Origin of the sequence: Bradyrhizobium sp. SYSU BS000235 (assembly GCF_049747295.1) — a bacterium.
GTDB lineage: Bacteria > Pseudomonadota > Alphaproteobacteria > Rhizobiales > Xanthobacteraceae > Afipia.
The window spans coordinates 572,369-683,562 of the sequence record NZ_JBMHJM010000001.1; the positions used below are offsets into that span (position 1 = coordinate 572,369).

General features: G+C 59.6%; 113 protein-coding genes, 2 pseudogenes and 1 riboswitch (2 of these 116 running past the window's edge). Of the genes and pseudogenes, 50 read left to right on the forward strand and 65 right to left on the reverse strand.

Annotated elements, in window-relative coordinates:
- A protein-coding gene (locus ACP0KA_RS02590) for an alpha/beta hydrolase domain-containing protein (RefSeq protein WP_424627278.1) crosses the window boundary here: on the reverse strand, positions 1-260 show its 5' end (the start). The gene continues 1,687 nt to the left of window position 1, outside the view; the window shows 260 of its 1,947 coding nt (coding positions 1-260); it begins with the start codon at positions 258-260; its stop codon lies off the left edge, out of view.
- 238 nt (positions 261-498) lie between these two features.
- Between ACP0KA_RS02590 and purB the strand changes: the two genes are divergently transcribed.
- The 5 genes from purB to rpsD all read left to right on the forward strand — a co-directional run bounded on the left by purB (position 499) and on the right by rpsD (position 4,667).
- The gene (purB, locus tag ACP0KA_RS02595) at positions 499-1,806 is read left to right on the forward strand and encodes an adenylosuccinate lyase (RefSeq protein WP_424627279.1); all 1,308 of its coding nucleotides are present in this window, start codon (positions 499-501) and stop codon (positions 1,804-1,806) included.
- Between the two features lie 4 nt (positions 1,807-1,810).
- Positions 1,811-2,350, forward strand: coding sequence for an MOSC domain-containing protein (locus tag ACP0KA_RS02600; RefSeq protein WP_424627280.1), 540 nt, complete (start codon positions 1,811-1,813; stop codon positions 2,348-2,350).
- Between the two features lie 226 nt (positions 2,351-2,576).
- Complete coding sequence (murI, locus tag ACP0KA_RS02605; RefSeq protein WP_424627281.1) at positions 2,577-3,368, forward strand: glutamate racemase; 792 nt, start codon at positions 2,577-2,579, stop codon at positions 3,366-3,368.
- Positions 3,369-3,451: 83 nt separating this feature from the next.
- Positions 3,452-3,859 (forward strand): cupin domain-containing protein, encoded by a 408-nt coding sequence (locus ACP0KA_RS02610; protein ID WP_424627282.1) that lies wholly within the window; start codon positions 3,452-3,454, stop codon positions 3,857-3,859.
- 190 nt (positions 3,860-4,049) lie between these two features.
- The gene (gene rpsD / locus ACP0KA_RS02615; protein WP_424627283.1) at positions 4,050-4,667 is read left to right on the forward strand and encodes a 30S ribosomal protein S4; all 618 of its coding nucleotides are present in this window, start codon (positions 4,050-4,052) and stop codon (positions 4,665-4,667) included.
- 78 nt (positions 4,668-4,745) lie between these two features.
- On the opposite strand, the gene ACP0KA_RS02620 is transcribed toward rpsD, so the two are convergent.
- A complete protein-coding gene (locus ACP0KA_RS02620; protein ID WP_424631471.1) occupies positions 4,746-5,984 on the reverse strand; it encodes a serine hydrolase domain-containing protein in 1,239 nt (412 codons plus the stop codon).
- Between the two features lie 367 nt (positions 5,985-6,351).
- Between ACP0KA_RS02620 and ACP0KA_RS02625 the strand changes: the two are divergent.
- A pseudogene (locus ACP0KA_RS02625) lies at positions 6,352-7,421 on the forward strand (threonine aldolase family protein).
- A gap of 65 nt (positions 7,422-7,486) precedes the next feature.
- Here ACP0KA_RS02625 and grxD read toward each other — a convergent pair.
- On the reverse strand, positions 7,487-7,822 hold the full coding sequence (grxD, locus tag ACP0KA_RS02630; protein ID WP_424627284.1) for a Grx4 family monothiol glutaredoxin: 336 nt from the start codon (positions 7,820-7,822) through the stop codon (positions 7,487-7,489).
- A gap of 300 nt (positions 7,823-8,122) precedes the next feature.
- Between grxD and egtB the strand changes: the two genes are divergently transcribed.
- Both egtB and egtD read left to right on the forward strand, forming a co-directional pair.
- Positions 8,123-9,376, forward strand: coding sequence for an ergothioneine biosynthesis protein EgtB (gene egtB / locus ACP0KA_RS02635; protein ID WP_424627285.1), 1,254 nt, complete (start codon positions 8,123-8,125; stop codon positions 9,374-9,376).
- 38 nt (positions 9,377-9,414) lie between these two features.
- Positions 9,415-10,389 (forward strand): L-histidine N(alpha)-methyltransferase, encoded by a 975-nt coding sequence (gene egtD / locus ACP0KA_RS02640; RefSeq protein WP_424627286.1) that lies wholly within the window; start codon positions 9,415-9,417, stop codon positions 10,387-10,389.
- Positions 10,390-10,395: 6 nt separating this feature from the next.
- On the opposite strand, the gene ACP0KA_RS02645 is transcribed toward egtD, so the two are convergent.
- Positions 10,396-11,568 (reverse strand): low temperature requirement protein A, encoded by a 1,173-nt coding sequence (locus ACP0KA_RS02645; protein WP_424631472.1) that lies wholly within the window; start codon positions 11,566-11,568, stop codon positions 10,396-10,398.
- Positions 11,569-11,605: 37 nt separating this feature from the next.
- Positions 11,606-11,842: a BolA family protein gene (locus ACP0KA_RS02650; RefSeq protein WP_424627287.1), complete on the reverse strand. Its 237-nt coding sequence runs from the start codon at positions 11,840-11,842 to the stop codon at positions 11,606-11,608.
- A 296-nt stretch (positions 11,843-12,138) separates the two neighbouring features.
- Here ACP0KA_RS02650 and ACP0KA_RS02655 point away from each other — a divergent pair, with 296 nt between their 5' ends.
- Positions 12,139-12,507, forward strand: coding sequence for a DUF427 domain-containing protein (locus ACP0KA_RS02655; RefSeq protein ID WP_424627288.1), 369 nt, complete (start codon positions 12,139-12,141; stop codon positions 12,505-12,507).
- A 9-nt stretch (positions 12,508-12,516) separates the two neighbouring features.
- On the opposite strand, the gene purL is transcribed toward ACP0KA_RS02655, so the two are convergent.
- Both purL and purQ read right to left on the reverse strand, forming a co-directional pair.
- Positions 12,517-14,727: a phosphoribosylformylglycinamidine synthase subunit PurL gene (purL, locus tag ACP0KA_RS02660; protein WP_424627289.1), complete on the reverse strand. Its 2,211-nt coding sequence runs from the start codon at positions 14,725-14,727 to the stop codon at positions 12,517-12,519.
- Between the two features lie 301 nt (positions 14,728-15,028).
- Positions 15,029-15,730: a phosphoribosylformylglycinamidine synthase subunit PurQ gene (gene purQ / locus ACP0KA_RS02665; RefSeq protein WP_424627290.1), complete on the reverse strand. Its 702-nt coding sequence runs from the start codon at positions 15,728-15,730 to the stop codon at positions 15,029-15,031.
- A gap of 140 nt (positions 15,731-15,870) precedes the next feature.
- Between purQ and ACP0KA_RS02670 the strand changes: the two genes are divergently transcribed.
- Entirely contained in the window at positions 15,871-16,902 is a 1,032-nt protein-coding gene (locus ACP0KA_RS02670; RefSeq protein WP_424627291.1) for a fumarylacetoacetate hydrolase family protein, read from the forward strand.
- Between the two features lie 63 nt (positions 16,903-16,965).
- Here the strand turns inward: ACP0KA_RS02670 and purS are convergent, their stop codons facing one another.
- Together purS and purC are read right to left on the reverse strand one after the other, a co-directional pair.
- The gene (gene purS, locus ACP0KA_RS02675) at positions 16,966-17,205 is read right to left on the reverse strand and encodes a phosphoribosylformylglycinamidine synthase subunit PurS (RefSeq protein ID WP_424627292.1); all 240 of its coding nucleotides are present in this window, start codon (positions 17,203-17,205) and stop codon (positions 16,966-16,968) included.
- A gap of 5 nt (positions 17,206-17,210) precedes the next feature.
- Positions 17,211-17,978, reverse strand: coding sequence for a phosphoribosylaminoimidazolesuccinocarboxamide synthase (purC, locus tag ACP0KA_RS02680; RefSeq protein WP_424627293.1), 768 nt, complete (start codon positions 17,976-17,978; stop codon positions 17,211-17,213).
- A gap of 290 nt (positions 17,979-18,268) precedes the next feature.
- Between purC and ACP0KA_RS02685 the strand changes: the two genes are divergently transcribed.
- Positions 18,269-18,586: a DUF1476 domain-containing protein gene (locus ACP0KA_RS02685; RefSeq protein WP_424627294.1), complete on the forward strand. Its 318-nt coding sequence runs from the start codon at positions 18,269-18,271 to the stop codon at positions 18,584-18,586.
- Positions 18,587-18,669: 83 nt separating this feature from the next.
- Here ACP0KA_RS02685 and cynS read toward each other — a convergent pair whose 3' ends face one another.
- The 3 genes from cynS to ACP0KA_RS02700 form a co-directional block, all read right to left on the reverse strand.
- Positions 18,670-19,152: a cyanase gene (gene cynS / locus ACP0KA_RS02690; RefSeq protein WP_424627295.1), complete on the reverse strand. Its 483-nt coding sequence runs from the start codon at positions 19,150-19,152 to the stop codon at positions 18,670-18,672.
- A 219-nt stretch (positions 19,153-19,371) separates the two neighbouring features.
- On the reverse strand, positions 19,372-19,863 hold the full coding sequence (locus ACP0KA_RS02695) for a GlcG/HbpS family heme-binding protein (RefSeq protein ID WP_424627296.1): 492 nt from the start codon (positions 19,861-19,863) through the stop codon (positions 19,372-19,374).
- Between the two features lie 206 nt (positions 19,864-20,069).
- Positions 20,070-21,278, reverse strand: a complete 1,209-nt coding sequence (locus ACP0KA_RS02700; protein ID WP_424627297.1) for a TrmJ/YjtD family RNA methyltransferase — start codon at positions 21,276-21,278, stop codon at positions 20,070-20,072.
- A 483-nt stretch (positions 21,279-21,761) separates the two neighbouring features.
- Here ACP0KA_RS02700 and ACP0KA_RS02705 point away from each other — a divergent pair, with 483 nt between their 5' ends.
- Complete coding sequence (locus ACP0KA_RS02705; protein ID WP_424627298.1) at positions 21,762-22,976, forward strand: NADP-dependent isocitrate dehydrogenase; 1,215 nt, start codon at positions 21,762-21,764, stop codon at positions 22,974-22,976.
- Positions 22,977-23,031: 55 nt separating this feature from the next.
- Here ACP0KA_RS02705 and ybaL read toward each other — a convergent pair whose 3' ends face one another.
- The gene (ybaL, locus tag ACP0KA_RS02710) at positions 23,032-24,705 is read right to left on the reverse strand and encodes a YbaL family putative K(+) efflux transporter (protein WP_424627299.1); all 1,674 of its coding nucleotides are present in this window, start codon (positions 24,703-24,705) and stop codon (positions 23,032-23,034) included.
- 150 nt (positions 24,706-24,855) lie between these two features.
- Between ybaL and ACP0KA_RS02715 the strand changes: the two genes are divergently transcribed.
- Positions 24,856-25,830 carry a glycerophosphodiester phosphodiesterase family protein gene (locus ACP0KA_RS02715; protein ID WP_424627300.1) on the forward strand — a complete coding sequence of 325 codons (975 nt, stop codon included), beginning with the start codon at positions 24,856-24,858 and terminating at the stop codon, positions 25,828-25,830.
- Positions 25,831-25,853: 23 nt separating this feature from the next.
- Here the strand turns inward: ACP0KA_RS02715 and alaS are convergent, their stop codons facing one another.
- Positions 25,854-28,511, reverse strand: coding sequence for an alanine--tRNA ligase (alaS, locus tag ACP0KA_RS02720; RefSeq protein ID WP_424627301.1), 2,658 nt, complete (start codon positions 28,509-28,511; stop codon positions 25,854-25,856).
- A gap of 195 nt (positions 28,512-28,706) precedes the next feature.
- Positions 28,707-28,796, forward strand: a riboswitch (glycine riboswitch).
- 137 nt (positions 28,797-28,933) lie between these two features.
- On the opposite strand from alaS, the gene gcvT reads away from it, so the two are divergent.
- The 3 genes from gcvT to gcvP are packed head-to-tail and all read left to right on the forward strand — an operon-like array spanning position 28,934 to position 33,338.
- On the forward strand, positions 28,934-30,088 hold the full coding sequence (gcvT, locus tag ACP0KA_RS02725; protein ID WP_424627302.1) for a glycine cleavage system aminomethyltransferase GcvT: 1,155 nt from the start codon (positions 28,934-28,936) through the stop codon (positions 30,086-30,088).
- A 9-nt stretch (positions 30,089-30,097) separates the two neighbouring features.
- The gene (gcvH, locus tag ACP0KA_RS02730) at positions 30,098-30,463 is read left to right on the forward strand and encodes a glycine cleavage system protein GcvH (RefSeq protein WP_424627303.1); all 366 of its coding nucleotides are present in this window, start codon (positions 30,098-30,100) and stop codon (positions 30,461-30,463) included.
- Between the two features lie 10 nt (positions 30,464-30,473).
- The gene (gcvP, locus tag ACP0KA_RS02735) at positions 30,474-33,338 is read left to right on the forward strand and encodes an aminomethyl-transferring glycine dehydrogenase (RefSeq protein ID WP_424627304.1); all 2,865 of its coding nucleotides are present in this window, start codon (positions 30,474-30,476) and stop codon (positions 33,336-33,338) included.
- Positions 33,339-33,568: 230 nt separating this feature from the next.
- Here gcvP and recA read toward each other — a convergent pair whose 3' ends face one another.
- The 4 genes from recA to ACP0KA_RS02755 form a co-directional block, all read right to left on the reverse strand.
- Positions 33,569-34,657, reverse strand: a complete 1,089-nt coding sequence (gene recA / locus ACP0KA_RS02740) for a recombinase RecA (protein ID WP_424627305.1) — start codon at positions 34,655-34,657, stop codon at positions 33,569-33,571.
- 287 nt (positions 34,658-34,944) lie between these two features.
- Positions 34,945-35,304, reverse strand: coding sequence for a hypothetical protein (locus tag ACP0KA_RS02745; protein ID WP_424627306.1), 360 nt, complete (start codon positions 35,302-35,304; stop codon positions 34,945-34,947).
- A 181-nt stretch (positions 35,305-35,485) separates the two neighbouring features.
- A complete protein-coding gene (locus ACP0KA_RS02750) occupies positions 35,486-35,638 on the reverse strand; it encodes a hypothetical protein (RefSeq protein ID WP_424627307.1) in 153 nt (50 codons plus the stop codon).
- A gap of 261 nt (positions 35,639-35,899) precedes the next feature.
- Positions 35,900-36,628 carry an outer membrane protein gene (locus ACP0KA_RS02755; RefSeq protein ID WP_424627308.1) on the reverse strand — a complete coding sequence of 243 codons (729 nt, stop codon included), beginning with the start codon at positions 36,626-36,628 and terminating at the stop codon, positions 35,900-35,902.
- Positions 36,629-37,338: 710 nt separating this feature from the next.
- Here ACP0KA_RS02755 and ACP0KA_RS02760 point away from each other — a divergent pair.
- A complete protein-coding gene (locus ACP0KA_RS02760; RefSeq protein WP_424627309.1) occupies positions 37,339-37,533 on the forward strand; it encodes a hypothetical protein in 195 nt (64 codons plus the stop codon).
- An 82-nt stretch (positions 37,534-37,615) separates the two neighbouring features.
- Here ACP0KA_RS02760 and ACP0KA_RS02765 read toward each other — a convergent pair whose 3' ends face one another.
- Positions 37,616-38,023, reverse strand: coding sequence for a YkvA family protein (locus ACP0KA_RS02765; RefSeq protein ID WP_424627310.1), 408 nt, complete (start codon positions 38,021-38,023; stop codon positions 37,616-37,618).
- Positions 38,024-38,741: 718 nt separating this feature from the next.
- Here ACP0KA_RS02765 and oxlT point away from each other — a divergent pair.
- Positions 38,742-40,076 (forward strand): oxalate/formate MFS antiporter, encoded by a 1,335-nt coding sequence (gene oxlT, locus ACP0KA_RS02770; protein ID WP_424627311.1) that lies wholly within the window; start codon positions 38,742-38,744, stop codon positions 40,074-40,076.
- A gap of 539 nt (positions 40,077-40,615) precedes the next feature.
- Here the strand turns inward: oxlT and ACP0KA_RS02775 are convergent.
- Positions 40,616-40,864: a hypothetical protein gene (locus tag ACP0KA_RS02775; RefSeq protein WP_424627312.1), complete on the reverse strand. Its 249-nt coding sequence runs from the start codon at positions 40,862-40,864 to the stop codon at positions 40,616-40,618.
- Positions 40,865-41,137: 273 nt separating this feature from the next.
- Between ACP0KA_RS02775 and ACP0KA_RS02780 the strand changes: the two genes are divergently transcribed.
- From ACP0KA_RS02780 to ACP0KA_RS02790, 3 genes are all read left to right on the forward strand, one after another.
- Positions 41,138-41,377, forward strand: a complete 240-nt coding sequence (locus tag ACP0KA_RS02780; RefSeq protein ID WP_424627313.1) for a PilZ domain-containing protein — start codon at positions 41,138-41,140, stop codon at positions 41,375-41,377.
- A 292-nt stretch (positions 41,378-41,669) separates the two neighbouring features.
- The gene (locus ACP0KA_RS02785) at positions 41,670-42,893 is read left to right on the forward strand and encodes a GNAT family N-acetyltransferase (protein WP_424627314.1); all 1,224 of its coding nucleotides are present in this window, start codon (positions 41,670-41,672) and stop codon (positions 42,891-42,893) included.
- Complete coding sequence (locus tag ACP0KA_RS02790; protein ID WP_424627315.1) at positions 42,890-43,834, forward strand: JmjC domain-containing protein; 945 nt, start codon at positions 42,890-42,892, stop codon at positions 43,832-43,834. The genes ACP0KA_RS02785 and ACP0KA_RS02790 overlap by 4 nt, the downstream gene beginning before the upstream one ends.
- 22 nt (positions 43,835-43,856) lie before the next feature.
- On the opposite strand, the gene ACP0KA_RS02795 is transcribed toward ACP0KA_RS02790, so the two are convergent.
- The 3 genes from ACP0KA_RS02795 to ACP0KA_RS02805 form a co-directional block, all read right to left on the reverse strand.
- The gene (locus tag ACP0KA_RS02795) at positions 43,857-44,522 is read right to left on the reverse strand and encodes a DsbA family oxidoreductase (protein ID WP_424627316.1); all 666 of its coding nucleotides are present in this window, start codon (positions 44,520-44,522) and stop codon (positions 43,857-43,859) included.
- A 79-nt stretch (positions 44,523-44,601) separates the two neighbouring features.
- Positions 44,602-45,159, reverse strand: coding sequence for a hypothetical protein (locus ACP0KA_RS02800; RefSeq protein WP_424627317.1), 558 nt, complete (start codon positions 45,157-45,159; stop codon positions 44,602-44,604).
- Between the two features lie 77 nt (positions 45,160-45,236).
- Positions 45,237-46,055, reverse strand: a complete 819-nt coding sequence (locus ACP0KA_RS02805) for a helix-turn-helix domain-containing protein (RefSeq protein WP_424627318.1) — start codon at positions 46,053-46,055, stop codon at positions 45,237-45,239.
- A 112-nt stretch (positions 46,056-46,167) separates the two neighbouring features.
- Between ACP0KA_RS02805 and ACP0KA_RS02810 the strand changes: the two are divergent.
- Positions 46,168-46,568, forward strand: a pseudogene (locus tag ACP0KA_RS02810) (hypothetical protein).
- Between the two features lie 92 nt (positions 46,569-46,660).
- On the opposite strand, the gene ACP0KA_RS02815 reads toward ACP0KA_RS02810, so the two are convergent.
- Entirely contained in the window at positions 46,661-47,353 is a 693-nt protein-coding gene (locus ACP0KA_RS02815; RefSeq protein ID WP_424627319.1) for an SET domain-containing protein, read from the reverse strand.
- 159 nt (positions 47,354-47,512) lie between these two features.
- Here ACP0KA_RS02815 and ACP0KA_RS02820 point away from each other — a divergent pair, with 159 nt between their 5' ends.
- Positions 47,513-48,133 carry a hypothetical protein gene (locus ACP0KA_RS02820; protein ID WP_424627320.1) on the forward strand — a complete coding sequence of 207 codons (621 nt, stop codon included), beginning with the start codon at positions 47,513-47,515 and terminating at the stop codon, positions 48,131-48,133.
- A gap of 180 nt (positions 48,134-48,313) precedes the next feature.
- Positions 48,314-48,676 carry a hypothetical protein gene (locus ACP0KA_RS02825; RefSeq protein ID WP_424627321.1) on the forward strand — a complete coding sequence of 121 codons (363 nt, stop codon included), beginning with the start codon at positions 48,314-48,316 and terminating at the stop codon, positions 48,674-48,676.
- Between the two features lie 32 nt (positions 48,677-48,708).
- Here the strand turns inward: ACP0KA_RS02825 and ACP0KA_RS02830 are convergent, their stop codons facing one another.
- Positions 48,709-49,335 (reverse strand): DUF6321 domain-containing protein, encoded by a 627-nt coding sequence (locus ACP0KA_RS02830; protein WP_424627322.1) that lies wholly within the window; start codon positions 49,333-49,335, stop codon positions 48,709-48,711.
- 33 nt (positions 49,336-49,368) lie between these two features.
- Positions 49,369-50,127, reverse strand: coding sequence for a TetR/AcrR family transcriptional regulator (locus ACP0KA_RS02835; protein ID WP_424631473.1), 759 nt, complete (start codon positions 50,125-50,127; stop codon positions 49,369-49,371).
- 117 nt (positions 50,128-50,244) lie between these two features.
- On the opposite strand from ACP0KA_RS02835, the gene ACP0KA_RS02840 reads away from it, so the two are divergent.
- On the forward strand, positions 50,245-50,829 hold the full coding sequence (locus ACP0KA_RS02840; RefSeq protein WP_424627323.1) for a hypothetical protein: 585 nt from the start codon (positions 50,245-50,247) through the stop codon (positions 50,827-50,829).
- A gap of 32 nt (positions 50,830-50,861) precedes the next feature.
- Positions 50,862-51,173 (forward strand): septation protein IspZ, encoded by a 312-nt coding sequence (locus ACP0KA_RS02845; protein WP_424627324.1) that lies wholly within the window; start codon positions 50,862-50,864, stop codon positions 51,171-51,173.
- 84 nt (positions 51,174-51,257) lie between these two features.
- Here the strand turns inward: ACP0KA_RS02845 and ACP0KA_RS02850 are convergent, their stop codons facing one another.
- Together ACP0KA_RS02850 and ACP0KA_RS02855 are read right to left on the reverse strand one after the other, a co-directional pair.
- Complete coding sequence (locus ACP0KA_RS02850; protein WP_424627325.1) at positions 51,258-51,566, reverse strand: PilZ domain-containing protein; 309 nt, start codon at positions 51,564-51,566, stop codon at positions 51,258-51,260.
- Positions 51,567-51,719: 153 nt separating this feature from the next.
- Entirely contained in the window at positions 51,720-52,322 is a 603-nt protein-coding gene (locus ACP0KA_RS02855; RefSeq protein ID WP_424627326.1) for a cysteine hydrolase family protein, read from the reverse strand.
- Positions 52,323-52,494: 172 nt separating this feature from the next.
- On the opposite strand from ACP0KA_RS02855, the gene ACP0KA_RS02860 reads away from it, so the two are divergent.
- A complete protein-coding gene (locus tag ACP0KA_RS02860; RefSeq protein ID WP_424627327.1) occupies positions 52,495-52,791 on the forward strand; it encodes a hypothetical protein in 297 nt (98 codons plus the stop codon).
- 46 nt (positions 52,792-52,837) lie between these two features.
- Here the strand turns inward: ACP0KA_RS02860 and ACP0KA_RS02865 are convergent, their stop codons facing one another.
- Both ACP0KA_RS02865 and ACP0KA_RS02870 read right to left on the reverse strand, forming a co-directional pair.
- A complete protein-coding gene (locus tag ACP0KA_RS02865; protein ID WP_424627328.1) occupies positions 52,838-53,164 on the reverse strand; it encodes a hypothetical protein in 327 nt (108 codons plus the stop codon).
- Positions 53,165-53,279: 115 nt separating this feature from the next.
- The gene (locus ACP0KA_RS02870) at positions 53,280-54,932 is read right to left on the reverse strand and encodes a fumarate hydratase (RefSeq protein ID WP_424627329.1); all 1,653 of its coding nucleotides are present in this window, start codon (positions 54,930-54,932) and stop codon (positions 53,280-53,282) included.
- A 300-nt stretch (positions 54,933-55,232) separates the two neighbouring features.
- Between ACP0KA_RS02870 and ACP0KA_RS02875 the strand changes: the two genes are divergently transcribed.
- Positions 55,233-55,715, forward strand: a complete 483-nt coding sequence (locus tag ACP0KA_RS02875; RefSeq protein WP_424627330.1) for a hypothetical protein — start codon at positions 55,233-55,235, stop codon at positions 55,713-55,715.
- A 481-nt stretch (positions 55,716-56,196) separates the two neighbouring features.
- Here ACP0KA_RS02875 and ACP0KA_RS02880 read toward each other — a convergent pair whose 3' ends face one another.
- Both ACP0KA_RS02880 and ACP0KA_RS02885 read right to left on the reverse strand, forming a co-directional pair.
- Positions 56,197-56,580: a VOC family protein gene (locus tag ACP0KA_RS02880; protein WP_424627331.1), complete on the reverse strand. Its 384-nt coding sequence runs from the start codon at positions 56,578-56,580 to the stop codon at positions 56,197-56,199.
- Between the two features lie 118 nt (positions 56,581-56,698).
- Positions 56,699-57,043, reverse strand: a complete 345-nt coding sequence (locus ACP0KA_RS02885) for a hypothetical protein (protein ID WP_424627332.1) — start codon at positions 57,041-57,043, stop codon at positions 56,699-56,701.
- 125 nt (positions 57,044-57,168) lie between these two features.
- On the opposite strand from ACP0KA_RS02885, the gene ACP0KA_RS02890 reads away from it, so the two are divergent.
- Complete coding sequence (locus ACP0KA_RS02890) at positions 57,169-57,609, forward strand: PPC domain-containing DNA-binding protein (RefSeq protein ID WP_424627333.1); 441 nt, start codon at positions 57,169-57,171, stop codon at positions 57,607-57,609.
- Between the two features lie 3 nt (positions 57,610-57,612).
- On the opposite strand, the gene ACP0KA_RS02895 is transcribed toward ACP0KA_RS02890, so the two are convergent.
- The 10 genes from ACP0KA_RS02895 to flgB form a co-directional block, all read right to left on the reverse strand.
- Positions 57,613-58,020 carry a (R)-mandelonitrile lyase gene (locus ACP0KA_RS02895; protein WP_424627334.1) on the reverse strand — a complete coding sequence of 136 codons (408 nt, stop codon included), beginning with the start codon at positions 58,018-58,020 and terminating at the stop codon, positions 57,613-57,615.
- A 156-nt stretch (positions 58,021-58,176) separates the two neighbouring features.
- Entirely contained in the window at positions 58,177-58,881 is a 705-nt protein-coding gene (locus ACP0KA_RS02900; protein ID WP_424627335.1) for a glutathione S-transferase, read from the reverse strand.
- Positions 58,882-59,014: 133 nt separating this feature from the next.
- Positions 59,015-59,971 (reverse strand): Tim44 domain-containing protein, encoded by a 957-nt coding sequence (locus ACP0KA_RS02905; RefSeq protein WP_424627336.1) that lies wholly within the window; start codon positions 59,969-59,971, stop codon positions 59,015-59,017.
- 136 nt (positions 59,972-60,107) lie between these two features.
- Entirely contained in the window at positions 60,108-62,672 is a 2,565-nt protein-coding gene (cckA, locus tag ACP0KA_RS02910) for a cell cycle histidine kinase CckA (RefSeq protein ID WP_424627337.1), read from the reverse strand.
- Positions 62,673-62,882: 210 nt separating this feature from the next.
- Positions 62,883-63,959 carry a flagellar biosynthesis protein FlhB gene (gene flhB / locus ACP0KA_RS02915; RefSeq protein ID WP_424627338.1) on the reverse strand — a complete coding sequence of 359 codons (1,077 nt, stop codon included), beginning with the start codon at positions 63,957-63,959 and terminating at the stop codon, positions 62,883-62,885.
- Positions 63,960-63,968: 9 nt separating this feature from the next.
- Positions 63,969-64,739: a flagellar biosynthetic protein FliR gene (fliR, locus tag ACP0KA_RS02920; protein ID WP_424627339.1), complete on the reverse strand. Its 771-nt coding sequence runs from the start codon at positions 64,737-64,739 to the stop codon at positions 63,969-63,971.
- A gap of 44 nt (positions 64,740-64,783) precedes the next feature.
- Positions 64,784-65,047 (reverse strand): flagellar biosynthesis protein FliQ, encoded by a 264-nt coding sequence (gene fliQ / locus ACP0KA_RS02925; protein ID WP_424627340.1) that lies wholly within the window; start codon positions 65,045-65,047, stop codon positions 64,784-64,786.
- A 40-nt stretch (positions 65,048-65,087) separates the two neighbouring features.
- Complete coding sequence (locus ACP0KA_RS02930; protein ID WP_424627341.1) at positions 65,088-65,465, reverse strand: flagellar hook-basal body complex protein FliE; 378 nt, start codon at positions 65,463-65,465, stop codon at positions 65,088-65,090.
- Between the two features lie 17 nt (positions 65,466-65,482).
- Positions 65,483-65,905: a flagellar basal body rod protein FlgC gene (gene flgC, locus ACP0KA_RS02935; protein WP_424627342.1), complete on the reverse strand. Its 423-nt coding sequence runs from the start codon at positions 65,903-65,905 to the stop codon at positions 65,483-65,485.
- Between the two features lie 41 nt (positions 65,906-65,946).
- Positions 65,947-66,354, reverse strand: coding sequence for a flagellar basal body rod protein FlgB (gene flgB / locus ACP0KA_RS02940; RefSeq protein ID WP_424627343.1), 408 nt, complete (start codon positions 66,352-66,354; stop codon positions 65,947-65,949).
- Positions 66,355-66,652: 298 nt separating this feature from the next.
- Between flgB and ACP0KA_RS02945 the strand changes: the two genes are divergently transcribed.
- Positions 66,653-67,645, forward strand: coding sequence for a flagellar biosynthetic protein FliO (locus ACP0KA_RS02945; RefSeq protein ID WP_424627344.1), 993 nt, complete (start codon positions 66,653-66,655; stop codon positions 67,643-67,645).
- Complete coding sequence (fliP, locus tag ACP0KA_RS02950) at positions 67,642-68,403, forward strand: flagellar type III secretion system pore protein FliP (RefSeq protein ID WP_424627345.1); 762 nt, start codon at positions 67,642-67,644, stop codon at positions 68,401-68,403. Before ACP0KA_RS02945 ends, fliP begins: the two co-directional genes overlap by 4 nt.
- A gap of 6 nt (positions 68,404-68,409) precedes the next feature.
- Here fliP and ACP0KA_RS02955 read toward each other — a convergent pair whose 3' ends face one another.
- The 5 genes from ACP0KA_RS02955 to fliL form a co-directional block, all read right to left on the reverse strand.
- Positions 68,410-72,162 (reverse strand): tetratricopeptide repeat protein, encoded by a 3,753-nt coding sequence (locus tag ACP0KA_RS02955; RefSeq protein ID WP_424627346.1) that lies wholly within the window; start codon positions 72,160-72,162, stop codon positions 68,410-68,412.
- Positions 72,163-72,285: 123 nt separating this feature from the next.
- The gene (locus ACP0KA_RS02960; protein WP_424627347.1) at positions 72,286-73,074 is read right to left on the reverse strand and encodes a MotE family protein; all 789 of its coding nucleotides are present in this window, start codon (positions 73,072-73,074) and stop codon (positions 72,286-72,288) included.
- The gene (locus ACP0KA_RS02965; protein ID WP_424627348.1) at positions 73,071-73,547 is read right to left on the reverse strand and encodes a DUF6468 domain-containing protein; all 477 of its coding nucleotides are present in this window, start codon (positions 73,545-73,547) and stop codon (positions 73,071-73,073) included. The genes ACP0KA_RS02960 and ACP0KA_RS02965 overlap by 4 nt, the downstream gene beginning before the upstream one ends.
- Positions 73,544-74,746: a flagellar motor switch protein FliM gene (gene fliM, locus ACP0KA_RS02970; protein ID WP_424627349.1), complete on the reverse strand. Its 1,203-nt coding sequence runs from the start codon at positions 74,744-74,746 to the stop codon at positions 73,544-73,546. Before fliM ends, ACP0KA_RS02965 begins: the two co-directional genes overlap by 4 nt.
- A gap of 18 nt (positions 74,747-74,764) precedes the next feature.
- Positions 74,765-75,259, reverse strand: a complete 495-nt coding sequence (fliL, locus tag ACP0KA_RS02975) for a flagellar basal body-associated protein FliL (RefSeq protein WP_424627350.1) — start codon at positions 75,257-75,259, stop codon at positions 74,765-74,767.
- Positions 75,260-75,629: 370 nt separating this feature from the next.
- On the opposite strand from fliL, the gene flgF reads away from it, so the two are divergent.
- From flgF to flgH, 4 genes are read left to right on the forward strand one after another with little or no spacing between them, the layout of a single operon-like run.
- On the forward strand, positions 75,630-76,397 hold the full coding sequence (gene flgF / locus ACP0KA_RS02980) for a flagellar basal-body rod protein FlgF (RefSeq protein ID WP_424627351.1): 768 nt from the start codon (positions 75,630-75,632) through the stop codon (positions 76,395-76,397).
- 12 nt (positions 76,398-76,409) lie between these two features.
- Positions 76,410-77,198 carry a flagellar basal-body rod protein FlgG gene (flgG, locus tag ACP0KA_RS02985; protein WP_424627352.1) on the forward strand — a complete coding sequence of 263 codons (789 nt, stop codon included), beginning with the start codon at positions 76,410-76,412 and terminating at the stop codon, positions 77,196-77,198.
- Between the two features lie 11 nt (positions 77,199-77,209).
- Positions 77,210-78,250 (forward strand): flagellar basal body P-ring formation chaperone FlgA, encoded by a 1,041-nt coding sequence (gene flgA / locus ACP0KA_RS02990; RefSeq protein WP_424627353.1) that lies wholly within the window; start codon positions 77,210-77,212, stop codon positions 78,248-78,250.
- 5 nt (positions 78,251-78,255) lie between these two features.
- Positions 78,256-79,011: a flagellar basal body L-ring protein FlgH gene (flgH, locus tag ACP0KA_RS02995; RefSeq protein ID WP_424627354.1), complete on the forward strand. Its 756-nt coding sequence runs from the start codon at positions 78,256-78,258 to the stop codon at positions 79,009-79,011.
- Between the two features lie 339 nt (positions 79,012-79,350).
- Here the strand turns inward: flgH and dksA are convergent, their stop codons facing one another.
- Both dksA and ACP0KA_RS03005 read right to left on the reverse strand, forming a co-directional pair.
- A complete protein-coding gene (dksA, locus tag ACP0KA_RS03000) occupies positions 79,351-79,716 on the reverse strand; it encodes an RNA polymerase-binding protein DksA (RefSeq protein WP_002712631.1) in 366 nt (121 codons plus the stop codon).
- 220 nt (positions 79,717-79,936) lie between these two features.
- On the reverse strand, positions 79,937-80,368 hold the full coding sequence (locus ACP0KA_RS03005; RefSeq protein WP_424631474.1) for a flagellar assembly protein FliX: 432 nt from the start codon (positions 80,366-80,368) through the stop codon (positions 79,937-79,939).
- A gap of 311 nt (positions 80,369-80,679) precedes the next feature.
- On the opposite strand from ACP0KA_RS03005, the gene ACP0KA_RS03010 reads away from it, so the two are divergent.
- The 4 genes from ACP0KA_RS03010 (at position 80,680) to ACP0KA_RS03025 (ending at position 83,183) form a co-directional block, all read left to right on the forward strand.
- Entirely contained in the window at positions 80,680-81,789 is a 1,110-nt protein-coding gene (locus ACP0KA_RS03010) for a flagellar basal body P-ring protein FlgI (protein ID WP_424627355.1), read from the forward strand.
- Entirely contained in the window at positions 81,789-82,130 is a 342-nt protein-coding gene (flgJ, locus tag ACP0KA_RS03015; RefSeq protein WP_424627356.1) for a flagellar assembly peptidoglycan hydrolase FlgJ, read from the forward strand. Before ACP0KA_RS03010 ends, flgJ begins: the two co-directional genes overlap by 1 nt.
- 16 nt (positions 82,131-82,146) lie before the next feature.
- Entirely contained in the window at positions 82,147-82,629 is a 483-nt protein-coding gene (locus ACP0KA_RS03020; RefSeq protein ID WP_424627357.1) for a hypothetical protein, read from the forward strand.
- A gap of 185 nt (positions 82,630-82,814) precedes the next feature.
- Positions 82,815-83,183 carry a hypothetical protein gene (locus ACP0KA_RS03025; protein ID WP_424627358.1) on the forward strand — a complete coding sequence of 123 codons (369 nt, stop codon included), beginning with the start codon at positions 82,815-82,817 and terminating at the stop codon, positions 83,181-83,183.
- 35 nt (positions 83,184-83,218) lie between these two features.
- On the opposite strand, the gene ACP0KA_RS03030 is transcribed toward ACP0KA_RS03025, so the two are convergent.
- From ACP0KA_RS03030 to ACP0KA_RS03050, 5 genes are all read right to left on the reverse strand, one after another.
- A complete protein-coding gene (locus ACP0KA_RS03030) occupies positions 83,219-83,584 on the reverse strand; it encodes a hypothetical protein (protein ID WP_424627359.1) in 366 nt (121 codons plus the stop codon).
- Between the two features lie 16 nt (positions 83,585-83,600).
- Positions 83,601-83,966, reverse strand: a complete 366-nt coding sequence (gene flaF, locus ACP0KA_RS03035; protein WP_424627360.1) for a flagellar biosynthesis regulator FlaF — start codon at positions 83,964-83,966, stop codon at positions 83,601-83,603.
- Positions 83,967-83,969: 3 nt separating this feature from the next.
- The gene (gene flbT, locus ACP0KA_RS03040; RefSeq protein WP_424627361.1) at positions 83,970-84,350 is read right to left on the reverse strand and encodes a flagellar biosynthesis repressor FlbT; all 381 of its coding nucleotides are present in this window, start codon (positions 84,348-84,350) and stop codon (positions 83,970-83,972) included.
- Between the two features lie 332 nt (positions 84,351-84,682).
- Positions 84,683-86,830, reverse strand: coding sequence for a flagellin (locus tag ACP0KA_RS03045; RefSeq protein ID WP_424627362.1), 2,148 nt, complete (start codon positions 86,828-86,830; stop codon positions 84,683-84,685).
- A 267-nt stretch (positions 86,831-87,097) separates the two neighbouring features.
- Positions 87,098-89,233, reverse strand: coding sequence for a flagellin (locus tag ACP0KA_RS03050; RefSeq protein WP_424627363.1), 2,136 nt, complete (start codon positions 89,231-89,233; stop codon positions 87,098-87,100).
- Between the two features lie 287 nt (positions 89,234-89,520).
- Between ACP0KA_RS03050 and flbT (ACP0KA_RS03055) the strand changes: the two genes are divergently transcribed.
- A complete protein-coding gene (gene flbT, locus ACP0KA_RS03055) occupies positions 89,521-89,934 on the forward strand; it encodes a flagellar biosynthesis repressor FlbT (RefSeq protein ID WP_424627364.1) in 414 nt (137 codons plus the stop codon).
- A 96-nt stretch (positions 89,935-90,030) separates the two neighbouring features.
- On the opposite strand, the gene ACP0KA_RS03060 is transcribed toward flbT (ACP0KA_RS03055), so the two are convergent.
- The 3 genes from ACP0KA_RS03060 to ACP0KA_RS03070 all read right to left on the reverse strand — a co-directional run bounded on the left by ACP0KA_RS03060 (position 90,031) and on the right by ACP0KA_RS03070 (position 95,338).
- Complete coding sequence (locus ACP0KA_RS03060; RefSeq protein ID WP_424627365.1) at positions 90,031-91,551, reverse strand: flagellar biosynthesis protein FlgL; 1,521 nt, start codon at positions 91,549-91,551, stop codon at positions 90,031-90,033.
- Positions 91,552-91,558: 7 nt separating this feature from the next.
- Complete coding sequence (gene flgK, locus ACP0KA_RS03065; RefSeq protein ID WP_424627366.1) at positions 91,559-93,367, reverse strand: flagellar hook-associated protein FlgK; 1,809 nt, start codon at positions 93,365-93,367, stop codon at positions 91,559-91,561.
- Positions 93,368-93,523: 156 nt separating this feature from the next.
- The gene (locus ACP0KA_RS03070; protein ID WP_424627367.1) at positions 93,524-95,338 is read right to left on the reverse strand and encodes a flagellar hook-basal body complex protein; all 1,815 of its coding nucleotides are present in this window, start codon (positions 95,336-95,338) and stop codon (positions 93,524-93,526) included.
- Positions 95,339-95,642: 304 nt separating this feature from the next.
- Here ACP0KA_RS03070 and ACP0KA_RS03075 point away from each other — a divergent pair, with 304 nt between their 5' ends.
- A complete protein-coding gene (locus tag ACP0KA_RS03075) occupies positions 95,643-95,975 on the forward strand; it encodes an ArsR/SmtB family transcription factor (RefSeq protein ID WP_424627368.1) in 333 nt (110 codons plus the stop codon).
- Entirely contained in the window at positions 95,972-96,445 is a 474-nt protein-coding gene (locus tag ACP0KA_RS03080) for an SRPBCC family protein (RefSeq protein ID WP_424627369.1), read from the forward strand. The genes ACP0KA_RS03075 and ACP0KA_RS03080 overlap by 4 nt, the downstream gene beginning before the upstream one ends.
- Positions 96,446-96,492: 47 nt before the next feature.
- Here ACP0KA_RS03080 and msrB read toward each other — a convergent pair whose 3' ends face one another.
- Both msrB and ACP0KA_RS03090 read right to left on the reverse strand, forming a co-directional pair.
- Positions 96,493-97,011, reverse strand: a complete 519-nt coding sequence (msrB, locus tag ACP0KA_RS03085) for a peptide-methionine (R)-S-oxide reductase MsrB (protein WP_424631475.1) — start codon at positions 97,009-97,011, stop codon at positions 96,493-96,495.
- A 194-nt stretch (positions 97,012-97,205) separates the two neighbouring features.
- Entirely contained in the window at positions 97,206-98,648 is a 1,443-nt protein-coding gene (locus tag ACP0KA_RS03090) for an NAD(P)/FAD-dependent oxidoreductase (protein WP_424631476.1), read from the reverse strand.
- A 147-nt stretch (positions 98,649-98,795) separates the two neighbouring features.
- On the opposite strand from ACP0KA_RS03090, the gene ACP0KA_RS03095 reads away from it, so the two are divergent.
- The 3 genes from ACP0KA_RS03095 (at position 98,796) to ACP0KA_RS03105 (ending at position 100,329) form a co-directional block, all read left to right on the forward strand.
- Positions 98,796-99,329 (forward strand): SixA phosphatase family protein, encoded by a 534-nt coding sequence (locus ACP0KA_RS03095; RefSeq protein ID WP_424627370.1) that lies wholly within the window; start codon positions 98,796-98,798, stop codon positions 99,327-99,329.
- 78 nt (positions 99,330-99,407) lie between these two features.
- Complete coding sequence (locus ACP0KA_RS03100) at positions 99,408-99,833, forward strand: universal stress protein (RefSeq protein WP_424627371.1); 426 nt, start codon at positions 99,408-99,410, stop codon at positions 99,831-99,833.
- Between the two features lie 61 nt (positions 99,834-99,894).
- Positions 99,895-100,329 carry a hypothetical protein gene (locus tag ACP0KA_RS03105; protein WP_424627372.1) on the forward strand — a complete coding sequence of 145 codons (435 nt, stop codon included), beginning with the start codon at positions 99,895-99,897 and terminating at the stop codon, positions 100,327-100,329.
- Positions 100,330-100,397: 68 nt separating this feature from the next.
- Here ACP0KA_RS03105 and ACP0KA_RS03110 read toward each other — a convergent pair whose 3' ends face one another.
- On the reverse strand, positions 100,398-100,904 hold the full coding sequence (locus tag ACP0KA_RS03110) for a ferritin-like domain-containing protein (protein WP_424627373.1): 507 nt from the start codon (positions 100,902-100,904) through the stop codon (positions 100,398-100,400).
- Positions 100,905-101,295: 391 nt separating this feature from the next.
- On the opposite strand from ACP0KA_RS03110, the gene ACP0KA_RS03115 reads away from it, so the two are divergent.
- Positions 101,296-102,360: a lysylphosphatidylglycerol synthase transmembrane domain-containing protein gene (locus tag ACP0KA_RS03115; RefSeq protein ID WP_424627374.1), complete on the forward strand. Its 1,065-nt coding sequence runs from the start codon at positions 101,296-101,298 to the stop codon at positions 102,358-102,360.
- Positions 102,361-102,454: 94 nt separating this feature from the next.
- Positions 102,455-104,431 (forward strand): hypothetical protein, encoded by a 1,977-nt coding sequence (locus ACP0KA_RS03120; RefSeq protein ID WP_424627375.1) that lies wholly within the window; start codon positions 102,455-102,457, stop codon positions 104,429-104,431.
- 45 nt (positions 104,432-104,476) lie between these two features.
- On the opposite strand, the gene ACP0KA_RS03125 is transcribed toward ACP0KA_RS03120, so the two are convergent.
- From ACP0KA_RS03125 to ACP0KA_RS03135, 3 genes are all read right to left on the reverse strand, one after another.
- Positions 104,477-105,181 (reverse strand): glutathione S-transferase N-terminal domain-containing protein, encoded by a 705-nt coding sequence (locus ACP0KA_RS03125; protein WP_424627376.1) that lies wholly within the window; start codon positions 105,179-105,181, stop codon positions 104,477-104,479.
- Positions 105,182-105,380: 199 nt separating this feature from the next.
- Positions 105,381-106,004 carry a class I SAM-dependent methyltransferase gene (locus tag ACP0KA_RS03130; RefSeq protein ID WP_424627377.1) on the reverse strand — a complete coding sequence of 208 codons (624 nt, stop codon included), beginning with the start codon at positions 106,002-106,004 and terminating at the stop codon, positions 105,381-105,383.
- Positions 106,005-106,084: 80 nt separating this feature from the next.
- The gene (locus ACP0KA_RS03135; protein ID WP_424627378.1) at positions 106,085-107,113 is read right to left on the reverse strand and encodes an NAD(P)/FAD-dependent oxidoreductase; all 1,029 of its coding nucleotides are present in this window, start codon (positions 107,111-107,113) and stop codon (positions 106,085-106,087) included.
- Between the two features lie 184 nt (positions 107,114-107,297).
- On the opposite strand from ACP0KA_RS03135, the gene ACP0KA_RS03140 reads away from it, so the two are divergent.
- Together ACP0KA_RS03140 and ACP0KA_RS03145 are read left to right on the forward strand one after the other, a co-directional pair.
- Positions 107,298-107,744 (forward strand): acyl-CoA thioesterase, encoded by a 447-nt coding sequence (locus ACP0KA_RS03140; RefSeq protein WP_424627379.1) that lies wholly within the window; start codon positions 107,298-107,300, stop codon positions 107,742-107,744.
- A gap of 123 nt (positions 107,745-107,867) precedes the next feature.
- On the forward strand, positions 107,868-108,845 hold the full coding sequence (locus tag ACP0KA_RS03145) for an AraC family transcriptional regulator (protein WP_424627380.1): 978 nt from the start codon (positions 107,868-107,870) through the stop codon (positions 108,843-108,845).
- An 11-nt stretch (positions 108,846-108,856) separates the two neighbouring features.
- On the opposite strand, the gene ACP0KA_RS03150 is transcribed toward ACP0KA_RS03145, so the two are convergent.
- Complete coding sequence (locus tag ACP0KA_RS03150; protein WP_424627381.1) at positions 108,857-109,177, reverse strand: 2Fe-2S iron-sulfur cluster-binding protein; 321 nt, start codon at positions 109,175-109,177, stop codon at positions 108,857-108,859.
- A gap of 171 nt (positions 109,178-109,348) precedes the next feature.
- On the reverse strand, positions 109,349-109,726 hold the full coding sequence (locus tag ACP0KA_RS03155; RefSeq protein WP_424627382.1) for an Hpt domain-containing protein: 378 nt from the start codon (positions 109,724-109,726) through the stop codon (positions 109,349-109,351).
- A 403-nt stretch (positions 109,727-110,129) separates the two neighbouring features.
- Between ACP0KA_RS03155 and ACP0KA_RS03160 the strand changes: the two genes are divergently transcribed.
- Positions 110,130-111,194 carry the beginning of a methyl-accepting chemotaxis protein gene (locus ACP0KA_RS03160; RefSeq protein ID WP_424627383.1) on the forward strand. It continues 4,233 nt past the right edge of the window, so 1,065 of the gene's 5,298 nt are visible here — the first part of the coding sequence; the start codon lies at positions 110,130-110,132; its stop codon lies beyond the right edge, outside the window.

Sequence of the window (111,194 nt, forward strand, 5' to 3'; positions counted from 1 at the left end):
GTGGCTTCCACCTGCCCCTGCGCATTGCGCGGCGCCTTGTCGACATCGACGATAATGGAATTATGCAGATCGCCGGGCGCCACTGCGATGGTGGCGCGGGCGATAATCCTGTCGTAGGTGCCGACACTGCCGAACGTGCGCCCTTCAAAGGCAGGCGATTCCGTCCGGACAACTTCGAATTTAACGACCTTGGCGGATGCCACCCCAACAGGTGCAGCAAAGGCAGCGGCGGCCAGCGCCACCGCAACAGAGCGTTTCATGGTCTCTCCCGTTTTTGCCCGGACTTTGCGCCCGGTTGAAAGCGACGCTATCAGCCGACCCGCACGGCGGAAAGATACGGCCGGGAATACCCCTTCCCCAGTTCACGCCTCTCGCAAAGCGCGCGAATCCTCGGCCTCGCGAATTGGTCAAAAGCCACGGAAAAGACTGCAAAAAACGGCCCGTTTTGTTTGTCTCCGGCGGCGGCTTCTGGTACAGCCTCCGCGAAAGGACTCCGACATGATCCCACGCTATTCCCGCCCCGAAATGGTCTCCATCTGGGAGCCTCAGTCACGCTTCAAAATCTGGTTTGAGATCGAGGCCCATGCCGCTGATGCGCTGGCAGATCTCGGTGTGATCCCGAAGGAAGCCGCCAAGACCATCTGGGCCAAGGCGAAGGACGCCACCTTCAACGTCGAGCGGATCGACGAGATCGAGCGCGAGACCAAGCACGACGTCATTGCCTTCCTGACACACCTCGCCGAAATCGTCGGCCCGGAAGCGCGTTTCGTGCACCAGGGGATGACGTCCTCGGATGTGCTTGATACCTGCCTCAATGTGCAACTGGTACGCGCAGCGGATCTGCTGCTGGCCGACATCGACAAGGTGCTGGAGGCTTTGAAGCGCCGCGCCTTCGAACACAAGATGACGCCGACCATCGGCCGCTCGCACGGCATCCACGCCGAGCCGGTGACCTTCGGCCTGAAGCTTGCCTACGCCTATGCCGAGTTCAGCCGTGCCCGCGCCCGCCTTGTCGCGGCGCGCAAGGAAGTCGCGACCTGCGCCATCTCCGGCGCGGTCGGCACCTTCGCCCAGATCGATCCGCGCGTCGAAGAACACGTCGCCAAGGCGATGGGTCTCGAGGTCGAGCCGATCTCGACGCAGGTCATTCCGCGCGACCGCCATGCGATGTATTTTGCAACGCTCGGCGTGATTGCGTCATCGATGGAGCGGCTTGCGGTGGAAATTCGCCACATGCAGCGCACCGAAGTGCTCGAGGCCGAAGAGTTCTTCTCCGAAGGCCAGAAGGGCTCCTCGGCGATGCCGCACAAGCGCAACCCCGTGCTGACGGAGAACCTCACCGGCCTGTCGCGCATGGTGCGCGCCTATGTGACACCGGCACTGGAAAACGTCGTGCTCTGGCACGAGCGCGATATTTCGCACTCGTCCGCAGAGCGCATGATGGGTCCGGATGCGACCGTGACCCTCGACTTCGGGCTCAATCGTCTCGCAGGTGTGGTCGACAAGCTGCTGGTCTATCCGGCCAACATGCAGAAGAACCTGGATCGCCTCGGCGGGCTGGTTCACTCGCAGCGCGTGCTGATTGCGTTGACGCAAAAGGGTGCGTCACGCGAGGACGCCTACAAGCTCGTGCAGCGTAACGCCATGCCGGTCTGGCGCGGTGAAGGCGAATTCCTGCCGCTGCTGAAGAAGGATGCCGACGTGAAGAAATATCTTAACGATGCCGAACTCGAGGAGCAGTTCGATCTTGGCTATCACTTCAAGCACGTCGACACGATCTTCAAGCGCGTGTTTGGAGCGGCCTGAGCTGATGGGAGTTGTCACCACCGTCAGCTTGAGCAAGAGCCACACTTTCAGCAAGCCGAACTCTCTGAGCATCCGCTTGCTGAAAGGCCTGGGCGTCGTTGGCGACGCGCATATGGGCGAGACGGTCAAGCACCGCTCGCGCGTTGCGAAAGATCCGACCCAGCCGAATCTGCGGCAAGTGCATTTGATGCACGAGGAGCTGTTCGACGAACTTCAGGCCAAGAGCTTTATCGTTCGCCCCGGCGACATGGGTGAGAATGTCACCACGCGCGGCATCGACCTGCTTGGCCTGCCCACCGGCACGCGGCTTCACCTCGGTGAGAACGCGGTTGTCGAGATCACCGGGTTGCGAAATCCGTGCGTCCAGATCGACCAGTTCCAGAAAGGTCTGATGGCGGCGACGCTCGACAAGGACGCCGACGGCAACCTGATCCGCAAGGCAGGCGTGATGAGCGTTGTGCTCGCCGAGGGCGACGTCCGTCCCGGTGATGCAATTCGCATCGAGCTGCCTGAAGGGCTCCACCAGCCGCTAAAGCCGGTTTAAGGCATCGGCCAGTCCAGGATGCTCACAGGAATGCCGCCCCGCTCATCATTTTGCCATTGATGCGAACAACGATGTTCCGGAACCTGCGCTCCGGATACGTAGGATCAGACCAAAGTCTTGAAGCATTTCAACGCAATGGGAGCGTGGGGAGCCGGAGGCCCTTCAATTTTTGCTGCTCCCAGAATAACAACTGAATCGTAACCGCTGGTCCATTAGCCTGTTTCCTGTGTCACACACACCGACCATTCTTGTGTTCGATTCCGGCCTCGGGGGTCTCACCGTCTTCCGTGAGATCATTCGGGTGCGGCCGCTCGCGAACTACGTCTATGTCGCCGACGACGCCTATTTTCCGTACGGCCAGCACACCGAAGACGAAATTATTGCCCGCGTCGTGCCGTTGATCGGCGAATTGATCACCGCCCACCGGCCTGACCTCGTCGTGATCGCATGCAATACCGCCTCAACATTAGTGATGGCGCATCTGCGTGAGGCTTACACCGTTCCCTTTGTCGGCACGGTGCCTGCGATCAAACCTGCCTGCGCGTCATCGAAAACCAAGCGTGTCTCGGTGCTTGGCACCAAGGGCACGGTGAAGCGCGAATACACCAAGGCATTGATCCGCGATTTTGCACAAGGCTGTGACGTCACCCTCGTGGGTGCTGAAAACCTCGCCAGTCTCGCAGAGGCAGCGCTGAAGGGAGAAAACATCAGCGACGAGGCGATTGCCGCTGAGATTTCGCCCTGCTTTCTCAATGGCGACGCGCGAACCGACACTGTCGTGCTAGCCTGTACCCACTATCCGCTTCTCAATGATCGTCTGAGTGCGCTTGCTCCTTGGAGTGTCGACTGGATCGATCCTGCACCAGCGATCGCACGGCGTGTGAACGATCTGCTTGGCGCATCGAACAGCGGGACCCACTCATCCCCTGCCCAGTTCATCTTCACATCGGGGCAAGAGCCGTCGCCGATTCTTGCAAAGGCGCTGCAGCCGTTTTTCGGCGCTCGGCTGGTTGCTTGAGCAGCGCGCTTCTTTCTCTGCGACAACTTCACTGCTAGCCTCATCTCGTCCGTTTCACAAAGAAAACGACAAGGGAGGAATTGATGGTGAAGCTCAGAAAGTCATTGCTTTGTGCTGCTGTTGTTGCCCTCGCGGGCATCGGCGCTGCGATCGCTCAGCAGCCGCCGGCGGGTATCAAGCGCACGCCGCTGCAGAAGATCGATTTCCCTGACGGCTACACGACGGTTACCGGTATTGCCGAAATCGGCCCGGGCGGAGCCGCCGGACGGCATACCCATCCCGGCATCGAGACCGGATACGTATTGGAGGGAGAAGCCGACCTCGTCATCGACGGCCAGCCGGACAAGCACCTGAAAGCCGGCGATTCCTACGTGATCCCTGCCGGCGTGGTGCACGATGCCAAGGTTCATGGCGACAAGCCTTTGAAAGTGCTAGGAATTTACATTGTCGACAAGACGAAGCCGCTGGCTACACCGGCCCCGGCAAAGTAGTCGATCTGTTTGACATTGCGGGGGATTTTCCATAGAACCCCCTTGCTCGCGGGCCGTCTTCGGCCCGCGTTGTGTTTCGCGACCCGTGGTTTTCCTCATCAAGCTTATGAGGCGGACCTGTCGGCACTGGAATTCTCCGGTGCACAGGAGGGCGCGTTTCCTCAAAACCTTAAACTTGAAAGAGGACGCGATGACTAAGCGTAGTGAGGCGAAGTATAAAATCGATCGCCGTATGGGCCAGAACATCTGGGGCCGCCCGAAGAGCCCCGTCAACAAGCGTGAATACGGCCCCGGCCAGCACGGCCAGCGCCGCAAGGGCAAGCTCTCCGACTTCGGCACGCAGCTGCGCGCCAAGCAGAAGCTCAAGGGCTACTACGCCAACATTTCCGAACGTCAGTTCTACGCGGTGTACGTGGAAGCGACCCGCCTCAAGGGTGACTCGGGCGAAAACCTGATCGGCCTGCTCGAGCGCCGTCTGGACGCCGTTGTTTACCGCGCCAAGTTCGTCTCGACGATGTTCGCTGCCCGCCAGTTCATCAACCATGGCCACATCAAGGTGAACGGCAAGCGCGTCAACATCGCCAGCTACAAGGTGAAGGTTGGCGACGTGATCGAGGTGAAAGAATCTTCCAAGCAGCTCACCTTCGTGCTCGAAGCCAACCAGCTTGCCGAGCGTGACGTTCCTGACTACCTGGAAGTCGATCACGGCAAGCAGACCGCAAAGGTCTCGCGCATTCCGGGACTGTCGGAAGTGCCCTTCCCGGTCCAGATGGAGCCGCATCTGATCGTCGAATTCTATTCGCGCTAATTGATCCAGCGCGATTGCGAAAAACGAAAAGGCCGCCCGATGGGCGGCCTTTTTGTTTGGCGCGCAGTCAACCGTCGCTTACTTCTCGATCGCTCCGTAGATCATGCCTTTCAGCGCCGATTGGATGCGGCCGCGCTGGGAAGGCGACTGGATCATCAGGATGGCGAACATGTCTTCCTTCGGGTCGACGAGGAAGTACGTTCCACTGCCGCCGCTCCATTCGTATTCGCCGATCGATCCGGCCCAATGGGCAACGCCCGCATCGGTACGCACCGCGACACCAAGCCCGAAGCCATAGCCCGCGCCGGGGAAATAATAGGCCCAGGGTTTGACGCCGGCCGCTTCGCCGATGTGATTGGACGTCATGAACTCCACGGTCTTGGGACCAAGGATGCGTTTGCCATCGAGCGTTCCCTTGTTGAGCAGCATCTGCAGGAAACGCGCGTAATCGTTGATTGAAGCGACCATGCCGCCCCCGCCGGACTCCCATTTCGTAACAATCCGCGGATCACGCTCGAGCTTCTCTTTCGGGAATGGAAAGGCGAGCTTGTCCTGCTTGGCGGGATCGGTCACGAAGAAACTCGTGCTGGTCATGCCGAGCGGATCGAGCAGGTTCTCCTTCTCGAATTCGTAGAGCGACTTTCCTGATATGACCTCGATCACCCGTCCCAGTACATCGGTGGCGTGACCGTAGACCCAGACGTCTCCAGGCTGCGCGATCAGCGGCAACGCCGCGATCTTGTCGGCGACTTCCGCATTGGTGAATTTGCCGGAGACGAGATCGGCGGCGTCGTAGGGTTTCTTCACCACGCCATAGGCTAGCGAGGCATAGGGAATGCCCGCAGTCTGCCGCATCAAGTCATGGATCAGCATCGGGCGATGCGGCGCGACCAGATCGAGGGTCGGCTGACCGTCCGGCCCCATCTTCTCGGCCCCGACCTTCACGTTGTAGAAGCCGTGGATGTACTGGCCAACCTCGTGATCAAGCGCGAGCTTGCCCTGCTCCACCAGCATCAACGCGGCAACCGAGGTGATCGGCTTCGTCATCGAATACAGCGTGAAGATGGTGTCAGGCGTCATCGGCGCCTTGGTCGCCACGTTACGAACGCCGAAGGATCCGTAATAAGCCGTCTCGCCATGGCGCTTGATGAGAACGATCGCGCCGGGAATCTTTCCCGTCGTCACTTCGTTCTGGAAATAGTCAGTCACCAGCTGCAGCCGCTGCGGTGAAAAGCCGGCCTGCTCCGGCTTGGACTCGCCGATGATTCCGGCATTCGCAATCGAAATCACCGTCGTGGCGATGACGATTGCAGTAATCAGGGTAACGACGGCCTGACAACGACGAAAAAGGCGGCGGGACAAGTGGGACCTCAGGGTTAGTGGCTCGGCAGACTTTAGCCAGCGTTCACAGTCACGCAAGTCCGCGTGTTAAGCCAAGCCGAAAGTCGGATTTTTCCTATGCATGGTCATCTAGTGGTCCGATTCTAACATTCGCATTTAATCTCGGCAGGCACCTCCTGCGAATGTTAGAATCAAAGGACCACTAGCAAATATAAGTTTCTAGTGGAGTTTTGGATTTGACATTCGCTTGACGAACTCGCGGCTGGGTGTAGCGAATGTCAAATCCACTCCACTAGCTTCGCTAAATTGCCGTCCAATGTTCGATCGAGAGAAATGACGCGTCATGTTTACCCCCGCTCCACGCGATCCAACGCTTCCGCCCATTCGCATTAATCTGCTGTCGGATACGCAAACCCGCCCGACGCCAGCGATGCGCGAGGCCATGGCGCGGGCCGAAGTCGGCGACGAGCAGATCGGGGATGATCCCACCGTCAAATGCTTTGCGAACGCGTTGCGGAGCTACTTGGCAAGGAAGCGGCAGTGTTCATGCCGTCCGGCACGATGTGCAACGTCGCTGCGGTGCTCGCCACGTGCCGGCCCGGCGATGAAATCCTCGCGCACGAATCCGCGCATATCCTGACGCGCGAAGGCGGAGCCCACGCCGCGCTGGGTGGAATTCAGATCACACCGCTGCCGGGCGCCAACGGGCAATTCACAGCGGAAACATTGCAGGCCGCGATCCAAGCGCCATCACGTTATGCGGCCGCGCAGACACTCGTCAGCGTCGAACAGACGGCCAATATCGGCGGCGGGACCATCTGGCCTCAGGGCCTCCTCGGCGACATCGCCGCAATCGGGAAGGCCAACAAGCTCGCGACCCACATGGATGGCGCGCGGCTGCTCAATGCCTGTGTTGCCACAGGCATCTCGGCGCGTGAGATGTCCGTCGGCTGGGATTCGGTCTGGATCGACTTCACCAAGGGCCTCGGCGCTCCGCTTGGTGCGGTGATGGCCGGTTCACATGACTTTATCGACGATGTCTGGCGCTGGAAGCAACGGCTGGGCGGCGCCCTGCGCCAGGCGGGCAATTCCGCGGCGGCCTGCATCTATGCCCTTGATCACCACGTCGATCGTCTCGCTGATGATCACGCCAATGCGCGAACGCTCGCGCGAGGGCTTGCGCAAATCCAGGGCGTCGTGGTCCAGCAGCCCGAGACGAACCTGGTGTTCTTTGAAACCGACGGCGCGGGCATTCCACCGCAGCAACTGGTGAACAAGCTACGCGCGCACGGCGTGTTGATTTCGATGCTGGACAGCCGCAGGATCAGGGCCTGCACCCATCTCGATGTGAGCGCGGCGATGATCACGGAGACCATCGACCTCGTACGCGACATCCTGCGACGAGACGCCTGACAACGCAGGCAAACAAAGGCCCGGACGCAGGGCGCCCGGGCCTTTGAAATTCCTAATCGATCGAATCAGCCGGCTGGCTGCTGGACCGCAACGCCCTTGTCGGCGAGCAATTGCTGCAGCTCACCCGCCTGGAACATTTCGCGGATGATGTCGCAGCCGCCCACGAACTCACCCTTCACGTAGAGTTGGGGAATCGTCGGCCAGTTCGAATAGATCTTGATGCCGTCACGCAGTTCGCCCGATTCAAGAACGTTGAGGCCCTTGTAGGCGATCCCGACGTGATCGAGGATCTGGACCACCTGGCCCGAGAACCCGCACTGCGGAAACTGCGGCGTGCCCTTCATGAACAGCACGACGTCGTTGGACTTCACTTCGTTCTCAATGAATTGCTCAATGCTCATAGTCGCGTCCTCTAGGGGTCCATCCCTGCCTAGGGCCGGGATTCGCTCATCCACCTGTCACTTTGGTCATATATGTAGACCGAAATGGTTCCGCATCCCAATCAAATTGGTGAGGAGGAGCCATGCTTTCCCATGAATCGCCCGTCTCCGAGGGTCGAACACCCCAATTTCCTCCGGCCCAGCTTAGGGCATCGAATGGGTAACATTATCTTTAATTCTCTCGTATCTCCCCTATCTAGGACAAACTGTTCCTGGAACCGATCCGCGGGAGGATCGTTCTCCCCCGAACCGGAGATTTTCGTGACGAAACCAGCTTCTACCTCCGCCGCCGCGACATTCCTCTCCGTTTCCCAGGCCCCCCATAGTGATCTCGCGGCCAGTCTGCTTGCCGCCTATCAGGCTGTCCGGGACGAAACCGAGCGCCGGGCCGCCCCTCTCTCCCCAGAAGATCAGCTTGTGCAGTCCATGCCGGACGCCAGCCCCGCCAAATGGCATCGCGCCCATACCACGTGGTTCTTCGAACAGTTTCTGCTTGGCGAACACTGCCCGGGCTACGCGCCCTACCATCCGGACTACGCCTACCTGTTCAACTCTTACTACGTCACCGCAGGACCGCGGCACGCACGAGCCCAGCGCGGTCACCTGACCCGTCCCGGCGCGGAGGCTGTCACGGCCTATCGCAAGCATGTCGACGCAGCCGTTGCCAAGTTTTTCAGCGAAGCAAGCGAAGACCAACTCGCTTCTCTGGTGCCGCTGATCGAGGTCGGCCTCAATCACGAACAGCAGCATCAGGAATTGATGCTGACGGATATCCTGCACGCCTTCGCACAAAACCCGATCCCGCCAGCCTACAACGCGGCGTGGACGTTTCCCGCCGCATCCCGAGCGGGGGCAGAATGGGTGACGCTGACCGAGGGCATCCACACCATCGGACATCCGAACGATACCTTCCACTTCGACAATGAAAAGCCGGCGCACCGCGCACTCGTCGGCCCGGTCAAGCTCGCACGCAATCTTGTGACCAATGGCGAGTGGCTCGCCTTCATCAAGGACGGCGGCTACAGCACAGCCACACTCTGGTTGATGGACGGCTTCGCGACTGTCTCCAATGAAGAGTGGCAAGCTCCCGGTCACTGGCGCAACATCGACGGTGCCTGGCACATCATGACACTGGGTGGTCTTCAGCCGGTGGACCCCGCAGCCCCCGTCTCGCACGTGAGCTACTATGAGGCCGATGCATTTGCGCGTTGGAGCGGCAAACATCTCCCCACCGAGATGGAGTGGGAAGTCGCAGCCCGCGCAGGGCATCTCAACGATGCATTCGGCATCGTCTGGCAATGGACCCGCAGTTCATATTCGCCCTACCCCGGCTATCGGGCCATCGAAGGCGCGCTCGGCGAATATAACGGCAAGTTCATGGTCAATCAGCTCGTGCTGCGAGGCTCATCGCTCGCCACGCCGGAGGGCCACAGCCGCGTCACCTATCGAAACTTCTTCTATCCTCACCATCGCTGGCAATTTACGGGGCTCCGCCTCGCCGACTACGCCGTCTGACTTGATGAACGGGCGCAGTGCGCCTCGGGAGACCCCCAATGAATGTACACGCGACCGCTCTGGCCAGCACACCGCTTGTTGACCAAAAGAACACCACATTCGCGCAAGATGTGATCGCGGGGTTGACGCAGCAACCGAAGCGGCTCTCGCCGAAATATTTCTACGACGAGGCAGGCTCCAGATTGTTCGAACAGATCACGCTGCTGCCGGAGTATTATCCGACCCGTACCGAACTGCGCATCCTGCGCGATCGCGGCGCGGACATCGCCGCCGCCATTCCCCCCGGCGCAGCACTGGTGGAGTTCGGTGCCGGTGCGACCACCAAAGTCCGTTTGCTCCTCAACGAAAGCACCTTTGGTGCCTATGTGCCGGTGGACATTTCCGGCGACTTCCTCAACGGACAGGCCGCCGCCCTCCGCAGGGACTACCCCAACCTCGCCGTTTATCCGGTGACGGCTGATTTCACCAAACCGTTCGCGCTGCCCGACGCTGTCAAGGACATGCCGAAGGTCGGCTTCTTCCCCGGTTCGACCATCGGCAACTTCGATCCGCACGAAGCATGTGCGTTTCTGCGCAGCGCGCGCGAGATTCTCGGCGAAGGCGCAATCCTCATCGTTGGCGTCGATCTGGAGAAGGACGAGCGCGTCCTTCATGACGCCTACAATGACACTGCCGGCATTACGGGTAAATTCAATCTCAACGTGTTGGTGCGCATCAACCGCGAACTCGGCGGGAATTTTGATCTTTCGGCGTTCACGCACCGCGCGATCTACAATCGCGAGCGCCATCGCATCGAAATGCACCTCGTCAGCCTCAAGTCGCAGACGATACGCGTGCTGGGCCGCGCCGTCTCGTTCCGTGCCGGTGAAAGCATTCACACCGAAAGCAGCTATAAATACAGCATTGAGCGCTTCATCGCGCTTGCACGCGATTCCGGTTGGGGGTCTCGTGCCACCTGGACCGACCCGAGCGACATGTTTTCAGCTCATGCCTTGATCGCTGAACGCGCGTGACGGGCGTTACGCTCGTCTGGTTGCCCCGAGCGAGATTGCTTCCCACGCCGCCACCATCAGCATGATGACTGTTGTCGCCGTCGACAGAGCCAACGGCGACAATAGATGCGCGAATGGAATCAAGGCGACCAGCGCCACGATACCCACGAGGTGAGAAAGCTGCAGAAGGCCGCGAATGGTGTACTTGAAGGCGATGACGCCAACGAGAAACAGCAGTGGACCGCCGATCATGCCGATGATGGCCTTGATGCCCGAGTGACCGTCGGGATGTGCCAGCAACAATTCATCGCCGACCGCGGCCACCACGATTCCAGCAACGATCGGCAGATGCAGGTATGTATAAGCGAGCCGTGCCAAACGGCCGGTGTCCTGTGAACCTGAAATCTGGTCGGAGCCGGCCTCGGCGCCGAGGTGGAAGTAGACCCACCACATCGCAATGCTACCCAGCAGAGCAACGACGAACGCGATGATGGCGGTCACCGTCCAATCGATGCCGGCAAACGTTGAGCCCGTCACGACGATCGACTCGCCGAGTGCGATGATGATGAAGAGCGCGCAGCGCTCTGCCATGTGCCCGCCCTCAACCTCCCAGGCTTGAAGCGAAGATGGCCCGAGCCCCGGCAAGCGGAAGCGCATGGCCGGTCCCGCATATTCGATCGCGACGGCAATCATCCAGAAAATCAGGCGCTTTTCGCTGTCGACGAGACCACCGGCAATCCAGAACACACCGCTGATCGTCAGCCACAATGCGATACGCACCAGGTTCATCCGCATTGCCGGCTCCGAGGCCGGAATTGACAAGGCGGTAAACACCGAGCGGCCCACCTGCATGCCGACAAAGGCAAGCGCGAACACCAGGCCGCGCGTCTCGAACGCTTTTGGGATCGAGGTCGAAAGCAAAAGCCCGGCGATCATCATGCCGAAGAGCATGATGCGCACGGGAGTTTGCTCAGGATCGAGCCAATTCGTGATCCACGACGTAAATATCCAGACCCACCACACAGCCACGAACAAAATCGCGGTCTGAAGCACGCCAAGCGACGTGAAATGCTCAAGCATCGTGTGGGAAATCTGCGTGATCGCAAAAACGAACACGAGATCGAAGAACAGCTCGACGTAGGTGACGCGATGATGCCCGTGTGCGGATCGCTCCCGCAGCAACGTCTCACCTTGCTTCACCTGCGCCACCGTTTCGTCACACAGCGGGGAGTTTGAATTAGGATTCAGGTACGCCGGTTTGTAGCGCCAGGGCGTGGAGCACGCCACCCATCTGCCCCTTCAGCGACTGATAGACGATCTGGTGTTGCTGAACGCGAGATTTGCCACGGAATGACTCGGATATGACCGTCGCCGCGTAGTGGTCTCCGTCTCCGGCGAGGTCTCGGATGGTTACCTGGGCGTCGGGCAATGCGGCCTTGATCATCGTTTCGATGTCCCGCGCATCCATCGGCATTTCTCGGTCTCCTGATCATCTCGTGCTAGTGTGGTGGTTCAGAAGTTCGCTCGACTTGTTCTGCGAGTCCGTCCAGCGAACTTCTGAACCTAACCCACACTAGAATCATAAACTTCCTAGTGTCCTCTCGAATCCAAAGTCCGCTACGGTGCTCGCCGCACGATAAGGCGGACTTTGGATTCGGGACACTAGCAATGCACCAAATATGCCCGATTCTACCTCGTGCAACATGCGAGGTCACGCGAGCATTGCGGCTGATCGTCCCTATATCTCCGATACAGACAGGAGATACCGTCATGAACCCTCGAATGAAGATTCCTGGCCCGGACCATCCGATCACGGTTGTCCCCAACCCGAAGAGAGTTCGCATTAGCGTCAATGGCGAGGTGATAGCTGAAACGACCAAAGCCCTGACCCTCAAGGAAGGGAGCTATCCGGCCGTTCAATACATTCCGCGCGAGGATGCGGTTGCCGCCAAGCTGAAGCGCACCAGCCATGCCAGCTATTGCCCCTACAAGGGCGACGCCGGCTATTTCAGCATCGCGGCGAATGGAAAGACGCTGGAAAACGCCATCTGGACCTACGAAGCGCCTTACGATGCCGTGAAAGACATCGCCGGGCACCTCGCATTTTATCCTGACAAGGTCACGATTGAGGAACTGTAGCTCCGTTCCTCAGCCCTTCCCCGCCATATAACCCGGCAACCACCCCTCAAATCCGGCTTTGAGCGAAGCGATAGAGACAGGCGCCTCACCTTCAACGGCGATGTCGTGACCGCCTGTCTTTCCGATGACATGGCACGGCACGTCGACCGCTTTCAGCTTGCTCAGAACCGTCAGGAGATGGACTTCGGGCACGGTGACGACGTAGCGCGCCTGATCCTCCCCAAACCAATAGGCATGCGGGACAAGCTCCTCCGGCGGCGCATCGAGGATCGCACCGATGCCGCTTGCCATAGCCATTTCGGCCAGTGCCACCAGCAGGCCGCCGTCGGCGATGTCATGCACGGCGCTCGCGGTGCCGCCCTTGATCATTCCGCGAACCACATCGCCGTTGCGCTTCTCGGTTGCAAGATCGACCGGGGGCGGAGCACCTTCCTCGCGGCCGCAAATGTCCCGCAGGTAGACCGACTGACCGAGCCAGCCATGGGTGTCGCCTATCAACAGGATAGCTTCATCCGCCGCCTTGAACGCCAAGGTCGCAGATTTGGTGAAATCATCGAGCAGCCCCACCCCGCCGATCGAGGGCGTCGGCAGGATGCCGCGGCCGTTGGTCTCGTTGTAAAGCGAGACGTTGCCGGACACGACCGGGAAATCCAGCGCCGTGCAGGCTTCCGCGATGCCCTTCAGGCAGCCGACGAACTGGCCCATGATCTCGGGCCGTTCCGGATTGCCGAAATTCAGGTTGTCGGTGATCGCCAGCGGGCGGCCACCAACCGCCGTGATGTTGCGCCAGGCTTCAGCCACCGCCTGCTTGCCGCCCTCGAACGGGTCGGCCTCGCAATAGCGCGGGGTCACATCGACGGTGAGCGCAAGCCCCTTCGGGCCATCCTGGACGCGCACGACGGCGGCATCGCCACCTGGGCGTTGCAGAGTATTGCCACCGATGACGTGGTCATACTGCTCCCAGACCCAGCGCTTCGAGCACAATTCCGGTGTCGCGATCAGCTTGGAAAGCGCCTCAGAATTGGAGATCGGCGCCTTGACATCCTGGGCCCGGATCACCGGCAACTGCGGCGATGGCACATGCGGACGGTCATAGAGCGGGGCTTCGTCACCCAATTCCTTGATCGGCAGATCGGCCATCACGCTGCCGCCATGCTTGACGACGAAACGCTTTGACGGCGTGGTGTAGCCCACCACCGCGAAATCAAGGCCCCACTTCTTGAAGATCGCTTCGGCCTCTTTTTCCTTTTCCGGCTTGAGCACCATGAGCATGCGCTCCTGGCTTTCCGAGAGCATCATCTCGTAGGCGCTCATCGCCGTTTCGCGAGTCGGTACGGAATCAAGGTCAAGATCGACGCCGAGATCACCCTTCGCGCCCATCTCAACGGCCGAGCAGGTCAGACCGGCCGCGCCCATATCCTGGATCGCGATCACGCAATCCGCTTCCATGATTTCGAGGCAGGCTTCCAGCAGAAGCTTTTCCGCGAACGGATCGCCCACCTGCACGGTCGGGCGCTTTTCTTCGCTCGCATCATCGAACTCGGCGGAGGCCATGGTGGCGCCATGGATGCCGTCGCGGCCGGTCTTGGAGCCGAGGTAGACGATCGGCATGTTCACGCCGCTCGCCGCCGCATAGAAAATCTTGTCAGCTTCCGCGAGCCCCACCGCCATCGCATTAACGAGGATGTTGCCGTCATAGCGCGTGTGGAAGCGCATCTGGCCGCCCACGGTCGGCACGCCGAACGAATTGCCATAGCCGCCGATGCCCGCGACCACGCCGGACACCAGATGACGGGTCTTCGGGTGTGACGGATCGCCGAAGCTCAACGCATTGAGGCAGGCAATAGGTCGCGCGCCCATGGTGAAGACGTCGCGCAGGATGCCGCCGACACCTGTGGTCGCGCCCTGATACGGCTCGATGTAGCTGGGGTGGTTGTGGCTCTCCATTTTGAAAACCACAGCCAGGCCGTCGCCGATATCGATCACACCGGCATTTTCACCCGGTCCCTGGATCACCCACGGCGCCTTGGTCGGCAGGCCGCGCAAATGGATGCGTGAGGACTTGTACGAGCAATGCTCGTTCCACATCGCCGAAAAGATGCCCAGTTCCGTAAAGCTCGGAACGCGCCCGATCAGTTTGAGGATGCGCTCGTACTCATCCGGCTTGAGACCGTGGCTGGCGACGAGTTCGGGGGTGATCTTGGGTTCGTTGGAAATCATGAGCTCGCAGGGTGCTGTGGAAGCCCCTGTTTACGGAGAACCAGGGAAGGCGGAAAGGGCTTTTTGGCGGTCAATTTCTTCAGGCGCGGCCAAAGCTGGGGACAGCCCTGGACGCCCTTTTTCCGGCTTGGGAACGCCCAGGAACACTATTTAAACTGCATTAACCAAAGCGCAATGACCATTGATTTGCCAGGGCCTCTTGGCCGCGCCAATCCCCGAAACGACGTTTCGCTTTTGCCGCGCCGCTAAGGCGGTGCGTTCGGGAATTATCAGAAAATTTTGTCAGTTCTTCCGTGGACGATCAGGCTGCGCGCTTCAAATGCGCGGCGAGGCCAGCGAACAATCCGCGGCCATCGGTGCATCCCATGATGTCTTCAACATGGTTCTCGGGATGCGGCATCATACCCAGCACATTGCCCTTCTCGCTGACGATGCCTGCAATCGATGCGGCTGCGCCATTGATATTGTGGGTGTCACCGACTTCGCCATCCGGCGAGCAGTAGCGATAGAGCACGCGTCCGTCGCCTTCCAGGCGGCGGATGGTCTCTTCATCGGCGGCGTAATTTCCTTCGCCATGCGCTACCGGCACGCGGATCACCTGCCCCGCATTGTAGCCCCGTGTAAACGCCGTATCCGACCGCTCGACCCGCAGGTGCACGTCGCGGCAGATGAACTTGAGCTGCGCGTTGCGCATCAGAACACCGGGCAGCAGACCGGACTCGCACAGGATCTGGAAACCGTTGCAAACTCCGAGCACGAGGCCGCCCGCGGCAGCGTGGGCCCGCACTGCGTCCATCACCGGCGCGCGCGCGGCAATCGCCCCGCATCGCAGATAATCGCCATAGGAAAAACCGCCCGGGACCACGACCAGATCCGTCCCCTTCGGCAGTGAGGTCTCGGCGTGCCACACCATCGCGGCATCGTTGCCGGACGCCAGTTTCAGCGCCCGCGCCATGTCACGTTCACGGTTGATGCCTGGAAAGACGAGGATGGCTGATTTCATCGAGGTTCCGATCATAAAGCGCGCGTAGGCAACGCCTTCTCCACATGGCTTACCCATTTGAGGGGGCATTTTCCAGTGTTAGCTTGACGTTCCAGCACTGCAAAATCGTGCTGACCAACAAGAAAACAGGGATGGAAACAATGGACAATGATCGTCGCAAATTCCTGACGTCTTCCGCCGCAGGTGTGGTCGCCGGTGGCCTGCTCTCTGCCAGCGCCCGCGACGCCTTCGCCCAGACCAAGAGCGCCACCCCGGCCCCCAGCCAGTTGCCGAAGCTCGAAACCACCAAGAACATGACGTTGGCGATGCTGCAGACCCCGGCGGGCCTCGCGCTCGGCGTGCGCACCGACAAGGGCATCGTGAATGTGTCCGCGGCCGAGGAGGCTTTCAAGCTCGGCGCACCGCTCTCCACCGATGAGGTCATCAGCGGCGAATACAACGCCGCAGCGCTGAGGGCGACCGTCGACAAGGCGAAAGCTGCCGGCGACAAGTACCTGGTTGCGGAGACATCCGCCAAATTCGCGCCCTGCGTCACCGAACCCAGCAAGATCATCTGCGTCGGCCTGAACTACAAAGCGCATGCGGCCGAAGCTAACGAGAAGCTCCCCAAGGAGCCGATCCTGTTCAACAAGTACAATTCCGCCCTCAACCATCACGGCGGCACGATCGTCGTCTCGAAAGAGCCCGGCAAGAATTTCGATTATGAGACCGAGCTGGTCGCGGTGATCGGCAAGACGGCCCGTAACGTTAGCGATGCGGATGCCCTAGATTACGTGTTCGGTTATTGCACCGGTCAGGACTTCTCCGAACGCGATCAGCAACTTCGCTCGAGCCAGTGGATGCTCGGAAAGACCGGCGACGGCTGGGGACCCATTGGTCCGTGGCTCGTGACCGGCGATCAGGTCGATCCGGAAAACCTGAACCTCAAGACTCTGGTCAATGGCGAGCAGCGCCAATCGGCCAACACCAAGAACATGATCTTCAGCGTCAGGAAGCTCGTCAGCTATGCCTCGCGCTACATGACCCTCGAACCGGGCGACCTGATTTTTACCGGCACGCCGGAAGGCGTGATCCTCGGCTATCCACCCGAGAAACGCGTGTGGCTCAAAGCCGGCGACAAGATCGTCTCCAGCATCGACAAGCTCGGGGACCTCGAATTCACCCTGACCTGAGCGATCACCCAAAATAAAACCACCGGCCGCGAGGCCGGTGGTTTTCATTGAATTCACTGAAGATCAGACGATCTCGACGCGGTAGTTCTCGATCACCGTGTTGGCGAGCAGCTTGTCGGCCGCAGCCTTGAGCGCCTCTTCAGCTTTCGCCTTGTCGGCAACAGCAAGCTCGATATCGAACACCTTGCCCTGACGAACGCTGGCGATGCCATCGACGCCGAGGGACTTCAAAGCCCCCTCAATGGCCTTGCCTTGCGGATCGAGAATGCCGTTCTTCAATGTAACGGTAACACGTGCCTTCATTGCGATCAGCTCTTCACCAGCACCGGACCGGAGCCAGCCGGACGCTCGTTTTCGATCAGGATACCGAGACGCTTGGCGACTTCGGTGTAAGCTTCGAGCAAACCGCCGAGATCGCGACGGAAGCGATCCTTGTCGAGCTTCTCGTTCGACTTGATGTCCCACAGCCGGCATGAATCCGGAGAGATTTCATCGGCGACGATGATGCGCATCATGTCGTTTTCGAACAGGCGTCCGCACTCCATCTTGAAGTCCACGAGACGGATGCCGATGCCGAGAAACAGTCCGGTCAGGAAGTCGTTGACGCGGATGGCCAGCGCCATCATGTCGTCGATCTCCTGCGGCGTGGCCCAGCCAAACGCCGTGATGTGCTCTTCCGAAACCATCGGATCGCCGAGCTGATCGTTCTTGTAATAGAACTCGATGATCGAACGCGGCAACTGCGTGCCTTCCTCGATCCCAAGGCGCTGCGAGAGCGAACCTGCGGCGACGTTGCGCACGACAACCTCGAGCGGAACGATCTCGACTTCGCGGATCAACTGCTCGCGCATGTTGAGACGCTTGATGAAGTGCGTCGGTACACCGATGTCATTCAAATGCTGGAAGACGTATTCCGAAATCCGGTTATTGAGGACGCCCTTGCCCTCGATCACCTGGTGTTTCTTAGCATTAAACGCGGTGGCGTCGTCCTTGAAATGTTGAATCAGGGTGCCGGGTTCGGGACCTTCATAGAGGACCTTGCCCTTGCCTTCGTAAATCCGACGCCGACGGCTCATAGGGATGTACCGTGTGTTGTTGAAATCCATGGATTGGGGTGCTCCGGGTGATTACGCGACCCGCGGCGGAGCTGCCACGAAGCCCAGAATCGTGAAACAAACCGCGAACTGGACTCCAAGGCAACCTAACCTATTGATCTGGCCGATACAACGTAATGACAGGGGTTTTACCGGCCTCTTTGGTCCTTCCTGCGACCTCTCGTCCGTTGCCTTCGGGGTCCCGCGAACGGTATCCAAAGGCCTCGCGCAGCCAGCCCCGGCGGCGCAATTTCAGCTGATGGAACAGATATATGTCCAGTTTCGACAAGCGCCAGGAAGGCTTCGAGAAGAAGTTCGCCCTCGACGAGGAACAAAAGTTCAAGGCGGAAGCCCGCCGGAACAGACTTTTGGGCCTTTGGGCCGCCGAAAAATTGGGCAAGACCGGCGATGAGGCCGCCGCTTATGCCAAGGACGTGGTGTCTGCTGACTTTGAAGAGGCCGGCGATGGCGATGTCCTTCGCAAGGTCGCAAAGGACCTTGCGGACAAGGGGATCTCCGAAGCCGAAATCCGCCAAAAAATGGACGAGTTGGTCGCGGTCGCCGTGGCCCAGGTCAAGTCCGGCCAATAGCGGCCTCAAATCTTAAATCTCCTGACCGGCCCGCGGGATCGTCCTCGCGGGCCAAATTTTTCGGGCCTCCCGATTTTCTCCGGTCAACCTTCCTTGAAGCCGTATTCCGGGACGTTGCCCGAGGCACCGTAATACTTGTACGGCAGGAACTTGCCCGACATGGTGATCTTCACGCGGTCCCCCTTCGGATTGGGCAGGCGCTCCATCACCATATCAAAGTCGATCGCGGACATGATGCCGTCGCCATACTCCTCCTCGATCAGGGCCTTCCAGGCCGGACCGTTGACCATCACCAGCTCATAGAAGCGGTAGATCAGCGGATCGGTCGGCGGCATCGGCATGCCGCGCATTGGCGTCTCGTTAAGCATCGCGATTTCGGATTTCGACAATCCGAACAGTTCGCCCGCGTTAGCCGCCTGCGGCTTGGTGAGCTTCATCTGGCCGAGGATGGCGCCGGTGATCAGCACTTCTGAATACCCGCCGATCTGCTCGCAGATGTATTTCCACGTCCAGCCTTTGTCGCGCTTGATGTCGAGGAGTTTCTCGGTGAGATCGGATCGCTTCATGACGTTCTCCTGAATGAGTTGCATCGTTCAGAAAATCATCAGCAACAGCTGTGCCAACGTTCATCGCGGGAAAAGGTTGAGTTTGCCGCCCAAACTGCCGCAAAAACTTGCAGCGAACGCCGTGAAACTACGCAATGGGATCTTCAAATGAAACGGCGAGCGCGATGGGTCTGTCGCGCTCGCCGGGCATTAAGTTTGAAGTTTGTCGCTACACGCTTCTTACTTCAGCCCGTCCGCGACTTTCGCGATGCCGGCATTGGCGCAGACTTCATCCTTCTCGCCGCCCGGAGCTCCGGATACGCCAACCGCGCCGATGGTCTCGTTACCGACCTTGATCGGTACACCGCCCGCGGCCCAGACCGTTCCGGGAATCTGACGCAGGTAAGCCCTCTCCGGATCGGACGTGAGTTTCGCGAATTCACCTGACGTCTGTCCGCGCGTGCGCGCCGTATAGGCTTTCAGCCGGCTGAATTCCATGGTGTGGGGATTGGTGCCATCACCGCGGATTTGTGCGGCAACGTTGCCGGCTTTATCGATGATGGTGATGGAAACCTTGTAGCCGTCCTTCGTGCACTGATCGAGCGTCCCTTGGAGAATGGCCATCGCCATTCCCATCGAGATATTCTTTTCGACTTGAGGCGCCTGTGCATGTGCAGAACCGCAGGCGAAAACAGAGGCAGAGGCGAGCAACGCGAGACCTGACAAACGCATAGATGAACCTCCCTAATATGTTAGTTTTGAAACAACCCTTCCTAGCCCAGTTTAATCCTAGCGCTGAGGAATAATTGTCGGGAGGTATGCTGCAGCAGCGAACGCCGCGACATCACTTCAAGGTAATCTGAAACCTCATCGATTCGGTGCTTGCAGCAGATCTCTGAAGCTTGACGAAGAACCGTCGTTGAAACGGCACAATTCGTTCAAGCGCCGCTAGCTGACGCCCCCTGAATTGCGCTCGCGATCTCGACAAGCACCGCTTCCACATCCTTCTCGATCTGCTCGGACGACAGATCGACAACACGATAGTCGCGCTGGGCCAGCCATTCGCGGCGAGCAGCACGATCTCGCGAGACCGTCTCGTTTTCTCCCGGATGCACGATCTCGATCGCAACGCGGCGGGTAAAGGAAACGAAATCCGGGATATGACGCCCCACCGGCGTTTGCCGTTTGAACTGCGCGGCAAAGCGACGATCCGTCGTCAACGCTTGCCACAGGATACGCTCCGCATCCGTCGGATTACGGCGTAGCAGCCTTGCCAAGCCGCGCACCGTACCGCTCTCGGATGGCGACCGCGCTTCACTGTGCTCCGCCAGCAGTGCGCGCAGCCGGGTGGCGTCGCTGCCATCGAGAACGCCTCCCTTGGCCGGTCCTTTGCGGCCCTCGGCGATTGACATGACGACGCCGTGCAGGGTGTGCATATCCTGCTTGCTCGGCTCCATCCGGGTGAAGATGTTGCGCAGGTTGACCAGCATCACCTCGCGCTTTTCCGGCGGACGAAGGAATTCGACCTTGTCGAGTTCGCTGACCAGATTGTCGAAAAACGCCTGCATCTGGTGATTGGACGCCCGCTCCGAACGCTCCGGCATATCGAACGGCAACGCATTCGATGTCGCAAGCTTGAACCACTCGTACCCCATGAGCAGCACCGCCTGGGCGAGGTTCAGCGAAGCAAAGCCCGGGTTGACTGGAAAGGTGATGATGCGATTGGCGAGAGCAACCTCTTCGTTCATCAGGCCCCAGCGCTCGCGTCCGAACAGGATCGCGGTCGTGCCCTGTGCTGCCGTCTCCTGAACGATCTGCTGGGCGGCCTCTTCAGGGCCCACCACTGGCTTGGCCTGGTCATGGGCGCGGGCCGTTGTCGCAAACAGCAGCGAGCAGTCCGCAACCGCCGCTTCAACCGTATCGAACAGTTCCACGCTGTTGAGGATATGGTCGGCTCCCGCAGCTGCACGCTGGGCCGCCATGTTCGGCCAGCCATCGCGCGGATTGACGATACGCAGCCGCGTCAGCCCGAAATTGCCCATGGCGCGGGCGCACATGCCGATGTTCTCGCCGAGCTGCGGCTCGACCAGAACCACGATGGGCCCGGTCAATTCGATGCCGGCTTTGGTCTTGTCCGTACCGGACATGGCTTCACTTTCCGATTCGATAACTGAACGCGTTGATTCAGACGGCCAACGTCTTGAATCAAGACCTGAAGAACTTGATTCAACGACCTAAGATTTTGATTCAAGCGCTGAAGAATTTGATTCAGGCTGTGAACTCTTTGAATCAACATCTGAAGACGACGATTCAACCGCCTGAAATTCTGATTATAAATCAATCAGATAGAGATTTCACTTCAATCTGGTGCAAAATCCCAGGGGTGCCGAAGCAGCTCCACCCCGAAGATCGTTTGGCGCCCGCGCCGGGCGACAAAGCCAGAATTCATACCCACCCGTCAAGGTGCTCCGGTGGTCTGACGCCGCCCGGCTAGAACGGCTCTCATCGATCCTCAAAAATGGGCAGCCGTGATGCTTTGGCTGGCTTCCGCCGCCTTCTTTCGGGTGCTATAGCCGCCCGCGTAAACCATTCCCATTGCCTAAACTCCCCTCAAGAAGGCCCGATCACACATGGCAAAAATCAAGGTGACCAACCCTGTCGTCGACCTCGACGGCGACGAGATGACCCGGATCATCTGGCAGTACATCAAGGACAAACTGATCCATCCGTTTCTTGATATCGACCTGATGTATTTCGACCTCGGGATGGAGCACCGCGACAAGACCAACGATCAGGTCACCATCGACGCGGCTACCGCCATCAAGAAATTCGGCGTCGGCGTGAAGTGCGCAACCATCACCCCCGACGAAGCACGCGTGAAGGAATTCAACCTCAAGGAAATGTGGAAGTCGCCGAACGGCACCATCCGCAACATCCTCGGCGGCGTCGTGTTCCGCGAGCCGATCATCTGCAAGAACGTGCCACGCCTTGTTCCGGGCTGGACCAAGCCGATCATCATCGGCCGCCATGCTTTCGGCGATCAGTACCGCGCCACAGACTTCAAGTTCCCGACCGCCGGCACCATCAGCATCAAGTTCGTCGGCGACGACGGCAAGGTCATCGAGCGCGAAGTGTTCAAGGCCCCCGGCCCCGGCGTCACCCTCGGCATGTTCAACCTCGACGATTCGATCCGCGACTTTGCGCGTTCGTCGATGAACCTGGGCCTCGCCCGCGGCTACCCCGTCTATCTGTCGACCAAGAACACGATCCTCAAGCAGTACGACGGTCGCTTTAAGGACATCTTCCAGGAAGTGTTCGATAAGGAGTTCAAGAAGGACTTCGACGCCAAGGGCATCACCTACGAGCACCGCCTGATCGACGACATGGTCGCCGCAGCGATGAAGTGGTCGGGCGGTTATGTCTGGGCCTGTAAGAACTACGACGGCGACGTTCAGTCCGACACCGTTGCACAGGGTTACGGCTCGCTCGGCCTGATGACCTCGGTCCTGCTGACGCCCGATGGCAAGACGATGGAAGCGGAAGCCGCCCACGGCACGGTGACCCGCCACTTCCGCGAGCACCAGAAGGGCAAGGAGACCTCGACCAACTCCATCGCCTCGATCTTCGCCTGGACCCGTGGCCTCAGCCACCGCGCCAAGCTCGACAACAACGCGCAGCTCGCCAAGTTCGCCGACACACTGGAGAAGGTGTGCGTCGAGACCGTCGAAGCCGGCCACATGACCAAGGATCTCGCGCTGCTCGTCGGCGCCGATCAGCGCTGGCTCTCCACCACCGGCTTCCTCGACAAGGTCGCGGAGAACCTCACCAAGGCGATGGCAGCGTAAGCAGCCTCAGATACGAAACACAAAAAGGCGCGGAGCGATCCGCGCCTTTTTCATATCAGGCGTCTACCGCGCCGATCTGGGCAAGCATCGCTTTTGCAATTTCCTGCTCGCCCATGATGACTGAATTCGCACCATGATGCTTCAGGTGCGCGATTTCCTCCTCGGAGTGCGCCCGCGCAATAATGGGAAGCGCGCCGCTGATCGCACGGGCCTTGGCCACGATCTGCCCGCCTTCAAAGGCATCGGGAATCGCGACCAGCAATCCGCGGGCCGCGCCGACATTCGCAGCCTGCAGCATGTCGGGCGCCGCGGCATTGCCTGTAATCACTTCCACGCCTTCCTGCCGCAACCGCTCCACCGCGCCCGGCGTATCCTCGATCACCAGCAACGGCGTATTGGCTTCGCGCAACGCCTTGCTGACAACACTGCCGACACGGCCGTGTCCCACCAGCACCACATGATTGGACAGTTGCGACACCGGCAGCGGGACGCGGGGAACAGCCGCCTCCTTCTTGCCGGACAGCTTTGGTTTCTCATCGGTGCCTGCCAACATGCGGTCAAGCATCGCGAAGAACAGCGGGTTCAGCATGATCGAGATGATAGCGCCCGCGAGCACTAGATCGCGCCCGCGATCCGGCAGCAATTCGAGGCTGACACCGAGACCAGCAAGGATGAAGGAGAACTCGCCGATTTGCGCGAGGCTCGCTGAAATGGTCAGCGCGGTCGATGTCGGATAGCCGAACAAACGGACGATGGCGAAAGCCGCGACGGATTTGCCGAGAATGATGATCAGCACCGTTGCCAGCAGCGGCAGCGGCTCATTCAGCAGGATCGCCGGATCAACCAGCATGCCGACCGACACGAAGAACAAAACCGCAAATGCGTCGCGCAGCGGCAAAGTTTCGTTGGCGGCGCGCTGACTGAGCTCGGACTCGCTCAGAATCATGCCGGCGAAAAACGCGCCGAGCGCGAACGACACATCGAACAGAACGGCTGCACCGAACGCCACACCGAGCGAGATCGCAAACACCGCCAGCCGAAACAGCTCACGCGATCCTGTATGGGCGACATAGTGCAGGATCCAGGGGATGACGCGGCGCCCGACCACCAGCATGAAGATCACGAAAGCGGCGACCTTGCCGAGTGTCGCCAGAATAGGCATCGCCAGCGCGACGAGGCCTGCGCCATTGGTTGCCTCGCCCTTCAGCAGGCCTGCCAGTGCCGGCAGAAGCACCAGCGTCAGCACCATGGCAAGGTCTTCAACGATCAGCCAGCCGACCGCGATGCGCCCTCGCTCGGTGTCGATCAGCCGCCGCTCCTGCAGCGCGCGCAGCAACACCACCGTGCTGGCGACGGAGAGTGCGAGGCCGAACACGAGACCGCCCCCGAGGGGCCAGCCGAGTAACCAGGCCAGTGCCATACCCAGCAGCGTCGCCACCGCGATCTGGACTGTTGCGCCGGGGATCGCGATGGCCCGAACCGACAGCAAATCTTTCAGGGAAAAATGCAAGCCGACACCGAACATCAGAAGGATGATTCCGATTTCGGCGAGCTCATTGGCGATGTTCTGGTCGGCAACGTAGCCGGGTGTAAACGGCCCCATCAGCACGCCGGCGAGCAGATAGCCAACGAGAGGCGATACACGGAAACGCTGGGCCACCGCGCCGAGCACAAAGGCCAGCACGAGTCCAACCACGACCGTCGAGATCAGAGGTGTGTTGTGATTCATACGGCATTTTGCGGTGCGGATGAACGAGATACCAGCGCGTTTGCGGGTGACGCATCGCCGCAGCGCACACACGATCTGGTCTAGACTCGTTGTCGCCTGCCTCGGTTTGGCCGCACTCGATTGCGCTCTGATGTGTAAAGGAAACACCACATGCGGCGATTCGGCCTCGGATTCATGATCGGCGCTTTGATCGCATTAGCGATCTGGCTGAACAACACGTCGCTCTGGACCACGCCAAATTCGAAGCCGCTGCTGCTTGCCCACCGCGGGTTGGCCCAAACATATGATTCCGCGGGATTGACCGATACGACCTGCACGGCAGCGCGCATCCATCCGCCCGAACATCCCTACATCGAGAACACCATCCCCTCGATGCAGGCGGCATTCTCGGCTGGAGCGGACATTGTCGAACTCGATATCCATCCCACAACCGACGGACAATTCGCCGTCTTCCATGATTGGACGCAGGACTGCCGCACCGACGGCCGCGGCGTCACGCGCGAGCAGAGCATGGCCGATCTGAAGAAGCTGGACGTCGGCTACGGCTACACATCCGATGGTGGCGAGACGTTTCCGTTCCGGGGCGAGGGTGTCGGACTGATGCCAACGCTTGATGAGGTGCTTGCGCGCTTTCCTGACAAGCGCTTCCTCATCCACGTCAAAAGCAACGACCCGGTCGAAGGTGAAACGCTCGAAAAGTATCTCACTGGCTTGCCACCCAATCAGCTTGAAAGACTGATGGTGTACGGCGGAGATCGTCCGGTGGCGGTGGTCCGTGCAAGACTTCCTAAAATTCAGACCATGTCGAAGGCGACGCTCAAATCATGCGTCATCCGCTATGCACTGATTGGCTGGGCCGGGTTCGTTCCGGCAGACTGCGGCCACAGTCTCGTGTTGATGCCGTCCGACTACGCGCCCTGGATGTGGGGCTGGCCGAATTTGTTCGTCAAACGCATGAAACGCGTGGGCTCGGATGTCTTCATCATCGGCCCAATGGAAGGCGAACCGTTCTCGCGAGGGATCGACAGCCGCGACGATCTTCGAAACGTCCCGAAGCCGTTTTCCGGTGGACTCTGGACCAACCGCATCGACCGCATCGCACCACTCCTCGCCTCCGAGAAGTGACACGAGCCAGCGAGTGCTGAGACCTAGCCGCCCATCGCGGTTTCGATCGCCTTCAACGCAGCATCCGCCTTGGTGCCGTCGGGGCCGCCGGCTTGCGCCATGTCCGGGCGGCCACCGCCGCCCTTGCCGCCCAGCGCTTCGGATGCCACGCGCACCAGATCGACGGCGCTGAAGCGTGCTGTCAGATCCGGCGTGACGCCGACGACGACGCCCGCCTTGCCGTCTTCCGTGACGCCGACGATCGCAACGACGCCCTGCCCGACCTGCTTCTTGCCGTCATCCGCAAGGCTCTTGAGATCTTTCATCTCGATGCCCTGTACGGCACGGCCAAGGAACTTCACATCGCCGATGGTGCGGATGTCGGAGCCGGCACCACCCGCCGATGCACCGCCGCCCATGGCGAGCTTCTTGCGCGCATCGGACAGATCGCGCTCGAGCTTCTTGCGCTCCTCGATCAGCGCCGCGACGCGTGCGGGCATGTCTTCAAGGGTCGTCTTCAATTCAGCAGCGGCGGTCTTCGCGGTCTGGATGCTCGCATTTGCCGCCTGCCGCGCGATCCTGCCAGTCAGCGCCTCGATGCGCCGGACGCCTGATGCGACCGCGCTTTCACCGCTCACCGAGATCAATCCGATGTCACCGGTCCGCTTGACGTGCGTGCCGCCGCACAGTTCCACCGACCAGCCGAGCGTGTTGCCGGAGCCCTTGCCCATGGACACCACGCGCACTTCATCACCGTACTTTTCGCCGAACAGCGCACGCGCACCGGAAGCCCGCGCATCGTCCACCGCCATCGAACGGGTGACGACCTCGCCGTTCTCGATCACGATATCGTTGGCGATGTCCTCGATGCGGCGCAACTCGTCCGGGGTGATCGGCTTGTTATGCGCGAAGTCGAAGCGCAGACGTTCAGGAGCGACCAGCGATCCGCGTTGCGCGATATGATCGCCGAGCACCTGCCGCAGTGCCTCGTGCAGAAGGTGCGTCGCGGAGTGGTTGGCGCGGATCGCGGATCGTCGTGCGTGATCCACTTCAAGCTGTAACGCCATGCCGGGCTTCAGCGTGCCCTGCTCGACCGTGCCGAGATGCACGAACAGGTCGCCACCCTTCTTCTGGGTATCGGTGACGCGGATGCGCACGCCTTCGCCGGTCAACACGCCGGTGTCGCCGACCTGACCACCGGACTCGCCATAGAACGGCGTCTGGTTCATCACGACGGCACCGCTGTCGCCGGTCTTCAGGCTGTCGACCTCAGCACCATCCTTCACAAGTGCAGTGACGACGCCTTCTGCGATCTCGGTGTCGTAGCCGAGAAACTCGGTCGCGCCGAGCTTCTCCCGCAGCGGAAACCAGACCTTCTCGGTCGCGGTATCACCAGAGCCGGCCCATGCGGCGCGTGCCTTGGCGCGCTGCTGATCCATCGCATCGGTGAACGAGGCGATATCGACGCTGATGCCACGGTTGCGCAGCGCATCCTGCGTCAGGTCGAGCGGGAAGCCGTAGGTGTCGTAGAGGGTGAAAGCCGTTTCGCCGTCAAACATGTCGCCTTTCTTCAGCGAAACGCTCTTCTCGTCGAGGATCGCAAGGCCACGCTCAAGCGTCTTGCGGAAACGTGTTTCCTCCAGCTTCAGCGTTTCCTCGATCAGGTTCTCGGCGCGGACCAGTTCGGGATAGGCCTGCCCCATCTCGCGCACCAGCGCCCAAACGAGGCGATACATCAGCGGCTCTTTGGCCCCGAGCAGCTGGCCGTGGCGCATGGCGCGACGCATGATCCGGCGCAGGACATAACCGCGGCCTTCGTTCGACGGCAGCACGCCATCCGAAATCAGGAACGAGGATGCGCGCAAGTGATCGGCAATCACGCGCAGCGACGCCTTTTGCGGACCGTGCGGATCAGCCCCCGTCAATTCCGAGATCGCGCGGATCAGCGCGACGAACAGGTCGATGTCGTAATTGTCGTGCTTGCCCTGCAGCACCGCGGCGATGCGCTCCAGCCCCATGCCGGTGTCGATCGACGGCTTCGGAAGCGGAACGCGGTTGCCCGGCTCGATCTGGTCGAACTGCATGAACACGAGATTCCAGATCTCGATGAAGCGGTCGCCATCCTCATCCGGCGAACCGGGAGGTCCGCCCGGAATCTTGTCGCCATGGTCGAAGAAGATTTCCGACGACGGCCCGCAGGGACCGGTGTCGCCCATCTGCCAGAAATTGTCCGAAGTCGCGATGCGGATGATTTTCGATTCCGGCAGGCCTGCGATTTTCTTCCAGAGTCCGAACGCCTCGTCATCTTCGGAATAGACGGTCACCAGCAAGCGGTCCTTCGCGAGACCGTATTCTTTGGTGACCAGATTCCAGGCAAGCTCGATGGCGCGCTCCTTGAAATAGTCGCCGAACGAGAAATTGCCGAGCATCTCGAAGAAGGTGTGGTGCCGGGCGGTGTAACCGACATTGTCGAGGTCGTTATGCTTGCCGCCGGCCCGGACGCACTTTTGCGACGTTGTGGCGCGCTGGTAGGGGCGGTTCTCAAGACCGGTGAAGACGTTCTTGAACTGCACCATGCCCGCATTGGTGAACATCAATGTCGGATCATTGCGTGGAACCAGCGGCGATGATGGCACGATCTCGTGACCATTCTTCGCAAAGTAATTCAAATACGCTGATCTGATCTCGTTAACGCCGCTCATAATCGTCCAATCGCGCTAAAATACCGCCCGCGATCATGACGCGTGCAATGGGTGTCCCGCTCTGCTTTTAGACGCGGGAATTTCGCATGTCCAGAAAGCGTCCCCCGGATCAGGGGGTTGCAAAGGGGCCGTTGATAGCTCGCTCAGCCGCGTTGACAGCCCCTCGAAACCGGTGTTCTCCTCCCCATGTATTCGATACGTCGCGTCGGGAGAGACCGGCCTTGTGCCGGCGCCGAAGGAGCAACCGCCCCGGAAACTCTCAGGCAAAAGGACCGTGCGACGACCTAAAATCTGGAAAGAGATGCGGCCGGACGGGTGTCCGGTGCGGCATCCGCCGACGGGATAATACTCTCAGGCGCAGCGACAGATGGGGCTTCGACAGAGTTTCGGGAACTGGTCCCGGATCCGTCAGGAGCCTCGTTATGCTAGCCGCCGATCAATCCTCAACCAGCAGTCTCAAGCGCGTTCCGCTGCACGACCTTCACGTGTCGCGCGGTGGCAAGATCGTGCCGTTCGCGGGCTACGAAATGCCGGTGCAGTATGCAGCCGGCGTGCTGAAGGAACATCTCCACACCCGCACGTCCGCCGGCCTGTTTGATGTGTCCCACATGGGCCAGCTCGCCCTGCGGCCGAAGTCCGGCAAAGTGGGAGACGCCGCGATCGCCCTCGAACGGCTGGTGCCGCAGGATATTCTGGGAGTTGCACCGGGCCGCCAGCGCTACGCGCAGTTCACCAACGGTCAGGGCGGAATCCTCGACGACCTCATGGTGGCAAACTTTGGAGACCACCTGTTTCTGGTGGTCAATGCTGCCTGCAAGGCGGACGACGAAGCCCATCTGCGCGCGAACCTGTCCGATGTCTGCGACATCACGCCGTTATCGAATCGTGCGCTGATCGCCCTGCAAGGACCGAAGGCGGTCGAGGTGCTGGCCCAACATTCGTCCACCGTTGCAGGAATGCGCTTCATGGATGCAGGGCCACATCGCGTGATCGGCATCGATTGTTTCGTGTCACGCTCTGGTTACACCGGCGAGGACGGTTTCGAGATTTCGGTGCCGGCCGATCAGGTCGAGCGGCTCGCAACGACACTGTTGGTTGATCCTGCCGTGCTGCCGATTGGGCTTGGCGCCCGCGACAGTTTGCGGCTCGAAGCCGGGCTGTGTCTCTATGGCCATGACATCGACACCGCCACAACGCCGGTCGAGGGCGCATTGGAGTGGTCTGTCCAGAAGAGCCGTCGCGCTGGCGGTGCCCGCGCCGGCGGCTTTCCCGGAGCCGAGACCATTCTGAAGCAATTCGAGAGTGGCGCGACCCGACGCCGTATCGGTCTGAAAGCGGAAGGCCGTGCGCCGGTGCGCGAGAGTGCCCCGCTGTTCGCCAATGAGACATCCACAGAAACAATCGGGACCGTAACTTCGGGCGGGTTCGGCCCGAGCGTCAATGCGCCGGTCGCCATGGGCTACGTGCCCTCCTCTTCCGCCGTCGACGGCACCGTCATCTTTGCCGAAGTGCGCGGGCAGCGTCTGCCCATGCGCGTCGCGCCCATGCCTTTCGTTCCCAATGGTTACAAACGTTGAGGACTGTTCATGACAACGCTTTTCACATCCGATCACGAATGGCTCCAGATCGAAGGTGACGTCGCCACCATCGGCATCACCGACTACGCCCAGACTCAACTCGGCGACGTGGTGTTCGTCGAACTGCCAAAGGTGGGCCGCTCACTCAAGAAGGCGGAAGCCGCCGCCACCGTCGAGAGCGTGAAGGCCGCATCGGACGTTTACGCGCCGGTCACCGGCGAAGTGATCGAAGTCAACGATGCGCTTGTTGCCGATCCTTCGCTCATCAACTCCGATCCCGGCAACGCCGCATGGTTTTTCAAGCTGCGCCTTGCCGACAAGAGCGAACTCGACGGCCTGATGGATGAGGCCGCCTACAAGGCCCACACGGCCTGAGGAGACTGTCATGACCGCTCATCGCAAAGCCGCCGAGCCCGCTGTCGATTTTGCCAGGCGCCACATCGGCCCCTCGCCGCGCGACATCGACGCCATGCTGGAGGCCGTTGGCGCCTCAAACCTGAGCGCGCTGATGAACGAGACCCTGCCGCCGTCGATCCGCCAGAAAGCGCCGCTCGATCTCGGAACACCACTCAGCGAAACCGCCGCGCTGGCGCATATGCGCGACATCGCAGCGCGCAATCAGGTGGTCACGTCGCTGATCGGCCAGGGATATTCCGACACCATCCTGCCCGCCGTCATCCAGCGCAATATCCTGGAGAATCCCGCGTGGTACACGGCATATACGCCGTATCAACCGGAGATCAGTCAGGGGCGCCTGGAAGCGCTGTTCAACTTCCAGACCATGGTTTGTGATCTCACCGGCCTCGATGTGGCGAATGCATCGCTGCTCGACGAAGGCACGGCTGCGGCGGAAGCGATGGCGCTGGCCGAACGCGCGTCGTCCGTGAAGACAAAGGCCTTCTTCGTCGATGCCGAGGTCCATCCGCAGACGCTCGCGGTGCTGCGCACCCGTGCCGAGCCGCTCGGCTGGTCGCTGATCGTCGGCGATCCCGCGCGCGAGCTCGACAAGGCGGACGTGTTCGGCGCGTTGTTCCAATATCCGGGCACCCATGGCGCATTGCGCGATCCGCGCGCGGCCATTGCGTCATTGAAGGCGAAGGGCGGCGTCGCAGTGATCGCCGCAGACCCGCTGGCGCTGACGCTGGTCACCTCGCCAGGCGAACTCGGCGCCGATATCGCAATCGGATCGACGCAGCGCTTTGGCGTGCCGATGGGATATGGCGGACCGCATGCGGCTTACATGGCCGTCAAAGATGCCCTGAAACGCTCGCTCCCCGGGCGCATCGTGGGCCTGTCCGTGGATTCGCGCGGACAGCCCGCCTACCGGCTCGCGCTACAGACGCGCGAACAACACATCCGCCGCGAGAAAGCGACCTCCAACATCTGCACGGCGCAGGTGCTGCTTGCAGTCATCGCGTCGATGTACGCGGTCTATCATGGTCCGGAAGGGCTGACGCATATCGCGCGCACCGTGCACCGGCGCACGTCAGTGCTTGCTGCCGGATTGAAGAAACTTGGTTTTGAACCGCACGACGCAGCCTATTTCGATACGGTCACAGTGACCGTCAACGGCGACCGGCACAACGTTATTGCCCGGGCCGCCCATGAGAAAGTCAATCTTCGCCTCAACGGGACGACCGTCAGTATCGCGCTGGATGAGACCACAACGCCCGAGATCGTCGAAGCGGTCTGGCGCGTGTTCGGCGGCAAGCTCACCTATGCCGAAATTGAGGGCGAGGCCCGCGATGCGCTGCCGGCCGAACTCAAGCGCACAAGCCCGTTCCTGACCCATCCGGTCTTCCACAGCCATCGCTCCGAGACCGAATTGTTGCGGTACATGCGCAAGCTTTCGGATCGCGATCTGGCGCTTGACCGCGCCATGATCCCGCTGGGGTCGTGCACCATGAAGCTGAACGCCACCACCGAAATGATTCCGGTGACATGGCCGGAGTTCGGCAATCTGCACCCGTTCGCGCCGAAGGAGCAGGCGGCGGGCTATCACGCGATGTTCGCGCAGCTTGAAAAATGGCTGGTGGATATCACTGGTTATGACGCCGTGTCGCTGCAGCCGAACTCGGGCGCCCAGGGTGAATATGCCGGGCTGCTCGCCATTCGCGCCTATCACCATGCCCGCGGCGAGCCGCATCGCAAGATCTGCCTCATTCCGTCCTCGGCTCACGGCACCAATCCGGCATCGGCCAGCATGGTCGGCATGGACGTGGTCGTTGTTGCTTGCGATGCACGCGGCGACGTGGATGTCGACGACCTGCGCAAAAAGGCTGCGCAACATGCCGGTAACCTCGCCGCCGTGATGATCACCTACCCCTCGACCCATGGCGTGTTCGAAGAACATATCCGTGAGATCTGCGACATCGTTCATAGCCACGGCGGGCAGGTTTATCTCGACGGCGCCAATATGAACGCGCAGGTCGGATTGGCCCGACCCGGTGATTACGGCGCCGATGTGAGCCATCTCAATCTGCACAAGACGTTCTGCATTCCGCACGGCGGTGGCGGACCGGGCATGGGCCCGATCGGCGTCAAGGCGCATCTCGCCCCATTCCTTCCGGCGGACATCACCCGCGGTGACACGGCCGCGGTCGGTCCCGTGAGCGCCGCGCCCTATGGATCGGCGTCGATCCTGGTGATCTCCTACATCTACATTCTGATGATGGGCGGCGAAGGTCTGACCCGTGCGACCGAGATCGCGATCCTGAATGCGAACTACATTGCCAACCGGCTCGATCCGCATTTTCCGGTTCTGTACCGCAACGCCAAGGGTCGCGTGGCGCATGAATGCATCATCGATCCGCGCGGGCTCAAGACTTCAAGCGGCGTTACGGTCGATGATATCGCCAAGCGCCTGATCGATTATGGTTTCCATGCGCCGACCATGAGCTTCCCCGTTCCGGGAACGCTGATGATCGAGCCGACGGAATCGGAATCGAAGGCCGAGCTCGACCGCTTCTGCGACGCGATGATCGCGATCCGCCGCGAGATTGCTGATGTGGAGAACGGGCGCTGGACAATCGAAGCGTCTCCGTTGCGGCACGCGCCGCATACGGTGCACGACATCGCAGACGACAACTGGTCGCGGCCCTACTCCCGGGCCGACGGCTGCTTCCCTGCCGGGACCTCGCGCAACGACAAATACTGGAGCCCCGTCGGACGCGTGGACAATGTTTATGGCGACCGCAATCTGGTTTGCTCGTGCCCGCCGATCACAGACTATGCTCAGGCTGCGGAGTGACACAACAAAACGGGAGCTGAGGACGTCGGCAACTCAACGTCCGCAGCACCCGCTTGCTTCCGAAGGCATGATTGTGTCCCGAAAGGATTCCCGTCTTTCGGGATCATGCCAAAACTCAAGCTGCTACGAACTCAAGTCTCGAACTTTATGTTTGGTGCATCTATGTTTGATGCGCATCCCGACGCGATGTCGGACGATCTGAGAAAGTCCGACAGCGCGAAGGACAGCAATTAGTCTTCCGCCGGCTCTTCGCCCTCGGCATCGCTCTCCGGCGATCCGGCCAAAATCTGCTCCGCGATCAAACCTGAGTTTTGACGGATCGAGGCTTCGATCTTCGCGGTCATCTCCGGATTGGCCTTGAGGAACGCCTTTGAGTTTTCGCGGCCCTGACCGAGGCGCTGGCTGTCATAAGAGAACCAGGCACCGGACTTCTCGACAACACCGGCCTTGACGCCGAGGTCGAGGATCTCACCCATCTTGGAAACGCCTTCGCCATACATAATGTCGAACTCGACCTGCTTGAACGGCGGTGCCAGCTTGTTCTTCACCACCTTGACGCGGGTCGAGTTGCCGACGACTTCGTCGCGCTCCTTGATCTGGCCGATACGGCGGATGTCGAGACGGACAGATGCATAGAATTTCAGCGCGTTGCCGCCCGTCGTGGTCTCCGGCGAACCGTACATCACACCGATCTTCATGCGGATCTGGTTGATGAAGATCACCATGGTGTTGGACTTGTTGATGGAGGCGGTCAGCTTGCGCAGCGCCTGCGACATCAAACGTGCCTGCAGACCAGGCAGCGCATCGCCCATCTCACCTTCAAGTTCGGCGCGCGGCACCAGAGCCGCCACCGAGTCGATGATCAGCACGTCGACCGCACCGGAGCGCACCAGCGTATCCGCGATTTCCAGCGCCTGCTCGCCGTGGTCCGGCTGTGAGATCAGCAACTCGTCGACATTGACGCCAAGCTTGCGGGCATACACCGGGTCGAGGGCGTGTTCGGCGTCGATAAAGGCGCAAATACCGCCCTTCTTCTGGGCTTCCGCCACGCAATGCAGGGCGAGCGTCGTCTTGCCCGACGATTCCGGCCCATAAATTTCAACGATACGCCCTTTCGGCAGACCGCCGACCCCGAGCGCGATATCGAGCCCGAGCGAGCCCGAGGAAATCACCTCGATATCCATGGAGCGATCGGCCTTGCCGAGCTTCATCACGGAGCCTTTGCCGAACTGGCGCTCAATCTGGGAGAGCGCTGCGGACAGGGCTTTGCTTTTGTCCATGGACGATCCTTCAACGATACGCAGGGCGGCGGGGGCCATCAGTCTTCCTCCTTATGTACGGGATTCGCCGGCCGGACAAACGGCTTCGCGTCGGGCTTCCCTGGGCGGCGGACCGGAATCAGGATCGATCCGATGGAAGAAATGTACCCCATTTGTTCCAAGTTCGCAATATGTTCTTTTCTCCTTCGAGGTCCTGGCCTATTTTAACCCTTAATGGCCTGTTTTGAACGGTGAAGTGACCTGTTCAATGCCCGAATTTGGTGGCTTCCGGTCCATCCGGCTACGGCTGGATAGCGTCAAAAGCTGACGATGGGGGACTGCTCACGCTACCACGAACTGAACGTCAGCTCGCCGAAATGGCGGAAATCTATACCAACCTGAAAAGCCATTTCGATCATTGCATCGACCTCGCCGATCGTGGCGCGTCTGCTATATGAGCCCCGCTGTTCGGGATGCGGAAAGTCCATCAATACGATCCGCAAGTGCCTTGCATCGTCAACATCATCTGGAATGCTGGCTTCGAAGTAGAACTGTATTGTCCTGTCTTGGTCATCGATCAGGCCGAAGAAATTTCCCCGAACGCCTCGAACCTCATCGGACCAAATCAAACGGGCTTCATGGAGATTAACCTCCTCCGCCATATCCGACGTCACTTCGCGACCACTGTCGTTCCAATATGCCCGCATCTGCTATCCTCGAATGTGGCCGCTTCGGGGACGCTAAAGTTCGCATGGCATGTCCGCAAGCGGGGGGATCTGCCGATCGGCGGCAACCCGCTTATCCCCGCAAGGCTTTGCGGACGGAGGCGCGAGGGCCGTCGATGTTGATGACTTTGCCGACCGGTGAGACCCCGCACACCACGAGGCCTTAACTCGGCGTCCGAGCATCCTCTTCGTCGAGCAGCCGCGCAAGATCAGCCATCGTCGAGCGGTCCTCACCGTCGTGCGAATGATCGGGAATGGTATCGGGTTCCGGGCCGAGCCAATGCCGCAAATAGTCCCACCACGCCGACAGACTCATGGCACTCCTCCCTGCGTGTGGGATTACGACGCGGGGCGCCCCCCTTAGTTTCCGGGTGCAATCAAAAATATATGCCTCGTCACTCGCGAGATGCGCGCACCATGACCTAATTACCGTCGGCCTGGTGATCATGAAGAGCCGGTGTGCTCCCGCGCGTAGCGAGCAGCGGAGATCCGCGGACAAGAAGGCAAATTAAAAAAGGGCCCCATTCCCGGGGCCCTTTGAGTTGAACTGGAGATTTCAAGCTCACTCAGTATTCCATCAGTATCTCGCCAGAACCGGGCTACCCCAGTTGAAGCGATAGTTGAGGCCGACCTTCACAGTGTGGAAATCGTCCCGGAAGTTGACGAAGGTGCCCGTGGCAAATCCAAGGGGCGTCGTAACGTTCGTGTTGTCGAAGTTGAAGTATTGATATTCGACCTTCGCCGACCAGTTCGGCGAGAACATGTATTCAATACCGCCACCCACCGTGTAACCGGTGTCATTGCGATCAACGAAGAACGTCGGATCTCCGAGAGAGACCATCGTCAGCCCGCCGTTATCACGAAAAGCGACACCGCCCTTGGCATAGAGCAGCCCCGGTCCCCATGTATAGCCGAGACGACCGGTCACCGATGCGAGCCAGTCGGTGCGTTGGCTGAGAGTGCCGAACCCATCGAAGAAAGTGCGGTCACCACTTGAGATACCGCTGATCTGTCCTTCGATACCGATCACCCAGTTCGATCCGAACTGGTAGTCAGCACCGACCTGACCGCCGCCCATGAACGCGGCATCATTGTTGCCGCCCCCCAGACCGAAAACATCGGTGCTGAAACTGTCATCGCCCCTGAAGGCAGCGCCCACGTGGCCACCGATATAAAATCCGCTCCAATTCCAAACTGGCGCCGGCGGAACGTAAGGCGGAGCCTTTGCAGGCAAATCGGCCGCAACAGCAGATGTCGAAATCACTGCCGCAGTAACCGCAATCATACTTGCAATTCTCAAACGCATCGAGGTCGCTCCCCTAAGTGGATGAAGCCAAATCCTAGGACGGCAAGAATTAATGGAAAGATGAAACTCGGCTTAAACGCGCACTCCGGCGCGGGTTTATTGTGAGCGTGTTATTTTCGACACGATTATTCAACCAGCGCGCGATTTAATTTGGTCAACATTGGTGACCTTGTCAGCGCACGTGACGTTATTTAATTGAGTTAATCAAAAGATCTCGCCTCACCACACTACCGCGATGGAGGCCGATTCATTCTTCACGCGATTCGATACGTCTGCGATATGCGTTTGGGCGGCCTTGTTGCCTACCAGCACCAAGGCTCGGTCGGCTCACTCGCTACGCTCAATCGCTCATTAGGATTACGTGCACCGCCATCGGCAGCCGGAGCGTTAAAAGCGCGACGGATGTTCGTGTCTGCACGCAACGATTGCTGAGGCGTCGGGAAGCCTCAACCGCAACGAAGCAGGCGCGATGCATGATGCGATGAACAATGCGCCACGCCTCAATCCCGAGCCGCTGGAATGAGTGCCTCGCCGCCGAAACCACACCAACCAAAGCGCTCTCGAAGATTAGAATGTTTTTCAGATAACTGGAGATATTAAAGACTCGCTATTCAATACGATTAAGCGCAAGCTTAATTATCACCACGCTGAACCCGGCAACGTAGTGAGTTAGTGCTCCATGCTCCCGCATCACCGGAAGGGAGTGCGTCATGAACCGATCGACACAGGAAAGCATCGAACTGAAGTGGAAATTGCTGGCGGCCCAGGCGCGCGAACAGGCGCAGGCATTGCCCGCCGGAAAAGAGCGCGACGAGTTGAACAAGAAAGCGCGCCAACTGGACATCGCATCGCAAATGAATCTTTGGCTTACGTCGCGGGGGCTTCAGCCGCCAACAGGCAGGTAGTGCGCGGCTGCGCGACGCCGTCAGACGAACATCCATCAATGAAGGGCGAGGCTGTGCGGTGATCGTGGCAGCCTCGCCGCCTTCAGGCTGGCCGCGCGTCGGTGTGTTTTGTTTCAACACCGAGAGCGAGAAACACCCAGATCATCGCTGCCGCACCGACAAGCCAGATCGAGATGATGGCAATCGCCCCCGCCTTGCTGACCGGCCGCCGCTCTGCCTCTGCGGCCAATGCACGACAATGCACCATGACATCGGAAGGAATGAGCGCCACGACGAGCCAGATTCCAATCGGCACCAGAATCAGATCGTCGAGATAGCCAAGAACAGGAATGAAGTCCGGGATCAGATCAATCGGCGACAACGCATATCCTGCGACCGCGAGTGCCAGCGCCTTGGCGTACCATGGCACACGCGGATCACGCGCCGCGAAGTAGATCGCGTGAACGTCGCGCTTCAGCGCCTTCGCCCAGGCCTTTAAATTTGCCAACATCGAACGCCTCCCGCCCCGCAGCGTCATTCGTTCAGCCGAGCAGGCAATGCAGGATTCCTGATACAGGCTGCTGACCATCGGATGCGTCGCCAACAATCGAGGCAACGGCCGTAACTTTCAACTGCACAAATCGGGATCGGGAAAAAGAGAGCCCCGTCCGCGATGTCTCAGGGACGGGGCCAAGGTCAGTTAGGAACGCTCGGCGGCTGATACAGCCGAACGGCGTGGAGCTATATCGAAGCCGCGCATGCAGCGTGATTAAAGTTTGGCATTTGCGCTCTCATATTTTTGTGACTGATGGCGAAGAGCACAAATAACCGTTAATTCTTGCGCCTGGCGATGTATCGTGAAACGATAGATTTTGGCTTCAGCCTCGCCGACACGCGCCCGTTGCGTCCGTCATCAGGCTCAACCTCCTCACAGCAAGCCCCAGCCGATTTCAAGAAAGCTTAGAACTTGCGCGGACCACAGCTCTGTGGTTTCCGTGTCCATTCCGAATATTGTCGCAGGGTTCTCCCACCGCAATTCGAAACTGACCCGAAAATCTGATAAATATAAGCAATTTCAATTATTTATGAGAAAATCGACCGCCTACAAGCCATTCATCACGTTTTCGTGAGGTAGGTTGCCTACTGGCATCTATTATACCAGACTTTCCCCTTACGCAGCGTGACGGCCCTAAGCCACTCAAAAAGCGCGCGTTGGGAGAAACATTGAAATGACCGTTCAAGCACAAGCAACTACGCCAGAGGTCCAGGGCGGGGGGTTCCGTTGGCTCCAACTCGTCATGGGCCTCGTCTGTATGGCGATGATCGCGAACCTCCAGTACGGATGGACACTGTTCGTCGATCCGATCGATGCAAAATTCCACTGGGGCCGCGCCGCCATCCAATTGGCGTTTACCCTCTTCGTCCTCACCGAGACTTGGCTTGTGCCTGTCGAGGCCTGGTTCGTCGACAAATACGGCCCCCGCATCGTCGTCATGTTCGGCGCCGTGATGATCACTATCGCATGGGTTCTGAATTCCTACGCTGACTCGCTGCCCATGCTCTACCTTGGAGCGATCTGCGGCGGCCTCGGCGCCGGTTCGGTCTACGGAACGTGCGTTGGCAATGCGCTGAAGTGGTTTCCCGATCATCGCGGCCTCGCAGCCGGCGCAACAGCAGCCGGCTTTGGTGCCGGTGCGGCGCTCACCGTGGTGCCCATTGCAAAGATGATTGCGGCGAGCGGTTATCAGACGGCATTTTTCACCTTCGGAATCGGTCAGGGTATTATCGTCTTCATCGTCGGCTTCTTCCTGCGCAGGCCGGAACGGGCTGTCCCGGTTGCCCGCAAGAAACTGAATCTTCCCCAAACCCGGCATGACTTCACACCGCCACAGGTGTTGCGCACGCCGATTTTCTGGGTGCTGTATCTCGTATTCGTCATGGTGGCTGCGGGTGGTCTTATGGCTGCGGCGCAGATCGGACCAATTGCGCATGACTACAAGATCGCGAATGAGCCGGTCAGCCTGTTTGGCTTCCAGATGGCAGCTCTGACATTCGCAATCTCGCTCGACCGTATCTTCGACGGGTTCGGACGACCGTTCTTTGGTTTCGTGTCGGATAACATCGGTCGTGAACCCACGATGTTCATCGCGTTCGGCACAGCCGCAGTGATGCTGCTGACGTTGTCCGCCTACGGCCACAACCCCATCGTGTTCGTCCTTGCGACAGCGGTGTATTTCGGCGTGTTCGGCGAAATCTACAGCCTGTTCCCAGCGACAAGCGGCGACACCTTCGGTGCCAAGTTCGCGACCACGAATAACGGCATGCTCTACACTGCAAAGGGGACTGCATCGCTGCTCGTCCCTCTCGCCAGCATCGTTGCATCACACTACGGCTGGCAGGCTGTGTTCGTGATCGCAGTTGCGTTGAATGCCATGGCAGCCTTGATGGCGCTGTTTGTCATTCGGCCGATGCGGCGCTCGTTCATTCTCGGGAGCGAGACCCTCGCCGCGGATGTGACGTCTGGAGCGGTCGCTGCAGGGGTGCGACAAAGCGGCCCAGGCTGATCGAAAGCCACACCCTCTTCTTCTGAAACAAAAACGAATGAGGCTCCGATCATGGTCGGAGCCTCATCATTTTGGGCAAAGCAAGCCCGATCGCGTCCGAGGTTTGGCGAAACCTTGTCAGCATCGCGACCATGGGGCTTCAGAGGATACCGTGGCGTGTTTCGTTGCGATCAAAAACAACTTCCAAGGCTTTGCGCGCTTTGCCGCGACTCAGTTACGATTCGCATCAATGCTGGAATGCACTGGGGGTGACTTCGGCAACCTAGGGGAGGTTCGCCAATGGGAAGCGCTCTGCCGCTGCCGCGAAAGCACGAACGAGATGATAGTCTATCGTCTCAACCACGCGACAACGACGACCATCCGGACATTGACGCATTGCTGCAGGAAAATGCACGACTGAAAGAACTCGTCGTTAAACTTTCCGGTCTCGTCCTTAAGAATGTCGTCGATCGACCGTGAAACAGCAAAAGGCTTGAAAACAAGAAAGGCCGCTCCGATGGAGCGGCCTTTTTTATAACGATTTCTCTGATCGGTAGCCGTTACTTGGCTTTCGATTTGACGTGCTTGGCAGGCTCGGTGGTTCGCACCGTTGCCCATGGATCAGTACTCGCCTTGCCGTCCGGGATCGTTGCGCGGGCAGCCTTGGCAGCCTCTTCATTCGCCTTGTTGCGCGCAATTTCTTCGTCCGTCAGTTGTTTCTCTTCGTTCAGCTTGAAACCCGGCGTCATCTGGGCATAAGCCGGCACCGTCATCAATCCGATCAACACCGCTATCCGAACCACACGCATCGCGACACTCCCCGAAACCTGCTTGCTATCCCCTGGCTGGCGACCCGCCAGCCGAAACTGACGGGAGGATACTCCGAAGCGAAACGCGGGCCAAGACTGTGGAAAGGCTTGAAATGGGCGGCAATCCCCTTGCTTTTGCATGGTTTCGAGCAGACGCGGCTGCCTTTCTGAATCAATCCTGAATGCGGACCCGACTGGCACGCAGGATCGATTTATTCGCCGGCAATAACGTACAGCTAAGCTCACAACAGGACCTCAGACAGGACTGTTGCCATGATAGAGAGACGATCGGAGCCACGACGGCGCGTTCTCAAGGGCGGCCTGATCTCATTTGGCGGTGCGGGCGTCGACTGCACCGTCCGTAACATCTCACCAAATGGGGCGGCCCTCGATGTCGCCAGCATCGTCGGGATTCCGAGATCGTTTCAGCTTGCGATCGAAACGGATCATTTCCTGCGCCGCTGCCGTCTCGTGTGGAATAGCGACCGCCGCCTTGGCGTTGTGTTCGAGTGACCACGAACGCTCCCGCTTCACCTCACCCAGACGAAGCGAAGTTGCCCCAATAAATGCCGCTTTAACATTGTCCGGCGACTGCGGGTCTCGAACATCCGAGACCTCTATATTCGTGGATTTCCCACCGGCTGATCATCGTTAACAACACGTCAAAATCAAGCGGCGCATTTAACCCAAATCCCAAATCCGATTTTGATCTTTGATCCGTAGTTTCCGGCCCAAGACGCGAAAGAAATAATCGCGAGGCTGAACGCTGCCTCGTGCAACAGCGCCGTGGAATTGGGACAGGGACGTGGTCGAAATCGTCAATACACAAACTGCCGCTTCGCGCAGCGCCGTTCGTTTTGCGCCTGCAAACAAATCGGTACGCACCCGCGCGAATAATGCTGTAGCTCCTCTGGCCACGGTTTCCTTCGACCTGTGGCGACGACTGAGCGACAACGCCGTCGAACCCAACGGTTACTATCTGCCGGAATGGGAAATGTCCGTGAATGCATTCGCACAGGGACGGACCGGCGTGTCCGCTCTCACGGCGGAGATTCCGGAAGTGGATGGAAGTCCACGCTTGATCGGCCTGATGCCTGCAATCTCTGCATGGCGGGCTTACAAACTGCCGGTCCCTGCCCTGGTCACCGCAGATCCGTATGGCACGCTGGGAACGCCGATCTTCGATCGCGAACTTGCGGACGTCGCGGTATCGCAGCTGATGCAACAGGCGCGCGACGCCGGTGCGCATGCATTGATCCTGCGCGACCTGCCGCTCGATGGTCCGGTGATGGCAGCATTTTCCCGCGTGCTCGAAGATAGCCGCATGCGTCCTCGTGTTCTGCAGTCACATGCCCGCGCATGTCTCGACGCCACACGGAATGCAGACGAACTGCTGCGCGATGCGCTTGGCCCGAAGAAACTGAAAGAACTGCGCCGCCAGCGCAACCGCCTCGCGGAGCATGGCGACGTCGTCTTCACCGTCGCCTCTATGCCCGACGAAATCGAGCGCGATCTCGAGATCTTCCTCGCGCTCGAAGCCAGCGGCTGGAAAGCCAAGCGCGGTACGGCGCTCGCTCAGAACGAAGGTGACGCAGCGTTTGTCAGACGTGCGGTCCGCGACACCGCCGCGCGCGGAAAGTGCGAGATCATCACGCTACACGCGGGTGAGACTCCTGTCGCCGGAGCCATCGTGCTTCGCCATCTCGATCGTGCCTTTTACTTCAAGCTCGGCGTCGACGAAAATTTTGCCAAGCTCTCGCCCGGCGTCCAGCTGACGCTCGAACTGACGCGCTACATGTGCGCGGACGAGACCATCAAGATGGTGGATTCCACCGCCATCGCCGGCCATCCAATGATCGATCCGATCTGGAGAGGCCGGCTTGCGATTGGTGACGTACTTATTCCACTGCACCGTTACGATCCACTTATTCCCCTCATTCGTCTTGCCATCACCGGACGCAAGTCGATCCGCGAACCACTTCGTCGCATCGTTCATTCCATCAGGAAGTTTCAGGAGAAGCGCACATGAATGCGACCTCGACCATCTCTCCCGTGATCACGGCGGACAATCAGTCGTTACAGAAAGACTTCCCGCTGAAGCCCTTTGCGATTCATCACAAGCTGTCAGGGCATCCGCTGCTGACATTACCGAGTATCGCCCAGCTCGCATCGCAGCTGCCGCGCGACCAGATCGAATATAATTCCGGTGATGCCGCGATCAGCCAGGATCCAGATAAGGTGAAGAGCATCGATCTCGACCCGGTGGAAATCGTCAACCGCATTCAGACCGCCGGCGCATGGATGGTGCTCAAGCGCATTGAAAACTCTCCCGCGTATCGCACGCTGCTTGAAGATGCACTCACATCCGTCGCCCGTGCCCGCGGTTTCAAGAGTGTGCGGGATGCAGGCTTTGAGCAGATTGAAGGCTTTCTCTTCGTGTCGTCACCGAACTCGACCACGCCATTCCACATGGACGCTGAAGACAACTTCTTCGTGCAGATCCACGGTGAAAAATTCTTTCGCATCTACGACAACCGCGACGGCTCCATCGCGGACGATGCGCAAGTCGAACACTCGACGGTCAAGCACCGCAATGTGAAGTACGACGAGAGCTTTAAACCCCGTGGCATCGAATTCCATTTGTTCGATGGCGATGGATGTTATGTGCCCTATCAATGGCCGCACTGGGTGCGCACAGCAGGCTCCTATTCGATTTCGATGGCGATTACCTGGAAAACAAAGGAAGTGCGCCGCCTGAACGACCTGCATCGTTTCAACTCGATGCTGCGCGGCTTCGGGCTCCCGCAGGCCGCTCCCGGCGTCCGCCCGGCGCTTGATAGCATCAAGTTGGCGGCCTACCGCGCCATGGCCGCGACCGTTCAGCCGCTGCGATCGTCCGAGGCCATGCGCCGCATCATCCGCCGCATCGCGCTCGGCAAGAACGCGAACTACTATCTCAAGAAGGCGTAGTCGAAGGCCAAGGCCTGAAGGATCAGGTCTTGGCGTCCATTTCCGCCGCCACCTGCCGGATGGCCCGCGCAAGCTGGTCGGCCGGCTGGGCGCCGGAAATGGCGTATTTGTTGCCAAGGATAAAAGTCGGCACGCCGGAGATACCCTTGTCCGAGGCGGCCTTGGCCTGTGCAGAGATGAGATCGACGTCTTCGTCCGTACCCAGACGCTGCCGCACCACATCGGGATTCATGCCGATATCGGCGGCCGCCTGCACCAGTACGTCGATGTTTGTCAGATCGCCGCCGTCCCGGAAATAAAGCTCCATCAACCGCTGCTTCATCGCCGCAGCCCTGCCCTCGGCCTCGGCCTCGGCCCAATGGATCAGACGATGGCTGTCGATGGTGTTGGGCTGGCGCTTCATCATATCTGAGTTGTATTCAAGCCCCTCTTCCGCCGCAGCGGCGCCGACCCGGCCTGCAATGCCTTTATAGGCCTCCACGGAGCCGAACTTGGTCTGGAGGTACTTGTCGCGATCGATGCCCTCACGTGGTACCCACGGGTTGAGGAAGAACGGCCGCCAGTGCACTTCCACGGGGACATCCTTGAGCTGGGCAAGAGCATCCTCGATGCGACGCTTGCCGATATAGCACCAGGGGCACACAACATCGGACACGATATCGATCTGCAGGGGGTTAGCGGCGCTCATAGGAAAAACCTCCGGAATATGAACGGAAGATAGAGCCTTATCGGTTTGAAGCAAGGCAACGGGGCTTGCGAGCTTGGGCTTAGCGATCCGGTGCGATGGGCCGGGACTGTTTGACAAAGGCCTCTAATCTCGCAAAGCCCTCCATCCGCGGGATGTCCTTCACGGCCTCTTCAGGGGTGACCCAGGGATAAGGCAGCCTGGCGAGCCAATTCATGGTGGGCGCGAGCGTGGCCTCCGGCAGACTTTCCATCACATCGATCGTAATGACGAGCTTCTCGACCAGCCCATTTTGAGCAGCTGAGAAAGACCAGTCATAGCGCCCGCATCCGACCCGCACTTTGCCATCCGCCTTGGCGGACATTCCAACCAGCCAGTGGCAAGGAAAGTGGCGCACATTCGCCTCTGTGGGCCGCGACAGGCAGACCGTATAAACGTTCTCATAGTCGATGCCGAAGCGCCGGATCAGAACGTTCTCGATCTCACTCAATCCCTTGGCGGAGCTCGGAAACGAGATGGTGTCGGTCTTCACCAGCATTTCGAGGCTGGCATCCTCGGCAAAAGCGTGCCGCATCAGGAACGGCCGGTTGTTGTCTTTGGCGAGGATGTAGGTCGCAACGGCATCAGATGGCGTGGGCATTGCAATGGTCCGGTCACGCGGGAATAGGCGAAAAGCAACCTGCTTTTAGACGATGCCGGGCGGGATGCAAACGACGCTCAACGCGGTTTCATCGCCTGCAGGGCTCCCGCCGTCGCCTCGTCGGCCGGAAAGAACGTTTCAAGCGCCAGTTCGGACAGCGTAATATCTACCGGGGTGCCGAAAACCATCGTGGTCGAAATAAAGCTTAGAACGCCGTTGGCTGTACGAATTTGCAATGGCACCAGAACGGTCTCGCTTGCTCCCTGACGTGGCGTCTTGCGCGCCGGGACCGGATACCCCCTCAATTCCTCATGCAGCGCAATGAGCCCGGGATCCACAGTCGCCTCACACTGACGATGAAGCCGCTCAAGCAGATGGGCGCTCCATTCCGCAAGATTGACGATGCGTGGTGCGATCCCTTCGGGATGAAGACTGACGCGCAGGACGTTCAACGGCGATGCCAGCAACGATGGCGCGACACCATCAAGCAGTGGCGCAACCATGCGGTTGGCTGCAACCAGATTCCAGTGCCGGTCCACGGCTAGTGCAGGATGTGGCTCATGCGCCTGCAGCACGGTTTCCATCGCCTGACGCGCGGCACCGAGTGCAGGATCGTCGAGCGCGCGGTTTGGAAATGCCGGCGCAAAACCTGCCGCGATCAGAAGCACGTTGCGCTCCCGCAAAGGCACATCGAGGCGTTCGGCCAGCCGCAGCACCATGTCACGCGACGGCGCGGCACGCCCGGTCTCCACGAAACTCAGATGCCGCGTCGAAATCTCCGCCTCGCTGGCGAGATCAAGCTGACTGAGATGACGGCGCTGGCGCCACTCGCGAAGGTGATCGCCGATGTGAGCGGGTTTTGAAGGCCCTGGGGTTGCTATCTGTGTCGCCATCATAACGAAAATTTAGCACGCGACTTTCTCAGCTTCCATTACCTGCCAGGTAATCGATTTCGGTCGTGGCGACGGTCATCCTGAATCCACTGCAACCCGATATCAGGAGACTCTCATGATCAATCCGTCGCTCTTTCTTCGCCGCGCCATCCAGGCCGATGCCGTTGTCAGCGGCGCAATGGCGCTTCTGCTTATCGCTGGCGCCGGCATGCTCGCACCATTTCTGAACCTGCCTGAAGCGTTTCTGCGTAACACCGGGTTTGTTCTGGTGGTCTACGCTGCGCTGGTCGGCCTTCTCGGCACGCGCGGCATGATGTTGAAAGCAGCCGTCTGGGCCGTCATCGCCGTCAATGCGATGTGGACCGCGGACAGCATCGTGCTTTTGATGAGCGGTTGGCTTTCACCTAACCTGCTCGGCCAGGCCTTTATTGTGATGCAGGCGATTGCCGTTGGTACTTTGCGGAGCTTCAGTTCATCGGCCTACGCAAGAGCACTGCGGCTCTCGCAATCAGCTGAAAACCCAACCCAAAATAAAATCGCGTTCGTGACGCCAAATCACGAACGCGATGAATGTCAGGCCATGGAGCGAAGAAAGCGGCTGGCCGCAATCAGCGCGCGACGCCGCTTCCTCGTGCCGAAGCCTTTGCTGAAGAGCGAGCGACGGACGGGCTGGTTCGCGAGGCCTTCGTCTTGGTCGGCTTGCCGGTGCCGCGCGCATGCGCGTTGGCGACGGTCGACTTCGCAGCTTTCGTCTTGACCGTTTTCGCCTTGGACACCTTGGCCGTTTTGGTCTTTGCGGTCTTGGCCTTCTCCGCGAGCCGCTCGGCCTTCTTTTCGGCCTTGAGCCTCAGGCGGAGTTTTTCGGCACGCTCTTCAGCGCGCTTCTTCTTGCGCTTTTTCTCGCAGGAATCGCATTTGCAGCCGATCGGCTTCAGGAAAATCTTGAAATAGTCAGTGCCGTAATCGTAGTTGATTTCTTCGCCTGCCTCGATGGTCTTGACGGCACGGATGATGACCTTGCGCTTCCGAGCATTGACATCCGACTCTGCATTCGGCTTGCACGAGTGGTTGATATAGCGGGCGATATTCTTGCGGGTGGAACCGTCGATGGTCCACCGATTGTTGATTTCGAACAGATACTTGTTGTCGATGTCGTCGTGCTTCTTGTTCTTGGAATCCAGCAACGGCCCCATGTAACGGATGATCTTGTCACCCTTCTTGATCTTTTTCGTCGCGAAAAGACCAAGTCCGGTCTTGGATCGGCCAATACGGTAAGGTTTGTTCGGGGAAATTTCGGGCATGGACCACTGAACTATTGACGAGGGATGCTGCGGTTCGTTGTAGAGCGATTCCGAACACGAGTCATGTTTTTCGCGCCAAAACACTGAACGATTCACACAATAGGCGCGACAAATCATAGCAATGAGCGTCAACACCACATCCCGAGGTGGGTTCCATTCATGTCTCACAAATCCACAAAGCTTATGGTGATAGCCGTCATCGCACTGACACTTGCCGGTGCGGATTTGCCGGGAGCGGTTGCGCAAGGTGCCCAGAACATCAGCAGCTACACATCGACCGCTGAAAAAGACTGCCGGACAATTTCACAAGGCGAGACAGCGGACGACGGCGGGACACGGCTCTGTCACGGTCCTGCGGGACTGGTTGTCATCGTCAGCGAAAGCGATTTGCGGGAGACCGTATCCATCGGCCGCACGCGAAAAGCTGCCGAAAACGAGCCGGCGGCAAGCGCCTGGTTTGGCCCGTTCAGTTCGACAACGCCGACGATCGAATGGCGATCAGCCGAGAAGGGGCGGCCATTTGCAATGATCCAGCGCTGGCACATCGCAGACATTGCGGATGAGGACAAGGCGGGTCGCCCCATCGCCAAGCAAATGCTGGTCGTAACGAGACTGCCGCCCGGAGCGGTGTGCCACGTCGCCTATGTCGACGTGAAAGCCAATGCCAACGACCTGGCCCGCGAAGCGGCGGATACGCTGGCACGCGACTTCAGATGCGGGACGGACAAGATCAAGGCGTTCGGCGTCAGTGGACGGGCCACCGAGTTGGCGCTTCCGTAAGCGACATCCCTTCCCAAACACCAATGTCGATTGCAGTTCACACCGCCGGGGCCAAGTCGTCAAAGGATGGACTTGAGACGAATTGGCATATTATTGAGGGATAACGGCATTAAAGATATCAGATAACGGCTTAGGGTGACACGTGCATTCGTTGCTTCTCTTCAACAAAGGAGTGTCATCATGTCCCATGTTTCGTCCTTATCCCGCAGCCACCGCGCAGCGCTTGTTGCAGCAACTCTCATTCTTGGCTCAGCCGCACCGGCTCTGGCTGCGGACAATGGAGCGCGCTCCAACATCGTATTGGCCGATAGACACGCCCAGGGCGCCGCAGAGAACCGTGAAGCTGCCAGCGTGACGCACTCCCGCAACGAAAGCATCGCCCGCCGTCTTTCAGCCCAGAAGCCCTGGCCGGCACCGGTCGGCCACCGTCAGCCTCGGATCAGTGACATCCCCGCCAGCGCGCAACTGTCATCGGCCGAACTTGACGAGCAACGTCAGGATAGAGAGCTCAACGCAAAGCTCATCATCTGCCGCGGTTGTTGAAAATGACGGTTGTCCAATGGTCCCACGCACCATCATCGTTTTGATGATCGTGCGTGCGAACCTTTCTTGGTGCGCTGATAGCGCGCCAACAATCTTTCCCCCTTTGCAGCAATCCGTCTCGCTGCAGCAACCGTCTTGGGGACCGGCTCGCCCCACGCATGAGCCGACAATGCGTGTCGCGTCGGCTTGCCGTTGGCGTCCACGAGAGGCGGGAGCTTTTTGCGGCCATAGAACCGCACGGCCCAGCTCCCTTTGCGCCTCATATCCGCGGGCGTCATGTCGGAAGCTTTCTTCGTCACACCGGGCTTGAGATGCGCCCCTTCCTTCTTTGCAAACGCCTTGCGGCCAGCCGCCGTCAGCCCACCGCGTGGGTCTTTCTCGCGCGAGGCGCTCGAGCTTTTGCGGGCAGCGGATTTATGTGCCGCGCGTTTGCGCCCCACCCGCTTCTTGCTGGTCTTTTTCGCTGACTTTTTCTTCCCGGATGACTTTGATGCTGACGCCATACGCATGTTGTCCACGAGATTGGGATAGCGCCGCCCGGCCTTGCGCGCGCGTGCCTTGGCAGCGGCCTTCTTGGCTGGCGTCAGATGCTTTGAAGCCTTGCCGGCTCGCTTGCGCGGATTGGGTCGTTTCCAGGGAGCTCGCGCTTTCCTTGCCATCCCTCCTCAACGCACAAATGCGTGAAGGGTTCGCTACGACTCGGCTGGCCGATCCGATTTGAGCATCGCCGCCAGCAGCATCTCTTCAGTGGTCCCCGGCGGCAAAACATTCAGAATGTGACGCAGCCTTCCGTCCAGACGCAACATGGCGAATCCGTGCACCATGGACCAGATGCGTGCAATGTCGGCAGCCTGCGCCAATGTAAGACGGTCCGTCGAAATATCTTCGTGACGCTTGGCACTGACGATCGCAGCCAGCTTCGCGAATGCTTTTTCCCTTGCCTCGTGAAGTGCGGGCCTGTTGTGATCAAGGCGTTCGGCGCGGAACATCAACTGAAACATGCAGGGATTATCCTTGGCGAATGCAACATAGGCATTCGCCCGGCCCTCCGCCTGGGCATCTGGGGAGGATCCTGCGGCCTGCGCTCCCGCGTCCAGGGCGTCGGAGAACCGCCCAAAGCCAATGGCTGCCAGTTCGCTGAGCAAGCCCGAGACGTCGCCAAAATGATGGGCGGGCGCCGCATGAGAAACGCCAGCCTCGCGCGCCACCGCGCGCAACGTCAGGCCGCCAATACCCTCGCGCTCGGCGACACGTTTGGCCGCTTTGAGCAGCGCTCCATGCAAATCGCCGTGATGATAAGGCTGCTGGCGATCAGGATTCTGCGTGGATTTGTGATCGACGACGACCGCCTTGTGATCGGCAACCGCCTTCCTTGCTGGGGGAGACGCCTTATCTGACGCCTTTGCCGGCTTGGAAACCTTTGCTCGCTTTGTTGCGCCCTGAGCACCCATAGCAGCAATGTAGGGATGCATTTTTACAGTGTCAAGATTTTCCTTGACGAGGCGCTTAGCGTCCTATAAATGCATCTTTACACCGTCAAGATACTTCTCCCGATGGGGAGCGCCGAGATGACACTGTTCCTGATCCTTGCGCCGTTTGCGACCTTCGCCAGCCTGATGATGTTGACCACAGTCAAGATCAGCCTGCTGGCCTCCACTGTTATCGCCTTGGGCATTTTCGGTTGGGATCTTGTCAAAGGCCGCTCGATCAAGATGCTGTCCGCCGGTGCAGTGCTTCTGTTCGCTGCGCTTTGCAGTTACCACATGCTCGCAACAGAAATCAGCCCGACAACAGCGCGCCTCATCGTCGACAGCGGTGTCCTGACAATCGCTCTGGGATCAATCGCGATCCGGCTTCCGTTCACTCTGCAATACGCACGTGAGCGGGTGGATGCTCAGATCCAACAGCAACCGCGTTTTCTCCGCGTGAACTACATCCTGACGTGGGCATGGTCCGCAGCGTTTGTCCTCATGTTGGCTGTCGACGTTTTGACGATTTACCTGCCGAGCATCCCGCTCTGGATATGCGCTGCCGTGGCCTTCGTTGCCCGCAACACCGCGACTTTCTTCACACAATGGTACCCAAAGCACGTTCGTGCGGCGGTCGCGCAACAACCGCATGAACCAGCATTGGCGGGCGCGATCCAGAACTGAAGAACGAATACAACCGATCCGAGACCGATATCATGTTCTATTTGCTTCGCCGGCTGCTTGTCAGCTTCGTGTCCACCATCGTCTTCTTCGCCGTCTACGTTGCAATCGGAGACGTCCTCCTCGCAGCGATAGCCGCTACCGCCACCGTGATCGCGCAGCTCGTTCTCGGCTGGACCGCATACGGCAGTCGGGGTGGGATGACCTGGGCCAGTTTTGCTGTGGTTCTGACCCTGACCGGAACGACCTTTGCCGGCGACGATCCTGCCACGTCAGGAAACTGGATCTCGAGCCAGCAATTGGCACCAGTGAACGCGACTTGTCGACCGACGCTGCGGCACATATGACTGCTGGATGATCCGCGCGGCTGGTGGCGACGCCCTGCTGGAACCAGGTAACGAACTGCAGTTAGCAGGACATTGCACGTCCAATCAGGCTGTCTTCAAAAATGGAGCCCGCTTTCGTTCGCCGTCGCTGTCGATAAAGACGGCGCCTACCCTGTCGTTTTCTGTCCAGATCATTTGGCAGCGACGATGGGCACTTCCCACGGACGACAGGACCAGGAAGAACTCTTTGAGTCCAAACGCTGCGAGACGTTCCGAAAACTGCAGCGCCACGCCGATGTCCGAGACGTCGAGCATCTCGCACTCTCTTTGCCAAGTGCCGTCAATTGCTAAAATCTTGACAGAGATACCCCGCGCGAAATTCACACGAGACGCTCGTCGTCGCTCTTTCTGCATATCAACAACACAAAGCAAGAAACCAATATTTTGCCGAACAATAGAGAGGTTGGGCTAAAATTCAGTAAAAGCCTCCTCGCAACGGACACTTGCATAGATGATGCGTGATTGGCGCAGACCTCGAAGAAAACCCGCGTGCGGTACATAAAACCGTCAAACGCGCCATCGGTCGATGATCGTATCCGTGTTGGCGATCTCAATCTGGATATCGAAGCGCCGCCGATAAAGCGCGAGCATCGCGTCGTGAGCTTCATCCGATGAACTGCACACCGCATCCTCCGCGATGACGATGCGATATCCGTAGTCGACAGCCGCAAGAACGGAAGACAGCACGCAAACGTCCGTTTCCGATCCGCTGACGATCAGCGTGTCGCATCCACGGCCACGTAACTCAGAATGAAGCCGCCCATCCGCAAACGCCGAGTAAACTCGCTTGTCGAGGATACCTGCCGGCGGTGCGAAACGCTCGAGCTCGGGCAGCAGATTCAGCAACCGCGGATCGAGCCGCTCGCGGGTGGTCTCTCGCCATTTCTTGTAATAGGTCACCCAGGTGCCGGGCAGATCCGACGGACGCTGAGGGGTAATGAAGCGGGTGAATACGGTCCGCTCAGGTGCGCACCCCACCAAATCCACCACGTTGGGCAGAACCCGCTCCATCCACGGTGTCGCCCATGGTCCCTCGCGCGAAAATATCCGCTGCATGTCGATGCACAGATGCACCGCCTGCGACGGTATTTCCTGCGTCAATTCGCCCATTCATGTGCCCGTTCATGACCAGCCGATGACAAACAGCCGCCTTGCTCGCCGGTTCCGTGTCACCGGACAGAACAAGACAAATTGCTGCGGAGAAAGTTCATGCCGCCATCAGGAATTGAGATATATCGGCGTGAGCTGTCCCAATTGGGGCAACGGTGGAGGAGGACAATAAATGTCTGTTGACGGAAACTGGAAGCTCACCATGAGCACGCCGATGGGTGACCGCGATGCAATGCTTTCGCTCACAAGCAACGGTGGCGCGCTGACCGGCACCCAGGCGGCAGAAGGCAATGAAGGCGAGATCTTCGACGGCACCGTGAGCGGTAATGACGTCGCCTGGAAGATTTCAATCACCAGCCCGATGCCATTGACGCTGGCATTTACCGGCAAGGTCGAAGGCGACGCCATGTCCGGCGATATGGGCATCGGCCCGATGGGCAGCTTCCCGTTCAAGGGTACGCGAGCATGACTCAGGAATAACGGCTTTCAGACACCGCGCGCCGCGCGGTGTCGGCTCACCGTTTGCAGCTGGCCTCGGCGCGGCGGTTGAAATCCGCAATCTGACTATCGATCGCGCTGACGTTCTGCGCGCGGTTGGGACCGGTATCGCAGCGCGCGATGACGGTACGTTTGTCGGTCAGCGCAGCAATATGCCGACGATAGGCAGAACACTTGGCCGCCTCGGTGTCGTTCATCACCTTTTCAATCGCGACCCGCGTGCGGCGAACATTCTGGTCTGCGGCAGCATGATCTTCCCGGCAGTCCGCAGCAGCCGATCCGATGCTGCACGCCAGCAGCGGGATACCGGTCACCAGCGCAGTGAGCAGCCTCCAAGGTTGCATCCGGATCGCCCTCCGCAAGTGAACCCACCGCGCGCCTCTCCCTGCGAAGACAGGGAGAGGTCAGATCTTTGCATGATACCTTATGTAAATGGCGCCAGAGGTGGCGCCATTTGCATTAACCCAGGTTCAATTCCTTGAAGAAGTCGTTGCCCTTGTCATCCATGATGACAAAAGCGGGGAAGTTCTCGACTTCGATGCGCCAGATCGCCTCCATCCCGAGTTCGGGATATTCCACGACCTCGACCTTCTTGATGCAATGCTCGGCGAGGTTCGCGGCCGAACCACCGATGGATCCGAGATAGAAACCACCATACTTCTTGCAGGCATCCCGCACCTGCGCTGAGCGGTTGCCCTTCGCGAGCATCACCATCGAGCCGCCTGCGGCCTGGAATTGATCAACGAAGGAGTCCATGCGGCCGGCGGTCGTCGGACCGAAGGCGCCGGACGCGTAGCCTTCCGGCGTCTTGGCAGGGCCTGCGTAGTACACCGGATGGTTCTTGAAATAGTCCGGCAGCGGCTCGCCCTTCTCCAGCCGCTCCCGCAGCTTGGCATGCGCGGAGTCGCGGGCCACGATCATGGTGCCGGTTAGCGACAAGCGCGTCTTGGTCGGATACTTCGTCAGCGTGGCAAGAATGTCCTTCATCGGCTGGTTGAGGTCGATCTTCACCACTTCACCAGCGAGTGCATTCTCAACTTCGGGCAAATACTTCGCCGGATTGTGCTCGAGCTCCTCGAGATACACGCCGTCCTTGGTGATCTTGCCCAGAACCTGGCGGTCAGCGGCGCAGGACACGCCGAGACCGATCGGCAGCGATGCACCGTGGCGCGGCAGCCGGATCACGCGCACGTCGTGACAGAAATACTTTCCGCCGAATTGCGCCCCGACGCCGAGCGACTGGGTCATCTTGTGGATTTCCTGCTCCATCTCGAGATCGCGGAAAGCATTGCCGTCCGGTGAACCCTGCGTCGGCAGTTCATCGAGGTAACGGGCGGAGGCGAGTTTGACTGTCTTCATGCAAAGCTCGGCCGAGGTGCCACCGATCACGATCGCAAGGTGGTAAGGCGGACAGGCCGCGGTCCCAAGTGTCAGGACCTTCTCCTTGATAAAGGCGTGCAGACGGTCCTTGGTCAGCAGTGACGGGGTGCCCTGAAACAGGAAGCTCTTGTTGGCCGACCCGCCGCCCTTCGCCATGAACATGAATTTGTAGGCGTCATCGCCTTCCGCGTAGATCTCGCACTGCGCGGGCATGTTGTTGGCGGTGTTCTTTTCCTCGAACATCGAGAGCGGCGCGACCTGCGAGTAGCGCAGATTGCGGCGCAGATAAGCGTCACGGGCTCCCTCGCTCAAGGCGGCCTCGTCGTCACCTTCGGTGATGACGTTGGCGCCCTTCTTGCCCACGATGATCGCGGTGCCGGTATCCTGACACATCGGCAGAATGCCGCCGGCAGCGATATTGGCGTTCTTCAGAAAGTCGAAGGCGACAAACTTGTCGTTGTCGCTCGCCTCAGGGTCATCGAGGATCTTGCGCAGCTGGGCGAGATGGCCCGGCCGCAGATAGTGATTGATGTCCCCGAAAGCGGCTTCCGACAGCGCACGCAGCGCGTCCCGCGACACCACCAGCATGTCCCTGCCGAGCACCTTTTCAACACGGACGCCGTCGCTGGAGATCTTGCGGTATGGCGTCTTGTCGGGGCCGAGCGGAAACAGCGGGGTGTGCTTATAGGGCGGAACGGCTTTCGGCGTCGGAATGGCGGTGGGGGCGTTCATGGGAATACTCGTGCGTTGAGACCGAAAGTGCCCTGTTTTCAACGAATAAGGTTTGAACAGAGGTACCGCCGGGCAGAGGTTTGAACCGTTCTAATGCCTTTTCCGACAAAGGAAAGATGTTCAAAGAGCCTGCAGGGCGGCTGTGCACCGTGCGACGATCGCATGAGCCCCGGCTGAACCGCCGATCCATGCCAAGCGCGCCCTTCATCGCCCCGTCAGCGCGAAACAATAGAACTCAACCGACGCGGCTGCCCTTGCGTGAAATTTCCGCACGGGTTTCAATAACCCGGGGGTACGCACATGCCATTCAGCTTATCGTTTTTCAGAACCTCAGCCTTCGTCGTCGCCGTGCTGCTGGCCGCAGCCACCATGAGCGCCAGCCCTGCCCGCGCCGACCGCTGCGACGACCTCGCCAAACAGCTCTCCGCGCAAATCACCGGCCTCAAGATCGGCAAGACGATGGCTGGCGTGATCTATCTCGAACACCCGGCAGTGACACAGGCGTCGCTCGGCTGCTCAAGCCGCAATCGCACCAACGACGTGTTCGCGTCCACCGACAAAAGGAAGCCCGCCCCGGAGTTCTATGACTTCATCGCGACGGCCGCCGCTCAAGTTTTCACGATTCCGAAGCCGGATGCGCTGAAGGGCGCGCAGCGCTGCGTCAAGCGCACCAATATCATCCGCGGTTACAATATCTCGTCGCGCTATCGCCGCCTCGATATCCATTGCACCGTCGCGAAAACCGGGGTTCGGATCACGATAGCCCGGGAGAAGGATGGCTAGGACAGCCGCAAGCCTGCCAATCCATCATTTCAATAAAAACACTTCCATTTGGGGAATACGTCGATGCGCATTTTGCTTGGTGCGTTGTTAATCTGGCTTTCCAGCGCTGCATCCACAATGGCAGCAACGAAGTACGCGCTCAGCGGAGTGCCCATTACCCTATTTCAGGTATCGTCGACGAATCCTGATTGCTCGGCCAATGGCATTCCGACGGTTCGTATCACAGAGGACCCCCAGCACGGCCGACTGACGGTCACACGCGGAGGTGTGTTTGTTTACTTTGCACCTGGCAACGCGAGAAGCGCCTGCAACCGGCGCCGAGTCCCAGGTGTCACGGTGCGATACGTATCGCAACGTGGCTACACCGGGACCGATACTGCTGCGGTAGAGGTCTTCTTTCCCAACGGGCGCGCGGGCCGGACGTCGTATTTCATCTCAGTCCGCTAACCGGCGAAGACGCGGGCGAATGCCCGCGTTTCTCTCACACGTACTTCTTGTCCCGCTCCAGCAATTCCACCGAGACACCCTGCGGGCCGCGGATGAAGCAAATGCGGATGCCCGGGCGAAGCGTGTGCGGCTCCTTGGTGAATTCGACACCCTTGCCTTTCAGCTCGGCTGCGACCGCATCAATGTCCTTGACCGACAGTCCGATGTGATCGAGCCCCTGATAAGGGGTGACCGGCGGGGCGTTGACCCCATCGCCCGGCGTGACGGGCGCAATGAAGACATCGGCGCCACCAAGCTTCAGATCGATGCGCCCCGGGCTGCGGACGATTTCCGCCCCCAGCATCTGCTCGAACCACTTTGCCGTTGCCTCGGGATCGGGGCTGCGCAGGTGAACGTGGTCCCAAGTAAATGATGGCATCGGCGCTTCTCCTTATTGGTAGCCCGCTTTTTGTCGGCAGCATAAGAGGAAACGCAAATGGCCGGGTCAAGCCCGGCCATGACAAAACGCAGGTCGTCCTTGGTGTATGAGACGACGATTAAGCGGCAACGCAGCTCTTGACATAAACCCTGCGAGCGGCACCGCGCAGCCTCTGGTCGATGGCCTGCTGCAGGCAGTCAACGCGCGCCCGCGCCACGCACAATTGCATCTGATCCCGTGCCTGCGTCTTGTTCAGGTGCTTCGCAGAGACAGATTGCCGGCACGTCTCGCGCTTGCCGACGCGCACCGACGTCTTGCCGTCCGTCGGAACGGCATAGGCAAGCTTGGTCACTCCCTCCGGCGACCCCGAAGCGACTGCGCTCGGGAGCGGGTTCTGGGAAATGGCACCGTAGATCGCAGCCCCTAACAGGGCCGCGTAAATGGCGGGGGTTACGATACGCATCGATCCTCCTGCATTTAGGGCGAGCGTCAGACCAGACAGGGCGAATGCGACATCAATGCGGCAAGCAAGGTCGCTCGGGAACCCGCCTCGCACGATTCAGTTGTCGCATTATAAGGAGAAAACCGATGCAATCCAAGCTGTTGCACGATAACCACGGCCAGCGGACCTTCGCCGTTATCCTCTCGACGGGCGACGAAGTCATGGCATCCCTCAAGCAGTTCGTCGGGCAACACAACATCACCGCAGCCCAGATCAGCGCTATTGGCGCGCTGAGCGACGTCATGCTGCTCTACTTCGACTGGAACAAGAAGGACTACATGAAGATCCCGGTGCGCGAGCAGGTCGAGGTCGCCTCCCTGCTCGGCGACGTCGCGGAAGCCGACGGGAAGCCCGCCATCCACCTCCACATTGTGGTCGGTAAACGCGATGGCCAAGCCATGGCAGGCCACCTTGGCGAGGCGCATGTACGCCCCACGTTGGAAGCCATCATTACTGAAAGCCCGGCACATCTGCGGAAACGACACGACCCGGAATCCGGGCTCGCACTGATCCGAACCGACGCCTGAGTTTCAGTTGCTCACAGGTTCATTGTATTGCGCGTCGGTCACGTGCTCGAGCCAAGTGGCCGCGCTGCCGTTCTCGGACTCCTGCATGGCAAGATGCGCCATCATCGTGGTTGGTGCGGCGCCATGCCAATGCTTCTCACCCGGCGGTATCCACACGACATCCCCCGCCCGAATCTCGCGCACCGGCCCGCCTTCGGTCTGGATACGACCGCATCCCGCGAGCACGTACAGTGTCTGTCCAAGCGGATGGGTGTGCCATGCCGTGCGGGCACCGGGTTCAAACGTCACGCGCGCCGCATTCAGCCGCGCCGGTTGCGGCGCTTCAATCACAGGATCCTGCCAGACAGTGCCGGTGAAGTAACTGGCAGGCGCGCGGCGCGTTGGCACCGAGCCGGACGGTGTGATCTTCATAACAATCTCCTTCAGGCGAACATGGGCAGCATTGCCTAGTGGTGGTTCAGAAGTGCGCGAAGAAAAGCGCTGCATTGTGAGGCGAACTTCGGATTCGGGACACTCGTCCAACGAGCGCTTTGACCGGCCAATGTCAAGACAGGCGAAAGCGCGGTCTCAGCGATCCAGCGCCTTATAATGACGGAAGATGCCGTCTTCATTGAATGGAATGCGCCTCTCGCTGGCGAGATAGGCCTTGATGTTCGGCCGCTCTGCCACGCGATCACGCAACGCGAGCACGCGCGGCACCTCGCCTTCGAAACGCTCCATGCGGTTCGGAAACGCGTAGCGCAGCCCATCGACCAATTGAAAGACCGAAAGATCGACGTAGCAAACGCGGCGGCCATTGAGGTAAGGCCCCTTGCTCTGCTTGATCAGCTGCTCAAAGTAGCCGAGAAATTTCGAAACACGCTCGCTCCAGAATTCATCGGTGCGCCGCTTCGCCGCCGGCCGCTGGTCTTCGTAATAAAGCGTAGGTCCGAGCGGATGATGCGTGTCGTGCACTTCCACGACGAAATCGGCGACCGTCAGTTGCAGTTGATGCGCCCACAGCCTGCCCGCCTCGGCCTTGGGCGCAAGACCATGCTTTGATCCCAGGTACAGCAGAATGTTGGCGGTTTGCCCGATGACAAATTTTCCAGCCTTGAGGAACGGCGGAGCAAACGGCGGTGTCGGCGAACGCCGCCCGTTCATCAGCGACATCATTTTGCCGGTGCTGCGACGCGCGACATCGACATAGTCGGCACCGGCATCCTCCAGCGCCAAGCGGACATATTCACCGCGCCCCTGGATGGTCGGCCAATAATAAAGTTCATACCGCATGAAAGATCCTTGGTCCGGTTGCAACCTGCGACGTCAACACACGAGAGCGCATCTTGTTCGCGCGCAAGCGGAACAAACGAAAAGGCGCCGCGCAAGCGCGACGCCTTCACATCATTTCGAATGGACGAAGAGCTCAGGTCGCCTGGATGGCTGAAAGCTCCCAAGCGCCGCCCGGACGGCGCACAAACGTCCAGACATCCGTCACTTCGGTCGGCGTTTCACTGCCTTCGACGATGCGGCCGCTGGCGCGCTCGACGGTCTTGTCCACCAGCGAGTAGCGCAACGCCACCGTGGCGTATTCGCTCTGGCCTTCACGCCATGCTTCCGCAAGATCACCCTGCAGCAGCTTGACGTCCGAGACCTTGTTGACCACACCACGCTGGTTATTGGCCGAGAGGTCTTCGGTGAAATACGACACCATCTCCGGCGTGGCCAGCGTGTGAAGTTTGTTGACGTCTTCGTTCGACCACGCCGTCTGGATTTCCCCGAGCAGACGCTCAAACGTGTCGTAGTCGTCCGGCTTGATTTCGAGCGGCGCGCTGCCCGACCCAACACCAAAGCCAAACCCGTTGCGCGCGTTGGTCTGCGCACCGAGATCAGGCGCTGCATTCGGCGGAGGAGCGGCATTCGCATAGGCAGGCGCGTTGCGGCGCTGCCACCACGACATCGCGAACCGCACGACCAGGTAGATCAGGCCGAGCTGAATGATCAGGCCGAAAATCGACGACAAGCTGCCCAGTCCGCCAAACAACCCGCCACCGAACAGCATGCCGAGCAAGCCGGCGCCAAGGAAGCCCGCGGCGAGACCGCCGAGCAAACCGGGACGATTAAAGAAACCACCGCCCGCCGGCGTCGAAGCAGGAGCCCTCATGCCAGGCTGCGTAATCGAGCGCTGCATGGGTTGCGCCGCATTAGGTGCTGTCGCTGTCGGCGGAGGCGCTGAAAACGTGCGCGAGCCACGCGATCCCATGCTCCCGCCGCCGCCCGGACGGGCGTCAACCGACGACGACACGGCAAGCATCAACGGCATCGCGAGAGCCGCAACCACGGCCAGCGTTTTGACGGCCTGCATGCGCTGCGAAAAATTCATGTTCGTTCCCTCATAGCCCTCAAGGGGCGTTTATCCCCGGCAGGGGATACGCCATAACATGGGCATCGGCGGGCGAAAGGAAAGCGGATTGACACAATAAAGACTGCGGCCCTCAGTCGCGGACCGCAGTTAACAATCATGACGAAATTGTCATGGTTTCCTTCACGGCGGCCACAAGTTGGCTCAACGTGAACGGTTTCGGCAGGAAATTGAACTGCTGGTTCTCAGGCAGGCTCTTTTCGAATGCGTCCTCGGCATAGCCGGAAACGAAGATGATCTTGAGATCAGGGTTTCGTTTGCGCATTTCAACCAGCAAGGTCGGCCCGTCCATTTCCGGCATTACGACGTCGGAGACGACGAGATCGATGGCCCCCTGCTCTTGGTCGATCAGTTCCATCGCCTCGAGTCCATTCGCGGCTTCCATGACGGTGTAGCCGCGCGAGCGCAGACCACGGGCATTCAGCGAGCGCAGACCGTCTTCGTCCTCCACAAGCAGGATGGTGCCCTGCCCGGTGAGATCAGGCGCACGCGGCTTGGCCGTCGAAGCGTCGGCTGCCGCGCTGCTGGTGACTGCGATCTCCGGCACTTTTTCTGCTTCAGGATAGTAGCGCGGCAGGAAGATGCGGAACACCGTGCCTTGATTGGCGACGGAATCGACATAGACGAATCCGCCAGTCTGCTTGACGATACCGTAGACCGTGGAAAGCCCGAGGCCCGTGCCTTTGCCCACTTCCTTGGTCGAGAAGAACGGTTCGAAAATCTTGTCGAGGATATCCGCCGGGATGCCGGTGCCGGTATCACTGACTTCGATCTGAACGTAATCCGCCGCAGGCATGCCCTTATGTTGCAGACGCTCGGCATCGTTCGCGGAAACATTCGCGGTCCGGATCGTCAGCTTACCGCCATCGGGCATGGCATCGCGGGCATTCACCGCCAGATTGACGATGACCTGCTCAAACTGCGAGACGTCGACCTTCACCGGCCACAGATCGCGGCCGTGAACGAAGTCAAGCTTCACCTTTTCACCGATCAGCCGCTTCAGCAGCATGGTCAGATCTGAGAGCGCGTCGCCCATGTCGAGCACCTGCGGACGCAGCGTCTGACGGCGTGAGAACGCCAGCAATTGCCGAACCAGTGTCGCAGCACGGGTCGCGTTCTGCTTGATCTGTATGATGTCCTGGAACGACGGATCGGTCGGCTTGTGCGCGTTCAGCAGGAAATCGTTCGCCATCATGATGGCGGACAGGACGTTGTTGAAGTCATGCGCAATGCCACCGGCGAGTTGTCCAACCGCTTGCATTTTCTGCGACTGTGCGAAGTTGGCCTCCAGCGTCCGCTTCTCAGTTGTCTCCAGCAGGTAGACAATCGCGACTTCCGCGTCACGCGCATCCTGTTCAACCGATGTGACGAAAAACTGCCCCCAGCGTTCCTTGGCGCTGTCCAGCATCGCCTCGACGGGCGGAATATCGCCCTGACCTTCGGTCGCCTTGTTAATAGCTGCGACAAGCTCGCCGCGTTCGCGCTCGCTCACCACCGCGAAGATCGACTTGTTGCCGCCGCCGGACGACGACAGGCTTTGCGTCAGTTTGGCGAAGCGGGCGTTGGCGCGGACGATACTGCCGGCCTTATCCACGGTCGCAATGGCCATCGGCGTATGATCGAAGAAGCGCATGAAACGCACTTCCGCCACACGCTGCGGATCGCCGTGGTCGTCGCGCGCCCGGTTGATGACAAGGGTGCGCGAAGCACCAGGTGCGCCATCGGCCCCAAAAGCGAGCTTGTGATAAAGCCGCACCGGCATGGTCTTGCCGCTGCGCATCCGCAGATCGATGTCAAAGACCTCGGTCTTGACCTCACCGGGCTCCGGCGTGATCGATGTCAGTAGAGATGCTCCATCGCCCGAAACGATATCGGCAATCTTCAGCCCGCCGGAACCGATTTCGGCCAGGTCGTAATCCAGCCAGTTCGCCAACGTCGCATTGACATAAACCAGTTCACCCGTTGCATTGACCGAAAAGAAGCCGCAAGGCGCGTGATCGAGATACTCGATGGCATGCTGCAGCTCCTGGAAGACATCCTCTTGCCGCTCGCGATCACGGGTGATGTCGGCGATCGACCAGACCGCGAACTTCGTCTCACGCTTGCCTGTTCCAAGCGGACGCACCCGCATGCGCAGCCAGCGGCCATGCGAACTGTCAACTCCGGCGACGCGGACTTCTTCTTGTTGCCGCTTGCCTTCACGCGCCGCCTTGAGCAAGCGGAATACGGCCTCGGAGACATCCGGATTGCCGATGAACACGCGCTCGACCGGCCGCACGTCACTGGCTCCCGATGCGCCAGTGAGAGCAAGGTAAGTCGCATTGGCATAAACGACATGACCGCGAGGATCGGTTACCGCCAGGCCGTCGAACGCATGATCAGCGATGGGACGCGTAATCGGATCCTCGGCATGACGATCGGCGAAGCGGACGATGCCAGCAGCGAAGGCGAACAACGTGAAAAGCCCGACCATCGCCAGCAAAGCCAACAGGCCGAGAATATAAGGCTGCGCCTGCGAGCGACCCAAGGTCATGAATGCGACGGCCGCCGCAACCACGGCTCCTGCGACCAGCAGGACAAGGAAGATGCTGCCGCTCCGCCGTGCCGGTTCGAGCACGGGAGCGAAAGAAGAACGCGGATCATTGCCCGGAACAGTTGTCATCGCATGCTGCCTGCGCGTATCCCGCAAAAGCGGTGACCAGTGTTGTGTTCAGAATACGCGAAAATTACTTGTTCCAGGCATCTTCTTGCAACGAACTGGCTTCTATCCCGCGAAAACATGCTCTGAATGCGTCTTTCTCGGGCCTAAGTGCCTGAATCGGGCATCATGACGCAAGCGGCATGATGGCCAATCGGCCTGCCGTCGCAGACATCACCAGCCAAGGCCCGAGACCTGACGCTTGAGGCGCATCACGTAGCCGATGACTTCCGCCACCGCATGATAGTGTTCCACCGGAATCTCATGATCAATTTCGACCGTGGCGTGCAGGGCTCGCGCCAGCGGTACGTTTTCCACGATCGGCACATCGTTCGCGGTAGCGACCTCCCTGATCTTTAGAGCGATCAGATCCACACCCTTGGCGACACAAATCGGCGCCGGCATCCCGCGCTCGTATCTCAAAGCCACCGCGTAGTGGGTCGGATTGGTGATAATGACAGAGGCCGTGGGCACCGCCGCCATCATGCGTTTCTTGGCGCGCGCAAAACGGATCTGCTTGATGCGGCCCTTGATGTGGGGGTCACCTTCCGATTGCTTGTATTCTTCCTTGATCTCCTGCAGCGACATCTTCTGTCGCTCGAACCACTGCCTGTACTGAAATAGGTAGTCCAGCGTCGCAACCACCGCGAGCATGGCGACGACTGTGGTCATCAAATGCACCGAGAGCGTCTTTGTCACCCCCAGAATTGCTGTCGGATCGAACTGGACCATCGCCTCGAAGCGGTGGCGCTCGGGCCACAACACCATGACCATGACGATTCCCACCGCGATGATCTTGAACAGACCCTTGAGGAAGTTCGCGATCGCCTGCTTTCCGAACATGCGCGCAGCGCCGGCCATCGGGGAGAGCTTGCTGAACTTCGGCGTCAGCGATTCCGTTGAAAATACCAGTCGATGCTGAATCAGATTGCTGACAACGCCGGCAATGATCAGCAGCAAAAATGGAACGCCGAGGGCGCTGATCAGTGCGAATTCGATGCTGCTAACAAGCGCAAGGAGGGCCGGCCCGTCGACACGGATCTGATGAGCATTCATCATCAGATTTCGCATCGGGGCTTCGATGCCGACTCCGATCGAACCGGAAAACGACGACAACAGCAGCGTTGATCCTGCGATCACGAACCAGGTATTGACTTCCTGACTTTTGGCAACGTCGCCGCGTTCGAGTGCTTCGTCGAGGCGTTTTTGCGTCGGGTCTTCTGTTTTGGAGTCTTTATCCTCGTCGGCCATGGCCTGCCCTTAGCCCCTCGGTGTCAGTTCGTGCATGACCCCGCCAAAATAGTCGAGGAACGTCCCCATCATGATTGCAACAACGGCCGCCAACATCAGGAAGCCGCCTAGGATAGACAGCGGCACGCCGATGAAGAAGACCTGCATTTGCGGCATCAGGCGCGCGAGCACGCCCAGCCCCAGATTGAAGACCAAGCCAAACACAATAAACGGCGCGGAAAGCTGAATCCCGATCTTGAAGGCGGTTGCAAAAGCGCGGGTTGCCAGCGCCGCGACGTCGCCGCTGGGCATCAACTCACCTGGCGAAAAGATCTTGTAGCTCTGGTCCAGCGCGGCGATCACCAGATGATGCATGTCGGTGGCGAACAGCAACGTCAGTCCGAGGATGGTCAGGAAGTTGCCGATCAGCGCGCCCTGCTGCCCCTGCGTGGGATCGACCGTCGTGACGAAACCGAGCCCAAGCTGTTGCGCGATCACCGAACCGGCCACGGCTAAAGCCGACAGCGTCACGCGCGCGGTAGCGCCGAGCACGACGCCGATGATGATCTCGTGAACGAGCAGCACCAGCATCGGTGCCATCGTGGTCATGTTGACGTGATAATCGGAGCGATGAAGCGGCAGAAGAATAAGAGTGAGTGCGAGCGCGATCCCAAGTCGCAGGCGGACCGGGATATTGACCTCTCCCAAGCCGGGAAGCAGCATCACCATGGCGCCAATGCGGGCAAAAATGAGCATGAAGGCGGCCGCGAGGGCCGGAAGCATCGAAATGTCGATACGCATGGAAGACGTGCCCAGGGCCGGTTCATGTGGTCCCCGACCATGCGCTAGCCGCCGATGATTCGCGACGATATTCGCAACATCTGACTGTTCATGGCATCGGCCATGAACGGCAACGCCAGCACAAGCGTAATGAAGATCGCAAGGATCTTCGGCACGAAAGCCAGCGTCTGCTCCTGGATCTGCGTCAATGCCTGGATCAGGGAGATCACAACACCGACAACGAGGGCCACAATCAACAGTGGCGACGAGACCTTGACGATTGTCCAGATCGCGTCGCGCGAGACGTCGAGAACTTCAGGCCCTGTCATGCCACTCCCCTGTCCGAAAGTATTTTGAAGATGCCGAAAATCAGATCGGCATCTTCATGATGTCTTCGTAGGACTGGATCACGCGGTCGCGCACCGATACCAGCGTCGAGACGGCAACGTCGGTCTCCGCGACAGCAGTCACCACGTCCATGACATTGGCCTTACCCTGCGCCATTGCGACGGTCTGCGTGTCGGACTTCCGCCCGGCATCCATCACGCCGCTGATCGCATCCTTCAGCACCGTGCCGAACGAAGGACCGTTGGACTGTCCGGCCGGGCCAAGGCCGCCTTCCATAATGCGGGCAAGGTTGGCCGCCGAGGCACCACCCGCCTCTGAAGACTTTCCAAGGCTGGCTGAAGCGTCGAGAATACGCGCGAGGTTTGCATACGCATTTGCAGCAACTGTTGGTGATGCCATGATTAGAGTCCTTCTTTTCAGGCTTTCAAAATATCGAGGGTGCGCTGGATCATCCGGCGCGTGGCAGAAATGATGTTGAGGTTGGCTTCGTAGGAACGCTGGGCTTCACGCATATCGGTCATTTCCACCAACGTATTCACGTTGGGGTATTTGACGTTGCCGTTGGCATCCGCCGCCGGATTACCGGGCTCGTAGCGGGTACGGAACGCAGAATTGTCGGGCTTGATTCTCCCGAGACTGACGACGCGTGCATCCATCGTGCGATCGAGCTCAGAGGAAAACGTCGGCACCTTGCGCCGGTAGGGATCGCCTCCCGCGGTCTTTGCGGTGGAGTCGGCGTTAGCGATGTTTTCCGAAATCACGCGCATGCGCCCAGCCTGCGCACGCAGACCGGAGGTCGAAATAGTCATCGACTTCAGAAAATCGTTCCCGTCACTCATCAGATGCCTCCATTATCTTTTCTTCGGCACGATCGGCCGGATTAGCGTTTGCCGATCGCTGTCTTGATGAGACCGAGGCTGCGGCTGTAGAGCGAGGTCACCGCCGCGTAATCCATCTGGTTCGCCGAAACCTTGAGCATCTGATCCTCAAGATTGACCGCATTGCCCATGGGCCTCGTCTCGTAGCCTTCGCGGTTGCTCGAATCGAAATTTTCGCTGACGCCTGACGCTTGGATGTGGTTGGCGCTCGTGCGCGTCATGGCCAGCGACGAGAGATGCCCTCCGAGCGGATTGCCGGAGCCATCGAATTTCGGCTCGACCAGGTCTCGCGGCTTGAAGCCAGGCGAGTCGGAATGCGAGACGTTGTCCGCGAGAACGCGTTGACGCTCCTGATGCCACTGCATCTTGGTGCGTAGCGCGGCCAGCATTGGAATATCTGTGATCGGCATTGGCTCAGCTCTCCACCTGTGGTTGGTTCCTCAGGTGGGCAGAATTTGCCGCGCTTATGGTTAACAGATAGTAAAGAGAGGCTGGATCGATTTTCGGAGCCAAGGCTCCTCGATCATGGTAAGCTATTGAAAATGCGGGTTCAGGAAGTGTTTTGGGCCCGGGTGATTCATGAGTTAATAATTTGTGGGCGGCAGGTGTTGCCGGCAAAAATTAACGGACGATGCACCCTTCAAGCAGCCTTCGCACATCTCGCGAATCTGGCATACGAAGGGGGCGTTGTTTGACGGGGACAGTAACATGCCGCAAACGCTCTGGTTTTTTATCGCCTTCGTCATCGTTCTCGCGCTGATCGGAGTTGTTTTCTGGCTGGTCCAACGATTCGGCGGAAGCCGTATGGGCACAAATGCGAATCGCGGACGAATGCCGCGTCTCGCGGTTATCGATGCTGCTGCGGTAGATGGGCGCCGACGGCTCGTGCTTGTGCGCCGCGATAATGTCGAGCACCTCCTGATGATCGGCGGGCCGACCGACGTCGTGGTCGAGCCCAATATTGTTCGAAACATGCCGCAGCGCGATCAGGCGCCCCAACGATCGCCCGCCGGCACTGAATTGCCCTCACCGCCCCGGCTTGCGCCGGAGCCCGCATGGGCCGAGCCGGAAACCACACGGGCAGATACCCTTGAACATCGAGAGCCCGCAATGCCGGAGATCCCGCAGCGGCCTGCGCGCGCTCCATTTGCCGATGAAGTGCGCCGCCCAGCGCCAGCCGCGGAGCGGCATAGCGATGCCATGCCGAGTTTCACGCCGGAGCCGATGGTTCGTCCGGAGCCGACGCTTCGAACTGACTCACCCGCTCGCCCGTTGCCGCGAAGCGAGCGCATGGAGCCCATGATGCCTCGTGGACCGCGTCCGGCGGACCTTGCCCCGAAGGCCCCGCCACCTCTTCCCCGTGCCGCGCAGCGTCCCGCGGAATCTCCCCTTTCGTCGGCGGATCAAAATCTTGCCGATATGGCGCAGCGGCTTGAGGCTGCATTGCGCCGACCAAGCGGCGACCACCGGCTTGAGACAAGTGAGCCTCGCGCTCCCTCCGTCAGCCCGATCGATCGGGTCGGCGCGCCGCCAGTGGCTCCCGAGCCGTTGGTTCGTCCGTCACGAGATCTCAACCCACGCAATAGTTCGACACCCCCTTCCCAACCGGATGCTCCGGCAGAGTCAGCGCCCAAGGCGCCCTTTGAAAACCTTGAAGACGAGATGGCAAGCTTGCTCGGCCGTCCGAAGCCTCCAGCGTGAGGCCGGCGAAAACACCGCGTAGAGTTCTATTTTTTCTAAGCTTTATCCTCACCGTTGGATCCTTGATCGATCCCGCGGTCGCGCAGGATATCAGCATCAATCTTGGCGGCGCCGGCAACGGCGGCGTCACCGAACGCGCGATTCAATTGATCGCGCTGCTCACGGTGCTTTCGATCGCACCGTCGATCCTGATCATGATGACGTCGTTCACGCGTATCGTGGTGGTGCTGTCGCTGCTGCGCACGGCACTTGGCACCGCGACCGCGCCGCCGAACTCCGTGATCATCGCTCTGGCAATGTTTCTCACTGGTTTCGTGATGGGGCCGGTGCTGCAAAAAACCTACGATGACGCTGTCAAACCTCTGGTGGCGAATGAAATCACCGCCGAGCAGGCTCTCGAGCGTGGCGTCATCCCGTTGCGCGGCTTCATGCAAAAGAACGTCCGCGAAAAAGACCTGAAGCTCTTTATGGATCTGTCCGGCGAGCCGCCCGCGGCGACGCCCGATGATATGTCGTTGCGCATCCTTGTCCCCGCCTTCATGATCTCGGAACTCAAGCGGGCATTTGAAATCGGGTTTCTGCTTTTCCTGCCGTTCCTGATTATCGACCTTGTGGTCGCTTCAGTCCTGATGGCGATGGGCATGATGATGCTGCCTCCAGTGGTGGTGTCACTGCCGTTCAAGCTCATCTTTTTCGTGCTGGTGGACGGCTGGTCACTGGTGGCGGGAAGTCTGGTGCAAAGCTACGGCGGCGGATAGTCCTTTTTACCGCCGGGCTTCGTTGACCTGCTTCAACCCGACGATTTCAGGCAAGGAGCCGGTCGGATTGGGATCTGCCTTGATTGCCGGCGGCAGCTTCGCGCGCGCAACCGCATCCGGGAAACGCGCCTTCATCTCATGTAGGAAGCCGTCCAGAGTATCGATCGCAGCCGCCATCTTCGCGATTCTCGCGAAATCAGAGCTGTTTGCCGCAGCGGGTTTGGCCGCAATATCGAAAATGGCGCGGTCGCTTCCTTCCATTTTTGCACTGTATTTCTCGCGAAAGCGCGCAAGTCCGACGGTGTCCTCGGCAAGGGCGTAGCCGATCGCGGCTCGGATGATGTCGCCCTTCTCGATCGAGGTCAGAGGCTGGAAATCGCGCCAACGATCGCCATAGAGCAACTCGATCTGCTCGGAGGATTCCCTCCAGCGACGAGCAGCCCAGTAAATGTCCGACCGCAGCCGCACAGCCTCGCGGCCGTTGATATTCGAGACAATGTCGAGCGCGAGATCGTGCCGACCGACATCGCTCTGCGCCCGAGCTTCAAGCAACAGCCGCTGTTGTCGTAATTCCCCAGCCAGATCAGCAATGCGGGTCGTGCGCAGCGCTGCAATCGCTCGTCCTGGCTTACGGTTCATCAGGTAGACCATTGCCAGGCGGGAAGCGACCTGCGCACGCGCGGCCCCCTCAAGACGATGATCGATTTGATATTGCAGCAGTTCGCCCGCCTGATCGAGCAGATCGACGGCGACCAGGCGATCGGCGAGATGCCGGATCAGCTCATCACCGCGTCGTCCGATGGGCGTAAGGTCGCGATACTCGTAGAACATCGCTAGAGCTTCGACCGGGGGCAAATCGTCGCCCTTGGGACTGTTGTAAAGCTGATCGAACAAAGCAGACGTCTGATCTTGCACCTTGCGGGAGATTTCCGAGTTCGGCTCCAACAGTGTGGCCGTACGTCCCGCCGCGAATGCGTCGCTATAGCGCTCCTTGGCTGCATAAAGCTGTGACAGCATTCCGAGGTTCTTCACCTCGATCGAATCGCCACGCCATATCGTGGATGCAATTTCCAACTCGTGAATGGCATTGTCGTCGTTCAGCATATCGCGCTTCTGGCGAAGCGAGATATTCAGCAGAGTTGCTTCCGCAGCAGCAGGACGGTTCGAGGAGTCGATCGCGGCCTGATAGGCTGACAACGCATCCTTGTCATGGCCGAGCGCTTCAGCAAGCCGTCCCCGCAACAGGGCGATCTCGCCCTCCTGTCCCGGTCCGGCACCCAAGGTCGTGAGATCATTGCTGCGCGCACCGGCGGTGGGATAGTCTTTCACCTCGAGCGCTGCGCGAAACGCCTCGATTGTGACGATACGTTGCAGATCGGTCGGTAATCCCGTAATCGCGAACTCAGCATTCTTGAATTTTTCGCGGGCATCCACCCACTTGCCCTGCTTCGCGTAGGCGAGCCCTTTCCAGAGCTGCGAGTCGGAATTCGCACCGATCGCAGGATTGGCGAGGTCCTTCAGCGCGAGCTCAGGATGGCCGGAAAGCGTGGTAGCCACGGCGCGCAGGATGTATGCGGAGGGATCGACTTCGCTTTCCTTGGTCTCACCGAGAATCAGGTCGAGAACGCCCTTGGCCTCGGGGTAAAATCCGCGCGACAGATAAAATCGAGCAAGCTCAATATGCGCCGCCATGCGCTTGTCGCCCGTCGCCTGGGAAGCGGCGGCGAGAAGGCTATTACGCATCGACAGAAAGTCTGCGGTCTGGTTTTCGTGCCAGGTGCCTGCATCGAAGATAGGACGTACCGCTCCGATCGCGCGCTCCGGCATGGTCATCGCCGAAGACAAGGTCAACCCGCCGGGGCGGCTCAACACCAGCTTGCTGGACGCGATATCCGCGGTGAGATCATCCGCATTCTGCTGGATGACGACACCCTGCATTGATTCGAGCACCGAAAATTCCACGAAATCCTGACGCTTGACGAAGCCGCGCACAGGCAGGCCTGCAGTCATCACGGTCAGCGCATCGCCGGCATCGGGATCCTTGATATGATGAAGCTGCCCTGGTTTGGCGATTGCGACGGTCACGTTTGCATGCTTGGGATCGGCACTGTTGCGCGCAGCAGTGAGTGGCTGCGACGGCCGCTCGGCCTTATCGGCCAGCATCAGCGTCCAGGACTTCTCTTCGCCACTCAACGTCACCAATTGCGGACGGTTCAGCCGAATCCGAACCGCACGCCCTTTCGGAAGCTCGAGCGTGCCGGCTGCGGCAATGAGCGACCCGCCTTGGCTTTGAATGGGCGTAGGATCAATCGACTTGTCGGTATCAAAAACAAGCCAGATCGAATCCGAGCGTCGAAAGACGGCGGCGGGCGTCGGACCAGGAAAGCTGAAAGTCACGCGCAAGTCATCGCTACTTCGCCTCACCTCCGGCACCAGCTTCGGCCTCGAATTGGCCGCCGACGGCGCCTCGGCTTCGGCCACAGGCTTCGCTTGCGGGGAAGCCTGTGGTGGCGCTCCCGCAGACTGAGCCGCTGAAGCTGCAGCTACGACCTTGTCCACCTTAGGAGCGGACTGGGATTTCTCGGCTGCAACCTTGGCCTCTAGCTTCGTCTCAGGCTTGTCTGGAGCGGCGTCCCGCTTCGCCTCAACGTTAACTGCCCGCGACTTGACGTCGGGCGTCTTCACATCCGATGGCGTCGCTTCGGAAACATCCGTTTTCGGAACGGTGGTCTCGGGCTTTTTTTCAAGCGACGCCTCGCGGGCGATTTGCTCCGATGTCGGCGGCACGATCGCACTCGCCTTTTTTGCCGCAGCCTTTTCGCTCGGCGGAGCAGCCGGAACATTCGGCAACTGCGAGCGCGGTCCTTGCGGGGGGGCCTTCGCCTCTTCGAAGCCTATATCAACGATGTAGTTCTTTTCTTCGCGGAATGCGCGAACGTCGACTTCACCAATGAGCGCGATCTCGATCGTCGAAGCATTGTCGCCCATCTTTTGTTCAATGGATCTGATGTTCGCGGGCATTGCGACCTTGGCATCGGCCAGGTCAAAGACCAGCCCAGACGAAAACGACAGCACGAACTTATTGGTGCTCAACGCCGACGAGACGGCGACACCATCAGGCATTTCAAACACGAGGCGTGTAAAGGTCGGCTGGACCGAGGCCCGAACGCGGATCGGCGGTCGTTTCTTGGCTTCATCCGCCTGCTTTTGCAGACGCAAAGCGCGCTCGGCGGCAATCGCCCGCTCGGACAATTCTTTCACCACTTCCGCCGGCAGCGGCGGTGGAGCACCGGTCCACTTCTCGGGCAACAAGTCGATGAAGACACGCTCACCCGCCATCATCAAATTGACTTTGACGTTCTGGCTCAGCGCCAGGCGAATAGCCGTGCCGTCGGGATCGCGGCGAACCATTCCAATATAGGACGGCAGCGCGTCCGGCAGCGCATCGACCGGAAGATCAACCGGCTTCTCGAAGCGAACGATAAGAACCGACCCTGCGACGACCGCATCGGTGATTACGTCTTCCTTGAACTTCAGGACCAGCCGCGCATATCCGTTCGCGCCGGTCAAAGTTGCCTCGCCTTTCACCGGTTGCTGCTGGGCACCGGCATGTCCGGCAACCAAGCCGCTGAACACGAGCGCGAAGCCAACCGCTGTAAAGGATGATTGCACCCCACGCCGGACCGTACCCGCACGCAAGCGGGCTTTCGATCCAGCCGCGCGGATCGTTTGGATGATGCGAGCAACCTTGCAGGACATTCCAGCTCTTTCTGCCGCGTCTCGTTTGCCAGTTCAGGCGCGATATCCGCTCGAGCGGTTGCCGCTCTCGCACCCCGCCCGAAATCTAGAACCCGCCGATTAAGACCTTGTTAATCACCTGCTTCAATTGCGAGCCGGTTGAGACGGCTTGCCATCAATCTTGGGAAGATCATTCGGCGATGACGAGAGGCCCCCGCTTGCGCGACGCGCCAATTCGACTGTCAGCCTTTCAGCCGCTTCCGGCTGCATCTGCCCCATGATGTCAGCCATCTTTCGTGGCGCGATCTGTGAAGCAATTTCGAACAATACCGGCAATTCCAAGCGATCGAACACCTTGGCAGCGTCTTTCGGCTTCATTCCCTCGTACATGGTAATGATGCCTTTGAAACGCGCCGCCTCAGCCTCGTTCTTCTGCTGACCCGCCGTTGAAATACGCGCTTCGGTCGCCTTCACTTCCTCAAGACGTCCCTCAACACGCTTTTCAGCCGACTTGATCAGGTTCTCGCGGATATCGATCTCGCGAGCCCTTGCCTCGATCTCCTGTCGACGCGACTGCAGACTCTCGAGGACAGCGCGCTCAGATGCAGGGATCTGGCCTTTTGGGTCGGGAAAGACCACTGTCTGGTCCGGTGACCGCGCTTCCGGGGCAGCCACCTCTGGCTTTTCTTCCTTTTTTTCTTCCTTCTTGCCACCATGGACAGAACCCGTGATGTCCAGGGGGTCGGATTGCTTGCCCGGCGCCGGATAATTGAAAGTTTCCTGCGCCCACGATTTCTTCGGAGGCACACCATTGTCGTCATTGAGAATGTATCCGCCGTCCAGCAGCAGGCCGGAGACCTTCAGCACGGCCAGGCAACCGATCGCAATCATCAGGACCGGGATGATGCGGATATCGCGAGCGAGACGTTTCATGCAGCGAGACCAGCAGCCTTTCGCCGTTCAGAAAATGCCTGGGCTGCAGCGAGCAGCTCTTTGGCATGCGATCCCTTGGGCGTGCTTGTCTTGGGTGCTGCAACCGCAGCTTCGCTCGAAGAGCGAGGCGCATCTGACATGATCGGCTTCGCCGCAAGCGCAACCTTTGTAAGCCGAGACACAATGTCATTGCCGGTCGCGAGTTGCTTGGCCAAATTCTCGGAAAGCTCCGTGCCGGTCTGAAGCTGGCCACTGAGGTTCTGATCGCATTCACGAACCGTCAGCTTCAGCCCCTGAATGGCGCGCTCCGCGATCTCGGTCGCCGTGACCAATTCTGCAATCGTGCCACGTAACGACTGCTCGTCAGCCTTGAGCAAGGTCAGACGACGGTTCAGCAGAGTGCAGTATCCGATCGTGACCAGCAGCAAAATCGCTACCAGGCTCTCGATCACCAATGCGAATATGTGACTCACTGTGCCTCCATCATCTTCGTTTGCTCGTCAGCTTTCTCAAACATCGCGAACGATGTATTCGGTTTACGTAGCGGCTTGGTGACGCGGATCGCGACGCGATCGCCGACCCGGCCCATTCGTCCCTCACTGAGGATGACGTCGCCGCATCGGACTGACACCAGTGCATCCGGCCGCATGTTCAGCGGCAGTGTGTCGCCGACTTGCAGCGTCATCAGCTGCTTGAGCGGAATATTGGATTCATAGAGCACGGCATCGACAGCGATTTCCGCCTTTGCGATCTCCGTCGCCAAATGGCCTTCCCAGATCGGATCACGGCCAAACTTTTCACCCATGAACATCTGCAACAGGACGTTGCGGATTGGCTCGATGGTCGCGTATGGCAGCAGCAGTTCGATATTGCCGCCGCGATCTTCCATATCAATGCGCAGGCGCACGAGAATGGCAGCGTTCGCGGGGCGGCTGATAGCGGCAAAGCGCGGGTTTGTTTCAAGCCGATCGATCGTGAACGTGACCGGAGAGAGCGGCCTGAAGGCCTGTTCGGCATCCGCGAGCACGACCTCGACAAGGCGCTTGACGAGATTGGTTTCGATGGTGGTGTAGGGACGGCCTTCGATACGCAGCGAAGCCTGCCCGCGACGACCACCAAGCAGCACATCGATGATCGAATAAATCAGGCTCGAATCGACGGTGAAAAGCCCGAAATTTTCCCACTCCTCAGCCTTGAAGACCGAAAGGACGCAAGGCAGCGGGATGGAATTGAGATAATCGCCGAAACGCACCGACGTAATGCGGTCGAGCGACACTTCCACATTGTCCGACGTAAAGTTGCGCAGGCTCGTCGTCATCAACCGCACCAGGCGGTCGAAAACGATTTCGAGCATTGGCAGACGTTCGTAGGACACCATCGCGGAATCGATGATGGCGCGAATACCGGAATTCTCGTCGAGATTGACTTCACCGTCGCTGAAACCGAGCAGATTGTCGATTTCCTCCTGCGACAGGACACGCTCACCACCCGACTTACCCACCCCGAGGAGGCTATCGCTCTCGTCGACCATCGCCGCCCATTGCTCGGCCATGGTCTCAGTCAATTCGTTGGCGGCAGCCTCGGCAGCAGCCTCATTGGGGTCTTCAGAGTCCAGCGCACCTTCCCACTCGGCGGCTAGTGCATCTTGATCGACGTCATTATCCGGCGTCATAGCTCAACTTCCGTCCCGTCACTGAACGACGATTTCCTTGAACAGCACAGCGTTCACCTGATGGGGCGAAATCGCAGCGTTCACACGCCGCGTCAGCTCTTCCTTGAGGCGAAACAAACCCATCGAGCCGTTGAGATCCGTGACGCGCAGTTCGCGCATATAGGTCTGAAACAGGTCCATGACGCGCGGCATCGTCGGCGTGATCTGGGCCACCATCGGCTGATCTTTGACCTCAAGAACAACCTTCACCTTGAGATATTGGACGCGCTCACCGGGTAGACCCGAGAGATTGACCAGCACTTCAGGCACATCAACGAACACAGGCGGCTTTGGAGCCTCGGCCTCTGCGTGCTTTTCCTTGTCTCCATGCCCATGGAGGAAGAAGAAGCCGCCACCGCCCAGCGCCAGCACGGCGACTGCGGCTGCCCCAATTATAATGAGCTTGCGTTTGCTTTTCGGAGCGGCCGCGCCTTCCGGGCCACCCGCCTCTTCATTTTTATCGCCGTCTGCCATAGCCCCGCCCGCAGTGGGAATTTTGGCTTGAATGCTGCCGAACTGGCTTGAATGACGCGATACGAAGGCCGCCGGCGCTTCAAGCGCCTCTGTGTCGACACCGTAGTGGCGCAATGGTTAACGAAACCTTTCTTTTGTTCCCGGAGTGGGAAAATTTTGCCGGGACAATATGGTCAACAAGACGTTTATTGCCGCGCTGCCCCACCCCCTCTGAGCAACCAAGCCACTGAAATCAAATCGTTTTCCGAGTTGGCACGGCTCTCGCATTACTAAGATGCGAACCGCGGCTTGGGAGAGCCTCTCCGGTTCACACGATCCGCACGACGCCTTGGGAGAGGCCAGTGCGGTTCACGTAAGGGGAGACAGATCGATGGAGAATACCCTCCTCGTCGCGTTGTCGCGACAGGTGGCGCTTGAGCGTCAGATGGACGTGGTCGCGAACAACGTCGCGAACGTCAACACGAACGGCTTCAAGGCCGAAAAGTCGCTGTTCGAGGAATTTTTGACCTCGGGCGCACACGAGGACAACTTCGCAGCCGCCGACCGGCGCGTCAGCTTCGTCCAGGATCGCGCGACCTATCATGATCTCATGCAGGGTCCGTCGGAGAAGACCAGCAATCCGCTCGACGTATCGATCGACGGAAAAGGCTTCTTCGCCGTTCAGACCCCGGGTGGCGAGCGCTACACCCGCGACGGCTCCTTCCAGATCAACTCACAGGGGCAACTCGTCACCGCCGGCGGAAACATCGTTCTCGGCACCAACGGGCCGATCGTCTTTCAGCCGACCGACAAGGACATCGTCATCACCGCCGATGGCACCGTGACGGTGAAAGAAGGCATCGTGACCCAGTTCGACTCCATCCGCGGCAAGCTGAGGATGGTGAAATTCGACAATCCGCAACGGCTGCAAAAAGAAGGCTCGAACCTGTTCTCGGCTCCCGCCGGAACGCCGGCTCAGCCTGATGTCGCGTCACGCATCAACCAGGGCTTTGTCGAGAAATCCAACGTCAACGCGGTCGCCGAAATGAGCCGCCTGATGATGGTCTCCCGCACCTACGAAAAGATCTCGGCGCTGATGCAACAGCAAGCCGACCTTCGCAAGAATGCAATCCAATCACTCGCCGACGTACCGGCTTGAGGAGACTGAAACATGCGCGCTCTTTACACTGCAGCAACCGGTATGGCCGCCCAGGAACTCAACGTTCAGGTCATTTCCAACAACATCGCCAACGTCCGCACCACCGGCTACAAGAAGCAGCGTGCGCAGTTCCAGGACCTGCTTTACGAGCACGTCCAGCGCGTCGGCGCGCAGGCTTCTGACCAGGGCACCGTCCTGCCCGTCGGCATCGACATCGGCGGCGGCGTCAAGACTGTCGGCACCCCACGCCTGATGACACAGGGCACCCAGACCCCCACAGGAGGCGATCTCGACATCGCTATTCGTGGCGAGGGTTACTTCAAGATCCAGATGCCGGACGGCACTTACAACTATACTCGTGACGGCTCGTTTACGACCGACGGCACCGGTCGCGTCGTGAACGCACAGGGCAACCCCTTGCAGCCGACCATCACAATTCCGCAGAACGCTTCGCAGCTCAACATCAACCCGCAAGGCCAGGTCTCGGTAATCTTGCCGGGCTCAACGACACCGACGATTGTCGGCCAGATTGGACTGACCCGTTTCATCAACAAGGCAGGCCTGCAATCGATCGGCGACAACCTGTTTGTCGATACGCCCGCCTCGGGCCCGCCGCAGGACGGCCTCGCGAACGCAGACGGCTTCGGCGACATGCAGCAAGGCAATCTCGAAGCATCGAACGTTGAAGTCGTGTCGGAAATATCCGACCTGATCGCCGCTCAGCGCGCCTACGAGATGAATGCCAAGGTCATCAGCGCGGCCGATCAGATGATGCAGTCCACCACCGGCATGTTCCGATAAGGGAGATGAAGATGTTGCGATCGTTTCTCTTCACAGCCGCCGTTCTGGTTGCCACAGCCGGAGCAGCCTTAGCCCAGTCAGAAAAAGACGTGGCACCGGGCCCGGTTCTACGTGCCAACGTTACGGTGAACAGCGATATCGTGCGGATCGGCGACGTGATCGACAATGCCGGAAGCGCTGCCCGAATCGCGATTTTCCGCGCTCCCGACCTCGGCACCACCGGCTCGGTGCCGACCTCGCAGATCATCTCGGCGCTCGGCGCGCATCAAGTGATCGGTGTCGATACCCGCAACATCCGCGAAGTCGCGGTGACACGATCCTCGCGCACGGTGTCGACAAAAGACATCGAGCAGCAAGTTGCGCAGGCGCTCGAGCATCGTAACGGCCTCGGCGACGCCGCTAACCTGTCAGTCACATTTGATCGCGATCTGCGCGAGCTTCAGCTCGATGCATCGAATACTGGTGATATGCGCGCCTCGATGGTCCGCTTCGATCCGCGCAATGGCCGGTTCGACATTACCTTTGAAATTCCGAACGATGTCACCTACTCGCCGACGAAACTGCGCTTCACGGGTACAGCTATCGAAACCGTGGACGCAACGATCCTGACACGCAGCGTCGATCGCAACGACATTATCAAAGCGTCCGATGTGATCACCGAACGCCGCCCGAAAGCGGAGGTCGGCAATGACCTCACGACGCGCGAACGTGCGATTGGAATGCAGGTGCGCAAGCAGATGCGCGCGGGTCAGGCCTTGAAGGCGATCGACCTCGGCAAACCGGACCTGGTCAGCCGCGACCAAAGCGTCACCCTCATTTATGAAGCGCCGGGCATTTACCTCACCGGTCGCGGCAAGGCCACCGAGAACGGAACACAAGGCGACGTCGTCAACGTCACCAACCTGCAATCGAAACGCACGGTGCAAGGCACAGTCGTCGGACCGGGCCAGGTCGCCGTGATGATTGCAACGCCGCGCGTCCTCACAACAACCGCGTCGCTGTCCCCGAACGAACAAGCTGCCGCAGGCACCACCTCCCAGAAAGCTGAGTAAAAGTCATGTTGAAGTCGCAAACACTCAATCGCATCGTTCTGGGCAGCAGCCTTCTGGCTCTCGGCACCGTCGCAAGCGGATGCTCGTCGCTCGAGCGGCTCGCCGCGATCGGCGAGAAGCCGAAACTGTCGGCGATCGACAATCCGACCACGCAGGCCGGCTACAAGCCGGTGTCGATGCCGATGCCGGCCCCGCAGCCGGCGTCCTTCAATCCAAACTCGCTGTGGCGGAACGGCTCACGCGCCTTCTTCAAGGATCAGCGCGCGCACCAGATCGGCGACATTCTGACGGTGATCGTCAACATCACCGACAAGGCCAACATCGCCAACGAGACACAGCGCAGCCGCGCCAACACCGAAGATTCCGGCATCACGAATTTCTTCGGGGTGACGAAGGTGCCGCTGACCAATGCGCCGATCCCCGGCCGCCTGCTGACCACGGACTCGACGTCGAGCAGCGACGGCAAGGGATCGGTCAACCGCCAGGAAGCCCTGCAGACCAACGTCGCCGCGGTCGTGACCCAGCTGCTGCCCAACGGCAACCTGGTCGTCGAAGGCAAGCAGGAAATCCGCGTCAACTACGAAGTCCGCGAACTGATTGTCGCCGGCATCGTACGTCCGGAAGACATCCAGAGCGACAACACCATCGACTCCAGCAAGATCGCGCAGGCGCGCATCGCTTACGGCGGCCGCGGTCAGATCACAGACGTGCAACAGGCCCGCTACGGCCAACAGGCCTTCGATATTCTGCTGCCGTTCTAATCCACCCCTGTTGAAGGCGGCTCCCACCGTCTTTACACGAGCTCCCACATCGTGCCGCGAACCTAGGCGCAGCGCGATGTCTACGACGCGGCCTCCGTTAGCTCCCCTGACGGAGGCCGTGATCGTTTTAGATGGTGTCGCGATCTTTCAACGAGGAACGCCAACACAGGCGCAGGCCAGAGGCCGACTGTCTGCAAGTCCAAATCTGAATCGGCTGGGCCTTCCCGCGCACGACCGCGCAGAGACGAAATCGATCCGCCTTCAGCGAACCCGCTATGAGCCTGTCACCGGGTCCAATGGCCGACCGAGTCCGTAATTCCGGGCCGTACCCGACCGGAATTACTCGTCGCGATAGACCTTCTCGCGCTTTTCGTGCCGTTCCTGCGCCTCGACAGAGAGCGTGGCGATGGGACGTGCTTCGAGCCGCTTCAGCGAAATCGGTTCGCCGGTTTCCTCACAATACCCGTAGGTATTGTCCTCGATGCGCTGGAGTGCGGCATCGATTTTGGAAATCAGCTTGCGCTGACGGTCGCGGGCGCGAAGCTCGATGGCGCGATCGGTTTCTGACGAAGCGCGATCAGCCAGGTCAGGATGATTGACGTTCTCTTCTTGAAGCTGCTGCAGCGTGGTCTTCGACTCGCGAAGGATCTCATCCTTCCAGTCGAGGAGCTTGCGGCGAAAATACTCCCGCTGCCGCTCGTTCATGAAGGGCTCTTTCTCGGAAGGCTTGTAGTTCTTCAATTTTTCCAAGGGCGGTCCATCTCGACGTGCTGGCGGATCCAAATAACCCTGTCCGCGCGGGAGCTTATATAGCGGCGTCTTGTGACAAACAATATCGAGAACGGGACCGGCCCCCGATACCCCAAGAATACCCAAAGGGTACCAAGACTGGTTCCATGCCCGGCGGAACCAACCTGCTTCCCCGTTAAAACCCAGTATTTACAGGCTTTACTTGGCCGGCCTTGGCCAGTTCCACTTCGACCCTGAGTTCGATTTCCGATAGAACCTGATCCAGGCGCGGGTCCCCCGAAACCGATTTCAACTCGGCGGCGGCCGTCCTGAGCCTGCCAACCATCGACGAATCGAGCGCTCCGGTCAAAAGACCGATTTTCAGGTCATCCAGGACATCGAGCGCGCTCCGGCCCCGCTGGACCGACCGCCTCCGACGCTCTGTGGGATCGTCGAAGCCCTGCATCGCCAGCAAAGCTTCGATCCCGCCGGCGGTTCTGGGCGCTGTGGCGGGCCGTGTCTCTACCGGTACGCTGGTATCTTCGATCGAAAATCCGGACGACGATGAACGCCGGGCGCTGGCTTTCGGCGGAGTCTGGCTTGTGCCACTCGGTCCATAAATTCGCATTTTGCTCGCCCCGCGAGGCAATCGGTTGGTGCAACCGCCGCGCCATTCCACCACCGCACCGGTGATCCCTGCCATCAAGGTCGCTGGTTATGGTTAATAGTCGGTAAATGACCCGGCAATTTATGCCGGGATGCGGCAACTTCGCCCGCCGCACCTCGCCTGCAAACTCGCCTGACAAGCATTTTTCCAAATAAATTCAACGTACTACCAGCGCTCCGAGGTGTGGCACGGCTCTCGCATAGAGTATTGCGGACTAACCCTGTGGGGAGCACGGGGCGTGGGCCGCAAAAGACCTCAGCGGGGAGCAGAGGATGTTTCGGAATTTTCAAATCGCCTGTGTGGCCGTGGCCATGCTGATGGTTTCAGCCGTATCGGCTGGAGCAACGTCGCGGATCAAGGATCTCGCCAATATTGAAGGCGTGCGCCAGAACCAGCTGATCGGCTACGGCCTGGTTGTTGGTCTGAACGGCACCGGCGACACTCTCAACAACATTCCTTTCACCAAGCAGTCGCTGCAAGCGATGTTGGAACGCATGGGCGTCAACATCCGCGGCACGACCATCCGCACCGGCAACGTCGCGGCCGTGATGGTGACGGGCAACCTGCCCGCATTCGGCACCCAGGGCACGCGAATGGATGTCACCGTTTCGGCACTCGGTGACTCCAAGAGCCTTCAGGGCGGCACTCTTCTGGTGACCCCGCTGCTCGGCGCGGACGGAAACGTCTATGCCGTCGCGCAAGGTTCGCTCGCGATCGGTGGCTTCGCCGCCGAAGGCGCAGCAGCCAGCGTCACCAAGGGCGTACCCACGGTCGGCCGCATCGCGAACGGTGCGATCATCGAACGCGAAATCGAGTTTGCTCTCAACCGCCTGCCGACGGTCCGGCTCGCATTGCGCAACAGCGACTTCACCACGGCAAAACGCATCGCTGCGGCGGTGAACGATTTCCTCGGCGCCAAAAGCGCGGAGCCCGTCGATCCCTCCACCGTGCAGTTGAATATTCCGGCCGAATTCAAAGGCAACGCCGTCGCACTGCTGACCGAGATCGAACAGCTTCAGGTCGAGCCTGATCTGGCCGCGAAGATCGTCATCGATGAACGCTCGGGCATCATCGTGATGGGACGTGATGTCCGCGTCTCCACCGTCGCTGTGGCCCAGGGCAATCTCACCGTGACGATTTCGGAGAGTGCCGACGTCAGCCAGCCGGCTCCCTTCTCGAACGGACGAACCGTGGTCACGCCACGCACCAGTGTCGGCGTGCAGGAGGACGGAAAAAAACTCGCGCTCGTCAAGAGTGGTGTCTCGCTGCAGCAGCTCGTCGATGGCCTCAACGGTCTCGGCATCGGCCCGCGCGACCTGATCGGCATCCTGCAGGCGATCAAGGCCGCCGGCGCGATCCAGGCTGACATCGAGGTGATGTGATGCTGAACGTCGCCAATAAAAAGCAACCGCCGCTGACCTACTTCAACGGTCATCCCGACCTTCAGCTGACGCAAGCGCTCGCGAAAGTGTCGCCGCAGAAGCAACAGACCATCAAGGACAAGGCCCAGGACTTTGAGGCCGTGTTCCTGAACTCGATGTTCTCGCAGATGACCAGCGGCATCAAAGGCGACGGTCCATTCGGTGACACACCGGGAACCGGCGTGTGGCGCTCGATGATGACCGAGCAATACTCCAAATCGTTCGCAAAGGCCGGCGGTGTCGGAATTTCCAACGACGTTTATCGCACCCTCATCATCCAGCAAGCCAACCGTAGCAGTTGAGTCAGGAGACTAACCCATGACGACCGAGCAACACGCGTCCCTTCCCGAGCAACCGGTATCGACGCCGATGGAAGCCCGACAGCTTGAAACCGATCTCCTGAACGTGATGAGCACGCTCAAGGACGTCGTTGAGCGCGAGACTGCGCTCGTTCGTGCGGGCAAAGTGCGGGATGCCATGGCTCTCGATGGAGAGAAAAGCGAACTGTCGCGGCGCTACGTGAAGACCATCACGAAGATCAAAGGCAACCAGGCCTATCTCGCGGAGGCCACCCCTGAACTGCTGTCGTCATTGCATCGTCATCACGACGTCTTCCGCAGCACGCTGAAGGTCAATCTTACCGTGCTTGCAACGGCGCATGCCGTCTCGGAAGGGATCGTCCGCGGCGTAAACGGCGAATTGCAGCGGCGGAACCTGTCCTTCGGCTATACCGCCGGTGGAAAGCGGGCGACACCCAATCCGCGCAACGTGATGCCGCTGTCGGTCAGCCGCTCGCTCTAAGCTCCCACGTATATTCATCGTCAAGTCAACGCCGCGGCCTTTCGGTCGCGGCGTTGCACATTTTAGATCGCATTTGAATCAAGTCATCGCCGCGCCTTAAACAGGCCGTTCAAGCGATTTCAGTAATTTAGCACTGTTGGAGGGTTGAGGTTTGACTTGATCCGAAGGAGGCCAGGAGGGCTGATATGGGTGCAGATTTTAGCATTCGACCGGTGGGAACGCCGGTCCCGACACCAATTATCGATACTGCACCTGCTGCAGCAAAGGCGGCTGTCCAGACACAGCTCCCCGCCGACAAGGCCGTCACGGCGCCCGACGCGGCTCAACTCGCGCGCAACAATGCGAATTCGGCAGGCCAGAGCTTGTCAAACAAGATCATGATCGATCGCGATGCGGCACAGATCGTCTATCAGACAGTCGACAGCCGCACGAGCCTCGTAGTCAACCAATTTCCCGATGAATCCCGTCTCCGCGCTCGCGCCTATCTGCGCGCCCAGGACGAGGCCAAACGGGACAACGCCCAGGCCAAGAAGTACACCGACCGGCAGGCGTGATCTAAGCTGACGTAAAAAACGTGATTGAGAACGGTCTAGCCTCCCGGCGGAATGTCCTGAGTGGCATTAGCCGTTTCCAGCGTGCCCTTCGTCTCATTCACGGTCTTGATCTCCGCCGTGCCGGCTTTCGTCAAGGTGAACTTCGACGTGCCGAACTTGAACGAATTGGCGTTGATCAGGACACTCTCATTCGAGTGCACCGATCCGCTCTGGTAGCGCACCTGGGCGCGAAAGCCCGTCACGTTCGAGATCTGGATCTTGAACTTCGTACCGTCCGCGTAGGCCCCGTCCCACGTCCCCTGATACAGCGTGGGGTCTACGTTCACATACGGCATGCGGTTGTAAGTCGCGGCGCCGACGGCTTTGTAGTTCGACTGGAGAATGCTGAACATATCAGACATGGTGAGACTCGCCTCTCTATGCGCGGCCGGAGAGGCCTGCGGCAAGATTGCAGTTAATGTCGATCAGCGACTTCAACTTTTCGCGCTGCGGATTGAGCTGCAGCTCCATCGTTTGCGTCATGACGAACGTGCCGATGTTGGCGATGTTCTGACGGATCTCGACGGTCTGCGGATTTTGATCGCTCGTCACTGCGCCAAGCAAAATCGACCAGAGCTTGCGATTAAATAGAAGCGCCTCCGCAAAATCGTCGTCCGTGCGGCCGGCGTTGTTCATGATATCTTGCAGCTTGTTAGCCGCCTTCAACAAAGCCTGCGCTTCGATCTCCCGAGGAGATGCAGTTGTTTGAGCAGTACGCGCGTAGGCCTGAGCGGCGTTAGACATTCCTCACCTCAACAAATACGCTTCTTCACGTTTCATCAGTTTCCTGATGTCCTTTAGGGCTTTGTAAAGAGCACCGCTTAAAATGTGGTTACTCGCGGACTCGATGTCCGGACGCGAACTCGGCACGGCTCCAAGAAAATCTCTTACAAATTCGAGATAAAGGTCCTGATATTTCGGAATATCATTTTCGAGATACATCTGCTGCACACACAAATAGATGCGCTTTGCCGGCGTGTTTGCGGTTTCTGACGTGAGAATGTCTTTCTCGCGCATGATGGGCTCATTGCCATCGATCAAAAACGATGCGCGAACATCCGAATTAGTGATCACGCTCTGGCCGATCACGATGCGTTCAAAAGGCTTGAGTTCGACACGAAGGGCCACGGCTCGCTCCATTCTTGAAGGACGCGCGTCTGATCAAACGATCATAGCAATGATAGTCCAACGAACCACAAATTGAATCGAAGCGACTGCACGCAGTCGTTCATTGCATGTGCACTTCTGGCGGCGCACATCAAACAAAAACAAAAATTAGCAGAGTATTTTCTTATAAATCGAATCGCCTTCGGTGGAGAATCCCGAAGCTCTAGATTATTTTTGCCACGTTTTCTTCACGCGAACTGGTGTCCACTTCGCTCGAAAACGTTCTCTCTCAAGAGAAAAAGCGACGGGGCTTTTGGCCCCGCCGCTGTTGTTGTCGTCCCGCGCTCATCCGCTTAGCGGAGCAGCTGCAGCACGCTCTGCTGCGACTGGTTGGCGAGCGCGAGTGCGGAGACTGCGATCGACTGACGGGTGGACAGCGCCTGGCTGTTCGCCGCTTCCTCGTTGGTATCGGCGATCGTCAGGTTCGACGAACCCGTCTGCAGCACGTTGATCAGGTTCTTCGAGAAGTCCTGACGAAGCTGCACGATCGAAAGGTTCGAACCGAGTGTCGATGCCTGCGAGCGGAGATACGTGCTGGCGGTCTGCAGCGACTGAATGATCTTCTGGGTCGACTTGTTGTCGATGAAGTCGGTGCCGATCGTCAGTGCACCGAGGCCGAGGCCCGGAGGATCGAGTGCAACGCCGTTGATGTTCAGCGTGGACGTGCCCGTCTCGTTGAACACCAGCTTGAGCTGGTCACCCTGGAGCAGGTTCACACCGTTGAACGATGCGTCCTGCGCCGTGGTGCGGATCTGGTCGATGATGTTGTTGTACTGCGTGACGAAGTTCGCGCGGGTTGCCTGCGAGTCAGGATCGGCAAGAACACCGGTTGGAACGGCTCCACCGAAAATGTCACCCGCTGCTGCCGCCGTACCACCAAGCGCACCGATCGTGAAGGAAGCTGCGTCATTGCTGGTGGTAATGGTCAACTTGCCATCGGTCGATAGCGAAGCCTGCAGGTTGTTGGTGGCAAGAACCGCGTTGAGTTCATAGAGGTCCTTGACCTGGCCAGCACCGCTGCCGCCTGCACCGAAGATGATGTTCAGCGGCGTACCGCCTGCGGTCGCGGCAATCGTCAGGGTCTTGCCTTCCAATTGCGGGGGTGCACCTGGCGCACGGGCCATGGTGGTGACGAACACCTGCCCCGTAGTCGGGCCAGGAGCCGTCGTCGCAGGAGCCGGCGTGCCCGTGAGGCCCAGCGCCTGAGCTGCAGCAACGTTCGAGGTCACGATCTTTAGATCGGAACCGACGCCAGTGTGAATTTCAACGTGGGCCGGCACGGCCGGCGGTCCGGCAACCGCAGGTGCCACGTTGGAGCCGGTGCCACCGCTCAAGCCGTCGATCTTGGCAAGCAACGTATTAACGTTGTCATCGATGCTGATTTCGTTGGCGTTGTTTGCTGGGCCTTTCACGAAGGTCAGGGTGTGAGCTGCGTCAGTGCCATTGATCTGCAGCGTATCGCCGACCTTGAAGCCGTCGGTCAATGAACCACCGGTGGCGTTATCGCCACCCGACAGCGGAACGCTGAGCTTGGTCGTACCGGACAATGTTCCCGCCGACAGCAAACCACCGGTACGCGTCGTGGGGGTCGTGAAATCGGCAGCAACAAAGCCAAGAGCGTCCGCGAGCGGCGTGGTACCTGTGGTGTCAACGATGTTCAGATCGTCCGATGTACCGGTGTTAAGAGTGATTACGCCGGCGGTGATGGTCGATGGGTTGGTGGTGTTGCCCGTGATGCTGTCAACGGTGTTGAGCAGCTTTCCAATCGATTGATCGAGACCGATGGTCCAGTTGCCGCTGGCGTCCTGCGACGGAGCGCCGTTGACGGCGAAGGTGATCTTCTTGCCGTTGACCGTGAAGCTATCGCCAACTGCCGGAGCTTTTGACACGCCGGCGCCGTCTGTGAGTTCGTTCAGCTTCGTCGAGCTATCCGCGTTAGCACCAGCCGAGCCGACCTGCAGCGCGGTGCCACCAGCAGTCAGAGCAGTGTTGCCGTAAGCGGTGGTGTTGGTGATATCTGCCGCGCCGCCGGCATAGGTCGCATCGACAGGAGCACCAGGGGTGCCGAGCAGATTGTCGGCGGTCGCGCCAGGAATTGCCACGCTGGTGACCGAGGACTTCTGGGAATAGCCGACCGGGGTCTGCAGCGCCTGATTGGCGACCGACTTCGCGGTGTCGATCAGCTTCTGCAGCGAGGTGATGCCGGTGTTGGCCGCCTGCAGGATCTGCACGCCGTTGCCCACGCCGTCCAGAAGGGCGTTGATATCGTTGGCACGGGAGTCGAGGGACTGCGCCGTGAAGAAATTCGTCGGGTTGTCGAGCGCCGAGTTCACCTTCTTGCCGGTGGCAAGACGCGTTTGCGTGGTCGCAAGAAGATCCGCAGTCGCCTGAAGCGACAGCAGGTTCTGGCGAACCGAGGCTGAAAGAACGATATCGGACATGTTTGACCTTCCTTGATTAACGCGAGATGCCGGCTGCCGACGGCACTTGGAGAAACGGTGGCTTCTCTCCCGGTATAGAAGGCGCGGTTTAAATTATGGTTAAGCGCGGCTTAAAATTCATCCTTAAGGAACCCCTACTTCCGTGACTAAGTCCTTGAAATGAAAAAGGCGCCCGCTGGGGCGCCGGATTGCCAAAGAAATTTCTGGAACAAAAAAAGTGGCGGGGCCGAAGCCCCGCCACCTGTTCCGCCACGTGTTGTCGAGAGATCAGCGCAGGAGCTGAAGAACGCTCTGCTGCGACTGGTTGGCCAGAGCGAGCGCGGACACCGCGATCGACTGGCGGGTGGACAGCGCCTGGCTGTTCGCCGCTTCCTCGTTGGTGTCAGCAAGCGTCAGGCTGGATGCACCCGTCTGCAGCACGTTGATCAGGTTCTTGTTGAAGTCCTGACGGATCTGCACGATCGACAGGTTCGAACCGAGGGCCGAACCTTCAGCACGCAGCGAGGAGCTGGCGGTGCTGAGCGAGGTCAGGACCTTGTTGGTTGCGTCGTTGTCGACGAAGTCAGTGCCAACCGTCAGGCTGCCGAGACCCAGGCCAGCCGGGTCGAAGTTGACGCCGGTGATGCTGAGGGTCGACTTGCCCGTCTCGTTGAAGGTCATCTGGAGTTCATCGCCCGCCAGCAGGTTAACGCCGTTGAACGAAGAGTCCTGAGCCGTCGTGCGGATCTGGTCGATGACGTTGTTGTACTGCGTCACCAGGCTCGCACGGGTCGACTGGGCAACCGGATCGAGAACCGGTGCATTTGGGCTCACGCCGGCGAATACGCCGCCGGTCCCAAACGCCGTACCACCGATCGCACCGATCGTGGCCGAAGCCGAGTCGTTCGATGTGGTGATGGTCAGCTTGCCGTCGCTCGACAGCGAAGCCTGCAGGTTGTTGGCTGCAAGAACGTTGTTGAGGTCGTTTAGCGACTTAACCTGACCTACGCCGGAACCGCCTGCACCGAAGATGATGTTCAGCGGAGCGCCACCAGCGGTGGATGCGATGGTCAGAGTCTTGCCGTCCAGCGCCGCAGCCTTGCCAGCGGTACGAGCGAAGGTCGTGACAAGCGTCTGACCATCGGGTGCACCCGTCGAGGTCGTCGGGCCGGTTGGCGTACCGGTGAGGCCGAGAGCCTGCGCAGCAGCGGTGTTCGAGGTGATGATCTTGAGATCCGAAGCCGTGCCGGTGTGGATTTCGATCTTGCCGTCGGCGTTGACCGTGGAGCCCTTACCGCCGGTCAGACCGTCGATCTTGGCGAGCAACGTGCTGACGTCGTCGGTGATGCTGATCTCGTTGGCGCCGTTCGCTGTACCCGTGACGAAGGTCAGGGTGTGAGCAGCGTCAGTGCCGTTGATCTGCAGCGTGTCACCAGCCTTGAAGCTGTCGGTCAGATGGGTGTCGGCACCCTTCGGATCCGCGCTGAGCTTCGTCGCGCCGGTCAGCGCCACGCCAACGGTATCACCACCACCGGTACGCTTACCCGGGTTCGTGGTCGGATCAAAGTCGGTAGCCGTGACAAAACCCAGCTTGTCCAGACCCGTGCCGCTGACGATGAGATCGCCCGCTTTACCGGATTTGAGCGTGACAACGCCGGCGGCGGAGATCGAGGAATTGTTCGTGTCGTCGCCGTCGTCCACGTTGCCGGTGATGGTGTCAATAACGTTGAGCACCTTGTTGATCGACTGGTCAAGACCGATGGTCCAGTTGCCGTCCTTATCCACCGAAGCAGCACCGTCGGTTGCGAAGGTGACGGTCTTGCCATTCACGGTGAAGCTATCACCAGCGGCCGGGCCAGTGGGAACAGTGGCATCTGCACCGTCCGTCAATTCGTTCAGCTTGGTCGCGCCGTTGGCGTTATCGCCAGCATCACCAACCGTGAGAGCGGTTCCGGTGCCGACTACGGTCGCTGAAACAAATGCAGCAGTCGTGGTGACGTCGGAAGCGCCGCCGGTGTAGGTCGCATCGGTTGGGTCACCAACGGTGCCGAGCAGGTTGTCAGCAGTTGCGCCATCAATCACCGTGCTGGTGATCGCGGACTTCTGCGAGTAACCGACTGTCGCCTGCAGAGCCTGGTTGGCGATCGACTTCGCGGTGTCGATCAGCTTCTGCAGCGAAGTGATGCCCTGGTTGGCAGCCTGCAGAACCTGCACGCCGTTGCCGATACCATCCAGAAGGTTGTTGATGTCGGAAGCGCGCGAGTTGAGGGACTGCGCCGTGAAGTAGTTGGTCGGATTGTCGAGAGCGGAGTTGACCTTGTTGCCGGTGGCAAGGCGGGTCTGCGTCTGGGCGAGAAGATCTGCAGTGCCCTGGAGCGAGAGCAGGTTCTGGCGAACCGACGCGGAGAGAACGATATCAGACATAGTACGCAACCTTTCTGGTGTGACGCTACTGTACAGTGAGACCCCGATATTCAATCGGCGGCCGGGGTGCAGAATGGCTGGAACCCTCTAAGAACCTCTAAACGGGAACGGTCGAGTTATTCGGATAAAAGCAGTTCAAAAGCACATGACGCCATTGAAATTGCTGCAAAATCTGAAATCGTCTGCTGATCGCTGGTCGATTTTGTTTACCCCCTGTTAACCATGTTCGGGAAGGATCGCGCGCAAGCGTCGAAGCACTGCAACCAATCGCACGCTGGGAGACAGAGATGGCGTTGAAAGTCGAACTCAAGCCGCACGAAAAGGTCATTGTCGGCTCTTGCGTGATCACCAATACCGATCAGCGCGCAAAACTACTTATTGAAGGTGAAAAATTGCCGATCCTGCGTGAAAAGGACATTCTCACACCCGCAACAGCCAACACCCCGGCCAAGCTGATCTATCTGGCGGTGCAGCTGATGTACATTTCCGACGATCCGCAGGAACATCATCCGGTCTATTTCGACCTGTTGCGCGACATTCTCATCGTGTCGCCCGGCTCAGCCGATATCATCGGCGACATCAACAATCACATTCTCGGCGGCGACTACTATAAGGCGCTGAAGGAAGCCCGCAAGCTGATCGCTTATGAAGAGCAGACGCTCGCAGCGCTGAAGGAAGCGGCCGAGAACCGCGCAGCCTGATACGCCGCGATTTTTCACGCGACCTGAGACGACAAACCAAAAGAAAAAGGGCTTCCGCAAGGAAGCCCTTTTCGCTTTGGATTATTGCCGAAACAACTATGCCGGCGGCAGAAATTTGAGCAGGCTCATCTGATAGAGCGCCGATGTCGTCTGATAGGACGCCTGCAGGCTCGTCTGCAGCGCCATGATCTTGGCTGCGACCTCGTCGTCATTGATGCCCTGGATGGAATCGAGCATCGACTGCGCGGTTGCGCCGATCTGTTTCTGCCGATCTTGCGCGTTCTTGACCGCGACTTGAGCATTCGCGAAATCTGACTGGATGTTCTCGATCGATTGCTGACCCGGGTGATCCGACAGGTTTGTAATGATCCGCGAATTGAGCGCGGTCAGCTGATCGTTGGCATTCGGATTGTTCGCGTTCGTTGTTACCGCCGCATAAACCGCGACGTTCTTCAGTTGTGTGACGAACGCATCCTCGTTCGCACGCGCTCCGTACTGCACCGAAATCGAGGAGTCGATGCCGATTGCGGCGGTGCCGCGTGCGGTGTCGTTCGGACCCGTCGCAACTTCGCCCGTATACCAGAACACGGTGTCAGCCGGCGTGCCGTTGCGTAGCGCGACGGGTGGATTGGTTGAGGTGTCAACACGCTGCGGCGGGTTCGAGCTGAAGAAGTTGTCCGAAGCCGTCATGGCCGATGCAGCAACCAGCGCCGTGTTCGCGAGCTTGCCCACCGCGGTATTAAGCGTGCTGTTCAGATTAGCCGCGGTTGCAGTCGTATCCGCACCGATCAGGAAACTTCCTTCCGGAGGAGGATTGGTATTTGTGGCGGTGAGTTCGACCCGTTCGGTCGTACCATCCGGCAGCTTGAAGTTGAACGTGACCTTCTCGCCTTCGTTCGGATTGGTCGCGCCGAGATCGACCGACATTTCCTGCCCGGCCGGAGGCGTTCCCGCTGTTGGCTGCGTGAGCGTCGCACCGGTGAGATTGGTGCTGATCGAATCCAGCTTCAAACCAAACGGCGAACCCGCGACGTCTTCACCGATCGTCACCGACGTCGCCGAGGGCGACGTGATCGTCAGCCGACCGAGACCACTCGTGCCATCAGCGACACCGCGCTCGGCGATCAACTGCTTCAGACCAGCCTGCGCTCCCGTGCCATTCATGATGACGTCGGCAGGTTGTGTCGCCGGCGTGTCAGTGGCACGTCCTGAAAACAGATAACGCCCACCGGCTGATGAATTCAACAATGCGATTAGCTGCGTATAGGACCCCTGCGCGGTTTTCTGGCCGGGAGTTTGTCCGGTGCTGTCCAGAGTGAGCGTCGCGCCTGTCGCGGCATCCTTCACTTCGCCTGCGGCATCGCTGATGCCTTGCAGAGAGAGGTTCGCGACGTTGATGCGGGTATTGAGCAGGTTATCCGTGTCTGCGTAACTTGAGAGAGTCGCGAGCTGCGCACGCAACCCCGTCGCCGTGGCCGCGTTCAAGCCGAGGCCTGCATACGTGGTCGACTTTTTCCCGGACGCGAGTTGTTGCGACAAGAGATCGAGCTGGTTCTTGAGATTGACCAACCCAGAACTGAGATAGGTGGTGCGGCCGCTAACGCCGGAAATTGTCATGAGAACCTCAGAATGCCTGCAACAGTGACTGATACATGGAGTTGACGGTGGACATCACACGGGCGTTGGCGGAGTAAGCGTTCTGTAACGCCATTAAATTGGCCATCTCCGTATCGAGGTCCACACCTGACGTCTGGCTCATCTTGTTTTGCAGCGTATTCACCACCACGCTCTGTCCATCAGCCACAGAATCCGCAGCCGATGCCGCATCGCCCTGCATCGCGGTGAACTGCTGCGTAAAGCTGAGGATGGTGCCTTTGAACGGCGTCTTGGCGGACCCCACTCCGGTGTCTGCCGGATAAGTCGACGCGCTGTTGGTGAGCTGCGACAGAATGAAATCCGCACGCGTGGTATCGCCTGACGGTGTTGTGGGACTGGTGTTGTAAACTACCAGGCGCGATGGATCGGAGAGCAGCGCGGGATTGACCGCGATGCGTCCCGCGAGGCCCGTCTTATCCGAACCGTAGACATACGGCGAGTTTCCATCGGTGAAGAACGGAAGCTGCGGGCCGCCGTTGTCGGTCAGCTTCGTCGCTGTCGTGGTGAGCGATACCGAATTGACATCGGCGACGTTGCTCGTACCGTCGTCCAGCACGCGGAGAACATTGGCCGAGGCAGCAGGCGGTGAAGCAGGATTCGAGAACTGAACGCCTGTACCGGCCAAGGCGGTGTTGAGTTGCGATACAACAGACGCCATACCACCAGAGAGATCGACCGCAATGCTCTTACTGACCTGCTTGTTCGTCGCCGTATCCGTATACGTGATGTTGACGGAGCCCTTGTTGCCGGTGGCAGGCTGCAAGGCCGAAAGATCGATATCGAAGCCGCTTTGCGGACCAGCCGTGACAGCGGTGCCTGCCGTTGTGTTGTCGGACAACGCGCTCGACATCGAGGCCGCAAGAGCATCCACCTGATTTTGCGCCTGAACCAGCGTCGTGTCGCGCAGTTCGGTATAGGCAGCAATCGCGCCGGAGCGAATGCCGTGCTCGGCGGTCAGATCGATTTTCGATCCATCCGGATATTGCAGCGAGACCGAACTGAGATCGCTCTTTGTTGGATCGGAACCCCACTGGGCATCCGGCGTCATCGTGCCTGTTGGGGTGAACGACAGCTTTGCCGCGTTGGGACCGCCGACAAGCTGGAATCCTGCACCAGTGTAAACGTTCACCTGATTGCCGTCGCCCGGCACAACGCGAATGTCCATCAGCTGCGACAACTGATCGATGTACTGATCGCGCTGATCGAGCAGCGAAGCGGTCGAAGCATCGAGTGTGGTGGCACCACCAATCGATTGATTGATCTTGGCGATTTGCGCCATCGCATCATTGGCGGCCTTGACGGCACTGTTGATCCCGGAATCTGCGGCAGCGCGCAGACCCTGGATACCGTCACTCGTCTGGTTCAATTGCGCCGCCATGGTTTGCGCCGCATTGATGACGGACTTACGCGCAGAATCCGTGTCGGAGCTCGTGGACAGCGCCTGCAGCGCCGTGGTCAGCGCGTTGAAGCTGGCCTCCAGCGTCGCATCTGAATCCGGATCGCCGTAGACGCCCTGCAAGTTGTCGAGAAACGTCGACTTGGTTGTTGCATAGCCCGAACCCGACAATTCCGTTCGCAGCTGGTTCTGAACGTAGGTGTCAAGCTCGCGATTGACACCTACGGTCCGCACACCATGAGAGGTATCGATGACATTGGTGGTTTTGCGAACGTAACCGGGCGTCTCCGAATTGGCTGCGTTCGAAGACACCAATGACAGGGCGGCCTGGTTTGCACGCAGGCCGGACATCGCGATTGAAAGAGCTTGGCTCAGACCCATTGATACTGCCCTACTTCAGCTTGAACCTGTGTGGCATCTCGAAAAGCCACACTCGCAGTTTGTTTTCCCGGCGTCCTATCGTCTTCGAATAACCGTGCGAGCGCGCTGCGAATTGGTCGGTTATTTCGAAGACGGGACACTAGGTGTAATGCGAAGTTATCGCACCACGTTGAGCAGATCCTGCGCCATCTGGTTCGCAGTGGTGATGACCTTGGTGTTCGCCGAATAGGCCTGCTGCGTAACGATCAGCTTGGTGAATTCGTCGGCGATATCCGCGTTCGAGCCTTCGAGCGCCGAGCCCTGAATGTCACCGCCCTTGCCATACACCGGCGGACCGGACTGGCTGGTCACCGAGAACGTGCCGCCATCGCTGCGCTGCAGGAAATTCGCACCCGTGAAGGTCGCCAGAACAATCTGGGCCAGGTTGACGTTGCGGCCGTTGGAGTACTGGCCAACCACCTTGCCATCGTCACCGATCGAGACCGTCTGCAATGATCCCGCCGGATAGCCGTTGGCTTCGATGCCGTTGCTGGTGTTGCCCTTCGGATCGCTGAACTGCGTCAGGTTGCTACCGAAACTGATCGACAGATTGGGAAGCGTGATATCTCCCACCTTCACATTGGTCAGGGCAACCGACGGTACCGGCGGCGACAACTGGTTGTTCACGAAGGTGAAGTCGGTGCCGACGTTCTGCCATGCGGTGTCGGTGCCGGAGGCTTTCGAATCGACCTGATAGAACAGGTTCCAGGTGTCCTTGTGGCCTGGGCCCAGATCCGACGTGTCAACCTTCGCCCAACGGAATTGCAGCGCAGCAGGTGCACCCGATGCGTCGTAGGCCGTAACCGTGTCACCTGAGACCGATTCATCAAGGAATGACTTCATATCCGCACCGGTTACGACGCCTGCCCCCCCGGTGCCACCGCCAAGGCGGTTAACTGAGGTCGGGACAGTGGTACTGAAACCAAGCGCCCCAAAACCAGCGGCGGTTGAGTCGATATCGAGGTCAGCCGCGATACCGGTATGTAGCGTCACCTTGCCGCTAACCACGGCAGAAGGGGTGCCGGTATTGCCGGTCATGAGATCGATCGTGCCCAGCAGCGAATTGATGTCCTGATCGACACCAAGAGTGTAATTGCCAGCACCATCGTTCGTTCTGCCGCCTGTAGCGACGAAGGTGATGGTCTTGCCGTTCACGTTGATGACGTCGTTGACCGCAAATGAGGTCGTAATCGCGTCGGCGGGAGCAGTGCCCGAAAGCTTGGTTCCGCCCGTGATCGGTATCGCCGGTGAAGCCATATTGTTCACGGCACCGCCGGCTTCGGCATTGTCCAAATACGGCGCAGGCGGTGTTCCGATGATGCGCGGATTGGTGGCGAAGTCGCCGACGTTCAGCAGTTCGGAGCCGGTGATGTCCGGATCATATTTGTTGGTCAGCGGATAGCGCGCAAGGTTCGCACGATAGGTCACGCTGGTGGTCGGCTGCGCCGGCAAGAAGTCGCCGCCGAACTTCAGCACCTGCGGCGTGCTGCCCGTGACGTTGCCGGTGGTCGAGTCGATCGGAATGCCTTCGAGGTAGTAGCCGGCGCCGTTCACCAGGTAGCCGTTTTTGTCCAGGGTGAAGTCGCCGCGGCGGGTGTAGCTCTCGACCCCTGCGAACTGCGGATTGTTGTCGCTGAAGCTGCTGGGTTTCTGCACCGCAAAGAAACCGTCGCCATTGATCGCCATGTAGGTCGCAACGGACGCGTCCTGCACGTCGCCGCGGACGGTGTTGGTCGAACGGGAATTGGCGACAACGCTGCCGGCGACCTGATTGCTGTTGCCGGTGTCGGGGATCATGTCCATGAAGCTCGTGTCGATGCGCTTGAACGCGGTCGTCTGCGAGTTCGCGATGTTGCCGGAAATGTTTTCCAGCGCGTACGACTGCGCACGCATACCCGCGACCGAGGTATTAAGAGCTCCGAAAAGACCCATTACTTTATCTCCAACTTCGCTCCGGGCGGCCTGCCGGTATTTGCCAATCAATGACCGCGTTCGAAGAAGAGATCGCAAGCCGCGTGCCAACGGCTGGAACTCAAATTTTTCAATGACTTAAAAGAAGAGCCTCGGTCTCGCGACCGGGGCACAATTGCCTAGAGGGGCAAGATTTGCCGCCATAGGGCTGCACAAAGCGCCCAGCGCAGGATGATCTCCGCTTCGGCTTGGGCCGAGATTGCCTGCTCGCATTGGCAGATCAAATAGGCTTGACCGATACGTAAGCATTAACTTACGGTAAGTCATGACTTACACACAAAACGCTTTCGCCGCCCTCGCCGACCCCACCCGCCGACGGGTGCTCGAGCGGCTGGGAGGCGGCGCGGCCTCCGTGAGCGATATCGCGAGCGGCCTGCCGGTCAGCCGGCCAGCGGTGTCGCAGCACCTGAAGGTTCTGAAGGAGGCCGGTCTGGTGACCGACCGGCCGGACGGGACGCGCCGCATCTATCAGATCGATCCCAAGGGCCTGGGCACCATTCGCGCCTGGCTCGACCAGTTCTGGGCGGTCGCACTGGAGGCCTATGCGGCCGAGGTCGAACGCCAACTCAATGACGACGAAGGACCCAAAACACCATGACTCAGACCATTGCCCCCGCCCCAGTCCGCCGCAGCGTCACCTTGAAAACCAACCCGGCGCACGCCTTCGAGGTGTTCACCGCTGGTATCGGAACCTGGTGGCCGGCCAGCCATCACATCGGCGCCTCGCCCCTGAAGCTGCCTATCATCGAACCGAAGGTCGGAGGGCGTTGGTACTCCATTAGCCAGGACGACAGCGTCTGCGAGATTGGTAAGGTGCTGGCCTGGGAGCCGCCTGGGCGGCTGGTGCTGGCCTGGCAGCTCAATGGGCAGTTCCAATACGATCCCGAACTCATCACCGAGGTCGAAATCCTGTTCGCCGACCAGGGCGATGGGACCACCCGAGTCGATCTGGAGCATCGTCATCTGGAACGCATGGGCGACACGGCCGAGCATGGCCGCGCCATGGTCGACGCTCCCAACGGCTGGAGCCTCATCATGTCCTTGTACCAGCAGGCCGCCGAAGCCTGATCCCATTCACGAGGACCGGCGCGAGACAGAGCCGTGGGCCGTGCAGTTTAAGACGACGTGCGGTCCGCCGGCTTGAAGCTGAGCGCCAGTCCATTCATGCAATAGCGCAAGCCGGTCGGCTTCGGGCCGTCGTCAAACACGTGGCCGAGGTGACCACCGCAACGGCGGCACAGCGTCTCGGTCCGGACCATCATGAACGAGCGATCGCTCTTCTCGACGACGGCGTTCGGCAGCGTCTGATAGAAGCTCGGCCAGCCGGTGCCGCTGTCGAATTTCGTCTCCGATGCAAACAGCGGCAGGTCGCAACCCGCGCAAGCAAATGTCCCCTTGCGCTTTTCATGATTCAGCGGGCTCGAGAAAGGCCGCTCGGTGCCGGCCTCACGCAGTACGTTGTACGCCGCCGGCGTCAGTTGCTTGCGCCACTCCTCGGGCGTCTTTTCGACCTCGAATTTCTGAGGCGCCAGCGTCTCTGCGGCTTTGGCGTCGCCGCCCAGACCAAACCAGCGAAACGCAGAAAACGCGGCAAGGCTGGCGGCGGATGCGAGCAAAAATCGGCGGTCGATCATGGTCAAAGCTCCGTGCAAATCGGAAAACAGGCTGTCCGTCATGAAGTACGGTCCATCTTGCGAAACGTTACACAGCCCGGCTCACTTTCGCGCGAGGCGGCAACGGCCTTCCCATTTCAACCCCGGCGCCCCCAGCTTATTGCGTGCGGCAGCGGATCAAAAAGCAGCCTCTAGACCAAAGACCAATAACACGCTCAGCGATGAGTTCCGCCGCGATCATCGCGTCGCCGCGACAGAGCGATCGCGCGATCGCGGTCTGCAGCGACCCGGGCTTTCATCGCTTTCATGCGCACTTCGCGGGCGCGCTCACGAACACTTTCCCGTCCCTTCGCCCGCTCGCGATAACGCGACACCAGGCCCGCCGCCGACGACTGGCCTCGCAACCACAGACCGAACGCATGTCCGACCACTCGCCCGACCGGTCCACCAGCCCAGACCAGTTCGAATGGCGCAAACAGCCGCCAGCGATCGTCGCCGCGCACGATGCTTCGCGCCACGAGCTGGCCGCCCATGGCTGTGGTGTTCATGCCCTGACGGCCGAAGCCCGAGAGCACCCACAAGCCCGGCCGCAATTGCCCGATCTGCGGCATGCCATGAACGGTCTGGCCGAAAACGCCACTCCAGACATCCTCGATCTTGACCGGACCAAGCTTGGGGAAAACAGTCGCGATACGGCGCTGGATGCTCTTGGCAAACCGCCGGGGATTGGCCTGCCATGTGGTTTCCGGGCTGGACCATAACAGCCGGTCACCACCGACAATGCGGAACTGATCGATGTCAGCGGTGTCCGCAACAGACCCTTGAAAGGTGATCGCCTCCGCCAGGCGATCCCCTAACGGTTCGGTCATTCCCATATATCGCCAGATCGGCAACAGCGTCCCCGACAGGCGCATTGCGGGCGCGCCGATATGGACATTCCCCGCCATGACGATGTCCGAACAGCGTAGCCGTGCAGATGGCGTTACGACACGCTTGCGAATTCCGGAAGGATCGATGCCGACCACCGGCGTCTCTTCGAAAATCCTGGCCCCCGCCTGCTCCGCGAGCGCAGCGAGATCGTGCACATACCGCCGGCCATCGATCTGAAACGCGCGCGGATAGTGGATCGCATGGAAGTAACGGTTGGTCTTCAGCACGTCGCGCACGCGATCGACCTGCCAGCCTTCCACCCCCGTGCCGAAATCGCCGCCCAGAGTCTGTAAGCGGCGGATTAGCGTATCGCCAACGTCGACATTGGAGACTTCAAGTGCGCCTTCGGTGAGCAAGCCCTCCGGCATGATGTCGGCGGTCGCCGTGGCACGGACATAGTCCGCTCCTTGCTGCGCGAGCGACCAAAGTTCGCGGGCGTCGGCGATCCCGACGCGATCAATGAGGTCGGCAGCCGGGAAGCCAAATCCCGGCATCACCGCCCCGAGGCTGTGTCCGGACGCATTCCATCCGACACTGCGTCCTTCGAGGACGGCCACGGTGGCGCCCATCCTTGCCGCCTCGCGGGCCACCGTGAGGCCGGCAAGCCCCGCCCCGATCACGCAAATGTCCACATCGAGATCAAAAGTCAGGCGCGGACGCGCCGCCGCATCGGTCACCGGTGGTGCCGCTTCAGTCGTGCTGATGTCTGCTGTCGCGGTTTCTGCCATCGCCATGTCTTAAGAATCGGACTTCCTTGAGAATCGAACTTCGTTCTAGGGATCGTATTTTCTCACCGTGACAGTGCCAACCTTGCCCCGCATCCGCTTGTACACTATTCCGGATCCTGCTCTAGCCTGCCAACCAAGGATTGCGCCATGCGCCGTTTGATACTGCTGCGCCATGCGAAGACCGAGCGGGAGGCTCCATCCGGCAAGGATCGCGACCGCCGGCTCGACGAGCGCGGCATCAAAGATGCCGCCGAGATGGGACGCTGGCTTGCCCGACATGATTGCGATCGAGGGCTGGCCCTCGTCTCGACTGCGACGCGCGCTCAGGAGACATGGCATCTGATGGCGCCTGATTTGCGCAACGTGCAGGTCGAACATGTGCCGGCGCTTTACGGCGCCGATCCCTCCGAACTGTTGGAGCTTGTCCACGAGACATCCGTACAGGATCCGAAGCAGCTTCTGATCGTCGCGCACAACCCCGGGCTGCACGAGTTTGCGCTCGGCCTCATCGTCGGCGGGGATCGGGATGGACGGGAGGCGCTGGCCACCAACCTGCCGACCGCCGGCGCGGCGATCATAGATTTTGCAATAGATGACTGGAGTGGCGCACGCTTTCACGGCGGCAAGCTGGAAAGCTTTATCAGTCCGAAATTATTGCGGGAGTCATCGGGCAGCGATTAATTGGGGACATGCAACCTTGCATGTTGCCCCCAATAAATTCATCGTAGGCGTTTCAGATCTGCCGATGTGGAGACGCCGATGTTCAATTCGATTCTCGTTCCGATCGATCTTGCCGACACCGACCTCGCAAAACCGGCGATCGAGACAGCGGCGTCACTCGCGAAAACATCCGGCGGCACCGTACGTCTCGTCAACGTGATGCCGCTCACGCCCGTGATGCTGGCGGAATACGTCCCGCCGGATTTTGACGCGCAGCAGCGTCAATCCTCGGAAGAAGCCCTCGCGATCGTTGCACGTGAGTCCGGCATCCATGACAAACGCATCTCAACAGTTGTCCGCCAAGGCGGTATTTATCACGAGGTGCTGCAAGAGGCAGCCGACATCGGCGCGGATCTGATCGTGATGACCTCGCACCGTCCGTCGATGCAAAGCTATTTCCTCGGCTCGAACGCCGGCCATGTGGTGCGCTACGCCAAGTGTTCAGTGCTCGTGGTACGCCATTGAGGCAAGACACGTGACGTCGCGTGCTTGCGTCGTGGCTGGACTCGAGCTTAGAAGAGGGACCATGGCCAAGACCGCTTACTTCCCGCGCCACTTGATTCTCGCCGGAGCAATGATCTTCGGCGTGCTGCTCGCGCTCGGTATCCACATCCTGATCCAGCGCTTCGATCTCTATCTTGGCGACCTGTGGAAAGCAGACACCACCGAACTGATCCCCGCCCGGGCAGCCATTGCATGGTGGCTGATTGCCTCCGTTGCCTTTGTCGGCGGATACGCGACCGCAACGTTGCTGGACAGTGCGGTCTCGGGTCAGATCCCGGTGCGCCTGCGGCAATTGCTGATGCTGACGGGCGTCATCATGCTGGCCGCAGCAGGACAAGCTGCCTCCGCGCCCAGTGCGATCCCAACCATGTCGGGTGTCCTCACGGGAGTCGTCGCCCTCTGCCTGGGGGGCGCCATGGCTTTTTGCGGTGCACACTTCGCCCTTCGCCGGGCCTAAGCATCAATAGCTCGACCGTCCATACGAAAACGCCACGGCTAAAAGCCGCGGCGTTTCTTCTTGCTCTATTAGCTTGCAGCCTTCAGATTGATGCCGCTTTCTGCAAGCTGCGTCAGTTTCTTGTCGGTCGCTTTTTCCTCGTCCAGCGTTTTCTGCAAAACCGCTGCGCAGTCGTTGCGGCCTAATCGCTTGGCCCATGTCACGAGCGTGCCGTAGCGTGTGATTTCGTAGTGCTCTGCCGCTTGCGCGGCATTGATCAGAGCAGCGTCAAGAACCTGCTTGTCCGCGACTTCACCCGTGACTTCGTCGGCTTCCTCAATAATGCCATCGATGGCAGGGCACGTGACTGCCTTCGGCGCGATGCCGTGCATTTGGAAAACCTGCTCAAGCCGTGTCACGTGACCCTTTGTCTGCTCAAGATGTCCCAGAAAGCCCTGTTTCAATTGATTGTCATTGGCCTTCTCCGCCATTTTCGGCAACGCCTTCACCAATTGTTTCTCAGCGTAATAGATGTCCTGAAGCTGGTGAACGAACAGGTCATCCATGGTCTTGATGTCTCGCGTAAACAATCCCATCGCGATCCTCCTCAATTAACCAACGCGGCACTTTCATCGTGGCGGAACACGATCAAAAGACAGCGTCGTTTTTGATGTATTGGTCAACCGGGACGATCCGCGTATGTTCCTGCGAAACTCTGGAACGGCCTTTCGCAAAATCGCGTCTAGCCCTGTCGCAACCCACGATTTGGCGCCTATATCAGTGATGCAACGGCTTATTCGAATGGCTTATTCTGGTGTGAAATGTATGTGACGGCGGCAACGCTGCCCTTCGTCGCAGGGGTCCGGTGGCACTGCACAACCGCCTATTTTCCAAGTATGAGATTTCGCGTATGACATTTGCCGCAGCCGCTTGCTCACTGTCGCCTCAATCGGCTTATATGAACGTCGCGCCCCGCCGGGAGGATGAATGCAACGATTGCTGAACACGTTCGGGCGTGTTTTCAAGGAACGGATTGGCTGGAAACGGCTCGGAATTGCCGCAAGCCTTGTGATCGTGACGATCGCTATCATGCACCTCGTCCATACTCTGAAGGGTGTGGATACGGCTGTCGTGCTGACGGCGCTCGCCGAGAAGTCACACGGTCAGATCGCAATGGCCGCGCTATGCGTGCTCTGCGCATTCTTTACCTTGACTTTCTATGATCTGTTTGCGTTGCGCACCATCGGCAAGATGCACGTGCCATACCGGATCGCCGCATTATCCAGTTTCACCAGCTACACAGTCGGCCACAATATCGGCGCAACGGTCTTCACCGGCGGTGCAATCCGCTTCCGGATTTATTCAGACTGGGGGCTGACGGCGATCGACGTCGCCAAGATCTGTTTCATTTCAGGCCTGACATTCTGGCTCGGCAACACGTTCGTGCTCGGCATCGGCATGATATGGCATCCTCAGGCTGCCACCGCGATCGACCTCCTGCCGGAAACGATCAATCAGTTCATCGGTGTCGGACTACTCGCCGGCATCGGCATTTACCTGACGTGGATCGCAACCGGCCACGGCCGCCGTGAACTCGGCAAGGACGGCTGGAAGGTCATATTACCTTCTGCTCCGCTGACCGGACTGCAAATCCTGATCGGCGTTGTCGATCTGGGCTTCTGCGCGTTCGCGATGTATCTGCTCGCCCCCTCAAACCCCGATCTCGATTTCGTCACGCTGTCGGTCGTGTTCATTCTCGCGACCCTGCTCGGATTTGCGAGCCACGCCCCAGGCAGCCTTGGCGTGTTCGACGCGGCCATGCTGGTCGGTCTGCCCATGCTGGGCAAGGAAGAGCTGCTGGCATCGCTGCTGGTGTTCCGCATTCTCTACTTCCTGATCCCGTTTGCGATGTCGATCACCATCCTCGGCTTCCGCGAATTGTGGCTCAGCGCGTTGCAACCCTGGTTGCAGAACCGGAAACTGCGGCCCGCCACCGCTGTGGCAAAAACAACCCCCCAATCCGTGAAACCCACCAAGCAGGCGGCTGAATAACGGGGCCAAAGATGAGCCTTGTGGGATAAACGGTGTGCGCCTACCCTTCCGCATCTTCCCACATTTTGGCCCCATCCTTCGGCTTCAAACAGGCATGATCCACTCGCGTGCTATCCGCTTATCTCTTGGCTTATTTTCCCTGATCGCAGCGTTTTTTGCGTTCCCGGATCGACAAGCTACAGCTCAGATCGCTCTTACCCCGCCGGCTGACACGGGAATGCAAATCTCGTGGGAAGTCCGCAACCGCTTTCGCCTGTTTCGCGAAGAGCGCGACTTCCAGCTTCAGGTCGAAGCCCTCAGTGGCCGCAGCATCCTCGCGTCCGAACAGATGCTTGCGACACAAAGCGATGGTCGCGGCTGGGCGCGCAACACCGTCGGCAGGCTTTGCATCGATCCGTCCGGACGGGTCAACGAGCCCTGTACGCGCGATGGCGTGAAGGAAAGTTATCTTACGCCGCTCGATCACCCGGTGACGGTCCACCTGAGTGGTGCGGTGCCGGTCGGGGCGACCTGTGCGTGGTCGTTCGACGACGGCGAACCGCCACCGCGACAATCGACCCTCGACTGCAACGAGCCGATCAATCTGCGGGTGCGATACGGGCGTCCGACCAGAGTGACGGTCGACGTATCAAGTGGACCCGATGCCCCGCAGCGCGTCAGCACCGACATTGAGGTGCGCGACATCTTCATTGCGGGCCTGGGAGATTCCATAGCCTCGGGCGAAGGCAATCCGGATCGCCCGGTGGCACTGTCCGACAATGGATTTTGCTTTCGCTCCTATCTCGGCGGGGCAGCTGGAATGTATTTCCGGCCCGGACGCGCGGGCTTCAAGGGCGCGCGGGCTTGCGACACGTCTGATGGCACCAGCCTCCAGAAATGGCAGCGTGCCGGAGCGCAGTGGCTGAACCCTGCCTGTCACCGGTCGCTTTACAGCTACCAGACCCGAACCGCGATCGCGCTGGCCGTGCAAAATCCGCAAATCGCGGTGACATACCTGCCGCTCGCCTGCACAGGTGCGACCATCGCGGATGGATTGTTCGGATCTCAGCGGGCACGAGAATGCGCCATCACACGGAACGGCCTCAACTGCGCCGGCACGGTCAATGGACAGATCGCAGAATTGCGTGAGGCCTTGACCGCGGCGGTACGCCGGCAGCCGAGCCGTGGGCTCGATCTTCTCCTGCTTTCGATTGGCGCGAACGACATCAACTTCTCCGGCCTCGTTGCCGATGTGATAGTCGACAGCGGCGCCGAAAGAGCGCTGTCCCGGCGCACGGGCGTGCTCGGTTCAGTTGAGGAGTCACGTACGAGCCTGCGCCGCGACCTCCCGCAGGGATTCAGCAAACTGCGCAAGGCGCTGAAACCGCTCGTCGGCGGCGACCTCTCGCGCGTGGTCTATGTTGCTTACGCCGACCCCGCCCTCAGCAACGGAGCGCCGTGCCCTGGTGGCCGCGCGGGCTTCGACATTCATCCGTCCTTCAATGCAAACCCGCAGCGTCTCGCCGAGGTTACGAATTTTGTCGAGAGCGAGTTTCTCCCGCAGCTCAAGAATCTCGCACTATGCGAAGGCGGCGTGCTGTGCGGGGATCGCAGCCGCGACCGCATGACCTTCGTGGATCAGCATCAGGCCGCATTCGCGAACCATGGTTTTTGTGCACGCGCGCAGACCGACCCGCAGTTCGACCAGCAATGCTTCTCAGCCACCGGCGACAGTTTCGTTGCTGATATCGTCAACGCAGCGAACAATCCGCTGGTCTGCGGACAAGCTGCAAGCGACTTCCGTGCTTATTCGCCGCGCGCACGTTGGATCCGCGATGCGAATGACAGCTACTTTGCCGCAATGACTTATCCGCAGGCGGCAAGAACTCCGGCCGATCAACCAGGCGACATCCACGACGCCACGTGGGGCGTACTCTCCGCGGTCTATGGCGGCGCCATCCATCCCACGGCGGAAGGTCAAGCTGCGATGGCGGATGCGGCCCTGCAGGCGACCACCGCAGTCCTTGGCCTGGGCGGTGCGGCACCGACTGTGACCAGCGAACCGATCGCGCCCATCGGGATGCCGCGCTGACGCGATCAGCGCGACACCGACATGGCGGTGTAGCCCGCGTCTTCGCTATGGCCGCGGCGGAATTTCCAGGCCGCGCTGCACGGCTGGGCGCGCAAGTCCACGTTCCAGCCACCCCGGCACCCGTTTTAAACTGTCGAAATCAACAAGGTCACGCGCTTCATAAAAACCAACGAGATTGCGCACCCACCCCAACAACGAAATATCGGCGATCGTGTAGTCGTCACCCATGATCCAGGTGCGGCCTTCGAGCCGCGTCTCCAATACGCCGAGAAGACGCTTGGATTCGTCCTGGTAACGCTGCAGCGGGCGCTTGTCGGCAATCTCACGTCCGGCGAACTTATGGAAATAGCCGACCTGACCGAACATCGGCCCGACGGCTCCCATCTGAAAGAAAACCCATTGAATGGTTTCATAACGCAGCGCCGGATCGCTCGGCAGCAGCTTGCCGGTCTTCTCAGCGAGGTAGAGAAGGATTGCGCCGGATTCAAACAATCCGAAGGGTGTGCCGTTCGGGCCATTCGGATCGATGATCGCAGGAATCTTGCCGTTTGGATTTAAAGCGAGATATTCAGGCGTCCAGGTTTCGTTCTTACCGATGTTGATGGTGTGCGGTTCGTATGGCAGCCCGATCTCTTCCAGCATGATCGAGACCTTGACCCCGTTCGGCGTCGGCAGCGAGTAGAGCTGCAGGCGATCGGGATGTTTGGCCGGCCATCTTGCAGTGATCGGAAACTTGGACAGATCAGGCATTCTTCATTGCTCCTGCGATCTCGGAGAGTCGAGCGCGACTTATAGAGTGGAGATGTGCCCTGAAGTAAACCGCCGAGCCACGGCAATCGCGAATGACTGCACGACCGGAGTTTCATAGCCGGCGTGAAAGGTGGCTGGCTTGCAGATCAATTCCCGAGCCAAACCTTTTCCCGAGCCAAGCCTTTTCCCAAGCCAAGCCTTAGGCGCTTGGAGAGGCGACGCCGCGGCAATGAAAGCCGACCGGCTTGGGCGTGCGTGGCAGATAGAAGCGCTCAATCTCCCCGATCTGAAAGCCTGCGCCTGCGAGCAATCCGACCGTATCGCGGTTGAGGTTGCAGCCGCACGCAAGCACGTTCCAGATCGGATTGAGACGGTCCTGCCAACGTATGACGGATGCATTGTCTGCCTTGCCATGCTCGCAGAATATCAATGTGCCGTCCGGTTTGAGGACCCGGCGAATTTCACGCAACGCCTGTTGCGGATCCGAGACCGAACAGAGCGTGTAGGTCAGCACCGCAGTGTCCGCGATATTGTCGTCGAGTGGGATCTTCTCCGCCGGCGCCTGGATCAACTCCAACGGGACCCGCGCATTGTTGCTACGTTCCTTGCCAAGCGCCAGGAAGCCCTCACCAGGATCGACGCCGATCACACGCTTGACCTTCGAGGGATCATAGTGCGGCAGGTTGAGGCCTGAGCCGATCCCGACTTCGAGCACGACACCGTGCGCTTTCGGAAGCACAAGGCGCCGCTGCTCAGTCACGTCTTCCAGCGAGCACAGGCAACTCACGATGCGCGGCCCGACGTATCGATCGTAGAAACCCATCGCAGTCCTCTCCGGTTGGGACGACGGGCAGATTAAATCATGCAGGACCGAATTTATGTGACACGATGACGCGAGCGCGATCAATTCACGCCGAGCTTCTTCTGCAGACTCGACGATGAGGTCGTGTATTGGAACACCAGCCGCTTGTCCGGGTAGACGTAGCGATGCGCCTTTTGCGCCATCAACGCTCCCTCATGGAAGCCGGACAAGATGAGCTTCAGCTTGCCGGGATAAGTGTTGATGTCGCCGATGGCAAAGATACCCGGCACGTTGGTCTCGAACGCTTCGGTATCCACCGGAATGAGATTGTTCTCGAGCTTCACGCCCCAGTCGGCGATCGGACCGAGCTTCATCGTCAATCCGAAAAACGGCAGTATGGTATTGCAATCGACTTTCGTGATCTCGTTGTCATTGCCCTTCACCAGCGCGGCCGACAGCACCCCGTCTTGGCCTTCGAGCTCGGTGACCTGCCCGATCTTCAGATCCATCTTGCCGGCGGCAACCAGCGCACGCATCTGCTCGACGCTATGGGGGGCTGCGCGGAAATCGTCACGGCGGTGAAGCAGCGTCACGCGCCGCGCGATCGGCTGCAGGTTGAGCGTCCAATCAAGCGCGGAGTCGCCACCGCCGACGATCAGCAGGTCCTTGCCGCGAAACTGTTCCATCTTGCGTACGGCGTAGAACACCGACGTGCCTTCATAGGCTTCAATGCCGGGCACCGGCGGTCGCTTCGGCTGGAACGATCCGCCCCCAGCCGAGATCACCACCACTTTGGCTTCAAACACCTGCCCTGCATCGGTGGTGACACGGAACAACGGATCACCAATCTTTTCGATGCTCTCGACCATCTCGTTGAGATGAAACGTCGGATTGAACGGCTTGATCTGCTCCATCAGGGATTCGGTCAGCCCCTGCCCTGTGACCATCGGGATGCCCGGAATGTCGTAGATCGGCTTCTCGGGATAAAGCTCCGCGCATTGGCCACCCAGCTTGTCGAGAATATCGATCAGGTGCACTTTCATATCGAGCAGCCCCAATTCGAAAACGGCGAACAGCCCGCATGGGCCAGCGCCGATGATCAGGACGTCGGTTTTGATCGTGTCAGTCATGCGCATTCTTCATTGGTTGAGGGGTGTTCGGGACGCAAGGATGCGAAAAACACCCGGTTTTCATCGATTTGTCTAGCCAAGACGACACCTTGGGGAAAGGAATAATTGGAGCGGATGGGCGCTATAACGCCTTGTGAGACCCTGACATTTCCCTGTATGGGGCTGGGATCCTGGAGACCCCATTGTGAACGCACCGATCCACCCTGTCCCCACTTTCCGCCTGGAAGACTATCCGTTCCGCATCGATGACAATGTGCGTTTTGCAGACCTCGATCCTCAGCATCACGTCAACAACGCAGTCTATGCGAGCTATTTCGAAACCGGACGGGTCACGCTGATCCGCAATCCGGCCTATGGCCTGATGCCGGAAGGGTTCAGCTGGGTGCTGGGCCATCTGGCCATCGACTTTCGCGCGGAAGTCCGCTGGCCTGGAACAATCGAAATGGGCCTTGGCGTCAGCCGGATCGGCAAGACGTCCGTTTCCTACCGGCAGGTGGTGTTTTCCGAAGGGAAATGCGCGGCATCCGCCGAAGCGGTGACGGTCTTGCTGGACGCCGACACCCGTAAGCCGGCTCCGCTGCCTGCCGAGATCATCGAGAAATTTCAGCCCTGGATGCTGCGCGGGGCGTGACCGCCCGGGACGGCCATAATTTGTAAGGCTCGTCCGCGGAGAATCTGGCAAACGCTGCGGACAAGCACCGTAACGTGGTGTAAGGTTCTCCTCCGTGTGTGATCGTCGCTGGTGCGATGGGCAATGATTAATTTCTCCACCGACGATTTTCGGCCCCATGAGCGTTTCGACCACTGGTGCGAGGTGCGCGCCCGCAACCTGTTTGGCGTCACGATCTCGCTCGATCCCAGGCATAGAGCCCACTTTCGAGGACGTTTTTCTGCCGTCTCCGTGAGCGACTCGATTCTGTCGAACATGCGGGCCAGTCCCTACCTGGTGTCCAGGGGCGCCGGGGACATTTCACGCACCTCCAGCGACAGCCTTTGCATCTACCAGCAGACTGGTGGGGCAAGCTGGTTCAACAGCAAAGGCGAAGGTGAATTCACGATAGCTGCGGGCGAGTTGGCCATCAGCCACTCGGACCTGCCTTATACGACAGCGCCAACCACGGCTCATGGTTTCGACCTCCGCATCCTGAAAATTCCGTTGGCCGGCCGCGAGATGTTCGCGCGTCCGGCGCGGGGACTGCCGCCGGCACTGCTGCGCGATAACCCGCGTCTGAAAATGGCAATCGCGGCATCGCTGGCCGCACTTGCCGCGAGCGCAACTGAAAATCCCGACGCCGACTTCGATCAGGATGTCGGTCACCTGGCGCAGCTGGCACTGTTGGCGCGCAACCGCGTTGCGCCCGGATCGCCGGAAAGCCGCGCGGCATTGCGTTCCGGGGTTCTGAAGGCGGCGACCAGTGTGCTCGCGCAAAACCTGCATCGTCCAGGTTTGTCACCGCTCGCGGTTGCGACTGAACTCGGGATTTCCGTCCGGCAACTGCATCTTCTGTTCGAACCAACGGGGCGCAGCTTTGCGCGGACGTTGATGGCGCTGCGGCTTACGGAAGCGAGGCGCGTGATGCTGGGCGTAATGTCCACGCGGCCTGTTGCCGACGTCGCCTATGCCTGCGGCTTTGACAGCATGGCGACGTTCTACCGTGTCTTCCGCCAAACCTACGGCATGACACCCAATGAATTGCGAGCCGAGAAAATCGCCGCCGATGTGACGCTGTGAAGGTCGCGTAATTACGCCTGGCGTTCCGGCGTCGTGAGAACGAGACCGTCAAGCTCTTCGGTCACCTTGATCTGGCACGACAGCCGCGAGTTCGGGCGTACATCGAAACCAAAATCGAGCATGTCTTCTTCCATCGGCGTCGGAGCGCCGACCTTCTCGCGCCAGGCTTCATCGACGTAGACATGGCACGTCGCACAAGCACAGGCACCGCCGCATTCGGCTTCAATCCCGGGAACAGCATTGCGGATCGCAGCTTCCATCACGGTCGCGCCGGCCTCGACGTCAACGGTACGGGTGGTGCCTGCGTGATCGGTGAAGTTGATCTTGACCATGATTGCTCGTGCTGCGCGGGAAAAAAGAGGATGGAGCAGTCGTATACCGGGTCAATCTCCCGGACGCCAGTGGTCCGATCCTATCGTTCGAACAGCGATTCGCTGCAAACAGGAGACTGACGTTAAATCCACTCTACTCGCGCAGGGGATATCTGAAGACCGATTTCGACCTCAGGAACGGTTCAGCATCCGGTCGATCGTCGCCCGCGCCTCTGCGACCGCATCCTGCAAGCTGGAAAGAGCATAGGAGAGATCGCCGTTGTTCCGCATGGCAGTTTCAAGCCCCAGGGCAGCGTCAGCCACCCGGAAAGCGCCAATCGCACGCGCGGATCCTTTCAAGGTGTGGGCGAGTGCCGCGGCATCCACAGGCATTGATGCCAGACGCGCGATCAGGTCGTGACTCTGTGCCGAGAAAAGTGCGAGGACTTCTATTTCGAGATCAGGCTCACCGAGCGTCATGCGCCCGAGATGTTGGACATCGATCGGCGAATCCTCGGGAACCAGCGGAGGCGATGGCATCCAGTTCAGGCGCTCCATATGAGGCGACATGGTAACCCCGGAAATCACACGCGGCTCTCGGACCGTCCGATGCCGGGAATCATCGTGAGACAATCACAGTAATGGTTAACGGAACGTTTCAGTCGATCGCCGCTATTTCGCCGTTTTTGCGCCACTTTTTCGCCCGGATCGGGCTCAGGGAGGCGCAAATTACAAGAAGCTGGAGCGGGTTACGGCCGTTGGCGTTAACGATGATTAAAATGTTCTTAATTCCTGCCATTTCATTCGACCGGCCGAGCCAATAGGATGTTTGGGGAAATACGGGACAAGCGGGACAGTCGGCGAATTCAACTTTCGCGTTGATCGGAAGTATCGGGGCAACATTCGGGACGAGCGACCGGCCGCGACCTGCGGCGTGCCCTCGAATGAGTAAAAACAAGGGCGTAGACGGCACATGGCAAAAAATCCGAAGGTCAAGGACCCAACCGAAGTTGCGCTCTCGGCGATTCAGGATGCCCTGAATATCAATGATCCCTCACCGAATAATGACGGCCGGGACGATATCGCGCGGGGCCCTTCCTTCGGTGCGTCGGACCTCGATGTACGTGGCCCCGAAACGCGCGGTCCTGAGCAGTCCCGTTTCGACACACATCCCGCCAACGACGACCGCGAAGCGATCGGCTCGCTTCTCCAGACCATTCAACGCGGCCGTCCCCGCCGTAACGCCTATACATTGGCGATGGTGTTTGCCGCGCTGTGGATCGTCGGCGCCGGCTTCCTGACATACACTTTCATGCCCGCGCTCGAATCCATCGTCGGTCAGAGCGGCGGCGTTCTTGCGATCGTCGGCCTCGCTGCCGTGTTCGTCGCCCCTCTGGTGCTGTTCTATTCGCTCGCCAGCATTGCCTGGCGCAGTCAGGAACTGAGCATGATCGCGGAGTCGATGGCGCAGATGGCCGTCCGCTTCTCCGAGCCCGAGCACGTCGCGAGCAGCGCCATGGTCACTGTGGGTCAGGCCATTCGCCGCGAGGTCGCGGCGATGGGTGACGGCGTGGAGCGCGCGATCGCACGCGCCGGCGAACTCGAAGCCCTGGTCGCCAACGAAGTTTCTTCGCTCGAACGCGCCTACAGCGACAACGAAGTGCGTATGCGCGCCCTGCTCCAAGATATCGCGGTTCAGCGCGACAACCTCGTCGGTCAGGCCGAGCAGGTCCGCAATGCCATCTCCGGCGTGCAGATCGACCTGCGCCAGGATATCGCGCTGATCAGTGACGCGATCGCCGCACGCGTCGATGAGGTCGCACAGAGCATCACCGGTGCGCTCGAGGAACGTAGCGAACATATCACGCGTGCGCTTAGCAACGCCGGCGATACCGTGATCGTTGCCCTTGGCGAACGTGGCGGCGACCTGCTCGACCGTCTTGAAGAAACCAGCACTCAGACTGCCGCCAGCGTGCTCGACGCCAGCGAGCGGCTGACCGCCAGCCTCAATTTCAAGACCGGCCACGTCCACGATGAA

Bases quoted from the DNA above. Each gene is read 5' to 3' on its own strand.
- purB (WP_424627279.1), top strand. From the start codon at position 499: ATGATCCCACGCTATTCCCGCCCCGAAATGGTCTCCATCTGGGAGCCT.
- ACP0KA_RS02600 (WP_424627280.1), top strand. From the start codon at position 1,811: ATGGGAGTTGTCACCACCGTCAGCTTGAGCAAGAGCCACACTTTCAGC.
- ACP0KA_RS02610 (WP_424627282.1), top strand. From the start codon at position 3,452: ATGGTGAAGCTCAGAAAGTCATTGCTTTGTGCTGCTGTTGTTGCCCTC.
- rpsD (WP_424627283.1), top strand. From the start codon at position 4,050: ATGACTAAGCGTAGTGAGGCGAAGTATAAAATCGATCGCCGTATGGGC.
- grxD (WP_424627284.1), bottom strand. From the start codon at position 7,822: ATGAGCATTGAGCAATTCATTGAGAACGAAGTGAAGTCCAACGACGTC.
- egtD (WP_424627286.1), top strand. From the start codon at position 9,415: ATGAATGTACACGCGACCGCTCTGGCCAGCACACCGCTTGTTGACCAA.
- ACP0KA_RS02650 (WP_424627287.1), bottom strand. From the start codon at position 11,842: ATGCCGATGGATGCGCGGGACATCGAAACGATGATCAAGGCCGCATTG.
- ACP0KA_RS02655 (WP_424627288.1), top strand. From the start codon at position 12,139: ATGAACCCTCGAATGAAGATTCCTGGCCCGGACCATCCGATCACGGTT.
- purL (WP_424627289.1), bottom strand. From the start codon at position 14,727: ATGATTTCCAACGAACCCAAGATCACCCCCGAACTCGTCGCCAGCCAC.
- purQ (WP_424627290.1), bottom strand. From the start codon at position 15,730: ATGAAATCAGCCATCCTCGTCTTTCCAGGCATCAACCGTGAACGTGAC.
- ACP0KA_RS02670 (WP_424627291.1), top strand. From the start codon at position 15,871: ATGGACAATGATCGTCGCAAATTCCTGACGTCTTCCGCCGCAGGTGTG.
- purS (WP_424627292.1), bottom strand. From the start codon at position 17,205: ATGAAGGCACGTGTTACCGTTACATTGAAGAACGGCATTCTCGATCCG.
- purC (WP_424627293.1), bottom strand. From the start codon at position 17,978: ATGAGCCGTCGGCGTCGGATTTACGAAGGCAAGGGCAAGGTCCTCTAT.
- ACP0KA_RS02685 (WP_424627294.1), top strand. From the start codon at position 18,269: ATGTCCAGTTTCGACAAGCGCCAGGAAGGCTTCGAGAAGAAGTTCGCC.
- cynS (WP_424627295.1), bottom strand. From the start codon at position 19,152: ATGAAGCGATCCGATCTCACCGAGAAACTCCTCGACATCAAGCGCGAC.
- ACP0KA_RS02695 (WP_424627296.1), bottom strand. From the start codon at position 19,863: ATGCGTTTGTCAGGTCTCGCGTTGCTCGCCTCTGCCTCTGTTTTCGCC.
- ACP0KA_RS02700 (WP_424627297.1), bottom strand. From the start codon at position 21,278: ATGTCCGGTACGGACAAGACCAAAGCCGGCATCGAATTGACCGGGCCC.
- ACP0KA_RS02705 (WP_424627298.1), top strand. From the start codon at position 21,762: ATGGCAAAAATCAAGGTGACCAACCCTGTCGTCGACCTCGACGGCGAC.
- ybaL (WP_424627299.1), bottom strand. From the start codon at position 24,705: ATGAATCACAACACACCTCTGATCTCGACGGTCGTGGTTGGACTCGTG.
- ACP0KA_RS02715 (WP_424627300.1), top strand. From the start codon at position 24,856: ATGCGGCGATTCGGCCTCGGATTCATGATCGGCGCTTTGATCGCATTA.
- alaS (WP_424627301.1), bottom strand. From the start codon at position 28,511: ATGAGCGGCGTTAACGAGATCAGATCAGCGTATTTGAATTACTTTGCG.
- gcvT (WP_424627302.1), top strand. From the start codon at position 28,934: ATGCTAGCCGCCGATCAATCCTCAACCAGCAGTCTCAAGCGCGTTCCG.
- gcvH (WP_424627303.1), top strand. From the start codon at position 30,098: ATGACAACGCTTTTCACATCCGATCACGAATGGCTCCAGATCGAAGGT.
- gcvP (WP_424627304.1), top strand. From the start codon at position 30,474: ATGACCGCTCATCGCAAAGCCGCCGAGCCCGCTGTCGATTTTGCCAGG.
- recA (WP_424627305.1), bottom strand. From the start codon at position 34,657: ATGGCCCCCGCCGCCCTGCGTATCGTTGAAGGATCGTCCATGGACAAA.
- ACP0KA_RS02745 (WP_424627306.1), bottom strand. From the start codon at position 35,304: ATGCGGGCATATTGGAACGACAGTGGTCGCGAAGTGACGTCGGATATG.
- ACP0KA_RS02750 (WP_424627307.1), bottom strand. From the start codon at position 35,638: ATGAGTCTGTCGGCGTGGTGGGACTATTTGCGGCATTGGCTCGGCCCG.
- ACP0KA_RS02755 (WP_424627308.1), bottom strand. From the start codon at position 36,628: ATGCGTTTGAGAATTGCAAGTATGATTGCGGTTACTGCGGCAGTGATT.
- ACP0KA_RS02760 (WP_424627309.1), top strand. From the start codon at position 37,339: ATGAACCGATCGACACAGGAAAGCATCGAACTGAAGTGGAAATTGCTG.
- ACP0KA_RS02765 (WP_424627310.1), bottom strand. From the start codon at position 38,023: ATGTTGGCAAATTTAAAGGCCTGGGCGAAGGCGCTGAAGCGCGACGTT.
- oxlT (WP_424627311.1), top strand. From the start codon at position 38,742: ATGACCGTTCAAGCACAAGCAACTACGCCAGAGGTCCAGGGCGGGGGG.
- ACP0KA_RS02775 (WP_424627312.1), bottom strand. From the start codon at position 40,864: ATGCGTGTGGTTCGGATAGCGGTGTTGATCGGATTGATGACGGTGCCG.
- ACP0KA_RS02780 (WP_424627313.1), top strand. From the start codon at position 41,138: ATGATAGAGAGACGATCGGAGCCACGACGGCGCGTTCTCAAGGGCGGC.
- ACP0KA_RS02790 (WP_424627315.1), top strand. From the start codon at position 42,890: ATGAATGCGACCTCGACCATCTCTCCCGTGATCACGGCGGACAATCAG.
- ACP0KA_RS02795 (WP_424627316.1), bottom strand. From the start codon at position 44,522: ATGAGCGCCGCTAACCCCCTGCAGATCGATATCGTGTCCGATGTTGTG.
- ACP0KA_RS02800 (WP_424627317.1), bottom strand. From the start codon at position 45,159: ATGCCCACGCCATCTGATGCCGTTGCGACCTACATCCTCGCCAAAGAC.
- ACP0KA_RS02805 (WP_424627318.1), bottom strand. From the start codon at position 46,055: ATGATGGCGACACAGATAGCAACCCCAGGGCCTTCAAAACCCGCTCAC.
- ACP0KA_RS02815 (WP_424627319.1), bottom strand. From the start codon at position 47,353: ATGCCCGAAATTTCCCCGAACAAACCTTACCGTATTGGCCGATCCAAG.
- ACP0KA_RS02820 (WP_424627320.1), top strand. From the start codon at position 47,513: ATGTCTCACAAATCCACAAAGCTTATGGTGATAGCCGTCATCGCACTG.
- ACP0KA_RS02825 (WP_424627321.1), top strand. From the start codon at position 48,314: ATGTCCCATGTTTCGTCCTTATCCCGCAGCCACCGCGCAGCGCTTGTT.
- ACP0KA_RS02830 (WP_424627322.1), bottom strand. From the start codon at position 49,335: ATGGCAAGGAAAGCGCGAGCTCCCTGGAAACGACCCAATCCGCGCAAG.
- ACP0KA_RS02835 (WP_424631473.1), bottom strand. From the start codon at position 50,127: ATGGGTGCTCAGGGCGCAACAAAGCGAGCAAAGGTTTCCAAGCCGGCA.
- ACP0KA_RS02840 (WP_424627323.1), top strand. From the start codon at position 50,245: ATGACACTGTTCCTGATCCTTGCGCCGTTTGCGACCTTCGCCAGCCTG.
- ACP0KA_RS02845 (WP_424627324.1), top strand. From the start codon at position 50,862: ATGTTCTATTTGCTTCGCCGGCTGCTTGTCAGCTTCGTGTCCACCATC.
- ACP0KA_RS02850 (WP_424627325.1), bottom strand. From the start codon at position 51,566: ATGCAGAAAGAGCGACGACGAGCGTCTCGTGTGAATTTCGCGCGGGGT.
- ACP0KA_RS02855 (WP_424627326.1), bottom strand. From the start codon at position 52,322: ATGGGCGAATTGACGCAGGAAATACCGTCGCAGGCGGTGCATCTGTGC.
- ACP0KA_RS02860 (WP_424627327.1), top strand. From the start codon at position 52,495: ATGTCTGTTGACGGAAACTGGAAGCTCACCATGAGCACGCCGATGGGT.
- ACP0KA_RS02865 (WP_424627328.1), bottom strand. From the start codon at position 53,164: ATGCAACCTTGGAGGCTGCTCACTGCGCTGGTGACCGGTATCCCGCTG.
- ACP0KA_RS02870 (WP_424627329.1), bottom strand. From the start codon at position 54,932: ATGAACGCCCCCACCGCCATTCCGACGCCGAAAGCCGTTCCGCCCTAT.
- ACP0KA_RS02875 (WP_424627330.1), top strand. From the start codon at position 55,233: ATGCCATTCAGCTTATCGTTTTTCAGAACCTCAGCCTTCGTCGTCGCC.
- ACP0KA_RS02880 (WP_424627331.1), bottom strand. From the start codon at position 56,580: ATGCCATCATTTACTTGGGACCACGTTCACCTGCGCAGCCCCGATCCC.
- ACP0KA_RS02885 (WP_424627332.1), bottom strand. From the start codon at position 57,043: ATGCGTATCGTAACCCCCGCCATTTACGCGGCCCTGTTAGGGGCTGCG.
- ACP0KA_RS02890 (WP_424627333.1), top strand. From the start codon at position 57,169: ATGCAATCCAAGCTGTTGCACGATAACCACGGCCAGCGGACCTTCGCC.
- ACP0KA_RS02895 (WP_424627334.1), bottom strand. From the start codon at position 58,020: ATGAAGATCACACCGTCCGGCTCGGTGCCAACGCGCCGCGCGCCTGCC.
- ACP0KA_RS02900 (WP_424627335.1), bottom strand. From the start codon at position 58,881: ATGCGGTATGAACTTTATTATTGGCCGACCATCCAGGGGCGCGGTGAA.
- ACP0KA_RS02905 (WP_424627336.1), bottom strand. From the start codon at position 59,971: ATGAATTTTTCGCAGCGCATGCAGGCCGTCAAAACGCTGGCCGTGGTT.
- cckA (WP_424627337.1), bottom strand. From the start codon at position 62,672: ATGACAACTGTTCCGGGCAATGATCCGCGTTCTTCTTTCGCTCCCGTG.
- flhB (WP_424627338.1), bottom strand. From the start codon at position 63,959: ATGGCCGACGAGGATAAAGACTCCAAAACAGAAGACCCGACGCAAAAA.
- fliR (WP_424627339.1), bottom strand. From the start codon at position 64,739: ATGCGTATCGACATTTCGATGCTTCCGGCCCTCGCGGCCGCCTTCATG.
- fliQ (WP_424627340.1), bottom strand. From the start codon at position 65,047: ATGACAGGGCCTGAAGTTCTCGACGTCTCGCGCGACGCGATCTGGACA.
- ACP0KA_RS02930 (WP_424627341.1), bottom strand. From the start codon at position 65,465: ATGGCATCACCAACAGTTGCTGCAAATGCGTATGCAAACCTCGCGCGT.
- flgC (WP_424627342.1), bottom strand. From the start codon at position 65,905: ATGAGTGACGGGAACGATTTTCTGAAGTCGATGACTATTTCGACCTCC.
- flgB (WP_424627343.1), bottom strand. From the start codon at position 66,354: ATGCCGATCACAGATATTCCAATGCTGGCCGCGCTACGCACCAAGATG.
- ACP0KA_RS02945 (WP_424627344.1), top strand. From the start codon at position 66,653: ATGCCGCAAACGCTCTGGTTTTTTATCGCCTTCGTCATCGTTCTCGCG.
- ACP0KA_RS02955 (WP_424627346.1), bottom strand. From the start codon at position 72,162: ATGTCCTGCAAGGTTGCTCGCATCATCCAAACGATCCGCGCGGCTGGA.
- ACP0KA_RS02960 (WP_424627347.1), bottom strand. From the start codon at position 73,074: ATGAAACGTCTCGCTCGCGATATCCGCATCATCCCGGTCCTGATGATT.
- fliM (WP_424627349.1), bottom strand. From the start codon at position 74,746: ATGACGCCGGATAATGACGTCGATCAAGATGCACTAGCCGCCGAGTGG.
- fliL (WP_424627350.1), bottom strand. From the start codon at position 75,259: ATGGCAGACGGCGATAAAAATGAAGAGGCGGGTGGCCCGGAAGGCGCG.
- flgF (WP_424627351.1), top strand. From the start codon at position 75,630: ATGGAGAATACCCTCCTCGTCGCGTTGTCGCGACAGGTGGCGCTTGAG.
- flgG (WP_424627352.1), top strand. From the start codon at position 76,410: ATGCGCGCTCTTTACACTGCAGCAACCGGTATGGCCGCCCAGGAACTC.
- flgA (WP_424627353.1), top strand. From the start codon at position 77,210: ATGTTGCGATCGTTTCTCTTCACAGCCGCCGTTCTGGTTGCCACAGCC.
- flgH (WP_424627354.1), top strand. From the start codon at position 78,256: ATGTTGAAGTCGCAAACACTCAATCGCATCGTTCTGGGCAGCAGCCTT.
- dksA (WP_002712631.1), bottom strand. From the start codon at position 79,716: ATGAACGAGCGGCAGCGGGAGTATTTTCGCCGCAAGCTCCTCGACTGG.
- ACP0KA_RS03005 (WP_424631474.1), bottom strand. From the start codon at position 80,368: ATGCGAATTTATGGACCGAGTGGCACAAGCCAGACTCCGCCGAAAGCC.
- ACP0KA_RS03010 (WP_424627355.1), top strand. From the start codon at position 80,680: ATGTTTCGGAATTTTCAAATCGCCTGTGTGGCCGTGGCCATGCTGATG.
- flgJ (WP_424627356.1), top strand. From the start codon at position 81,789: ATGCTGAACGTCGCCAATAAAAAGCAACCGCCGCTGACCTACTTCAAC.
- ACP0KA_RS03020 (WP_424627357.1), top strand. From the start codon at position 82,147: ATGACGACCGAGCAACACGCGTCCCTTCCCGAGCAACCGGTATCGACG.
- ACP0KA_RS03025 (WP_424627358.1), top strand. From the start codon at position 82,815: ATGGGTGCAGATTTTAGCATTCGACCGGTGGGAACGCCGGTCCCGACA.
- ACP0KA_RS03030 (WP_424627359.1), bottom strand. From the start codon at position 83,584: ATGTCTGATATGTTCAGCATTCTCCAGTCGAACTACAAAGCCGTCGGC.
- flaF (WP_424627360.1), bottom strand. From the start codon at position 83,966: ATGTCTAACGCCGCTCAGGCCTACGCGCGTACTGCTCAAACAACTGCA.
- ACP0KA_RS03045 (WP_424627362.1), bottom strand. From the start codon at position 86,830: ATGTCCGATATCGTTCTTTCAGCCTCGGTTCGCCAGAACCTGCTGTCG.
- ACP0KA_RS03050 (WP_424627363.1), bottom strand. From the start codon at position 89,233: ATGTCTGATATCGTTCTCTCCGCGTCGGTTCGCCAGAACCTGCTCTCG.
- flbT (WP_424627364.1), top strand. From the start codon at position 89,521: ATGGCGTTGAAAGTCGAACTCAAGCCGCACGAAAAGGTCATTGTCGGC.
- ACP0KA_RS03060 (WP_424627365.1), bottom strand. From the start codon at position 91,551: ATGACAATTTCCGGCGTTAGCGGCCGCACCACCTATCTCAGTTCTGGG.
- flgK (WP_424627366.1), bottom strand. From the start codon at position 93,367: ATGGGTCTGAGCCAAGCTCTTTCAATCGCGATGTCCGGCCTGCGTGCA.
- ACP0KA_RS03070 (WP_424627367.1), bottom strand. From the start codon at position 95,338: ATGGGTCTTTTCGGAGCTCTTAATACCTCGGTCGCGGGTATGCGTGCG.
- ACP0KA_RS03075 (WP_424627368.1), top strand. From the start codon at position 95,643: ATGACTTACACACAAAACGCTTTCGCCGCCCTCGCCGACCCCACCCGC.
- ACP0KA_RS03080 (WP_424627369.1), top strand. From the start codon at position 95,972: ATGACTCAGACCATTGCCCCCGCCCCAGTCCGCCGCAGCGTCACCTTG.
- msrB (WP_424631475.1), bottom strand. From the start codon at position 97,011: ATGATCGACCGCCGATTTTTGCTCGCATCCGCCGCCAGCCTTGCCGCG.
- ACP0KA_RS03090 (WP_424631476.1), bottom strand. From the start codon at position 98,648: ATGGCAGAAACCGCGACAGCAGACATCAGCACGACTGAAGCGGCACCA.
- ACP0KA_RS03095 (WP_424627370.1), top strand. From the start codon at position 98,796: ATGCGCCGTTTGATACTGCTGCGCCATGCGAAGACCGAGCGGGAGGCT.
- ACP0KA_RS03100 (WP_424627371.1), top strand. From the start codon at position 99,408: ATGTTCAATTCGATTCTCGTTCCGATCGATCTTGCCGACACCGACCTC.
- ACP0KA_RS03105 (WP_424627372.1), top strand. From the start codon at position 99,895: ATGGCCAAGACCGCTTACTTCCCGCGCCACTTGATTCTCGCCGGAGCA.
- ACP0KA_RS03110 (WP_424627373.1), bottom strand. From the start codon at position 100,904: ATGGGATTGTTTACGCGAGACATCAAGACCATGGATGACCTGTTCGTT.
- ACP0KA_RS03115 (WP_424627374.1), top strand. From the start codon at position 101,296: ATGCAACGATTGCTGAACACGTTCGGGCGTGTTTTCAAGGAACGGATT.
- ACP0KA_RS03120 (WP_424627375.1), top strand. From the start codon at position 102,455: ATGATCCACTCGCGTGCTATCCGCTTATCTCTTGGCTTATTTTCCCTG.
- ACP0KA_RS03125 (WP_424627376.1), bottom strand. From the start codon at position 105,181: ATGCCTGATCTGTCCAAGTTTCCGATCACTGCAAGATGGCCGGCCAAA.
- ACP0KA_RS03130 (WP_424627377.1), bottom strand. From the start codon at position 106,004: ATGGGTTTCTACGATCGATACGTCGGGCCGCGCATCGTGAGTTGCCTG.
- ACP0KA_RS03135 (WP_424627378.1), bottom strand. From the start codon at position 107,113: ATGACTGACACGATCAAAACCGACGTCCTGATCATCGGCGCTGGCCCA.
- ACP0KA_RS03145 (WP_424627380.1), top strand. From the start codon at position 107,868: ATGATTAATTTCTCCACCGACGATTTTCGGCCCCATGAGCGTTTCGAC.
- ACP0KA_RS03150 (WP_424627381.1), bottom strand. From the start codon at position 109,177: ATGGTCAAGATCAACTTCACCGATCACGCAGGCACCACCCGTACCGTT.
- ACP0KA_RS03155 (WP_424627382.1), bottom strand. From the start codon at position 109,726: ATGTCGCCTCATATGGAGCGCCTGAACTGGATGCCATCGCCTCCGCTG.